Source organism: Bacillus sp. 22-7 (genome assembly GCF_010628845.1).
In the GTDB taxonomy this organism is placed as follows: domain Bacteria; phylum Bacillota; class Bacilli; order Bacillales; family Cytobacillaceae; genus Cytobacillus; species Cytobacillus firmus_B.
Genome location: NZ_NJQY01000016.1, coordinates 1 through 115343 on the forward strand (window position 1 = coordinate 1; position 115343 = coordinate 115343).

122 protein-coding genes, 1 tRNA gene, 1 pseudogene, 1 riboswitch and 1 other annotated feature (1 of these 126 running past the window's edge) are annotated in these 115343 nt (G+C 41.5%); of the genes and pseudogenes, 23 read left to right on the forward strand and 101 right to left on the reverse strand.

The window, feature by feature from the left end:
• Positions 1 to 62: 62 nt before the first annotated feature.
• From CE058_RS13625 to CE058_RS13660, 8 genes are all read right to left on the reverse strand, one after another.
• Entirely contained in the window at positions 63 to 1394 is a 1332-nt protein-coding gene (locus CE058_RS13625; RefSeq protein WP_163143351.1) for a dihydrolipoamide acetyltransferase family protein, read from the reverse strand.
• A 130-nt stretch (positions 1395 to 1524) separates the two neighbouring features.
• A complete protein-coding gene (locus CE058_RS13630) occupies positions 1525 to 2508 on the reverse strand; it encodes an alpha-ketoacid dehydrogenase subunit beta (protein ID WP_035330022.1) in 984 nt (327 codons plus the stop codon).
• Between the two features lie 12 nt (positions 2509 to 2520).
• A complete protein-coding gene (locus tag CE058_RS13635) occupies positions 2521 to 3516 on the reverse strand; it encodes a thiamine pyrophosphate-dependent dehydrogenase E1 component subunit alpha (RefSeq protein ID WP_048008216.1) in 996 nt (331 codons plus the stop codon).
• A 78-nt stretch (positions 3517 to 3594) separates the two neighbouring features.
• Complete coding sequence (gene lpdA / locus CE058_RS13640; protein WP_048008217.1) at positions 3595 to 5016, reverse strand: dihydrolipoyl dehydrogenase; 1422 nt, start codon at positions 5014 to 5016, stop codon at positions 3595 to 3597.
• A gap of 14 nt (positions 5017 to 5030) precedes the next feature.
• Complete coding sequence (gene buk / locus CE058_RS13645) at positions 5031 to 6140, reverse strand: butyrate kinase (RefSeq protein WP_048008218.1); 1110 nt, start codon at positions 6138 to 6140, stop codon at positions 5031 to 5033.
• A 175-nt stretch (positions 6141 to 6315) separates the two neighbouring features.
• Positions 6316 to 7410, reverse strand: coding sequence for a branched-chain amino acid dehydrogenase (gene bcd / locus CE058_RS13650; RefSeq protein ID WP_048008219.1), 1095 nt, complete (start codon positions 7408 to 7410; stop codon positions 6316 to 6318).
• Between the two features lie 81 nt (positions 7411 to 7491).
• Positions 7492 to 8394, reverse strand: a complete 903-nt coding sequence (yqiS, locus tag CE058_RS13655; RefSeq protein ID WP_048008220.1) for a phosphate butyryltransferase — start codon at positions 8392 to 8394, stop codon at positions 7492 to 7494.
• Between the two features lie 182 nt (positions 8395 to 8576).
• Positions 8577 to 10640, reverse strand: a complete 2064-nt coding sequence (locus CE058_RS13660) for a sigma-54 interaction domain-containing protein (RefSeq protein WP_048008221.1) — start codon at positions 10638 to 10640, stop codon at positions 8577 to 8579.
• A gap of 153 nt (positions 10641 to 10793) precedes the next feature.
• Between CE058_RS13660 and CE058_RS13665 the strand changes: the two genes are divergently transcribed.
• Positions 10794 to 11030, forward strand: coding sequence for a DUF2627 domain-containing protein (locus CE058_RS13665; RefSeq protein ID WP_048008222.1), 237 nt, complete (start codon positions 10794 to 10796; stop codon positions 11028 to 11030).
• 17 nt (positions 11031 to 11047) lie between these two features.
• The gene (locus CE058_RS13670) at positions 11048 to 11188 is read left to right on the forward strand and encodes a YycC family protein (protein ID WP_082138922.1); all 141 of its coding nucleotides are present in this window, start codon (positions 11048 to 11050) and stop codon (positions 11186 to 11188) included.
• Positions 11189 to 11470: 282 nt separating this feature from the next.
• Here CE058_RS13670 and spo0A read toward each other — a convergent pair whose 3' ends face one another.
• The 22 genes from spo0A to spoIIIAA form a co-directional block, all read right to left on the reverse strand.
• Positions 11471 to 12259, reverse strand: a complete 789-nt coding sequence (gene spo0A, locus CE058_RS13675; RefSeq protein WP_048008223.1) for a sporulation transcription factor Spo0A — start codon at positions 12257 to 12259, stop codon at positions 11471 to 11473.
• Positions 12260 to 12571: 312 nt separating this feature from the next.
• Positions 12572 to 13861: a SpoIVB peptidase gene (gene spoIVB / locus CE058_RS13680; protein WP_163143354.1), complete on the reverse strand. Its 1290-nt coding sequence runs from the start codon at positions 13859 to 13861 to the stop codon at positions 12572 to 12574.
• Between the two features lie 182 nt (positions 13862 to 14043).
• Positions 14044 to 15726 (reverse strand): DNA repair protein RecN, encoded by a 1683-nt coding sequence (recN, locus tag CE058_RS13685; RefSeq protein ID WP_163143357.1) that lies wholly within the window; start codon positions 15724 to 15726, stop codon positions 14044 to 14046.
• A gap of 84 nt (positions 15727 to 15810) precedes the next feature.
• The gene (ahrC, locus tag CE058_RS13690) at positions 15811 to 16260 is read right to left on the reverse strand and encodes a transcriptional regulator AhrC/ArgR (RefSeq protein WP_009332889.1); all 450 of its coding nucleotides are present in this window, start codon (positions 16258 to 16260) and stop codon (positions 15811 to 15813) included.
• A gap of 171 nt (positions 16261 to 16431) precedes the next feature.
• Positions 16432 to 17277 carry a TlyA family RNA methyltransferase gene (locus CE058_RS13695; RefSeq protein ID WP_048008226.1) on the reverse strand — a complete coding sequence of 282 codons (846 nt, stop codon included), beginning with the start codon at positions 17275 to 17277 and terminating at the stop codon, positions 16432 to 16434.
• A gap of 3 nt (positions 17278 to 17280) precedes the next feature.
• On the reverse strand, positions 17281 to 19173 hold the full coding sequence (gene dxs / locus CE058_RS13700; RefSeq protein WP_159344688.1) for a 1-deoxy-D-xylulose-5-phosphate synthase: 1893 nt from the start codon (positions 19171 to 19173) through the stop codon (positions 17281 to 17283).
• 653 nt (positions 19174 to 19826) lie between these two features.
• On the reverse strand, positions 19827 to 20720 hold the full coding sequence (locus tag CE058_RS13705; RefSeq protein ID WP_061791222.1) for a polyprenyl synthetase family protein: 894 nt from the start codon (positions 20718 to 20720) through the stop codon (positions 19827 to 19829).
• Positions 20721 to 20722: 2 nt separating this feature from the next.
• On the reverse strand, positions 20723 to 20956 hold the full coding sequence (xseB, locus tag CE058_RS13710; RefSeq protein ID WP_048008230.1) for an exodeoxyribonuclease VII small subunit: 234 nt from the start codon (positions 20954 to 20956) through the stop codon (positions 20723 to 20725).
• A 5-nt stretch (positions 20957 to 20961) separates the two neighbouring features.
• Positions 20962 to 22302: an exodeoxyribonuclease VII large subunit gene (gene xseA / locus CE058_RS13715; RefSeq protein WP_163143360.1), complete on the reverse strand. Its 1341-nt coding sequence runs from the start codon at positions 22300 to 22302 to the stop codon at positions 20962 to 20964.
• Between the two features lie 374 nt (positions 22303 to 22676).
• Positions 22677 to 23534: a bifunctional methylenetetrahydrofolate dehydrogenase/methenyltetrahydrofolate cyclohydrolase FolD gene (gene folD / locus CE058_RS13720; protein WP_163143363.1), complete on the reverse strand. Its 858-nt coding sequence runs from the start codon at positions 23532 to 23534 to the stop codon at positions 22677 to 22679.
• A 94-nt stretch (positions 23535 to 23628) separates the two neighbouring features.
• Positions 23629 to 24018 (reverse strand): transcription antitermination factor NusB, encoded by a 390-nt coding sequence (gene nusB / locus CE058_RS13725; RefSeq protein WP_048008233.1) that lies wholly within the window; start codon positions 24016 to 24018, stop codon positions 23629 to 23631.
• 270 nt (positions 24019 to 24288) lie between these two features.
• Positions 24289 to 24696, reverse strand: a complete 408-nt coding sequence (locus CE058_RS13730; RefSeq protein WP_035330002.1) for an Asp23/Gls24 family envelope stress response protein — start codon at positions 24694 to 24696, stop codon at positions 24289 to 24291.
• A 20-nt stretch (positions 24697 to 24716) separates the two neighbouring features.
• The gene (gene accC, locus CE058_RS13735) at positions 24717 to 26069 is read right to left on the reverse strand and encodes an acetyl-CoA carboxylase biotin carboxylase subunit (RefSeq protein WP_048008234.1); all 1353 of its coding nucleotides are present in this window, start codon (positions 26067 to 26069) and stop codon (positions 24717 to 24719) included.
• Between the two features lie 14 nt (positions 26070 to 26083).
• Entirely contained in the window at positions 26084 to 26590 is a 507-nt protein-coding gene (accB, locus tag CE058_RS13740; protein ID WP_048008235.1) for an acetyl-CoA carboxylase biotin carboxyl carrier protein, read from the reverse strand.
• Positions 26591 to 26964: 374 nt separating this feature from the next.
• Positions 26965 to 27504: a SpoIIIAH-like family protein gene (locus CE058_RS13745; RefSeq protein WP_048008236.1), complete on the reverse strand. Its 540-nt coding sequence runs from the start codon at positions 27502 to 27504 to the stop codon at positions 26965 to 26967.
• Positions 27505 to 27507: 3 nt separating this feature from the next.
• A complete protein-coding gene (spoIIIAG, locus tag CE058_RS13750; protein WP_048008237.1) occupies positions 27508 to 28176 on the reverse strand; it encodes a stage III sporulation protein AG in 669 nt (222 codons plus the stop codon).
• Positions 28169 to 28801, reverse strand: a complete 633-nt coding sequence (gene spoIIIAF / locus CE058_RS13755; RefSeq protein WP_048008238.1) for a stage III sporulation protein AF — start codon at positions 28799 to 28801, stop codon at positions 28169 to 28171. Before spoIIIAF ends, spoIIIAG begins: the two co-directional genes overlap by 8 nt.
• 12 nt (positions 28802 to 28813) lie before the next feature.
• Positions 28814 to 30013 carry a stage III sporulation protein AE gene (spoIIIAE, locus tag CE058_RS13760; RefSeq protein WP_048008239.1) on the reverse strand — a complete coding sequence of 400 codons (1200 nt, stop codon included), beginning with the start codon at positions 30011 to 30013 and terminating at the stop codon, positions 28814 to 28816.
• A gap of 86 nt (positions 30014 to 30099) precedes the next feature.
• Positions 30100 to 30489, reverse strand: a complete 390-nt coding sequence (gene spoIIIAD, locus CE058_RS13765; protein ID WP_172581968.1) for a stage III sporulation protein AD — start codon at positions 30487 to 30489, stop codon at positions 30100 to 30102.
• A gap of 15 nt (positions 30490 to 30504) precedes the next feature.
• Positions 30505 to 30711 carry a stage III sporulation protein AC gene (spoIIIAC, locus tag CE058_RS13770; protein WP_009332905.1) on the reverse strand — a complete coding sequence of 69 codons (207 nt, stop codon included), beginning with the start codon at positions 30709 to 30711 and terminating at the stop codon, positions 30505 to 30507.
• Between the two features lie 52 nt (positions 30712 to 30763).
• Complete coding sequence (spoIIIAB, locus tag CE058_RS13775) at positions 30764 to 31279, reverse strand: stage III sporulation protein SpoIIIAB (protein WP_048008240.1); 516 nt, start codon at positions 31277 to 31279, stop codon at positions 30764 to 30766.
• On the reverse strand, positions 31280 to 32203 hold the full coding sequence (gene spoIIIAA, locus CE058_RS13780) for a stage III sporulation protein AA (protein ID WP_048008241.1): 924 nt from the start codon (positions 32201 to 32203) through the stop codon (positions 31280 to 31282). It abuts the gene before it with no gap.
• A 190-nt stretch (positions 32204 to 32393) separates the two neighbouring features.
• Between spoIIIAA and CE058_RS13785 the strand changes: the two genes are divergently transcribed.
• From CE058_RS13785 to CE058_RS24780, 3 genes are all read left to right on the forward strand, one after another.
• A complete protein-coding gene (locus CE058_RS13785) occupies positions 32394 to 33776 on the forward strand; it encodes an alkaline phosphatase (protein WP_048008242.1) in 1383 nt (460 codons plus the stop codon).
• A gap of 74 nt (positions 33777 to 33850) precedes the next feature.
• Positions 33851 to 34537, forward strand: a complete 687-nt coding sequence (locus CE058_RS13790; RefSeq protein ID WP_048008243.1) for an SIMPL domain-containing protein — start codon at positions 33851 to 33853, stop codon at positions 34535 to 34537.
• 83 nt (positions 34538 to 34620) lie between these two features.
• Positions 34621 to 34788 carry a hypothetical protein gene (locus CE058_RS24780; protein WP_204260538.1) on the forward strand — a complete coding sequence of 56 codons (168 nt, stop codon included), beginning with the start codon at positions 34621 to 34623 and terminating at the stop codon, positions 34786 to 34788.
• 32 nt (positions 34789 to 34820) lie between these two features.
• Here CE058_RS24780 and efp read toward each other — a convergent pair whose 3' ends face one another.
• The 4 genes from efp to CE058_RS13810 all read right to left on the reverse strand — a co-directional run bounded on the left by efp (position 34821) and on the right by CE058_RS13810 (position 37672).
• Entirely contained in the window at positions 34821 to 35378 is a 558-nt protein-coding gene (efp, locus tag CE058_RS13795; RefSeq protein WP_035329990.1) for an elongation factor P, read from the reverse strand.
• Between the two features lie 25 nt (positions 35379 to 35403).
• Positions 35404 to 36465: a M24 family metallopeptidase gene (locus tag CE058_RS13800; RefSeq protein WP_048008244.1), complete on the reverse strand. Its 1062-nt coding sequence runs from the start codon at positions 36463 to 36465 to the stop codon at positions 35404 to 35406.
• Position 36466: 1 nt separating this feature from the next.
• Positions 36467 to 36913, reverse strand: a complete 447-nt coding sequence (gene aroQ, locus CE058_RS13805) for a type II 3-dehydroquinate dehydratase (RefSeq protein ID WP_048008245.1) — start codon at positions 36911 to 36913, stop codon at positions 36467 to 36469.
• A gap of 228 nt (positions 36914 to 37141) precedes the next feature.
• On the reverse strand, positions 37142 to 37672 hold the full coding sequence (locus tag CE058_RS13810; protein ID WP_076258072.1) for a YqhR family membrane protein: 531 nt from the start codon (positions 37670 to 37672) through the stop codon (positions 37142 to 37144).
• A 427-nt stretch (positions 37673 to 38099) separates the two neighbouring features.
• On the opposite strand from CE058_RS13810, the gene CE058_RS13815 reads away from it, so the two are divergent.
• Positions 38100 to 38486 carry an SA1362 family protein gene (locus CE058_RS13815; RefSeq protein WP_282172653.1) on the forward strand — a complete coding sequence of 129 codons (387 nt, stop codon included), beginning with the start codon at positions 38100 to 38102 and terminating at the stop codon, positions 38484 to 38486.
• Between the two features lie 61 nt (positions 38487 to 38547).
• Here CE058_RS13815 and CE058_RS13820 read toward each other — a convergent pair whose 3' ends face one another.
• The 4 genes from CE058_RS13820 to CE058_RS13835 all read right to left on the reverse strand — a co-directional run bounded on the left by CE058_RS13820 (position 38548) and on the right by CE058_RS13835 (position 44669).
• A complete protein-coding gene (locus CE058_RS13820; protein WP_048008248.1) occupies positions 38548 to 39432 on the reverse strand; it encodes a patatin-like phospholipase family protein in 885 nt (294 codons plus the stop codon).
• 105 nt (positions 39433 to 39537) lie between these two features.
• A complete protein-coding gene (gene splB / locus CE058_RS13825; RefSeq protein WP_163143366.1) occupies positions 39538 to 40563 on the reverse strand; it encodes a spore photoproduct lyase in 1026 nt (341 codons plus the stop codon).
• Positions 40564 to 40921: 358 nt separating this feature from the next.
• Positions 40922 to 43483 carry a vitamin B12-dependent ribonucleotide reductase gene (locus CE058_RS13830; protein ID WP_163143369.1) on the reverse strand — a complete coding sequence of 854 codons (2562 nt, stop codon included), beginning with the start codon at positions 43481 to 43483 and terminating at the stop codon, positions 40922 to 40924.
• A gap of 349 nt (positions 43484 to 43832) precedes the next feature.
• Positions 43833 to 44669, reverse strand: coding sequence for a lipoate--protein ligase family protein (locus CE058_RS13835; RefSeq protein ID WP_163143372.1), 837 nt, complete (start codon positions 44667 to 44669; stop codon positions 43833 to 43835).
• Positions 44670 to 44851: 182 nt separating this feature from the next.
• Between CE058_RS13835 and CE058_RS13840 the strand changes: the two genes are divergently transcribed.
• Positions 44852 to 45235 carry a rhodanese-like domain-containing protein gene (locus CE058_RS13840; RefSeq protein WP_035329981.1) on the forward strand — a complete coding sequence of 128 codons (384 nt, stop codon included), beginning with the start codon at positions 44852 to 44854 and terminating at the stop codon, positions 45233 to 45235.
• Between the two features lie 48 nt (positions 45236 to 45283).
• Here CE058_RS13840 and gcvPB read toward each other — a convergent pair whose 3' ends face one another.
• The 3 genes from gcvPB to gcvT are packed head-to-tail and all read right to left on the reverse strand — an operon-like array spanning position 45284 to position 49203.
• Positions 45284 to 46744 (reverse strand): aminomethyl-transferring glycine dehydrogenase subunit GcvPB, encoded by a 1461-nt coding sequence (gene gcvPB / locus CE058_RS13845; RefSeq protein ID WP_048008252.1) that lies wholly within the window; start codon positions 46742 to 46744, stop codon positions 45284 to 45286.
• A complete protein-coding gene (gene gcvPA / locus CE058_RS13850; protein ID WP_163143612.1) occupies positions 46737 to 48083 on the reverse strand; it encodes an aminomethyl-transferring glycine dehydrogenase subunit GcvPA in 1347 nt (448 codons plus the stop codon). Before gcvPA ends, gcvPB begins: the two co-directional genes overlap by 8 nt.
• 16 nt (positions 48084 to 48099) lie before the next feature.
• Positions 48100 to 49203, reverse strand: coding sequence for a glycine cleavage system aminomethyltransferase GcvT (gene gcvT, locus CE058_RS13855; RefSeq protein ID WP_163143375.1), 1104 nt, complete (start codon positions 49201 to 49203; stop codon positions 48100 to 48102).
• 159 nt (positions 49204 to 49362) lie between these two features.
• Positions 49363 to 49451, reverse strand: a riboswitch (glycine riboswitch).
• A 180-nt stretch (positions 49452 to 49631) separates the two neighbouring features.
• On the opposite strand from gcvT, the gene CE058_RS13860 reads away from it, so the two are divergent.
• Complete coding sequence (locus tag CE058_RS13860; RefSeq protein ID WP_163143378.1) at positions 49632 to 51320, forward strand: DEAD/DEAH box helicase; 1689 nt, start codon at positions 49632 to 49634, stop codon at positions 51318 to 51320.
• A complete protein-coding gene (locus CE058_RS13865) occupies positions 51298 to 52092 on the forward strand; it encodes a YqhG family protein (protein ID WP_048008256.1) in 795 nt (264 codons plus the stop codon). The genes CE058_RS13860 and CE058_RS13865 overlap by 23 nt, the downstream gene beginning before the upstream one ends.
• Positions 52093 to 52137: 45 nt before the next feature.
• Here the strand turns inward: CE058_RS13865 and CE058_RS13870 are convergent, their stop codons facing one another.
• The 9 genes from CE058_RS13870 to comGA form a co-directional block, all read right to left on the reverse strand.
• Positions 52138 to 52323, reverse strand: coding sequence for a YqzE family protein (locus CE058_RS13870; RefSeq protein ID WP_095245709.1), 186 nt, complete (start codon positions 52321 to 52323; stop codon positions 52138 to 52140).
• Between the two features lie 78 nt (positions 52324 to 52401).
• Positions 52402 to 52899, reverse strand: coding sequence for a shikimate kinase (locus tag CE058_RS13875; protein WP_048008257.1), 498 nt, complete (start codon positions 52897 to 52899; stop codon positions 52402 to 52404).
• Positions 52900 to 52911: 12 nt separating this feature from the next.
• Positions 52912 to 53295 (reverse strand): competence type IV pilus minor pilin ComGG, encoded by a 384-nt coding sequence (gene comGG / locus CE058_RS13880; RefSeq protein ID WP_163143381.1) that lies wholly within the window; start codon positions 53293 to 53295, stop codon positions 52912 to 52914.
• The gene (comGF, locus tag CE058_RS13885; protein ID WP_309486295.1) at positions 53285 to 53764 is read right to left on the reverse strand and encodes a competence type IV pilus minor pilin ComGF; all 480 of its coding nucleotides are present in this window, start codon (positions 53762 to 53764) and stop codon (positions 53285 to 53287) included. Before comGF ends, comGG begins: the two co-directional genes overlap by 11 nt.
• Entirely contained in the window at positions 53715 to 54044 is a 330-nt protein-coding gene (locus CE058_RS13890) for a phosphatase (protein WP_163143386.1), read from the reverse strand. The genes comGF and CE058_RS13890 overlap by 50 nt, the downstream gene beginning before the upstream one ends.
• Positions 54028 to 54465, reverse strand: coding sequence for a competence type IV pilus minor pilin ComGD (comGD, locus tag CE058_RS13895; RefSeq protein WP_286167988.1), 438 nt, complete (start codon positions 54463 to 54465; stop codon positions 54028 to 54030). Before comGD ends, CE058_RS13890 begins: the two co-directional genes overlap by 17 nt.
• On the reverse strand, positions 54465 to 54788 hold the full coding sequence (gene comGC, locus CE058_RS13900; protein ID WP_163143392.1) for a competence type IV pilus major pilin ComGC: 324 nt from the start codon (positions 54786 to 54788) through the stop codon (positions 54465 to 54467). Before comGC ends, comGD begins: the two co-directional genes overlap by 1 nt.
• Positions 54788 to 55819 (reverse strand): competence type IV pilus assembly protein ComGB, encoded by a 1032-nt coding sequence (gene comGB, locus CE058_RS13905; protein ID WP_163143395.1) that lies wholly within the window; start codon positions 55817 to 55819, stop codon positions 54788 to 54790. Before comGB ends, comGC begins: the two co-directional genes overlap by 1 nt.
• The gene (gene comGA, locus CE058_RS13910) at positions 55806 to 56876 is read right to left on the reverse strand and encodes a competence type IV pilus ATPase ComGA (RefSeq protein ID WP_163143398.1); all 1071 of its coding nucleotides are present in this window, start codon (positions 56874 to 56876) and stop codon (positions 55806 to 55808) included. Before comGA ends, comGB begins: the two co-directional genes overlap by 14 nt.
• A 147-nt stretch (positions 56877 to 57023) precedes the next feature.
• Between comGA and CE058_RS13915 the strand changes: the two genes are divergently transcribed.
• A tRNA-Gln gene (locus CE058_RS13915) sits at positions 57024 to 57095 on the forward strand.
• A 49-nt stretch (positions 57096 to 57144) separates the two neighbouring features.
• On the opposite strand, the gene CE058_RS13920 is transcribed toward CE058_RS13915, so the two are convergent.
• Positions 57145 to 57498 (reverse strand): Spx/MgsR family RNA polymerase-binding regulatory protein, encoded by a 354-nt coding sequence (locus tag CE058_RS13920; RefSeq protein WP_048008265.1) that lies wholly within the window; start codon positions 57496 to 57498, stop codon positions 57145 to 57147.
• Positions 57499 to 57744: 246 nt separating this feature from the next.
• Here CE058_RS13920 and CE058_RS13925 point away from each other — a divergent pair, with 246 nt between their 5' ends.
• Together CE058_RS13925 and CE058_RS13930 are read left to right on the forward strand one after the other, a co-directional pair.
• The gene (locus tag CE058_RS13925) at positions 57745 to 58443 is read left to right on the forward strand and encodes a helix-turn-helix transcriptional regulator (RefSeq protein WP_163143401.1); all 699 of its coding nucleotides are present in this window, start codon (positions 57745 to 57747) and stop codon (positions 58441 to 58443) included.
• A gap of 153 nt (positions 58444 to 58596) precedes the next feature.
• Entirely contained in the window at positions 58597 to 58842 is a 246-nt protein-coding gene (locus CE058_RS13930) for a DUF2626 domain-containing protein (RefSeq protein ID WP_009332938.1), read from the forward strand.
• A gap of 34 nt (positions 58843 to 58876) precedes the next feature.
• Here CE058_RS13930 and CE058_RS13935 read toward each other — a convergent pair whose 3' ends face one another.
• Both CE058_RS13935 and CE058_RS13940 read right to left on the reverse strand, forming a co-directional pair.
• Positions 58877 to 59947, reverse strand: a complete 1071-nt coding sequence (locus tag CE058_RS13935; protein WP_163143615.1) for a class I SAM-dependent methyltransferase — start codon at positions 59945 to 59947, stop codon at positions 58877 to 58879.
• Between the two features lie 204 nt (positions 59948 to 60151).
• Positions 60152 to 60787, reverse strand: coding sequence for an MBL fold metallo-hydrolase (locus CE058_RS13940; RefSeq protein WP_163143404.1), 636 nt, complete (start codon positions 60785 to 60787; stop codon positions 60152 to 60154).
• 87 nt (positions 60788 to 60874) lie between these two features.
• Here CE058_RS13940 and CE058_RS13945 point away from each other — a divergent pair, with 87 nt between their 5' ends.
• Complete coding sequence (locus CE058_RS13945) at positions 60875 to 61354, forward strand: hypothetical protein (RefSeq protein ID WP_163143407.1); 480 nt, start codon at positions 60875 to 60877, stop codon at positions 61352 to 61354.
• Positions 61355 to 61479: 125 nt separating this feature from the next.
• Positions 61480 to 61653, forward strand: coding sequence for a DUF2759 domain-containing protein (locus CE058_RS13950; RefSeq protein WP_048008269.1), 174 nt, complete (start codon positions 61480 to 61482; stop codon positions 61651 to 61653).
• A 64-nt stretch (positions 61654 to 61717) separates the two neighbouring features.
• Here CE058_RS13950 and CE058_RS13955 read toward each other — a convergent pair whose 3' ends face one another.
• From CE058_RS13955 to CE058_RS14025, 15 genes are all read right to left on the reverse strand, one after another.
• On the reverse strand, positions 61718 to 62032 hold the full coding sequence (locus CE058_RS13955; RefSeq protein ID WP_163143410.1) for an MTH1187 family thiamine-binding protein: 315 nt from the start codon (positions 62030 to 62032) through the stop codon (positions 61718 to 61720).
• Positions 62033 to 62056: 24 nt separating this feature from the next.
• The gene (locus tag CE058_RS13960) at positions 62057 to 63205 is read right to left on the reverse strand and encodes a YqgU-like beta propeller domain-containing protein (RefSeq protein ID WP_252219391.1); all 1149 of its coding nucleotides are present in this window, start codon (positions 63203 to 63205) and stop codon (positions 62057 to 62059) included.
• A 226-nt stretch (positions 63206 to 63431) separates the two neighbouring features.
• Complete coding sequence (locus tag CE058_RS13965) at positions 63432 to 64619, reverse strand: M14 family metallopeptidase (RefSeq protein ID WP_163143413.1); 1188 nt, start codon at positions 64617 to 64619, stop codon at positions 63432 to 63434.
• Between the two features lie 168 nt (positions 64620 to 64787).
• A complete protein-coding gene (locus CE058_RS13970) occupies positions 64788 to 65750 on the reverse strand; it encodes an ROK family glucokinase (protein ID WP_163143416.1) in 963 nt (320 codons plus the stop codon).
• Between the two features lie 19 nt (positions 65751 to 65769).
• On the reverse strand, positions 65770 to 65970 hold the full coding sequence (locus CE058_RS13975; RefSeq protein WP_048008273.1) for a YqgQ family protein: 201 nt from the start codon (positions 65968 to 65970) through the stop codon (positions 65770 to 65772).
• A 119-nt stretch (positions 65971 to 66089) separates the two neighbouring features.
• Positions 66090 to 67577, reverse strand: a complete 1488-nt coding sequence (locus CE058_RS13980) for a spore germination protein (protein ID WP_457989357.1) — start codon at positions 67575 to 67577, stop codon at positions 66090 to 66092.
• Positions 67578 to 67712: 135 nt separating this feature from the next.
• Entirely contained in the window at positions 67713 to 69233 is a 1521-nt protein-coding gene (locus tag CE058_RS13985; protein ID WP_163143422.1) for a rhomboid family intramembrane serine protease, read from the reverse strand.
• A gap of 134 nt (positions 69234 to 69367) precedes the next feature.
• Entirely contained in the window at positions 69368 to 69571 is a 204-nt protein-coding gene (locus tag CE058_RS13990) for a hypothetical protein (RefSeq protein ID WP_163143425.1), read from the reverse strand.
• Between the two features lie 91 nt (positions 69572 to 69662).
• Entirely contained in the window at positions 69663 to 70613 is a 951-nt protein-coding gene (locus tag CE058_RS13995) for an L-lactate dehydrogenase (protein ID WP_163143428.1), read from the reverse strand.
• Between the two features lie 43 nt (positions 70614 to 70656).
• A complete protein-coding gene (locus tag CE058_RS14000; RefSeq protein WP_048011121.1) occupies positions 70657 to 71445 on the reverse strand; it encodes a DUF92 domain-containing protein in 789 nt (262 codons plus the stop codon).
• Complete coding sequence (locus CE058_RS14005) at positions 71438 to 72004, reverse strand: 5-formyltetrahydrofolate cyclo-ligase (RefSeq protein ID WP_163143430.1); 567 nt, start codon at positions 72002 to 72004, stop codon at positions 71438 to 71440. The genes CE058_RS14000 and CE058_RS14005 overlap by 8 nt, the downstream gene beginning before the upstream one ends.
• Positions 72005 to 72109: 105 nt before the next feature.
• On the reverse strand, positions 72110 to 72259 hold the full coding sequence (rpmG, locus tag CE058_RS14010) for a 50S ribosomal protein L33 (RefSeq protein ID WP_053434400.1): 150 nt from the start codon (positions 72257 to 72259) through the stop codon (positions 72110 to 72112).
• 77 nt (positions 72260 to 72336) lie between these two features.
• On the reverse strand, positions 72337 to 72978 hold the full coding sequence (locus tag CE058_RS14015; protein WP_048011123.1) for a hypothetical protein: 642 nt from the start codon (positions 72976 to 72978) through the stop codon (positions 72337 to 72339).
• 58 nt (positions 72979 to 73036) lie between these two features.
• A complete protein-coding gene (locus tag CE058_RS14020) occupies positions 73037 to 74272 on the reverse strand; it encodes a glycosyltransferase family 4 protein (protein ID WP_048011124.1) in 1236 nt (411 codons plus the stop codon).
• Positions 74269 to 74898, reverse strand: a complete 630-nt coding sequence (locus CE058_RS14025) for a DUF4912 domain-containing protein (RefSeq protein WP_286167991.1) — start codon at positions 74896 to 74898, stop codon at positions 74269 to 74271. Before CE058_RS14025 ends, CE058_RS14020 begins: the two co-directional genes overlap by 4 nt.
• Before the next feature lie 317 nt (positions 74899 to 75215).
• Between CE058_RS14025 and CE058_RS14030 the strand changes: the two genes are divergently transcribed.
• Positions 75216 to 75608 carry a hypothetical protein gene (locus CE058_RS14030; protein WP_048011125.1) on the forward strand — a complete coding sequence of 131 codons (393 nt, stop codon included), beginning with the start codon at positions 75216 to 75218 and terminating at the stop codon, positions 75606 to 75608.
• Positions 75601 to 76029: a hypothetical protein gene (locus CE058_RS14035; RefSeq protein ID WP_286167992.1), complete on the forward strand. Its 429-nt coding sequence runs from the start codon at positions 75601 to 75603 to the stop codon at positions 76027 to 76029. Before CE058_RS14030 ends, CE058_RS14035 begins: the two co-directional genes overlap by 8 nt.
• 364 nt (positions 76030 to 76393) lie before the next feature.
• Here the strand turns inward: CE058_RS14035 and phoU are convergent, their stop codons facing one another.
• The 10 genes from phoU to CE058_RS14085 form a co-directional block, all read right to left on the reverse strand.
• Complete coding sequence (phoU, locus tag CE058_RS14040) at positions 76394 to 77053, reverse strand: phosphate signaling complex protein PhoU (protein ID WP_048011127.1); 660 nt, start codon at positions 77051 to 77053, stop codon at positions 76394 to 76396.
• A gap of 57 nt (positions 77054 to 77110) precedes the next feature.
• Positions 77111 to 77890 carry a phosphate ABC transporter ATP-binding protein PstB gene (gene pstB, locus CE058_RS14045; protein ID WP_483297536.1) on the reverse strand — a complete coding sequence of 260 codons (780 nt, stop codon included), beginning with the start codon at positions 77888 to 77890 and terminating at the stop codon, positions 77111 to 77113.
• A 66-nt stretch (positions 77891 to 77956) separates the two neighbouring features.
• Complete coding sequence (gene pstA / locus CE058_RS14050) at positions 77957 to 78841, reverse strand: phosphate ABC transporter permease PstA (protein WP_048011129.1); 885 nt, start codon at positions 78839 to 78841, stop codon at positions 77957 to 77959.
• A complete protein-coding gene (pstC, locus tag CE058_RS14055) occupies positions 78841 to 79815 on the reverse strand; it encodes a phosphate ABC transporter permease subunit PstC (protein ID WP_163143436.1) in 975 nt (324 codons plus the stop codon). The genes pstA and pstC overlap by 1 nt, the downstream gene beginning before the upstream one ends.
• Positions 79816 to 79932: 117 nt before the next feature.
• Complete coding sequence (locus CE058_RS14060) at positions 79933 to 80901, reverse strand: PstS family phosphate ABC transporter substrate-binding protein (RefSeq protein WP_163143439.1); 969 nt, start codon at positions 80899 to 80901, stop codon at positions 79933 to 79935.
• Positions 80902 to 81136: 235 nt separating this feature from the next.
• Positions 81137 to 83323, reverse strand: a complete 2187-nt coding sequence (locus CE058_RS14065) for a peptidoglycan D,D-transpeptidase FtsI family protein (protein WP_163143442.1) — start codon at positions 83321 to 83323, stop codon at positions 81137 to 81139.
• Between the two features lie 129 nt (positions 83324 to 83452).
• Positions 83453 to 84670 (reverse strand): MFS transporter, encoded by a 1218-nt coding sequence (locus CE058_RS14070; RefSeq protein ID WP_048011133.1) that lies wholly within the window; start codon positions 84668 to 84670, stop codon positions 83453 to 83455.
• Between the two features lie 146 nt (positions 84671 to 84816).
• Entirely contained in the window at positions 84817 to 85425 is a 609-nt protein-coding gene (locus CE058_RS14075) for a superoxide dismutase (RefSeq protein ID WP_035332705.1), read from the reverse strand.
• A 483-nt stretch (positions 85426 to 85908) separates the two neighbouring features.
• Entirely contained in the window at positions 85909 to 86391 is a 483-nt protein-coding gene (locus CE058_RS14080) for a DUF456 domain-containing protein (RefSeq protein WP_163143445.1), read from the reverse strand.
• Between the two features lie 61 nt (positions 86392 to 86452).
• Positions 86453 to 88060, reverse strand: coding sequence for a Na/Pi cotransporter family protein (locus CE058_RS14085; RefSeq protein ID WP_457990187.1), 1608 nt, complete (start codon positions 88058 to 88060; stop codon positions 86453 to 86455).
• Positions 88061 to 88326: 266 nt separating this feature from the next.
• On the opposite strand from CE058_RS14085, the gene CE058_RS14090 reads away from it, so the two are divergent.
• From CE058_RS14090 to ispG, 3 genes are all read left to right on the forward strand, one after another.
• Entirely contained in the window at positions 88327 to 89097 is a 771-nt protein-coding gene (locus CE058_RS14090) for a DUF1189 domain-containing protein (protein ID WP_163143448.1), read from the forward strand.
• 147 nt (positions 89098 to 89244) lie between these two features.
• Positions 89245 to 89574, forward strand: coding sequence for a hypothetical protein (locus CE058_RS14095; RefSeq protein ID WP_163143451.1), 330 nt, complete (start codon positions 89245 to 89247; stop codon positions 89572 to 89574).
• A 117-nt stretch (positions 89575 to 89691) separates the two neighbouring features.
• On the forward strand, positions 89692 to 90804 hold the full coding sequence (gene ispG, locus CE058_RS14100) for a flavodoxin-dependent (E)-4-hydroxy-3-methylbut-2-enyl-diphosphate synthase (protein ID WP_174749694.1): 1113 nt from the start codon (positions 89692 to 89694) through the stop codon (positions 90802 to 90804).
• 76 nt (positions 90805 to 90880) lie between these two features.
• Here ispG and CE058_RS14105 read toward each other — a convergent pair whose 3' ends face one another.
• Positions 90881 to 91345, reverse strand: coding sequence for a DUF4190 domain-containing protein (locus CE058_RS14105; protein WP_163143454.1), 465 nt, complete (start codon positions 91343 to 91345; stop codon positions 90881 to 90883).
• 188 nt (positions 91346 to 91533) lie between these two features.
• On the opposite strand from CE058_RS14105, the gene CE058_RS14110 reads away from it, so the two are divergent.
• A complete protein-coding gene (locus CE058_RS14110) occupies positions 91534 to 92118 on the forward strand; it encodes a hypothetical protein (RefSeq protein WP_163143457.1) in 585 nt (194 codons plus the stop codon).
• A 27-nt stretch (positions 92119 to 92145) separates the two neighbouring features.
• Here CE058_RS14110 and zur read toward each other — a convergent pair whose 3' ends face one another.
• The 3 genes from zur to CE058_RS14125 are packed head-to-tail and all read right to left on the reverse strand — an operon-like array spanning position 92146 to position 94246.
• Positions 92146 to 92556 (reverse strand): zinc uptake transcriptional repressor Zur, encoded by a 411-nt coding sequence (gene zur / locus CE058_RS14115; RefSeq protein WP_035332694.1) that lies wholly within the window; start codon positions 92554 to 92556, stop codon positions 92146 to 92148.
• Between the two features lie 53 nt (positions 92557 to 92609).
• Positions 92610 to 93452, reverse strand: a complete 843-nt coding sequence (locus CE058_RS14120; RefSeq protein ID WP_048011140.1) for a metal ABC transporter permease — start codon at positions 93450 to 93452, stop codon at positions 92610 to 92612.
• On the reverse strand, positions 93449 to 94246 hold the full coding sequence (locus tag CE058_RS14125; protein WP_048011141.1) for a metal ABC transporter ATP-binding protein: 798 nt from the start codon (positions 94244 to 94246) through the stop codon (positions 93449 to 93451). Before CE058_RS14125 ends, CE058_RS14120 begins: the two co-directional genes overlap by 4 nt.
• A 152-nt stretch (positions 94247 to 94398) precedes the next feature.
• On the opposite strand from CE058_RS14125, the gene CE058_RS14130 reads away from it, so the two are divergent.
• The gene (locus tag CE058_RS14130) at positions 94399 to 94659 is read left to right on the forward strand and encodes a DUF2624 domain-containing protein (RefSeq protein WP_048011142.1); all 261 of its coding nucleotides are present in this window, start codon (positions 94399 to 94401) and stop codon (positions 94657 to 94659) included.
• A gap of 70 nt (positions 94660 to 94729) precedes the next feature.
• On the opposite strand, the gene CE058_RS14135 is transcribed toward CE058_RS14130, so the two are convergent.
• Both CE058_RS14135 and CE058_RS14140 read right to left on the reverse strand, forming a co-directional pair.
• Complete coding sequence (locus CE058_RS14135) at positions 94730 to 95623, reverse strand: deoxyribonuclease IV (protein WP_163143460.1); 894 nt, start codon at positions 95621 to 95623, stop codon at positions 94730 to 94732.
• Positions 95624 to 95647: 24 nt separating this feature from the next.
• The gene (locus tag CE058_RS14140; protein WP_048011144.1) at positions 95648 to 96958 is read right to left on the reverse strand and encodes a DEAD/DEAH box helicase; all 1311 of its coding nucleotides are present in this window, start codon (positions 96956 to 96958) and stop codon (positions 95648 to 95650) included.
• A 320-nt stretch (positions 96959 to 97278) separates the two neighbouring features.
• On the opposite strand from CE058_RS14140, the gene vrrA reads away from it, so the two are divergent.
• Together vrrA and CE058_RS14150 are read left to right on the forward strand one after the other, a co-directional pair.
• Positions 97279 to 97839, forward strand: coding sequence for a VrrA/YqfQ family protein (gene vrrA / locus CE058_RS14145; protein ID WP_163143463.1), 561 nt, complete (start codon positions 97279 to 97281; stop codon positions 97837 to 97839).
• Positions 97840 to 98007: 168 nt separating this feature from the next.
• Positions 98008 to 98958: a 4-hydroxy-3-methylbut-2-enyl diphosphate reductase gene (locus tag CE058_RS14150; RefSeq protein WP_048011146.1), complete on the forward strand. Its 951-nt coding sequence runs from the start codon at positions 98008 to 98010 to the stop codon at positions 98956 to 98958.
• A gap of 194 nt (positions 98959 to 99152) precedes the next feature.
• Here CE058_RS14150 and CE058_RS14155 read toward each other — a convergent pair whose 3' ends face one another.
• The 17 genes and pseudogenes from CE058_RS14155 to CE058_RS14235 all read right to left on the reverse strand — a co-directional run.
• Positions 99153 to 100268 carry a Nif3-like dinuclear metal center hexameric protein gene (locus CE058_RS14155; RefSeq protein ID WP_048011147.1) on the reverse strand — a complete coding sequence of 372 codons (1116 nt, stop codon included), beginning with the start codon at positions 100266 to 100268 and terminating at the stop codon, positions 99153 to 99155.
• The gene (locus CE058_RS14160; RefSeq protein ID WP_048011148.1) at positions 100265 to 100972 is read right to left on the reverse strand and encodes a tRNA (adenine(22)-N(1))-methyltransferase; all 708 of its coding nucleotides are present in this window, start codon (positions 100970 to 100972) and stop codon (positions 100265 to 100267) included. The genes CE058_RS14155 and CE058_RS14160 overlap by 4 nt, the downstream gene beginning before the upstream one ends.
• A gap of 149 nt (positions 100973 to 101121) precedes the next feature.
• Positions 101122 to 101487 (reverse strand): cytochrome c550, encoded by a 366-nt coding sequence (cccA, locus tag CE058_RS14165; protein WP_026583849.1) that lies wholly within the window; start codon positions 101485 to 101487, stop codon positions 101122 to 101124.
• Positions 101488 to 101693: 206 nt separating this feature from the next.
• Positions 101694 to 102833, reverse strand: a complete 1140-nt coding sequence (locus tag CE058_RS14170; RefSeq protein WP_163143466.1) for an acyl-CoA dehydrogenase — start codon at positions 102831 to 102833, stop codon at positions 101694 to 101696.
• Between the two features lie 103 nt (positions 102834 to 102936).
• Positions 102937 to 103464: a hypothetical protein gene (locus tag CE058_RS14175; protein ID WP_163143469.1), complete on the reverse strand. Its 528-nt coding sequence runs from the start codon at positions 103462 to 103464 to the stop codon at positions 102937 to 102939.
• 73 nt (positions 103465 to 103537) lie between these two features.
• Positions 103538 to 104662, reverse strand: a complete 1125-nt coding sequence (rpoD, locus tag CE058_RS14180) for an RNA polymerase sigma factor RpoD (protein ID WP_035332682.1) — start codon at positions 104660 to 104662, stop codon at positions 103538 to 103540.
• A 107-nt stretch (positions 104663 to 104769) separates the two neighbouring features.
• Positions 104770 to 106584 carry a DNA primase gene (gene dnaG / locus CE058_RS14185; protein WP_163143472.1) on the reverse strand — a complete coding sequence of 605 codons (1815 nt, stop codon included), beginning with the start codon at positions 106582 to 106584 and terminating at the stop codon, positions 104770 to 104772.
• 39 nt (positions 106585 to 106623) lie between these two features.
• Positions 106624 to 107063 (reverse strand): annotated as a pseudogene (locus CE058_RS14190) (YaiI/YqxD family protein).
• A gap of 328 nt (positions 107064 to 107391) precedes the next feature.
• Positions 107392 to 108210: a pyruvate, water dikinase regulatory protein gene (locus CE058_RS14195; protein ID WP_048011152.1), complete on the reverse strand. Its 819-nt coding sequence runs from the start codon at positions 108208 to 108210 to the stop codon at positions 107392 to 107394.
• 28 nt (positions 108211 to 108238) lie between these two features.
• Positions 108239 to 108871, reverse strand: a complete 633-nt coding sequence (gene ccpN, locus CE058_RS14200) for a transcriptional regulator CcpN (RefSeq protein WP_163143475.1) — start codon at positions 108869 to 108871, stop codon at positions 108239 to 108241.
• A gap of 258 nt (positions 108872 to 109129) precedes the next feature.
• Complete coding sequence (glyS, locus tag CE058_RS14205; protein ID WP_048011154.1) at positions 109130 to 111202, reverse strand: glycine--tRNA ligase subunit beta; 2073 nt, start codon at positions 111200 to 111202, stop codon at positions 109130 to 109132.
• Complete coding sequence (gene glyQ, locus CE058_RS14210) at positions 111195 to 112085, reverse strand: glycine--tRNA ligase subunit alpha (protein WP_035331136.1); 891 nt, start codon at positions 112083 to 112085, stop codon at positions 111195 to 111197. Before glyQ ends, glyS begins: the two co-directional genes overlap by 8 nt.
• A 120-nt stretch (positions 112086 to 112205) precedes the next feature.
• Positions 112206 to 112390: a binding site (T-box leader), on the reverse strand.
• Between the two features lie 71 nt (positions 112391 to 112461).
• On the reverse strand, positions 112462 to 113214 hold the full coding sequence (gene recO, locus CE058_RS14215; RefSeq protein ID WP_163143478.1) for a DNA repair protein RecO: 753 nt from the start codon (positions 113212 to 113214) through the stop codon (positions 112462 to 112464).
• A 30-nt stretch (positions 113215 to 113244) separates the two neighbouring features.
• Positions 113245 to 113388 (reverse strand): YqzL family protein, encoded by a 144-nt coding sequence (locus CE058_RS14220; protein ID WP_009332996.1) that lies wholly within the window; start codon positions 113386 to 113388, stop codon positions 113245 to 113247.
• A gap of 157 nt (positions 113389 to 113545) precedes the next feature.
• Positions 113546 to 114460: a GTPase Era gene (gene era / locus CE058_RS14225; RefSeq protein WP_048011157.1), complete on the reverse strand. Its 915-nt coding sequence runs from the start codon at positions 114458 to 114460 to the stop codon at positions 113546 to 113548.
• Positions 114453 to 114896 (reverse strand): cytidine deaminase, encoded by a 444-nt coding sequence (locus CE058_RS14230; protein WP_163143481.1) that lies wholly within the window; start codon positions 114894 to 114896, stop codon positions 114453 to 114455. The genes era and CE058_RS14230 overlap by 8 nt, the downstream gene beginning before the upstream one ends.
• 347 nt (positions 114897 to 115243) lie before the next feature.
• On the reverse strand, positions 115244 to 115343 hold the final stretch of the coding sequence (locus CE058_RS14235; protein ID WP_163143483.1) for a diacylglycerol kinase family protein. 293 nt of this gene lie beyond the right edge of the window; only the last 100 of its 393 coding nucleotides appear in the window; the start codon falls outside the window, past its right edge — the gene reads right to left on this strand; it ends in the stop codon at positions 115244 to 115246.

A 115343-nucleotide genomic window follows, 5' to 3' on the forward strand; every position in this document is an offset into this window, starting at 1 on the left:
ACCCATGCCGGGCGCACATAAGAAACCGCTGCCCCATAGCAGGGCAGCGGTCATTTTACTTATTAATAAATAGATGTATTTTCTTTGGATGTGTTCTCCAGAATTTCCTTTACGCGCTGCAGGAAGCGTCCGCATACCAGACCGTCAAGTACACGGTGATCAAGTGACATGCAAAGGTTAACCATATCTCGGACAGCGATCATGCCATTGTTCATGACAACAGGACGTTTCACAATGGATTCAACCTGAAGAATTGCAGCCTGCGGATAATTGATAATGCCCATGGACTGTACGGAACCGAATGATCCGGTATTATTTACAGTGAAAGTTCCACCCTGCATTTCAGCAGAAGTCAGTTTTCCTGTACGTACTTTTAAGGCAAGATCATTTATTTCACGGCCAATACCTTTAATCGTTTTTTCATCAGCAGCTTTGATGACAGGAACGAATAACGCGTCATCTGTTGCAACTGCAATGGATATATTAATATCCTTCTTCTGGATGATCTTATCTCCTGCCCACATGGAATTAATCTGCGGGAATTCCTTAAGGGCCTGTGCAACTGCTTTTACGAAGAAAGCAAAGAATGTAATATTGAAGCCCTCTTTTTGCTTAAACTCCCCTTTAATGCTGTTGCGGTACTCAACAAGATTTGTAACATCCACTTCCATCATTGTCCAGGCATGAGGTGCTTCATGTTTACTGCGGAGCATATTGGCAGCAATCGCCTTACGCACTCCGGTAACAGGGATTTCAATATCACCTGGCATTACCGGTACATTAGGTGCTGGCGCCGCCTGTTTGGATGCAGCAGGCTGGGAAGGTGCAGGTGCAGCTTCCGGTGCTGGCGCTTCTGTCTTTTCCGGTGCAGCCGCAGCCGCTGCAGCAGTTGGAATATCTCCGGACTCAATGATCTTCATAAGATCTTTACGGGTGATGCGTCCGCCGCCGCCAGTACCTGTCACCTGGTTCAAGTCGATTCCATGCTCTTGAGAAAGCCTTAAGACTGCAGGTGAATAACGGACTCCTTTTGGAGCATCCGCTGCTTTAACAGGTGCCGCTGGTGCAGAAGGCGCTGAGGCTGAAGGTGCAGCCGTAGTCTTATCCTCCGCTTTTGTCTCTGCTGGCGCATCTTGAGCAGTTTCCCCGCCGCCTTCGGTTTCGATTGTCAAAATCACTTGGCCGACTTCATACGTTTCGCCTTCTTCTGCAATCAATTCTTTGATTACACCAGTGAAAGAGGACGGTACTTCCGCGTTTACTTTGTCAGTCATTACTTCAGCAAGCGGATCATATTTATTTACTTTATCTCCAACGGAAACCAGCCATTTGCTGATTGTACCTTCTGTAACACTTTCCCCAAGCTGGGGCATTTTTATTTGTTCAATAGCCACCTGAGTAACCTCCTTCTAGCTGCCCGCACTCTGCGGGTCATGCAGCAGGTGCAACTGAACCGGAATGGAATCCGGCCTTAGAGCCGCACCCTCTGCGAGCTCTCCATTTTTATTAACTAAGATGCCATTATTAAAATTCAGCCAATTCACGCATTGCTTTTTCTACTTTATCAGGGTTAACCATAAAGTATTTCTCCATAGTTGGAGCGTAAGGCATTGCTGGCACATCAGGACCTGCAAGGCGTTTGATCGGTGCATCCAGCTCAAACAGGCAGTTCTCTGCAATAATTGCAGCAACTTCGCCCATGATACTGCCTTCTTTATTATCCTCAGTTAGAAGAAGCACTTTTCCTGTTTTAGAAGCAGCTTCAATAATTGCTTCTTTATCTAACGGATAAACCGTTCTTAAATCCAGTATGTGCGCTGAAATGCCATCTTTAGCAAGTCTTTCAGCAGCTTGAAGAGCAAAATGGACGCATAGGCCATAAGTGATGACCGTGATATCTTCACCTTCGCGTTTTACATCTGCTTTTCCGATTGGCAGCACATAATCATCATCAGGAACCTCACCTTTAATCAGGCGATATGCGCGCTTATGTTCAAAAAACAGCACGGGATCCTCATCACGGATTGCTGCTTTCAATAGTCCCTTAACATCATAAGGGGTAGAAGGCATAACAATCTTAAGTCCCGGCTGATTGGCAAATACAGCTTCGACGGACTGTGAATGATAAAGTGCTCCATGCACACCGCCGCCATATGGTGCACGTACTACAATCGGACAGCTCCAGTCATTATTTGAACGATAGCGGATGCGTGCCGCTTCTGAAATAATCTGGTTAACAGCCGGCATAATGAAGTCGGCAAATTGCATTTCTGCAATTGGACGCATTCCATACATTGCTGCACCGATTCCAACCCCTGCAATCGCTGATTCAGCAAGCGGAGTATCAATTACGCGGTCTTCGCCAAATTTGTCATATAGTCCTTGTGTCGCTTTAAATACGCCACCTTTTTTACCTACGTCTTCACCTAAAACAAATACCTTTGGATCTCTTTCCATTTCCTCGCGGATTGCCATAGTCACCGCATCGATATAAGAAATTACAGCCATATTCTCTCCCCCTTACTGTTCAGCATATACATGCTTTAAAGCAGATTCCGCTTCTGCATATGGAGCGTTTTCAGCATAATCAGTTGCTTCGTTTACCAGTTTCATAACCCGGTCATTGATTTCCTTTTCAATCGCATCGTCCATAACGCCATTTTCTTTCAGGTAGGCGCCAAAAGTAATAATCGGATCTTTAGTTTTTGCTTCAGCCACTTCATCAGGAGCACGGTAGCTTCGGTCATCATCATCAGATGAGTGTGGTGTTAAACGGTATGAAACGGTTTCGACTAATGTCGGACCTTCTCCGCGGCGGCCTCTGTCTGCTGCTTCTTTCACAGCTTTATAAACTTCAAGCGGATCGTTTCCGTCAACTGTTATACCTGGCATACCATAGCCAATAGCTCTGTCAGACACATTTTCGCAAGCAAGCTGCTTTTCAATCGGAACAGAGATTGCATATTTATTATTTTCACACATAAAGATAACAGGAAGTTTATGAACACCTGCAAAGTTCGCACCTTCGTGGAAATCTCCCTGGTTAGAAGAGCCTTCACCGAATGTTACAAAAGTAACCAGGTCCTTCCCTTCAAGCTTTCCGCCGAGGGCGACACCAACAGCATGAGGCACCTGTGTAGTAACAGGAGAAGACCCTGTCACGATCCGGTTTTTCTTTTGGCCGAAGTGTCCAGGCATTTGGCGTCCGCCTGAGTTTGGATCTTCCGCTTTAGCAAACCCTGACAGCATTAATTCCCTTGCGGTCATGCCAAATGTTAAAACAACACCCATGTCACGATAATATGGAAGAACATAATCTTTCTCGCGATCAAGAGCAAAGGCGGCACCTACCTGCGCAGCTTCCTGCCCCTGGCATGAAATAACGAACGGAATTTTTCCAGCACGGTTCAAAAGCCACATGCGCTCATCAAGACGGCGGGCTAATAGCATCGTCTCATACATTTCAAGAACTTTCTCATCACTTAAACCTAAATCTTTATGACGGTTTTCAGCCATTTATACAACCTCCTAAGCTAATATGTATCAGCCCGGGCTCCCATTTGGGGCCTGGACTTATTTTATTTAATCGGATTTTTATCCGTGGATTGCTTTTCCATCTACAGCAAGGGCAGCTTCACCGATTGCTTCAGATAACGTCGGATGCGGGTGGATAGTATGTGCTACTTCCCATGGAGTTGCATCAAGAACGCGTGCAAGGCCTGCTTCTGAAATCATATCTGTTACATGCGGACCGATCATATGGACACCAAGAATATCATCGGAATCTTTATCTGCCACAATTTTTACAAACCCGTCAGATTCACCGAATACAAGCGCCTTTCCGATTGCACGGAATGAGAATTTGCCAGTTTTCACATTATGGCCTTTTTCCTTTGCTTCATCCTCTGTTAATCCTACACTTGCCGCTTCCGGTGAACTGTAAATGCATTTAGAAACCAGGCTATAGTCAATTGGAGAAGGATTCTGGCCTGCAATGTGCTCCACTGCAACAATTCCCTCATGAGAAGCAACATGTGCCAGCTGAAGACCGCCAATGACATCGCCAATCGCATAGATATGAGATTCCTTTGTCTGGAAGTATTCATTTGCGGAAATAAATCCCTTTTCAATTTGAATATCCGTATTTTCAATGCCGATTCCTTCTGTATTTGCCTGACGGCCCACAGAAACAAGCAATTTCTCAGCGGAAAATTCCTTTTGGGAACCTTTCACTTCAGCTGAAATCTTTACTCCTTCACCTTTCTGAAGGGTTTCAGGAAGAACCTTTGCTCCAGTAACAATTTTGACTCCTTTTTTCTTCATAAGGCGCTGCATTTCCTTTGAAATTTCTTTGTCTTCTGTAGGTATAATGCGGTCAGCATATTCAATCACTGTTACATCAGCCCCAAAGTCTGATAACATGGATGCCCATTCGATGCCGATGACTCCGCCGCCAACAATGATAATGGAGTTTGGCACTTCTTCCAAAGCTAAAGCCTCATCAGAAGTCATGACAAGTTGTCCATCAATGTCCAATCCTGGCAGGGTACGGGGGCGAGATCCAGTTGCTACAATAACATTTTTAGGGATCAGCATTTCATTTTCGTCCCCATTGTTCATTTCAACAGAAATTGTCCCTGGCATTGGAGAGAAAATAGAAGGTCCAAGAATGCGGCCTGTGCCTTCAAAAACATCAATCTTGCCTTGCTTCATCAAGTGCTGAACACCTTTATGAAGCTGATCAACGATTTTGTTTTTTCGTTCCTGCACCTTACCAAAATTGATTGATACATCACTTGTGATTACGCCAAAATCTTCACTGTGCTTTGCAGTTGCAAACACTTCAGCACTTCTTAATAATGCCTTGCTTGGTATGCAGCCTTTATGAAGGCAAGTCCCTCCAAGTTTTCCTTTTTCAACGATTGCCGTTTTTAAACCAAGCTGTGAAGCACGGATGGCTGCTACATAACCGCCTGTGCCTCCGCCTAAAATCACCAAATCATATTCCTGTGCCAAGTTGCTTCCCCCTTCTATTTCAATGCTGCTTTCCCAGCTGTTTTTCCGGGATATTCTTTTTCAGTCTCTTCACCGCGCAAGACGCGAAGTGCACCTTCCGCAAGTGCCTGAAGCTCATTTTCACCAGGCTGGACGATGACATCTGCTATCCAGTTAATCCGCTCACTGATTTCTTTTACAAAGCCCTTGCCATAGGCGAGACCACCTGTAAGGATAATGGCATCAACCTTTCCGCCAAGCACTGCACTGGCAGAACCAATCTCCTTAGCCACCTGATAAGCCATTGCGGAGTAGACAAGCTTTGCTTTCTCATCTCCGTTTTCAATCATCTTTTCAACCTTTACAGCATCATTTGTTCCCAGATAACCAACAAGGCCGCCTTGTCCAACAAGTTTCTTCATCACTTCTTCACGATAAAAGCTGCCGGAGTAGCAAAGTCCCACCAGATCACCGGCAGGTACTGTACCTGCCCGTTCCGGACTGAACGGCCCGTCTCCATGAAGTCCGTTATTGACATCCACTACTCTGCCTTTTTTATGAGCGCCAACAGTAATACCTCCGCCCATATGTGTGACGATCAGGTTAAGCTCCTCATACTTTTTGCCGAGCTCCTTGGCCACTCTCCTGGCAACAGCTTTCTGATTCAAAGCATGGAAAATACTTTTTCTTTCTATCATTGAAAAGCCTGAAATACGGGCAATTGGGTCCAGTTCATCAACCACAACCGGATCAACAATGAACGATGGAATATTTAAACCCGAAGCAATCTCATATGCCAGGATTCCGCCAAGGTTAGAAGCATGCTGGCCAGCAAAACCGGCACGAAGATCCCCAAGCATTGCATCATTAACAGAATATGTGCCTCCTTCAATTGGGCGAAGAAGCCCGCCGCGGCCGCACACTGCACTTAATTTGGAAATATTGATTCCTTCATGATCCAGCGTCTCTAAAATGGTCTGCTTACGGAATTCATACTGATCGATAATACTTTCATAAGAGTTAATGACATCTGCATCATGGCGTAATGTCTTCTCCAGGACAGAGATCTCATTATCGAAAACTCCAATCTTAGTTGAAGTGGATCCCGGATTGATGACGAGAATTCGATGTTCTTGTTCTAGCACGTTTAAACCTCCATAAAGAGCGGAAATCTCCCTTGTAAAAGCATACTCTTACTCAGGGGACTTTATTTGCCGCTGCATTTTTTATACGATGCTTTTAAAGGCAAAGACGCTGAATTCATAATTCAGCGCTTTGCATTTCAGGAAAGACAGGCTAAATTCCTCTTCCTCATAAAACCTATCTGCGGCTAAGGATATGGTGGCCGTTTTGGAGGAACTGTCCGCGCGAATTACGCATTCTTTCAATTCTTTCCTCAACCATGCGGTCAGCCGCTTTATATGTTGGAATTCCATCCCTTTTAGCAATATCAATTACTTTTTCAATATTGTTGTATACAGTTTCAACTTTTTTCATTGCACGTTCACGGTTGTATCCGTACAGCTCATCTGCAACATTGATAACTCCGCCTGCATTAATTACATAATCAGGTGCATAAACAATGCCCATCTCATGAATTAAATCACCATGGCGGGTTTCTTTAAGCTGATTGTTTGCAGCTCCAGCAATTACTTTTGCTTTCAGCTGTGGAATTGTATCATCATTAACTGTTGCACCTAAAGCACATGGTGCATAAATATCACATTCAACACCATAAATTTCATTTGGTTCAACAGCTTTAGCACCGAACTCTTCAACTGCACGCTGAACTGCTTCTTTATTAATATCTGTTACAATTAGCTGTGCACCTTCTTCATGCAGATGACGGCAAAGATTGAACGCTACGTTTCCAACACCCTGAACGGCAATTGTTTTGCCTTCTAAAGAGTCAGTTCCGAATGCAGCCTTTGCTGCTGCCTTCATTCCTCTGTATACGCCATAAGCTGTAACTGGTGAAGGGTTGCCTGAAGAACCGAAGGCAGGTGAAATACCTGTTACATAATCTGTTTCCTCATGGATCAGATCCATATCAGCTACAGTAGTGCCTACGTCCTCTGCAGTAATATAACGTCCATTTAATCCTTGGATGTAACGTCCGAAAGCACGGAACATCTCTTCGTTTTTGTCTTTGCGCGGATCGCCGATAATAACTGTTTTACCGCCACCAAGGTTTAAGCCTGCTGCTGCATTCTTATAAGTCATGCCGCGTGCAAGGCGCAATGCATCCTCAATAGCTGCCTCTTCAGATTCATAAGTCCACATGCGGGTACCGCCAAGCGCAGGACCTAAAGTAGTGTCATGAATAGCAATTATAGCTTTTAAGCCTGATTGTTTGTCCTGGCAAAACACCACTTGTTCGTAATCGTAAGTTTCTAAGTATTTGAAGATTTCCATGTTCTAATTCCTCCCCGGATTATGAAAAAATTTATGTTCGTTTGATTAAAATTTTTTATTTAAATGCTGAATATCAGCAAATTACTTTGCTGAGCATATCGCTAATGCCAATGAATAAACCTTGCTTTCGGCCGAATCAGCCCTTGAAGTAAGAACGATTGGCGCTGTCGCCCCTGCGATAACGGCTCCTACTTTTGCTTTTGCAAAGTAGACAAGTGATTTATATAAAGCATTCCCAACTTCTATAGTCGGCACCAATAAAATATCTGCCTGTCCGGCAACTTTGCTTTTAATTCCCTTATGTTCAGCTGCTTCAAAAGAAATTGCATTGTCCAGAGCAAGAGGACCATCGACTATACAATCTTTAATCTGCCCTCTTTGGTTCATAAGAGTTAATGCTGCAGCATCCAAAGTAGCCTGCATAGCAGGATTAACCGCCTCTACTGCAGCAATTGGGGCTGCGAGAGGTTTTTCAATCCCAATGCTTTTTGCAATATAAACTGCATTTTTCAGGATTTGTGCTTTTTGATTAAGATCTGGCGCAATATTCATAGCTGCATCCGTTACGATTGTAAACCGTTCAAAGCCTGGGACCTCAAAAACAGCCACATGTGATAAAACATTTCCTGTTCTTAAGCCAAATTCTTTATTTAAGACAGCTTTTAAAATGCCTGCCGTCGGAATATTACCCTTCATCAGCACATTGGCCTTCTGTTCCTTCACAGCCCTTACTGACAATTCCGCTGCATGCGCAGATGATTCTGCGTGCACGATTTTAACTTTAGGGCTTTCAGCTGCTTCGCTATGCTTCTCGTCCAGGATTTTGCGGATTTTTTCTTCATCCCCGAATAATAGAAAGCTTGCTAAGTTCAGCTTAATTGCTTCAGAAACTGCTTCGAGAACTTCTTCGTCTTCCGCTGCAGCTACGGCTACCGTTTTCTCACCATATTGGGTTGCTTTCGTTAGAAGCGAATCCAATGTCATCTGTTCAACCCCCTTACATGAAAAGCGCAGGCGTCATAGGTTCAAGAAACTTAAAATAATCGACGCCATTTTCTTGATGTTCTTCCGTTTAGTATACTTGCAAGAAGTGTGCCAACTTTAAAAGTTATGAAAACGCTTTATTCATTAAACTAAAGCATGCAATTTATTGCACAATATGAAATTTATTGCATGCCAGGTTTTGCAATTTCATATTTCTCCAATTTGTAGTAAAGATTCCTGACTGAGAGTCCAAGCATTTTAGCTGTCTTAGTTTTATTTCCATCCAGCTTTTGAAGAGTTTGCCTGATCACCCTTGCCTCATACTGCTCAATCATTTGCGTTAATGATTTGTTTTGCGCTTCTTCACTAGCTTCAATATTGGGTGACGGATTATTGGCTCCCAGATCAGGAATATGCCGTTCTTCTATTTTCGTTTCGCTGTAATTCATAAAAATGATGGCTCTGCCCAGGATATTATCAAGTTCCCTCACATTCCCCGGCCAATTATAGGCCATCAGCTTATCAACAGCTTCTTCTGTCACACCTTCTACATTCCGCCCATATTCCTGGTTTATCTTTTGAATAAGTCTGCTGCACAGCAAAGGAATATCCTCCTTCCTGCGTCTTAATGAAGGAATATGTATGGGCATTCTATTCAGCCTGTAGTATAAGTCTTCCCTAAAGGTGCCATCTGCAATTCCTTTTTCTAAATTGACATTGGTCGCGGCAATTATCCGAACATCAATTGTAATAGGCTTAGTCCCTCCCACTCTTGTAATTTCATGTTCCTGAAGAACCCTGAGCAGCTTTGCCTGAGTGTTAGCTGTCAGCTCGCCAATTTCATCAAGAAAAATACTGCCTTTATCAGCTTCCTCAAATAAACCTCTTTTGCCGCCTCTTTTTGCACCCGAGAATGCCCCCTCTTCATAACCGAATAATTCACTTTCCAAAAGAGATTCTGATAATGCCGCACAATTTACCCTGATAAACTTGTTATATTTTCGGTCGCTTGCATTATGTATAGCGTGGGCGAAAAGCTCTTTACCTGTCCCGGACTCTCCTCTCAGCAAAACTGTGGCAGGAGTTTTAGCTCCAAGTCTTGCCTGTTCGATTGCAATGGTCATCTCTTCAGATGTTCCAATTATATCCTCGAATGAATACTTCGCTTCCAGTGTACGAATAATCTGTCTGGCCCGGTTTAATTCACGGTTCAGATTTTGAATTTCCGAGACGTCGTGTATAACACCAACACTCCCTTTTAATTTCCCATCAACAATAACAGGCGCAACATTTACAATTACATCCTTTCTCTTTGGACCGACCCTCATGGCCACACCTCTCATCGCTCTTCGCGTTTGAAGGACCTTCATATGAACGCTTTCACCTTCTGATATATCTGCTGTAGCAGGCTTTCCGATTACCTTTTCCTCCTCCAGACCTGTAAGCCTGGAGTATGCCGGATTGATCAAAATCCCTTTCCCATTTTCATCAACAACGGAGATGGCCTCCTCACTTGATTGAATAATTGCCTGAAGCATCGTCTGTATGTCTTTCAAGTTCGTTATTTCTTCCGCAAGTGAAACAACTTCTGTAATATCCTTAAAAACGGCAAAGGCACCCATTAATTCATTATTTTCACCGAGCATAGGGATTCTTGTCGTAATAATCTTCAGGCCATTAGCCAAAGTCATTTCCTGATTCGCTTCAATTCTCCTTGTCGCCATAACTCTGGGAAGCATGCTGTCGGTAATGATTTCATTAATTTTTTTCCCTAAAGCATCTTTCCTCTTTATTCCTGTCATTCTCTCCGCACTGCGATTAAAGACTATAATTTCAGTTTGGTTATTTATTACAATCATTCCGTCATCGGTCGAATTAAAAATCAAGTCATGCTTATATGTTTCATTTCTGAATTTCGAAATCAACTCTTCCTTTTCCTCAAGTAATTTCGCGATTAAAAAGGCTACACTTCCAGGTATTAGAACTGTATTTTTGCTTCTGGCTTCCCTAATGTCAATAAACACTTGCTCATTTCCGGTAACTTCAATAATGATGTCAATATCTTGTTTCATAAACTGTCGCCAATCAGCGCCGGTTGGGATGCCGCTTTCGTTGGCAAGCAGAAGTCCTTCGGCATCAGGGTCGATATCCACCATGGCTTTTACATCCAAAACTGCCGTTTCTTTTATTATTTTCAGGATGGCGGTACCGCCTTTTCCTGCACCGACAATCATCACTGTTTGCATAGTCATACCTGCTTTCATTGAAAATTCTTGCATATTCAATAGAAATTACTGCAATATTCTTCATGTTTTATTTTAGCATAGGAGAAGCACTTGACAAATTTCTTTAATGATTTATGATTTCGGTAGGCAACTCGATTTGAAGGGAATTTTTTTATGATAAGACTAATTGCTTTATTAATTTTACTCCTGCCGGGCATATTGGCTGTGTATGGGATAAAATTAATGAGAGATATGGTCTTTGGCATCCTGCAAAGCCCATTTCCCTATTTATGGCTTCAATTTGTGTCAGGTTTCCTTTTCTTGATTATAGGGCTTGGCTTCATCGCAGGATTTATTCTTTATCGTGACCGAAAAAGAAACAAAGTCCAGGATCGTTTTAAATCTAAATAAGTTAGTGGGGGATAATAGTGAAGCCGCTGCAGATATCACCGGAAACAGCATTAAAGCTCGCTGAAAAACTTAATCTTCCTCTTGAGCAAATCATGCACATGCCTCAGCATATCCTGATTCAAAAAATGATGGAGCTTGAGAAAGAAGAAAACAAATAAAGTGAAACTTCAATCAGTGGGGGTTTTCCTTATCCCCCACTGATTGTTAGTTGAACCAATCGGGCCTTTACGGGCAGTTTGACCCCCGCTTATCCTCCTTTGATTCCTCTGAGTCTTGAAGTGGGGGTCTTACTGCCCGTTAGACTGCGATAAAGTAAAGGTTCAGTTTGAAGCATTCAAACTGAACCTTTTTATATCTCAGCTTATTTCATGAGGAAAATAAAAAACGCCCCAATAGGAGCGCAGCAAATTAAATAAAAATTGTTATAAGTCCTTACCCTTTCAAGAAGCCTTATGCTCGAGACGAAGTTTATCGGCGACCATGGCAATAAACTCGGAATTTGTCGGCTTGGCTTTGGTCATGCTGACTGTATACCCAAAAAGAGAGGAAATTGAATCTATATTGCCGCGGCTCCAAGCAACTTCAATCGCATGGCGGATCGCACGCTCAACCCGGCTTGCAGTCGTATTAAATTTTTTAGCAATATCAGGGTACAGCACTTTTGTAATGGAACCGAGAAGTTCGATATCATTGTACACCATTGAAATCGCTTCACGAAGATATAAGTATCCTTTAATATGAGCAGGTACGCCAATTTCATGAATGATGCTGGTAATGCTAGCATCCAGGTTCTTCGGCTTTGCTTCTGCCTGGGGACGGTAAGATGGAACGGGTTTGCGGAGAAAAGAGCTGGATTTTCCGCTGACCTGACGGATATGGCTTGCCAAATTGTCCATATCAAATGGTTTAAGAATAAAGTAAGATGCTCCTAAATCCACTGCCTTTTTGGTGACATCCTCCTGGCCGAATGCAGTAAGCATAATTACATTAGGAAGTGCATTCAAATTTAATTCTCTCATTTTCTCGAGTACAGCAAGTCCATCCAAGTGAGGCATGATGATATCCAGCACAAGAACATCAGGCTGTGTCTGCTCTAAAATGTCGAGGCAATCCTGTCCATTATGTGCAACACCCGCAACTTCCATATCCTCCTGAGAAGATATATATTCCTCTAAAAGCCCGACCAGCTCCCTATTATCATCCACAACACAAACTTTTATTTTCTTCACTTACTTTCCTCCTCGGCCCATTATGGTCTCTTTAATGAATGTTCATTTGAACACGCTCTTTTTATGATTTCTATTTTCTATTCTAAATGAGAAATTCGACAATGCAACAAAAATTCCTCTACTTTTTTGAAATTTTCTTAAAAAACCACCGAAATCTCATTTTTTCTTTGGTTTTCTTCTGTTTTCGACCAGTTTCGCCATACTCTTTACAATACGTGTATACTTGTCGAAAAATCTTTGATTATCGTCATTTTAACATAAAAAATCAAAAAGACGGGATTTCCCCGCCTTTTTATTTGATCCATTCCCTTATTAGGATGCTTTTTCTTCTGCTTTTTCATATATATTGATTCCCGCTTCATTCAGCATCCATTCGATATGAACACCATATCCTGAAGTAGGATCATTTACAAATACGTGCGTTACCGCTCCAATAATTCTGCCATCCTGTATAATCGGGCTTCCGCTCATCCCCTGGACAATGCCGCCTGTTTTATCGAGGAGCTTCTGATCCGTCACTTTTATGACCATTCCTTTTGTTGCCGGAAATTTTTGCGGAATCGTGCTGACAATTTCAATATCAAACAATTGTACTTCATCATTGTCAACTACAGTCAATATTTGAGCAGCTCCCTCTTTCACCTGATGGGATAGTGCTATTGGCATCGGTTTGTCAAAGATCCCATTTTTCATATCCCTGTTTAATTCCCCAAAAATTCCGAAAGGACTGTTCCTGACAATATTCCCGATTATTTCTTTGTCTGAGGAAAATCGTGCAAGTTTTTCGCCTGGATTGCCATTACTTCCTTTTTCAATGGAAGTAACAGTCGATCTTACAATTTGGCCGTCTTCAACAACTATGGGTTTTTTCGTATCCATATCGGAAATAACATGTCCGAGTGCTCCATACTTTTTCGATTCCGGGTGATAGAATGTCATCGTCCCAATGCCTGCTGCTGAATCACGTATATATAAACCAAGCTTATAGGTTTCTTCCCCGTTTTCTTTAAGAGGAGTCAGCTCCGTTTTCACCTTCCCGCTTTCACGGCTGACAATGATTTGGAGCGGGTTGCCGCTTTTGCCTGCTTCTTGAACAAAAGGGGCAACATCTGACATCTTTTCAATTTTCTTGCCATTGATTTCTGTAATGATATCTCCGATTTTAATACCGGCCGTTTCGCCTGGCGAAGCTTTTCCTTCAGCCGTATTAACCTGATGGTGCCCCACTACTAACACACCTACTGTATTTAGTTTAACCCCGATTGATTGGCCTCCTGGAATTACTTTAAAATCTTTTAAGACATTTACATCAACCTTCTTTATCGGAAAACCTGCCAGTTCGAGAAGCATTTCATTTTTTCCATTTTCTTTTGCTGAAAGCAAAATCGAATGGTTATCTTCTTTAAGTGCAACACTTGTATTATCTATGGACAGCCCGGCTGACACTGCTTCTGCCTTTGCAATATCCAGCTGCTGCCCTTCAAAAAGGGTAATATTTGCAGGTATTTGCAAATATTCCTGAACAGGCTTGGAAAAACCTAAAGCAATTAATGAAACAAGGAGAATTCCACCAATTATTTTGCGCAATACATCATATGTCAAATTTTTCACTCTCCTCGCTTCTAGTCCATCCACGTCAAATGGCTACATCTTTAATTTTGCCTGCATCGATGGCATTTATAACTGCCAGTGACATAAAAAAAGCTATCCTGCTTTGGATAGCTTTTCAAGGTATTAGATCTCGCTGCGCAGCTTAAGGGCACACACCGGATATTGGGTCATAATTATTTCAGCTGTTTAGCCATATGCAGCAGCTCTTTTGCATGCTCTTTCGTCAAATCGGTTATTTCCACTCCAGAAATCATACGGCTGATTTCTTTTATCTTCTCTTCTTCATTCAGAGGCTTCACTGTAGTTTTGGTCCGTCCTTCATTCGTGTTTTTAGCAATAAATAAATGAGTATCTGCAATCGCTGCAACCTGTGGCAGGTGAGAGATGCAAAGCACTTGTGAATCCACGGAAACATGATGAATCTTTTCCGCGATAGCTTGTGCCACTCTTCCGCTCACGCCTGTATCCACTTCATCGAAGATAATACTTGTAACACCTTGATGTTTTGAGAAAATACTCTTCAAGGCAAGCATGATTCGGGATAATTCCCCTCCCGATGCAATCTTAGACAGAGGCTTGAGCGGTTCTCCCGGATTGGTGGAAATATAGAATTCCGCTCTGTCAATGCCATTTTTCAGAAGGACTTCGGGATCAGAAAAGAATCTTACCTCAAAAACTGTTTTTTCCATGTATAATTCCTTAAGCTCTTTATGAATTAACTTCGTAAGCTTTAGGGCAGATTTTCTCCGCAGCTTGCTCAGTTCTTCCCCTTCAACCATAAGGTCTTTTTTCAGGGCAGTAACTTCTTTTTGCAGCTTATCAATATGGGTTTCTTTATTTTGCAAGGTTTCAATTTCTTCTTCTATTTTTGCTGCGTATTCCAGCACTTCTTCTACCGTTTTTCCATATTTTCTTTTTAGACCATTTATTTCATTCAGTCTGTTTTCGATTTCATTGAGCCTCTGGGGATCATATTCCATAAAGTCCATTTCATTTCGCAGGGAACTGGCCGCATCTTCAAGCAAATAGAAGCTGTTTGCCACATTTTCCGCTATTTCTTTATACGATGGGTCCAATTCCGCGGCATCATTCATATACCCCATAACCAGCCCAATCCAATCGAGCCCTTTTTGCTCTCCTTGAAGAGCATTATAGCCAGACTGAACTGAGTCAAAAATACGTTCAAAATTGGATAGCTTTCTCTTTTCTTCAATCAGATCCTCATCTTCATTCAATTTCAGCTGTGCTGACTGGATTTCATCAAGCTGAAATTGGATTAAATCAAGCCGGTGTGCCATTTGCTGTTCATTCTCGCTTAAATTCTTAAGCTTTTTCAAGGTGCTTTCATATAATCTGTAGATATCCTGATATTCAGAAAGGGAAGCAGAAATCTTCGTTCCTCCAAACTGATCGAGAAGAGGAAGATGCAAGGTTTCATTCATTAATTCCTGATGTTCGTGCTGACCGTGTATATCAATAAGTGAACTTCCGATTTCCCTCAAAGCAGAAATAGTGACCAGTTTTCCATTCACTCTGCAAATGCTTTTTCCTGCCTTTGATATATCTCTGCGGAGAACAATCATTCCATCTTCAATATCTATCCCAAATTCTGCAGCTCGTTTATAGCAAGGGTGCTTAGGATCATCCAGGATAAAAAGCCCCTCTAACTCAGCTTTATCTTCACCATGCCGGACAAACTCTGCAGATCCCCTGCCTCCAGCCAGCAAGTGAATGGCATCAATAATAATGGATTTCCCTGCCCCTGTTTCACCAGTTAAAACAGTTAAGCCCTTTTCAAATGAGACAGAAAGGGCTTCGATTATAGCAAAATTTCGTATCGTTATTTCATTTAACAAGCTTATCACCTCATTAGAAAAAGCAGAAGCGCTTTGCCACCGGCACCTCGAGGGGGGACAGGCGCTCTGAACTTGAAAAATTATCTACAGCATTTCAAGAAAACGGTTTGAAATGGCTTCTGTGTCTTCTGGGGTTTTGCAAATGATCAGGCATGTGTCATCCCCGCAAATTGTCCCCAGAATCTCTTCCCAGTCAAGGTTATCAATAAGTGCACCTATAGCCATGGCATTTCCTGGAAGAGTCTTCATTACAAGGAGATGTCCTGCAGTATCCACTCTAACAAAGGCATCCATTAAGTTTCTTTTAAGTTTTTGCAGTGGATTGAAACGCTGATCAGCTGGAAGACTGTATTTATACCTTCCGTCCATTAAAGGTACTTTTACTAGATGAAGCTCTTTAATATCTCTTGAGACTGTCGCCTGGGTAACATTAAATCCTGCGTTTTTCAATTCATCTACCAGGTCATCCTGTGTTTCGATATCGTTATTAGTAATAATTTCGCGTATCTTAATATGTCTTTGCCCTTTATTCATTTTTTCACCTCTATAATCAGCCGCTTGACAGCAGGCAGAAAAAATTAATTTATAGTGTTTTGTACTATAATGTTAGCTGATTTTCTCAATAAAGTACAATTTTCCCGTATATTATTATTATAATTCATCCTTACTCGACAAATTCCTTTAAAAAAAGGAACAGGCATCTGCCTATTCCTCTTCTTTAACCTGCTTTGTTTTCAATTCGGCGTGGGCTTCTTTTACAATCTTATCGGTCTGGGCTTTAAGGAGATTTTCTCCTTCTTCTTTGCTGCCTGACCAATACAGATGGAGGAGAAACTCTATGTTGCCATCTCCGCCAGTAATCGGTGAATAAGAAACGTCTTTGACATCATAGCCAAGACCCAAAGCAAATTGAATAATTTTATCAAGGACGGCTTCGTGTATTTTAGAATCTCTGACAATTCCTTTTTTTCCAACCTGCTCCCGTCCGGCTTCAAATTGCGGTTTCACTAAGGCAACTGTGTCACTGCCTGGAACCAGCAGTGTTTTTAATACAGGCAATATAAGCTTTAGAGAGATGAACGAAACATCGATGGAAGCAAAATCAGGCATACCGGCTGAGAGGTCTGCAGGAGTTACATACCGGAAATTGGTCCTTTCCATGACAACAACCCGTTCATCCTGCCTTAATTTCCAGGCAAGCTGATTATATCCGACATCCAAAGCATAGGACATTTTTGCGCCATTCTGCAGGGCGCAATCAGTGAAGCCTCCGGTTGAGGATCCAATGTCAAGGAGGATCTTGCCTTCGATTTCTAAATCAAAAACCTTCAGAGCTTTCTCAAGCTTTAAGCCACCGCGGCTGACATAGGGCATAACCTTTCCCTTGATTGCCAGCGGAATATCTGTACTAACCTTCTCGCCCGGTTTATCCAATCTGCTTTCATTGCTGAACACCAAACCGGCCATAACGGCCCTTTTCGCTTTTTCTCTCGTTTCAGCAAGACCTCTTTCAACTAATAAAACATCTAATCGTTCTTTCTTTGTTTTCATTTTTTAAGCCCTTTTTTGTTTTTTTCTTGCCAGTTTTCCCATTCTCTCCACAACATCGTCTACAGTCATCCCGATTTCCTCTAGTAGTTCATTTACACTGCCATGCTCAATAAATTTATCAGGTATTCCCATACGGTCGATTTCGGAATGGTGGAAGCCATGCTCATGTGCATATTCAAGAATGGCACTTCCAAAGCCTCCCTGCAGGACAGCTTCTTCTATCGTAAGAATAGGCATATTCGCTCCGAACAATTCATGCAGCATTTTTTCATCAAATGGCTTAATAAACCTTGCATTAATGACTTTAATGGAATGCCCTTGTTTTTCCAGGAGCTGAGCTGCCTTCAATGCCATTGGAATGGTTGTCCCAAAGGTTAAAATTGCTCCGTCGCTGCCATCGCGCAGAACTTCCCATGTTCCAATTGGAATAGCTTTAAGTTCTGTGTCCATCGGCACCCCGATGCCATTTCCGCGCGGGAACCGCATGGCGATTGGGCCATCGTTATACTCAATGGCTGTTTTCACCATGTGCTGGCCTTCATTTTCATCTTTTGGCATCATCAAAACCATGTTCGGCAAATGCCTTAAAAAAGCGATATCGAATACACCCTGATGCGTCTCACCATCTGCGCCAACAAGTCCTGCCCGGTCGATTCCAATAAATACATTCAAGTTCTGGCGTGCAATATCGTGTACGACCTGATCATAAGCACGCTGCAGGAAAGTAGAATATATCGCAAGGAACGGCTTCATGTTTTGAGTTGCCAGGCCAGCAGCTACTGTTGCTGCATGCTGTTCAGCAATACCCACATCATACATCCGTTCCGGAAATTCACTTGCAAAGCCTTCAAGCTTCGAACCAACAGGCATTGCTGGAGTGATTGCAACAATTCTTTCATCTTCTCTCGCAAGTTCCCTGACAGTTTCTGACACAAGCTTGCTCCATGCAGGCGGCGCAGCAGAAGGCTTCACAAAGTCCCCTGTTTCCATTTTATAAGGGCCTGTACCGTGCCAAGTGCCAATCTTGTCGTTTTCTGCAGGGTGATAGCCTTTCCCTTTTTTCGTTATAACATGGAGAAGCACCGGACCTTCTGTTTTCTTAGCATACGCAAGGTTCTCAAATAAAGCTTCATAATTATGCCCATCGACAGGCCCCAAATAGGTAAAGCCTAATTCCTCGAAGAACATGCCTGAAACAAACAGATACTTTAGGCTGTCTTTCAGTCTTTCAGCAGTTGAGGCCAATTTGCCGCCGACTGCCGGAACCTTTTTTAATAAATATTCAAGTTCATCTTTAACCCAATTATATTTACCTGCAGTCCTTAACCTTCCAAGAACATTGTGCAGGGCACCTACATTAGGAGCAATCGACATTTCATTATCATTTAATATGACAATCATATCCTTTTTTTCATGGCCGATATGATTTAAGGCCTCTAAAGCCATTCCGCCTGTTAAGGCACCATCCCCAATAACGGGAATGACATAATTGCTCTCTTTTTTCAAGTCTCTTGCAATGGCCATTCCCATCGCGGCAGATAAAGAAGTAGAGCTATGACCTGTTTCCCATACATCATGCTCACTTTCAATCATCTTTGGAAAGCCGCAAAGACCTTTATATTGTCTAAGAGTATCGAATTGACACGCACGGCCTGTAAGGATTTTGTGTACGTATGACTGATGTCCGACATCCCAAATAATTTTATCCTTCGGACTGTCGAAACACTTATGCAATGCAACAGTCAGCTCAACAACTCCAAGATTAGGGCCAATATGTCCCCCTGTGCCTGATAGCTTCTCAATCAGGAAAGTGCGGATTTCCTGACTGAGACTTTCCAATTCTTTATTCGAGAGCCCTTTTAAAAAGGAAGGGTCTTTAATTGATAACAGATCCATACTGCGGACCACTCACTTTCGTTTCTTATTCGTCCGTTTTTTTACGTATATTTTGGCAATCATGTTTATAACAAATCAAAGCCTGTTTTTTACGGCTTCCAGCCTGTCTAAAAGATAATATCTTAAGATTACCTTATTACAGGAGATTTTCCAAATGCTTTTCATTTTAAACAGTCTATCACTCCGGCCAGTCTTTCTTCGGAAAGACTCCCGGCAGCAATTCCTATCATACCAAAATATATACAATAAAGACCATCATTTTATTAAACAGCAAATGCCGCTGGTACAAATAGTACAGCGGCACGACCATCGTTTCTTCATTCATTTTGTTTATTTTCTTATAAATTGATGTTTTTCCTATCAATGTTGTCCGTTGATCTCCGCTCCAGGATGCTCAGCAAACCGCGGGGCAAGCGGTGAGCCTCCTCGCGCTCCGCGTCTGCGGGGTCTCACCTGTCCCGCTACTCCCGCAGGACTTTGAATATGCTTCCATGAGTAAACACCGCACGAAGAAAATGCGAATGCATTTTCGAGGTTCTCGCACCTTCCGCTCCAATCAACTCAGTAAATAATATATAAAAAGCAACAAACCTTGCGAAAACAGCCTTCATTTTATACTATATTCATTTCGAAGTGAGTATTTAATATAAAAATTAGTGGTCCCTGTTTGCAATTAGATCTGTTATTTCTTCGAGCAGCTCTGTTTGAAGGCCTGTTTCCTTCAGCTTCTCTTTTGCAGATCTGATATGGTATTCGAGCGCCTCTTTCGCGCCGTTCATTGTAAGAAGTGCTGGATAGGTGCTTTTATTTTTTGATTCATCACTGCCAACGGGCTTCCCGATTATCTCTTCTGTTCCTTCAAGGTCGAGAATGTCATCCCTGATTTGAAAAGCAAGTCCCAGATGATAAGCAAAATGGGATAGTGCCTGAATCGTGTCTTCATTGGCATTTGCCAAAATAGCACCTGAAACCACACTGCATTCCAGCAATTTACCGGTCTTATGCACGTGGATATACTCCAGGTCCTCTAAGTCCAGCTGTTTGCCCTCTCCTTTAATGTCTGCTGCCTGGCCTCCAACCATCCCTTCAGCACCTGCAGCTTTTGAAAGCACTTTAATTAAAGACAGCCTGGTTTCGGCTGAAGCAAATTCGTCCGGGGTTTCCGCAATGGTTTGGAAGCTGTATGTGAGCAAGGCATCGCCTGCCAGGATGGCAAAAGCTTCTCCATATACTTTATGGTTAGTCGGTTTACCTCTTCTTAAATCGTCATTATCCATACTTGGCAGGTCATCGTGAATGAGCGAATAGGTATGGATCATTTCGATTGCCGCCGCAGTCCATAACCCTTTTGCCGTATCTTCGCCAAAAGCAGCCAATGTGGCAAATAACAGCATCGGCCTGATCCGCTTTCCTCCGGCTTCAAGTGAATAATTCATCGCTTCCTTGATTTCAGGTGGAGCATTCAATTTATGTACATATTCTTTTAAATGAATTTCCAGTTTTCGCTTATGCAATTCAGAGAAAGAACTTAAGGATTGCTGCTGCAAGATTATTCCTCCTCCGGAATGGCGAAGTTCGTTTTTCGGCCATCTTCCGTCAGTATTTCCGTAAGCTGTGATTCCACATTTTTAAGCTTATCATGGCATAATTTTGAAAGCTCCATGCCCTTTTTATAAATATTAATAGCCTCCTCAAGAGGAACATCGCCCTCTTCAAGCTTTTCCACAATCACTTCAAGTTCTTCCATCGCTTGCTCAAATGAAAGTTGCTTTTCATCCGCCATGCCATTCACTCCTCAATATCCGTTACCCGGCATTCAATAGTTCCATCAGATACCTTCAATTTTAACATATCATTCACTTTAACCTGAGACACAGTCTTTACCAGGGATTCCTTTTCTGTATAAGCAAGGCTATAGCCTCTATCCATGATTTTGAGAGGACTGAGCGCCTCAAGGGTTGAAATAACTCTCGCAAAATCCTTTTCTTTTGCAGCCAGGGTATTTGCCATTGTTTTGTTTAAAAGCTTATGCAGCCGATCATGTTTTTCTTTTGCCTGATCCATCAGCTGACCGGGGTGACTACGAACCAGCCTTTTTTGGAGGATATCAGCCTGTTCCTGCTTTAAATCATGCAGCCTCTTTGATCCCCGCAGCAGCTGTTCGGTGACTTTGTCAAGCTGTTCCAGTTTTTGTTCATACAATTTTTGGGGGAATCTGAAAGCATAGGATTTCTGTACCCTTAGAAGCCGTTCATTTTGCAGTGCAATTTGTTCCTTCATCGCTCTTATCAGCCTTGATTGCCTGTTAAAAAGCCTTTCTGACAAATCATCAATATGCGGGACTGCCAATTCAGCAGCTCCCGTTGGGGTTGGAGCCCTTAAATCTGCAACAAAATCGGCTATTGTAAAATCTGTTTCATGGCCAACAGCTGATATTACAGGTATTTCCGACTTGAATATGGCCCTTGCCACAGCTTCTTCATTAAAGGCCCAAAGCTCTTCAATGGAACCTCCGCCTCTGCCGATAATTAAGACATCCGCTTCCCTGGAGGCATTTGCATCCTTTATCGCTTTCACAATCGACGGAGCTGCCTGGTTACCCTGGACAAGCGCAGGGTATATAAGTATGTTCGCGATTGGATAGCGTCTTTTGAGCGTTGTCAAAATATCTCTGATTGCAGCACCGGTAGGGGATGTGATAACAGCAACTGTACGTGGATAACGAGGGATATTTTTTTTATGCGCAGACGAAAAGTATCCTTCTTTCTCCAGTTTCTCCTTAAGCTGCTCGTATGCCAGATAGAGCTCACCAACCCCGTCCGGCTGCATTTCCTGTACATACATTTGATATTGCCCGCTGGATTCATAAACGGAAATCGCTCCGCGAACTAATACTTTCATGCCGTTCTCCGGCCTGAATTTCATGGATCTCGCATTTCCTGCAAACATTACAGCTAAAATTCTGGCTTTCTCATCCTTTAAAGTGAAATACATATGGCCGCTTGAGTGCTGTTTAAAGTTTGAGATTTCTCCCTTAACCAAAATATTTTGTAAATGAGGGTCGGCGTCAAATTTTCTTTTTATGTATTTGGTCAGTGCGTGAACTGTCAGATACTGCTGTTCCTTCATAACAATCTCCTTTATGCAGAAGTCGTATTGAACCTCCTGCAAAGCAATAACACATGAAAAGCGCAAGCGCCTTGCCCACGAAGGAACGCAGACTAAGAACGCCACGTCCTCCCAAAAGCTGCCGCTTTCGGTCGTGCGATGTTTATGCTTACGAAGCCTTCCTTGTACTGGGGGCCTCAAGTGACCTCGAGGGGGTAGGCGCTCCCCCTAAAAGCTGTCGAAGCTTTCCTTGTGGAGCTGGACAATTATCAAGTTCGAGGTTATTCTATCTTACCAATCAAAAAAACTGTCCTTCCATTCAGCCTGCATCACAGGCTTCCTAAATACAGGATAATGGAAATGGACAGATTTTGCATCTATGGTGGCCAGGAATTTTAGATTTTGCTTATAGAATACTTTGCTGCCTTTAATGTGTTATGCATTAACATGGTAATAGTCATCGGCCCCACTCCGCCCGGAACAGGAGTAATATACCCTGCTTTGTGCTTAACTGTCTCGAAATCAACATCGCCGCAAAGCTTTCCAGCCGCATTTCGATTCATGCCCACATCAATCACGATTGCACCAATTTTAACATGGTCCTCCGTAATTAAATTGGCTTTACCTGCTGCTGCCACCAGAATATCTGCCCGCTTTGTATATTCCTTTAGATTAGCTGTTTTCGAGTGACAGTAGGTGACAGTTGCATCTTTATTAAGAAACAGCTGCCCTGCAGGTTTACCTACAATGTTGCTTCTGCCAATAACCACTACATGCTTTCCGGAAATGTCCGCCCCGATGCTTTCAAGCATTTCAATGATCCCTGCAGGAGTACATGGGATATAGGCATCCTGAGCTGTCATCATCCTGCCGATATTTATGGGATGAAATCCATCCACATCTTTTTCAGGAGATATGGTCTCGATGATGGCTTTTTCATTAATATGGCTTGGGAGCGGCAGCTGGACCAGGATTCCATGGATTGCATCACTTTTGTTTAACTCAGTGATTTTTCTGATAAGCTCTTGTTCGCTGACACTTTCGGGAAGTTCAATAAGCATAGAATACATGCCCAGCTTATTGCAGGTTTTCTGCTTGTTATTCACATACGTTCTGGATGCCTGATTATCCCCAGCTAAAATAACAGCCAATCCTGGCGTGACTCCTTCTGCCTTAAGCTTTTGCACTTCAGCACCGATACGATCCTGTTTCTTTCTTGCAATTTCTTTTCCATCTATTAATTCTGCAGCCATTTGTATCCCCCTATCAGAAACTCGAAAGCGCCTTTGATAAGGACTGCCGGCTTGCTTGCATCTAGAAAGTGCCAGCATATCCAGTGTATGTTTTTTAGAGTTTTTCTTTTACCTTTGATAAAACACCATTAATAAACTTGCTTGACTGATCATCGCCGTATAGTTTGGCAATCTCAATTGCTTCATCGAGCACCACATTGGCTGGCACTTCCTCTGTTAAATACAGCAGCTCAAAAACAGATAAGCGCAGAAGATTGCGGTCTACAGTGGCAAGTCTCTCCAGCGTCCATTTTTCAAGAAATCCTTTGATTTCACTATCAATTGTTTCTTTATGCTCCAGCACACCTGATACAAGTTTGCTTAGATATTCATCGTTCTTTCCGCCCTCTAAAACATGTTCGATGGCGGTCTCTGGTTCTGTCCCGCTTACATCAATTTGAAATAACGCCTGCAATGCTTTTTCTCTGGCTGTTCTTCTCTTCATCTTTATAAAACTCCTTTATGGCTAGCATAGTAATTTTCATTTTTGAGCATTTGCACGTCCAAAAATTGCATAAGAAGATAATAGCATAAGTAAGGAATCTTCGCACTACAACAAGAGCATTATGTTTGGTCAGAAACATATGCAAGAAAACTTATAATATTAATTTCCCCTTTACAAACGCCTTTATAACGATTTAGGGAGTGAATGATGAAGAGAATGAACCATAAAAAAGCCAAAGACGAGTCTGATGTCTTTGGCTTGATGTGTGTGTTACATTTCCTGTTCGTATTCAACTTCATGCTTTTGGTTTTCAAACATGATTCCTACTACGTGAATGTTTACTTCCTGGGCGTCCAGGGCTGTCATATTCAACAGTGCCTGACGGATGTTGTCCTGGATTTTTTGGGCAACGCTTGGGATGGAAACGCCGAATTTCATCAGACAATAAACATCGACTTTGATGCCTTCTTCTGTTAATTCAACTTTAACACCTTTGCCGTGGTTCTTTTTACCAAGCCGCTCAACCACTCCTGTAGCGAAGTTCCCGCGCATTTGCGCAACACCTTCTACTTCTGAAGCAGCAATGCCGGCAATAACCTCAATAACTTCCGGTGCAATTTCCACCTTGCCCAGGCCTGAATTCTCAGGGCTCATTTCGAGAATGTTATTTTCGTTCATTTTAGCACCTCCACAAGTCTTTAAGAATTCATTACATCATGCAATTCAAGAAATTTCGTATTAAACTGCCCTTCCACAAAATTTTCATGGCTTAAGAGCTTGAGATGGAACGGGATTGTTGTATGAACCCCTTCAACTACAAATTCGCTTAATGCCCTTTTCATTCTGGAAATGGCTTCTTCTCTAGTATTGCCATAAGTGATCACTTTTGCAATCATTGAATCGTAATATGGAGGAATCATATAGCCCGGGTAGGCAGCAGAGTCGACTCGGACACCAAGCCCTCCAGGAGGCAGATACATATTGATCCTTCCTGCTGATGGCATAAAATTCTTCTCCGGGTTTTCCGCATTAATTCTGCATTCGATTGACCAGCCGTTAAATGTCACATCACTTTGTGTGAAGTTAAGCTTTTCTCCTGAAGCAACCTTAATTTGCTCCTTGATTAAATCGACCCCCGTTACCATCTCTGTAACAGGATGCTCAACCTGAATACGTGTGTTCATTTCCATGAAATAGAACTTGCGATTTTTATAATCATATATAAATTCTATCGTGCCAGCGCCTGTATAATCAACCGCTTTTGCAGCTTTTACAGCAGCATTTCCCATCTCTTCGCGTGTTTCACCGTCAAGCGCAGGTGAAGGCGTTTCCTCAAGCAGCTTTTGCAGACGCCTTTGGATGGAACAATCCCTTTCCCCGAGATGGACGGTGTTCCCGTAATTGTCTGCAAGAACCTGAATCTCCACATGACGGAAGTCCTCGATATATTTTTCGATATAAACGCCAGGATTCCCGAATGCTGTAAGTGCTTCCTGCTGTGTAATTGTAATTCCTTTAATAAGCTCCTGCTCATTGCGCGCTACGCGGATTCCTTTCCCGCCTCCGCCCGCAGTCGCTTTAATAATGACCGGATATTCAATCTTTTCTGCCAGCTGGATAGCATCTTCAGCATCCTTAATGATTCCATTAGAGCCCGGAACAATCGGAACTCCTGCTTCCTTCATCGTTTCCCTTGCAATATCCTTTGTGCCCATTTTGCTGATGGCTTCAGGTGTAGGTCCTACAAAAATAATATTGCATTCTCTGCACAATTCGGCAAAGTCCGCATTCTCTGCAAGGAATCCATAACCTGGATGAATGGCGTCACAGCCGGTAAGCTTAGCGACACTTATTATATTTGTAAAATTTAAATAGCTGTCCTTAGATGCTGTTGGACCAATGCAGTATGCCTCATCCGCCAGCTGAACATGGAGCGCTTCCCTGTCAGCTTCTGAAAAGACAGCAACAGATTCAATCCCCATTTCGCGGGCTGCCCTGATAATGCGGACAGCTATTTCTCCTCTGTTGGCAATCAAGAGTTTTTTTATCATTCTGTAACCGCTCCTTATTCAGGCTTTACTAAAAATAGTGGCTGGCCATATTCTACTAATTGGCCGTCCTTTACAAGCACTTCTACAATTTCACCATTAACTTCTGCTTCGATTTCATTAAATAATTTCATTGCCTCTACAATGCAGACAATGGAATCCTTCGTAACTTTTGAACCGGCTTTAACATATGCATCAGCATCAGGTGAGGATGACTGATAAAAGGTCCCTACCATTGGTGAGACAATCTTATGTAAATCTTCCGCGGCTTCCGCCTTTGGTTCAGGAGCAGCTGCTGGCGCTTCTGCTTTTGGCTCTTCCACTTTCACAGCAGCTGGCTGGACCGGCTGTGGAGCAGGCGCTAACACTTGGGCAGCTGCAGGCTGAACTTGCTGTACAACAGCGGCTTCATTGCCTTTTTTCTTCATTTCAATTTTAGAACCTTCATGCTCATAAACAAATTCATCAATATTTGACTGATCTACCAATTTAATCAGTTCACGGATTTCTTGTACTTTTAACATTTTTGCACCCCTTGTTTTCTCATTGCATGATAATTCCCTTAATCCGTATGCTGATTTTGCTGAAAGATTTAGAAACATACGGCTGGAATGTTCTGCATGGTTTGAATTATGACTAGATACTAATATCATACGATAAGACCTTATAAAACTTCAACATTCTATTATGTACTGGATAATAATTTCTCTATCCGTCCTATGTTCCATTTTAATATTTTTCTAAATGTTTGTGAAATGTTTCATTGGATTTAACCGAATTTCATCCAAAATCACTTCACATTCAGGACTTTTATACCATTTCCTGATGCAATAGTTACCAAACTGCCAATAAAAAGAAAAGGGGAGCCCGCAAAGTTTTGCAGGCTCCCGCTACATTTTTATTTTTCAACCTGAAATTCAACAGCCACTGCCTCAAGCTTTCCAATTTCGTTTCTTACTTCCTGGATGATGTTGTTTGCAGCTGAAGCTGAATGATCTTTTGCTTTAACAGTAATTTGAACCTTCTTGCCATCGGCACGGACAAGCACATCTTCATAATCCATCGCTCTGATTAATGTTTCAAGCATCGCTTCCTTTTGTGCAATTTCATTTAATTCATCAATTTGATCTTTCGCCTTCATTCTTTCTTCGGCAGGAAGGTCAGTTTGACCAAGGACCTCCTGCAGGTCTTCCTTCATGCGGCTGCGCTCGTCATCAAGCTGAAGACGGAGATTTTCAAACATTTCATCACTGGCAGTGTTTGTAATGATCGCTTTGCCGTCTTCACTCTCAACTGACTCCATTTCACCCTGTGCCTTTTCTTCCATTCCAGCAAGGTCACTGCCTTTTTGCTCCGGTGATGTTACATAATAAACCGATAATACAACCACCAAACTCAGCATTGTTAATAGCCAGACCGTTTGTTTCTTTAAAAGCATCTATTATTCCCCCTTAGTTTTTTTAGGCATTACGGATACTCTATGGCTTGGAACATCCAGAGCTCTGGTTACTGCCTCAATAATCCACTTTTTCACTTGTATATTTTCAGCCCCTTTTGCCACAACCAGCACTCCCCTTATTTCAGGTTTCTTGGTTTCTATGACAATGGGAACCTCTTTTTCTCCATTTCGGACAATCACGAGCTGTTCCTCCTGTGACTGATCCTCAACCTTCCTTTTGCCGCCTTCCCGATCTGTTTCATCAGTTTTCTGAGTTTGCGTAGTTTTGTTTTTTTCAAGGACTTTCTTCTCTGTGGCATCGACATTCACCACAACAGTGGCATCTTCCACCCCTACGATTGCATCAAGCGCCTCTTTTATTTGGGCTTCATATGCCTTTTCATAATTGGCGATGGTGTCATTTCCTCCGGATTTCTGCTGGCCGAAGACTGGCACTTCTTCCTCCTGCTTCACTTCTTCCCCATTTTTAAATACGGGCAAATCACCGGTGGAACCGTCTTCTTGAAACAGCGTATTGCTTATTAGCATGATCGCTGCCCCAAATAGGAGAACCAGCAGCAAATAGTGGAATTTTCCGGGCTTCTTATCAGACTGTCCATCCTTGGAAATTATCTTCTTTAACCATGTGAAAGGACCTTTTTCATTATCCATCCCTATCCATATTCCCCCCTTCTACCAGAACTTCGATTGAGTTTGCGTCTACATTCCATTTTTGTGCGAGAAGAGAAGCAATTCTTTCTGCATCTTCATGTTCAGGCCCGCTGGATGGAAGAGGTTTCCCGGCATTGATTTCCACTGTTTTAACCACTTCTACAGCTTCAGCTTCTGCATCTTCTGCTTTGAGTTGGATCATGACCTTTTGCAGGTTATCCGGGAAGGCTTGATCACTGCTTTCATCTACTAAAATATCAATGTTAGCAATTTCCAGACCGTACTGTTCCATCAACTCCTCTTCTGCGTCCTGTTTCATGTGGACAGCCATTTGTTCTAAAATATATGCATCACTTGAGGCTTGTATTTCTTTTTTCTTCATTTCTATTAAATTTTCCATATTTTTTTCTCCGGATGCCTCAAAAACCGGCACGGAAACAAGAGCTTCTTCAAAATCACTTGATATAATTCTCAAAATCGGTGTAAGAATAATCGCTATTAATAGCAGCCCTGTCACCATTTTTGTATATTTCTGAAGCTTGGAGCTCGGGAGGAGCATATCTATGACAGTGGCAAGCAGAACAAATAATATGATGTTGGTAACCCATTCTTTTATGAAATCCACTTCATTCCCTCCCTACCTGACCATCATGGTCAAATTGCCGGCCGCTATTATAACCGTAATGCTAAGGAAAAACATCAGGGAGACAATGGCCAGAGCTGCAAAAACATAGATGATGCTCTTGCTGATTATATCCAGGCAGGATATGATCGGCCCTCCTCCCAACGGCTGCAAAATTGCTGCCGCGAATTTATATATAAACGCAATCATTAGAATTTTGATTGCAGGAAAGGCTGCAATAATAAGGAGAATGGCTACTCCTGCTATCCCGACAGTATTTTTCAAAAGCACCGATGCGCTGATTACGGTATCTGTCGCATCTGTAAACATCCTTCCAATGACCGGAATAAAATTCCCCGTAATAAATTTTGCTGTACGAATGGTAATTCCATCGGTAACCGCTGCAGATGCTCCCTGAACTGATATAACTCCGAGAAAGACCGTCAGAAACATCCCAAGAAGTCCAATGCTCCAATTTCGGAGCAGATTGGCAAGCTGAGTTACCTTATAGTGTTCAGACAAGGTGCTGACAATGCTTAACAGGGCTGATAAAAATAGAAGCGGAAGAATGACATACTGGATAAATAACCCGCTGACATTCATCAAAAACAGTATCACCGGGTGGAAAAATGCTGCAGATACCAAACCCCCGGAAGAAGCAATCAGCGCAAGCAGCAGCGGTATGAGAGCCATTATGAATGACACCATAGTTGAAATGGTTTCTTCTGTGTAAGTGATCGCTACATGGAAGCTATTCAGTGCGATAATAATCAACACCATAAAGACGATTGAATAGGCAGCTTTACTGACAGTGCTTTTTTCAAATGAATTCTGCAGCGATTGCAGGAACATGCTGAATACCGTCAGCAATATCAGAGTCCCAAGCAGTTTCCCGTTGACTATAAACTCATGGAATACAAACTTCAACGCGCCGCCAGCCCACTCTTTTAGTGAAAACTCCTTTTCTCCCTTTATGAATTCATAGAGACTCCCCTTTTGGCTCTCGGGCAAAAACCCTCCATACTCTGTTGTGATTTCTTCCCAAAAGCTCTTTAATTCATTAAGATCTAACTTATCCACTTGGGATTCAATTAAATCCTGCGGGGATATCGTTTCTTCTGCTTCGCCGGTCTTAGGTGAGGCTTGTACAATTGGTGCCAGGAAAAAGAATAGAAATAAACTGAACCCTAAAATTTTCTGCATCCTTTGCTTCATTTTCTCACCTCTTTTAAAGGACCCTCTCTAATTCCAGCAATATGAGCTTGTCCAGTCCTGCTGCCTGTCGTTTCAGCAGGCAGCGGCTAGCTCGGAATCATGCGAATAATGGTTTCGATTAATACAGTAAGAATTGGTATGGCCATGGCAAGAATAAGAATTTTCCCGCCCATTTCGATTTTTGCTGCAATGGCTCCCTGTCCTGCATCCTTCGTAATTTGTGCAGCAAATTCAGCAATATAGGCTATTCCGATTATCTTTAAAATGGTTTCAACATAGACGATATTCACCTTTGCATTGACGGCAATCTTTTCAATCATATGGATAATGGCGTAAATTTGATCGACAAGAAAAAGAAAGATGGCACAGCCGACAAAAACAATCAGCAAAAAGGCAAAATTCGGCTTTTGCTCCTTAACAATCAGCGCCAGGAACGTGGCAACAAGCGAAAATCCGACTATCTGGAGAATTTCAATGGCTGAGCCCCCCTTTTATCCCTGAAACAAGAAGACTGATTTAATTTTTTGGAAAAGGTTATCTACAATGGAAGCAACCATAAATAAGATATAAATAAATCCGAAAAGCGTTACCCATTGGGCGTATTCTTTTTTGCCCACCTGATCCAGAATAGTATGCAAAAAGGCTACAACAATTCCCACACCCGCAATCTTGAATATGATATCTACCTCTAAGCCCATCTTTTCTCCCCCTAAGCTCTGATCAGCGTCCGGCAAATCAAGCCGGCGTTTCCTACATTAGTAAAATGATTAAGAGCAATCCGGATAAAAACCCCAGACTTTTGACCATTCTCTCGTATTTCACTTGTCTGTCATGTGCATCAGCTTCTTCACGTTCCAGGTGTGTAAGGGTCAGCATGATCTGCTTTTGCTGAGAAAGACGGTCATGTCTTCCAAGTGTTTCGCCAAATTGCTTCATGATTTCGAATTCCCCTTGTTTAAAGGCGGTCATTTTCCATATTTCCGTCAAGCTTTCTTCCCAGGCGTCCTTTACTGTCGTCTCGGAATCGGTCAGTTTTTTTGCAAAGGATTCAAAGAACCAGGATAAGGGCTTGGAAAGCTGGTCAGAAAGCCGTCTGGCTGCTTCATGAAGAGGTGTATGGCCATACATAATTTCAGCCTCCAAGGACTGAAGTGCCGATTTAAGCTGACGAAGCTGGCGCGGCCGTTCTGTCAGGTGCCTTGAAGCTTCAAACCCTGCCCATGTTGTTGCAATGATGATCAAAACAGCTCCAATAAGTTTCATCATTTACATCACGCCCGCTTGATGCTGATATCTTGCACCGTCTGTGTTTCGTATGCAGTCAATGCTGCCAGGCCCATCTTTTCTGCTCAATTCAATAAATCGCTGAAAAACGCCCATTTCAAGTATGGCCTGTAAAGTCGGGCGCCTCTTAATTTCCTCCAGGGAATTTCCATGTGTAGTCATAATCAGCTTTATTCCGGCATTTACAGCCTCCATTATGGCCTCTGCATCTTCATGCCTGCCAATTTCATCAACAACGAGAACCTCGGGGCTCATGGAACGAATCATCATCATCATGCCCTCAGCTTTGGGACAGGCATCCAGGACATCAATCCTGTTTCCAAAAGTCATCTGGGGGATCCCATTTACACATCCTGCTATTTCGGAGCGTTCATCCACAATCCCAACCTTACTTGCAGGAAGGCCGCTGCCTTGATCACCAGATGAAATGATTCTTGCAATATCGCGCAGCAATGTGGTTTTACCAGTCTGCGGTGGTCCAATAATCATCGTATGCAGCCATCCGTCCCTGTAAATCCTTGGAATCAGCGTTTGGGCAATGCCGACTTTCTCTCTGGCAATTCTAATGTTAAAAGAGGAAATATCCCTGATCGCTTTAACCTTGCCCTGCTCAAGAATAACCTTTCCGGCAAGCCCCACCCGATGGCCGCCCTCAATCGTGATATAACCTCTTTTCAGCTCTTCCTCGAGTGTGTAAATCGAAAAATGGCTTATTTTATTCAATAAATGCACGGCATCCTCTGAATCAATTATATAAGGGAGAAAATGCGGTACTCCCCTTGCTGTCAGCTCAATAGGCCTCGAAATGCGGACCCTGATTTCCTCCAGATCCTTTAAGATTTTCGGAGGGATTCTCTGTAATTGTTCGGCAATTTTTTTCGGCAAAAAGGCTATAATCGTTTCCAAGTCTGCTCCTCCATTCCCAATCTGATTTCGGACTAGCTTCTCATTATTTAAAATGTATGCCTGCGGCAAAACAATATGACTTAGATTTGAAAGCTTCACATTTATTTAGTACAAGCTTTTGCCTGAGTAAAAAAATATCTTTCTTCAAAAAATAATTCAAAAGGAACATAGAGAAAGGCTGGTGCCATTTATGAAAGCAAAATGCATTTACATCATGGTTATTTTTCACCTGATTGTTCTTGGTTTCTTACCTGCGGAAGGAATAGCTCATCAGAGAAATACAAACGGACCGCAAAATGTCATTCTGATGATTGGCGATGGAATGGGAATAGGTCAGATTGAGATTGCAAGAAAACTGGAATATGGGAAGGACGGTCGGCTGTTCCTGGAATCTCTGCCTTACACCGCGTTGGTGCATACCGAATCTGCCAATAATTTTGTGACAGATTCAGCTGCCGGTGGTACGGCACTTGCAATTGGAAAAAAAACAAATAATGAGATGATCGGAGTTACGCCGGATGGGAAGGAAGCAGACAGTATCCTTGATTTATTCAGAAAAAACGGTAAAAAAGCAGGGGTGATATCCACCAATTCAGTTACAGATGCAACACCCGCAGCCTTTACAGCAAGTGTTGCCAACAGATGGTCCGGACAGGAGGAAATTGCACGCCAGCAGCTGAAATCAGGGGTGGATGTGCTGATGGGAGGCGGCAGAGCATACTTCACACAGGAAAAGCAAAGCGGAAGGGATTTAATAAAAGAGGCAAAGCAACAAGGATATGCCTATGCCGGAAGTCGCGACGAATTGCTTAATGCCGAAGCCCCAAAGCTGCTCGGTTTGTTCAATGACGGATATATGAGCTTTAAACTGGATCGGCCTTTACTGAACAGCAAAGAACCCAGTTTAAAAGAAATGACTGAAAAAGCGATCGATGTACTCGCAAAAGGAGAACAGGGATTTTTCCTCATGGCGGAAGGAGCAAGAATTGATCATGCTTCGCACGCAGGTGATATTACAAGCATCTGGAAAGAAACCATTGAATTTGATGAAGCTGTCAAATATGCAGTTGAATGGGCAAAAAAGGACAAAGAAACACTGGTTTTGGTTGTCGCAGATCATGAGACTATGGGAATATCAGCATCAGAACCGCTGAAGGTACAGGAATTAAAGGAAATCAAGGCGACACCGCAGTATATGGTCAGCCAATTGGCAAGAGATGAAGATAGGGGCATTTATCGATCAGAAAGTGTGAAGGGTGTTCTAAAAAAGTATGCGAATATTGATTTAACCCAGCAGGAGATTGAAGCGTTTAATGGAAAGCTAATGAACACAGACAGCAAGGTTTATCCTCAATATTTAGCAGCATGGGAAATAGGAAGCCTGATTGCCGAGAAATATCATGGGGGAATTTTAACGGATACAGTAAGATCTCTCAGCTCAACCGGCGGTCATACAGGCAATATGATCCCTTTATTTGCTTATGGCAATGGGAGTGAAACTTTTACTGGAGTGCTGGAGAATACAGATATACCGAAAAAAATTGCCGAACTAATGGATTATAGCTTGCATTAATATTATGCGCATTTTCTCTCTTTCTCCCGCGTAATTCTAGAAAGATACATTCATGAAAGCGGGGTGAGAAAGTTATGTATTATTATCAGCCATTCGTCCGCAATACTGTGCAGACTGGAAGGCATTCCACATCCAAGCCAAATACTATAAGGGTTTCAGGCGAAGGAAAGATAGCTGTACAGCCAGATCAGGCTAGTATAAAGCTGGGAGTTTTAACAGAAGACCAGGAGCTTCAGAAGGCACAGGAGCAGAATGCTTCAGCCATTTCAAATGTCAAAAAGGCTCTTAATGCCATTGGAATAACAGATAAACAAATTCAAACGTCAGAATTCTCCATTTTTCCGCAGTATGATTTTGTGGATGGCAAGCAAATTTTCCGCGGGTACAAGGTTGAGCATATACTGAACATTACGGCCGATGAGATAGAAAAAACAGGACTTGTAGTGGACACAGCAGTAGACAGCGGCGCAAATACGGTAAGAGGAATTACGTTTGAAACAGAAAACCAGCAGGAATTGTATCAGCAGGCACTAAGCATGGCCGTAATGGATGCTTATAGAAAGGCAGAAACAATCGCTGCTTCACTAAGAGTCCAATTAATCAGAACTCCAGTATCGGTTTCAGAAGGAAATTCAGGCATGGTGCAGCCTGTCTCATTTCAATCCTCCGCTTTAGTTAAAAGTGCCGTCAGCACACCTATTCAGCCGGGAACAATAGAAATCGAAAGCCACATCACTGCAGATTTCATATTCTACAGCTAGGAAATCTTCGGCTTATAATCGCAGTGAAGAAGCAAATACTAATAAGGCGGCACTGAGCAATTTTATAGAAAAGAGGTTATTGGATGAATGAAAATTTAGATGAATTTTTAAAAAATCAGAAAAAAGGTGACAGCGCATATCTGGGCGGAACCCGCGATAACAGAACTGCTCCCACATCTGATCCTGATTATAATAATCGCAATGACACTGACATATCCCCCGGCGCAGAAGGCAGGAAATATAAAGGATAAAAAAAATCCCGATTTCTCGGGATTTTTTTTAACTATGCACGCGATACGTATGAACCATCAGTTGTATTGATGATCAGTTTATCCCCTTCGTTAACAAAGAAAGGAACTTGCACAATCAGGCCGGTTTCAACTGTTGCAGGCTTTGTTCCGCCGGATGCAGTATCCCCTTTAATGCCTGGTTCTGTTTCCGTTACTGTAAGCTCAACAGAGTTAGGAAGCTCGATTCCAAGAGACTCTCCCTGATAAAGCATAATAGCAACTTCCATGTTTTCTTTTAAAAACTTTAATTCATACTCAATTGCTGACGCAGGCAGCTCGATTTGCTCATAAGACTCATTGTCCATGAAAACATGCTGATCTCCATTTGCATAAAGGTACTGCATTTTACGGTTATCGATCTGAGCTTTCCCTACTTTTTCACCTGCACGGAAGGTTTTTTCCTGAATCGCGCCCGTGCGAAGGTTGCGTAATTTGGAACGTACAAAAGCCGCTCCTTTTCCTGGTTTAACGTGCTGGAAATCCATTACGCGCCAAATTCCGTTATCAACTTCAATCGTCAATCCCGTACGAAAATCGTTTACTGAAATCATAAGTTTGTCCTCCTAATGTGTACAATTAAAGAATAATCAATTCTTTAGTAGAATGAGTAAGCGTTTCATTATGATCATTTGTTATGACTGTATCATCCTCAATGCGGACACCGCCAAGTCCCGGTATGTAAATGCCAGGCTCCACCGTCACAATCATTCCGGGTTCAAGGATAACATCAGACTTAAATGATAATGCAGGACCTTCATGCACTTCAAGGCCGATCCCGTGTCCGGTAGAATGGCCAAAATATTCGCCATAGCCTTTACCTGCAATATAATCACGAGTTAAGGCATCTGCCTCTTTGCCGCTCATTCCAGGTTTAATGCCTTCCATTCCCCGCTCCTGGGCTTCCTGCACAATTGTATAAATTTCTTTCAGCTTATCTTCCGGTTCACCAACAGCAACTGTGCGGGTAATATCTGAAACATACCCCTTATAATAAGCGCCGAAGTCCAGAGTGACAAAATCGCCTTTTTCAATAACCTTATCACTGGCAACACCATGCGGAAGAGCAGAACGGTACCCGGATGCTACGATAATGTCAAACGAAGATGAATCTGCACCCGCTTTTCTCATAAAGAACTCTAATTCATTCGAAACTTCCAGTTCCGTAATACCTGGCCGAATGACATCAAGAATATGTTTAAACGCAGCATCTGCAATGTCTGCCGCCACCTTTATTATCTTAATCTCTGAATCGGTCTTTATCAAGCGTAACTTTTCAATAGTGTCAGAAACAGGGACAAGCTCGGCGTTAACAGCTTTTTCATAGGCTTTATAGGATGAAAAGGTTACATGATTCTCTTCAAAACCAAGCTTTTTAATCCCAAGCTGTTCTGCCTGTTTGGCGACTTCTTCCGGAATTGCACCAGTATGTTTTACAATTTCATACCCTTCACATTGTTTGGCAGCCTGTTCCGTGTAGCGGAAATCGGTTATAAAGAGCGCTTTATCCGCACTGATTAGAACCACGCCCGATGAACCAGTAAAACCAGTCATATAACGGCGATTGTAATTGCTGGTAATCAGCATCCCATCAATCCCTGACTCTGTAAAGCGTGCACGTAATTTTTGTATTTTCTCCATATTATCCTCTCCCCTTGACAAAATCCATTAATGCATAAAATGCCAGTTCATACCCTTTAAACCCAAGGCCGACTATCTGGCCCATTGCAGCGGGTGCAATGACAGAAATATGCCTGAATTCTTCCCTGGCATGAACATTTGAAATATGTACTTCGATCACAGGAACCTGTATTCCTGCAACAGCATCCCTTATTGCGTAGCTATAATGAGTAAATGCCCCGGGATTGAAAATTATACCCTGTGTGCCATCTTCATTGGCAAGATGTAGCCTGTCAATGAGTTCACCTTCGTGATTTGACTGAAAACAGATTACTTCTGTCTCATATGAAGCACCCAATGCTTTCATATTTTGCTCAAGCTGGCCCAGTGTTTCTTTTCCATAAACACCTGGTTCCCTTTTGCCTAGCAGGTTTAAATTCGGCCCATTTAACAGGAGTATTTTCCCCATATTCAACCCCCTTTTTAACAATTGCTTACAGGCTTCTCCTTCTATTTAACATCCTGATGAAAGCACTGAAAAAGAATGCCCACTTAAGAACATTCTATCACAAAGCAAAATTTCATACAGTTCTGATGTATAGCGCTTTTCTCATTATTTTTCATTATTCCCGTGCTAGAAAATTTACCGTTCGTCATTTTGCTTTAATCTGCAAATAAGAAGTCTGACTCTAATCCATTAAATTAAATCCGGATCTGTGCGGGCCTTTTTTTCATCTTCGGTTTTGCCTCTGAGTTCTTGAGCTTCATATGAAATGGAATACCCTACAAATACGCCAAATAAAATATAGAAACAAAGTGATGTAATAATTGTATTTCGCTCAAGATCCCAAAACGGGCTGATTCCAGGGAAGATTGGATTGAGAACAAAAAACACCAGTAAAAAAAGGGCAACTCCATAGCCTGCCCCCACGAAAATACTTTGAAATTTCCGCAGCGCAGCATAATAGATCAGGGCAGCTATAATAGATACTCCCCCTATTAGGAAAATTGAGATCAGTGTTCCAAGCCATCCCTCTTTCCAGGCTCCAATCGTCCAGGGCTCGAGAATGACATTAGGGCGAATTTCCGTGAAATTAAACACATAAGCAAGATAGGCCAGACCGCTCCAAAGAATGCCTCCAACCAGTCCGGTAATGACCACCATTGTCATAAAAGACATCGGTTTTTCCCTTTGATCCTGTTCCAAGCGCTCTTTTTCTTCTGCCACTTTGCGCCACCTCCTTTTCCTATTATGTCCACACACAATTATTCCATTGCATCCAATTTTAAATAAAAGCGGCCAGAATAATTTCTGCTGAAAAAACCGTTCATATTTTTTATATATTTTCCTGTTATATAGAGGTTTTATGAGATTTTAAGTCGAATAAAATAATTAAGGATGAAGCTCTTTAATTTTGTGCTTTTCCGGTTATGCGAGTTCCGGGACTGGGGTGCACAGCATAAATTTAAGTATAAGCATTTTCGTGATTCTTTGGAAAACCTTACTAAGACTTATTAAAAGTTAATGTTCTTCTGTTTATATTGTAAAGAAATAGGAAAATAAAAAAATGAAGACCGCTTTCATAATTATTTCGATAAACTTTAGCTTATAGAGTTTAAAAGCTTATAAAATTGCTCATCATGCTTTTAGGGAGGTGGCTTTCTTGAAAAAACCATTTACATTTTATATTGTCTCCGGTCTTATTATTCTAGCTGTTATCGGAGTTGCCGTCAGCTTGATCTCAAATCCTGCCGGTTTTTTGCAGAGAATAGCTGTCATTGTCATCATTGGAGCTGTTGTATACTTTCTTTTTCAGCGCTTTAACAGATCTAATCCCTCAAAGCGAGAGCAGCGAGCTTTTATAAAGGCAGCCAAAAAATCAAAAAGACGCTTTAATAATAAAGAATCTGGCACTGTTAATGGAAGAAAAGGATCTGTCGGTTCCATAACTTCTATAAAAAAGTCCAAGAAAAAGTCTTCTCCACATTTGACAGTCATAGAAGGCAAAAAAGGCAAAAAGAAAAATCGAGCCTCCCTTTAATCAGGGCTCGATTTTTTTATGTTTATATATTGTTTGACTTGAAAGCTCCTTAGCTTTCTAATTAGTAGCTCCATGAGGTAAAAAACTGCTCCGCACATTGCCTGCCGTGCTCCAGAAGGTCTTTTTTCTTCTGTTCGGTTATATTGAATTCCGCAGTCAGTACGCCATCGGTTGGAATGAAAATAATATTTTGTGCATGCTTTCTCGAGATGTATCTTGCATCATGAGCGTCCTTCATCGTCTCAAAAAGCGCCGCATACATTTGTATGGCATTGTCGATTTTGTTCGGGGGCCGTTCGCTTAAGTTATGACTTAACTTTATCCCGAGCACAGGCCTGGTTTTTTTCACATTTTCCTTATCAAAAAGCCACATCGGAAAATTGCTTAAAACCCCTCCATCCACAATCACACTTGTGCTGCTGAAGACATTTAGCTTGACCGGCTCAAAAAAATACGGGAGGCTGCAGCTCATCCTGATAGCTTTTGCCACCGGAAATGAAGCTGGATCAATGCCATAATGCACAAGATCATCCGGAAGTACCATCAATCTTCCATTTGTCAGGTCTGACGCAATGACTCTCAGCGATTGCGGCGGCAGATCTGAAAATGTCCTAATTCCCCTATCGCCAAGTTTCTGAGCCATCCAGCTTTCCAGCTCAGATCCTTTATATAATCCCAAACGCCAATAGAGATTAATCCATTTTCCAACTGCAAAAGGGATAAATGTTTTTCTTTCATCAAGGAGCTTTTTGACTTCAAATTCATCGACGAGCTGATATATTTCCTCACTTGTATAATTAGCAGCTATTAACGCAGCCACAATGGATCCTGCACTGGTACCAGCAACCCGCTTGAAGCGAAATCCCCTTCTATGAACTGCTTCATATGCGCCGATTAAGGCAAATCCTTTGATGCCTCCTCCTGAAAAAACACCATCTATATACATGTAAGCCACTCCTGTCGATGTACTTGCTCATAGAGGAACCTTTACTTATACATCTTTAATCAGGAGCTTTTTAAAATAGTACGGCTGACAAGCAAAATTTCATAATTAAGTAAAATATTGCACTTCTGCTTCTGGAAAATATGAGTGTATATACTCCCTGATTGTATGTTCCAGATCCTTTGCCTCATCTGTCGGATAAACATACTTGCCTATACCGTATCTTCCCCACTTATATTTTCGCTTTTCTTCATCCATTTCAAGCTTTGTTTTCGGGTAGCGCTTTTCAATTACCTTTTTGGCCGGTTTCGTAAATCTGTGCTGGATCAATTCGAAAGTTAAGCCTTCCAGATTGATGCCATCAAGTGCTTTGCTTAACCTTTGAAAAAGTTCATGATAGCCTTCTCGCCAATCATCATGCATGTAAATAGGCGCCACGATAAATCCAAGCGGATAGCCGGCATTGGCTACTTTACGGGCAGCTTCAAGCCGTTCATCAAAAGAGGAAGTACCCGGCTCAAAGTTTTTTATTACATAGCGGGAATTGATGCTAAATCGGAACCGGGTTTTCCCATTATGTTTCGCATCCAGCAAATGATCGACATGATGATACTTTGTGACAAACCGGAGCTGGCCGTATTCAGTCTGACCGATAAATTCAATCGTTTTTTTCAGTGAGTGGGTCAGATGATCAATCCCTACGATATCGGAAGTACAAGCAGCCTCAAAGCGTGTTAACTCAGGCTTGCGCTCTTCCATATATTTGGAGGCCTGATCAAAGATTTCTTCGAGGTTTACATACGTCCGAATATACGGCTTGCTGCCAAGTGTGGTTTGCAGATAGCAATAATGACAGTGACCCATGCAGCCAGTAGCAAGGGGAATGGCATATTCTGCCGAAGGCTTGGATGTATCAAATTTCAGAGTTCGTCTGATTCCTACCACTAAAGTGGATTTAGCATTGCGGTATTTCTGCAATTCATTATCGCCAGGTATATTCCTCACCTGATTATGTGAAGTTGTTTCCCTGATTTCAATATTCATTTTCTCAAATTTTTCCTTTAGTTCTCTTCCTAATGAATACTCAAGAGCTTGAGGCTCTATATAAACGAGCTGAGGGATAAATGGCTCCATTGGATTAACCTCTCTTTGTCAATTTGTCCTGCCGTTTTATAATTTCGGATGAACCCTATGACTGTAGTATGAGCCAAATAATCCAACAGCAAAAAAAGAAGATGGAACAATTATTTCCATCTTCTCTAATTCGTTTTATTTATTTTTATGGCTTTTTTCGTATAAATTTTTGTTTTTCGCCTACCAATGCTGCCCGTTGATTTCCGCTACAGGATGCTCAGCGAACCGCGGGGCAGGACGTTGAATAAGCTTCCCGGAAAAAACCGCACGAAGAAAATGCGGTTGCATCGCACCTTCCGCTCCAATCAACTCAGTAAATAATTTAAAAATAGCAACAAACCTGCGAAAACAGCCATTTTTATAAACCGCACTTCAGCTGGGCATTACAGTTTGTGCAAGTATTGCAGCCGCCGATTTCTTTGACTTTTCCTTTGCGGCATACCGGGCATGTATTGCCTACTTCTGAACCAATTGTTACATCGGTGGAACGCAGGTCACTGATTGTATCAACCAGCACAACATGCTGCTTTGATTTTTCTTTTTTGACTGTATCAGTACCATCAAAGCTGTTCTCTTCTGCTTTCAGCGTCAATACTTGAGAATCGCGTGATCCGTCCACATATACTGTTCCGCCCTTTGCTCCGCCGCGGTATAAACGTTCATACACCTTCTCAACCTGTTCAACACTGTAGCCTTTCGGTGCGTTGACAGTTTTACTGATGGAGCTGTCGATCCAGCGCTGAATTACACATTGAACATCTGCGTGCGCTTCTGGAGCAAGATCCATCGCTGCGATAAACCATTCAGGCAGATTTTCAGGATCTGCATCCGGATTGCGGTCTAAATATTCCTGAACAATATCTGCCTTTACTTCAATGAACTTGCCTAAGCGGCCGCTTCTGAAGTATGAGAAGGAGAAATATGGTTCAAGGCCTGTAGAAACTCCAACCATTGTTCCTGTGGATCCCGTAGGAGCAACGGTTAGAAGATGTGAATTGCGGATTCCGCTTTCTAAAATGGAAGCACGGATATCCTCAGGCATTCTCTGCATGAAGCCTGTTTCGGTAAAAGCTTTGCGCAGACGATTCGTTTCTTCAGGATTGTCACCTGTTAAGAACGGGAAACTTCCTTTTTCCTCAGCAAGCTCTACAGAAGCTTTGTAAGCTGATGTAGCAATGGTTTCAAAGACTTTATCAATCAGCATGTTTCCTTCTTCAGAGCCATATTCTGTTTCACAATAGATGAGCAGATCATGAAGCCCCATAACGCCAAGACCAACTCGTCGCTCGCCTAATGCCTGCTTTTTGTTCTCTTCAAGGAAGTATGGTGTAGCATCTATTACATTGTCCTGCATCCTTACACCTACTTCAACAGTACGTTTCAGCTTTTCAAAATTAACAGTTTTATTTTCTTTATCTGCCATTTCTGCAAGGTTCACTGCTGCAAGGTTGCAGACAGAATATGGTGCGAGTGGCTGTTCACCACATGGATTTGTTGCTACAACCCTTTGTCCGTAAGCCTGTGCATTGGTCATGTCATTAGCATTATCAATAAAGAAAATACCTGGCTCTGCTGAGTATGTTGCACAGATATTAATCAGATTCCAAAGTTCTTTCGCTTTGATTTTGCGGTGAACACGGACTTTATAGCCAAGTTTTCCCCATTCTCTGACGTCACCGACTTTATGCCATTCTTCGTTGTATGTTTTCATCATTTCGGCATCATATGATTCAACATCCGGGAAACGAAGCTCATATTCTGCATCATTTTCAACTGCATCCATAAATTCTTTTGTCAGGCAGACTGAAATGTTTGCCCCAGTAAGGAATTCAGAATTATGAACACTGTAAGTACCGCCAGTCTCCAGTTTTTCTTCAGCATCCTTTATGATTTTATCACTGAACCCGCCATAGCCAGGAATGTTCTTGTAATTAATAATACCCTGGTACATGGCAATTTCCTGTTCATTAAATGGAGTAAATTTTAATTTTTCTTTAGCATATTTTTTTATTGTTTCATCATTTGTATTTTCAAGAAGGAAGCGTAAAATTCTCGGGTTTTGCATTTTCGAGATGATGAATTCGATAATGTCCGGATGCCAATCGGACAGCATAATCATTTGCGCACCTCTGCGGGATCCCCCCTGCTCCACCAGGTGTGTAAGCTTCGCAATATCATCCAGCCAGGAAACCGAACCGGAGGATTTGCCGTTTACACCTTTGGCCAGTGTATTGCGAGGTCTCAGAGTTGAACCGTTTGTCCCTACTCCGCCGCCGCGGCTCATGATCTCCATTACCTGCTTGCGGTGCTCGGAGATTCCTTCACGGGAATCCTGCACGAATGGCATTACATAGCAATTGAAATACGTAACATCTGTGTCAGCACCAGCTCCATACAGCACCCGGCCAGCTGGAATGAAATTAAGGTTTTTCAATTCCTGATAGAACTTCTCAAACCACTCTTTTTTCTTTTCTTCGGTCTTCTCAACCGATGCAAGGCCTGTTGCGTTACGCTTAGCGATTTGCTCATAGTAGATTTCCAAAGGCTTCTCGATTACATCAAGAGGCTTTGTAATAATGCCTGTTCTCGATTCTTCCGGATCATCCAGCACTCCTCTGTAATCTTCCTCTACTAAAACCTTGGCTGTCTTGTTTTCCCAGTCAATATCGATGATGTAGCCTAAGCCGCGTGCAGGAAATTTTGGATCTTCCTTGATGGTGAGGACAACGAAGTCACCGTTTGTGAGTGTCACTTTCTCGGTGTCTTTGAAGGTATAGCGATCTAGCATAACCAAGCGGGAAACACCTTTGTGGGTCATTTTCATATCTGAGGTTACTGGGTGAACCTGAGGAAAGAGACGGATGTCCTTGTTTAAACGTTCAATGTTCAATTTCATTTTTTGTCCTAGAGCAACAGACATTGTTACAACTCCTTCTAAATTCAATTATCTAATTAATGTGTGTAAGTATTCTGTCAGATAGGGTAAATCTATCTGTTTTAAAAGAGTACCCTAAAGTTACCATAACTCAAACCCCAAAATCAATATATAGTGTCCTAAATATTTTCGACACCACTACATATTGTGTCTGATTCAACTGAATCTGATTTTGTCAAACTTAAAATATACTAAAAATAAAAGAAAAACAGAGTTAACAGCCGATTTCCGACAATTAACGATAAATTTTAACATATTTTGAAGCTTGCACTTTTTCAGAGCAGCAATTGGAAAATTATTCATTAAAAAAAGAGAAAAAGCGACTTAGCCGCTTTTATCTCTTATAGTTCCAGTCATCGCTTTCATATCGTTCTTTTGCGATTTTTTGTACATATGCCATCTCTTCTTCTGAGAGCTCGTAAGGTTCCAGTACAATATCCAAGCCTTCCTCAAACCCCTTCTTGAAAGCTGCCTTAGCCTGTTCAAGAGTAATATTTTCTGCTGTCAGCTCATTTATGGCAACAGCTTTATTTTTAAAAGCCTTTTGCATTCTCTCTTTTACCCGGTCATTAGGATATTTGAATAAGCTGAACAGCTTGTCTTCATCCAAATCAAGCAAAATAGAGCCATGCTGAAGGATTACACCTTTTTGTCTTGTTTGTGCACTACCTGCTACTTTACGGCCTTCTACAACAAGTTCATACCAGCTTGGGGCATCAAAACAAACAGCAGATCTTGGATTTTTTAGAGAGTCCCTTTCTTCAGCCGTCTTTGGTACAGCAAAATAAGCTTCCATCCCCAGGGCGTGAAAACCTTTTAGAATTCCTTCAGAAATGACTCTGTATGCTTCAGTTACTGTACTTGGCATTTCCGGATGGGCTTCAGGAACGATGACACTGTACGTGAGTTCATGTTCGTGCAGCACCCCTCTTCCGCCTGTTGGTCTGCGGACAAATCCCAGTCCATGGTGCTTCACTGCTTCCATATCTATTTCTTTTTCAACCTTTTGGAAGTATCCAATTGAAAGAGTTGCGGGATTCCAGCCGTAAAACCGGATTACAGGTGGCATCTTCCCCTCACTGTTCCAATCAAGCAAGGCTTCATCCAAAGCCATATTAAAAGAAGGCGAACCTTCTCCTGAATCGATAAACCGCCATACTTCTTTAGTCATATGTAACCCTCATTTTCAATTTCTTTAACTGGTCATTTGCGGTTATTAGTCTAACAAAATTCCAATGAAATTTAAAGCAAGTTGAATTTCCAGAACAAATTTACCTGATTTCCTTTACTCCAATCAGGAAAGACTTATATAATATTAGTTGGCTTACCTATGCGTGAAAGGAGAAAGACATATTGGAAACACTTTATTTCATTCTTATCATTTTGGGTGCAATCATTACCTATTCTGTCATAACATGGTTTTATCAGCGCCGAATTGTTAAAACGCTTACTGAAGACCAGTTTAGAGAAGGCTATAGAAAAGCCCAGTTAATCGATGTTCGCGAACCAAATGAATTTGAAAACGGCCATATTTTAGGTGCACGCAATATACCGCTTTCACAAATGAAAATGCGCATGAAGGAATTGCGTCCGGACAAGCCAGTCTACTTATATTGCCAGAGCGGCATGAGAAGTGCGAGAGCTGCCCAGTTTTTGCACCGTAAAGGCTATAAAGACCTTTCACACCTGCAGGGCGGGTTTAAAAAGTGGTCCGGAAAAGTGAAGGCGAAAAAATAATAGTGTTATTTGAAAAGGCCCCGTCAGTTTGACGGGGCCTCTTGTTTATTATTGTTTTTGGTAACGAAGAACCGGCTTTCTTGCAGCCATGGTTTCATCCAGACGGCCAATCACTGTTGTATGAGGTGCTTCCTGAACAATCTCAGGGTTTTCCTCAGCTTCTTTTGCAATTTGAATCATCGCGTCGACAAAAGCGTCCAGGGTTTCTTTAGATTCTGTTTCTGTCGGCTCAATCATGATGCACTCTTCCACGTTAAGAGGGAAGTAGATGGTTGGCGGATGATAGCCAAAGTCAAGAAGGCGCTTGGCAATATCCAAAGTACGCACGCCAAGCTTCTTCTGGCGCTTGCCGCTTAAAACGAATTCATGCTTGCAATGTCTGTCAAATGGCAGGTCAAAGAATGGCTCAAGCCTTCTCATCATATAGTTTGCGTTTAGTACCGCATTTTCCGTAACTGCCTTCAGGCCATCCGGCCCCATAGTACGGATATAAGTATAAGCCCGGACATTGATGCCGAAGTTTCCATAATACGGTTTCACGCGGCCGATTGATTGCGGGCGGTCATAATCAAATTCATACTGGTCACCTTTCTTAACTAAAACAGGCTTCGGAAGGTATGGGATCAGATCCGCTTTTACGCCGACAGGGCCAGATCCCGGTCCGCCGCCGCCATGCGGTCCTGTAAATGTTTTATGAAGATTAAGGTGAACAACATCAAATCCCATGTCTCCAGGGCGTGCCTTTGAAAGTACAGCATTCAGGTTAGCTCCATCATAGTAAAGCTTTCCGCCGGCACTGTGAACAATCTCTGCCATTTCAAGAATGTTTTCTTCAAACAACCCTAATGTGTTGGGGTTAGTCAGCATAAGAGCAGCAGTATCCTCGCCAACCACTCTTCTTAGGTCCTCTAAATCCACCAACCCATTTTCATCCGATTTAACCGTTACTGTTTCAAAGCCTGCAACTGTTGCGGATGCCGGATTTGTTCCGTGGGCAGAGTCAGGAACGACAACTTTAGTGCGTTTGGTATCGCCATTCGCTTCATGATAAGAACGGATCATCATTAATCCAGTCCATTCTCCGTGCGCTCCTGCAGCCGGCTGAAGTGTAACTTCATCCATTCCTGTAATTTCAATCAGGTGCTCCTGCAGATCATACATTAATTCCAGCGCCCCCTGAACAGAGCTTTCATCCTGCAGCGGGTGTAAGTGGGCAAAACCGTTGAAGCGCGCTACATTCTCATTGATTTTAGGATTATATTTCATTGTGCAGGATCCAAGTGGATAAAATCCCGAATCAACACCATGATTTCGCTTGGAAAGTGCAGTATAGTGGCGCATGATATCAAGTTCTGACACTTCCGGCAGCTCAGGCTCTTCTTCTCGCAGATAGCCCTCAGGAAGAAGCTCGCCCAGGTCAATTTCCGGAATATCCATCTCCGGCAGGCTGTAGCCGATACGGCCTTCTGTGCTTAATTCAAAGATGAGTGGCTGATCTTCCTTATGCATGGTAATCCCCCATTTCTTTAACGAATGCATCGATTTCTTCCTTCGTTCTCAATTCCGTTACAGCAACAAGCATATGATTTTTCAGGTCAGTATAATCTCTGCCCAAATCGTAACCGCCAATAATATCCTTTTCAAGGAGCTTTTGATTTACTTCCTTAACAGGCTTATTCAGTTTGATGACGAATTCATTAAATGAAGGGCCTTCGAATGGGACTTCAAAGCCGGCGGCCTTGAATTGCTGTTTTGCATAATGGGCTTTTTGCATATTGGCAGCAGCCATTTCCTTTACGCCCTTCTTGCCGAGAGCAGTCATCGCTACAGATGCCGCCAGTGCGTTGAGTGCCTGATTGGAACAGATATTGGATGTTGCCTTATCACGGCGTATATGCTGTTCACGCGCCTGAAGGGTAAGCACGAAACCGCGGCGTCCCTGATCGTCTACCGTTTGTCCAACAAGACGTCCCGGCACTTTTCTCATCAGCTTGGATGTTACAGCAAAATATCCGCAATGAGGGCCTCCAAAAGCAGTAGGAATACCGAAAACCTGAGCATCTCCTGCTACGATGTCTGCTCCGAATTTCCCTGGAGGAGTAAGCGCGCCAAGAGCAAGCGGGTTGCTTGAAACAACAAACATGGACTTGTGGGCATGAATAATTTCCTCAAGCTCTTTTAAAGGCTCGACTCTCCCAAAAAAGTTAGGGTACTGTACAATCACAGCTGCGATGTCATCGCCAATCATTTCATTTAGGGCTTCAAGGTCAGTGGTGCCATCTTTATGAGGAATCTCAATCACTTCAATATACTGGCCCTTTGCGTATGTTTTGACTACTTCCTTCGATTCAGGGTGAACTGCGCTTGAGATTAATATTTTCTTCCGGCGTGTGCTGCCTGCGCTTAGCATGGCTGCTTCAGCAAGAGCAGTTCCGCCATCATACATGGATGAGTTGGCAACATCCATTCCTGTTAATTCACAGATCATGGTCTGAAATTCGAAAATTGCCTGCAGCTCTCCCTGGGAAATTTCCGGCTGGTAAGGAGTATAGGCAGTATAAAACTCTGAACGGGATAAAACATGATCGACAATGACCGGCATGTAATGATCATAAACTCCCGCACCAAGGAAAGATGTATTTGTGCGAAGATCAGCATTTTTTTGAGCCATTTTAGTAAGCTCTTTCAGTAAGGCTGTCTCTGATTTCGCCGGCTTGATTTTATATTCGCCCTTAAATCTTACACTCTCGGGAATATCACTGAATAATTCTTCCACAGAACTGACGCCGATTTTCTCAAGCATTACTTTCTGGTCAGACTCTGTCATCGGTAAATAGCGATGTTTCATCATTTTCTCCCCCCGGTTAGTTCTTTTCTCTTTTGTAAAAAGGTGTTGCTTCAATCTTAGCCTTCAGCCGTTTGCCGCGAATCTCCACTTCCAATTCAGTTCCAAGCTCCGCATGCTCTTTCTTGATAAGAACAAGGCCGATGTTCTTTTTCAATGTCGGAGATTGAGTGCCTGTTGTCACTTCCCCGATCAGCTCTTCTCCCTTATATACAGGATATCCATGGCGCGGAATACCGCGGTCAATCATTTCAATTCCGGCCAGCTTCCGCGGCACTCCGTTTTCTTTTTGGTACTTAAGCACTTCTTTTCCGATAAAATCCGCTTCTTTATTCACCTTGACAGCAAAGCCGATTCCTGCCTCAAGCGGCGTGATATCAGGTGAGAGCTCCTGGCCATATAGTGCCAGGTTGGCTTCGAAGCGAAGGGTATCCCTTGCGCCAAGTCCGCATGGGAGAACGCCTTCTTCTTTGCCTGCTTCAAGAATTTCATTCCATAATGCGGCTGCATCCTTGGCATCACAGTAAACTTCAAATCCGTCTTCTCCTGTATATCCAGTTCTGGAGACAAGGGCTTTCTTGCCTTTCAAATCAACATCCTGCTGGAATTTAAAAAATCCGATATCCGACAGATTCGTGCCAGCTAGCTTTTGGAGCACTTTTTCTGCAAGCGGCCCCTGAATCGCCAGCTGTGCCATATCTTCTGAAAGGTTTTTCAATTCCACATTGCCTTCAGCATGGTCCTGCAGCCAGTTGAAATCCTTTTCGATATTGGAAGCATTTACGACCAGCAAATAGTGGTCATCCTCTATTTTATAGACAAGTAAATCATCAACAGTTCCGCCATTTTCATAGCACATGGCCGTATATTGAGCACCTGAGTTCTTTAGTTTGGAAATATCGTTCGTCATCATTTTTTGAAGGTATTTAAGACTGTCCGTCCCCTTCACTTCGATTTCACCCATATGGGATACATCAAAAAGGCCGGCTTTTGTACGGACTGCTTCATGTTCTTCTTTAATGCTTGAAAATTGAACAGGAAGGTCCCAGCCGCCGAAGTCGATGGTTTTTGCTCCGTAATCCTTGTACACCTCAAATAAAGGCGTGCGTTTTAACTGTGACATTTACTCGTCCCCCTTAAATCTCTTGAAATTTGTTTTAGGAACATAAAAAAGGACAGAATATCCCCTCAATTATGAGAAGATCTCTGTCCTTGCACCTGAAAGTTTACCGAAACCGGCTGTCCCCTTGGGTGGCTTATTAAAAAGCACTCTCCAGAGCTGCGTCAAACAAGAGTTCTTTTGCCTGAGAGATTCACAGATTTTGCTTGCTCCTTCGGCGCTACTAATGTAGTCTCTCCCCTTGTTGTCATTCGCATTTATAAAATTTTCCAAGATGGTCATACTTATACCAAACAGAAAAAATTAAGCATCCATTACTTCGGTTCACTAAATGTAATGTGTTAACTTTCAAAACTTTCAAAGCTATTAACATCGTACCACCTAAACAAGGTTTGGGCAATATCTTTATATAGATAAAAGGAGCTGTTTTTATGACAGTGCAAATTGGCTTTGATTCTGCCTGGCAGGATGAATTCTTAAAAAGGATTGATGACGACGGCCCATGGGGAAACTGGGAGCTTTATAAACTGGCTGTTGAGGTTGAGAACCATACAACTATTCCTGAATTTGAAGGCTTGCAGGCTCCGAAGCATCTTCCGAACCTTACTCCTCTTCCCCATCAGCTGGAAGTGGCCAAGCAGGTAGTCGAAAGCATGAACGGCAAGGCGATCCTGGCTGATGAGGTCGGTCTTGGAAAAACGATTGAAGCTGGGCTGATATTAAAGGAATATATGATCAGGGGACTCGTAAAAAAAGTCCTAATACTCGTTCCAGCTTCCCTCGTTTCCCAGTGGGCCATGGAGCTGAACAGCAAATTTTTTATTCCGGCTGTGGCGCAGCGGAAAAGCTATGTATGGGAACAATGCGACGTTGTGGTATCATCCATCGATACAGCCAAACGCAATCCTCATCGGGACATTATTTACAGCCTTGATTATGACCTGATCATTATAGACGAAGCTCACAAGCTAAAAAATAATAAAACGAGAAACTATGAATTTGTACAAAACCTTAAAAAGAAGTTTTGCCTCCTATTAACAGCAACACCTATTCAAAATCGAATCAGTGAGATTTTCAATCTTGTGTCCCTGCTTAAACCCGGACATCTTGGCAATGAATCAGCTTTTTATGAGAATTATAAAAAAGACTCACGATCTTTAAACGATGATGCACATCTAAAGGAACTCGTAAACAAAGTCATGATCCGCAACCGCAGGGCAGATACCGGGATTGAATGGACCAAACGGCATGTGGAAACCATACCGATTGAATTTTCGCAGGCCGAGCGTGAGCTCTATGAAGCTGTAACAGAGCTGCGGAGTGAAGAAAATTGGGTGGGTTCCAGCCAGTTTTCAGTAATGACCCTGCAAAGAGAGGCATGCTCAAGCAGAGAAGCTGTCTATTTTACGCTTCAGAATATACTGAAAAGACAGGAGCAGCCTTCAATAGCTTTCCAGGAGCAAATACAATACCTTATTAAAAAGGTTGAAGCGGTCCAGCAAAACTCAAAAGCTCAAAAGGCACTGGAATTAATACAGAAAATAAATGACAAGGTCATAATCTTTACTGAATACAGGGCAACGCAAATGTACCTGCAGTGGTTTTTAAAGCAATATGGGATCACATCGGTTCCGTTCAGGGGTGGATTTAAAAGAGGCAAAAAGGACTGGATGAGGGAGCTTTTCCAAAAGAATGCTCAAGTCCTGATTGCAACAGAAGCGGGAGGAGAAGGAATAAACCTGCAGTTCTGCAATCATATCATTAATTTTGATCTCCCCTGGAACCCAATGCGGCTCGAACAAAGGATTGGGCGCATCCATCGTCTCGGACAGGAAAAGGATGTCATGATTTATAATTTCGCCACAAAAGAAACAGTCGAAGAACACATAATGAAGCTTCTATATGAGAAAATACATCTCTTTGAAAAAGTCATCGGTGATTTAGACGACATTTTAACAAAGCTTGAATTCGGCAGTATTGACGATCATCTTGTTGATATTTTCGGAAAATCGGCTTCAGAAGGTGAAATGAGAATTAAAATGGAGAACTTGACGAGCATGATTCAATTCGCAGAGGATCTGAAAGAAGGTGAACTGAATGCAGCAACAGGAAATTCATAAATTCCTTGAAAGGTATTTTCACGCAAATGGGTGTGAAATAATTGATAGAGGTCCGGGGTATATGACCGTACAGCTGACGATTGATTTGGATAAGGAGTTAATGAATCGTCCCTTTTATTGGCACTATCTCGAAAAAACAGGCGGAATTCCAAACCCGATGCAGCTGACGCTTATTACAAACCAGCAGCTGGCCCCTCCGCATATTAAGGGGGAAGTCATTCATTTTGGCTCACCGAGGCTTCACCAGATTTTTGATTCGGCCAGGAACCTGGCCGGCTATATCCGATTATATGAAAATCACCGGCAGGCACCTGGAAAGCAGGTGCCGCTAAGACCATGGCTGGGAATGAACATTCGCGTATCCTATCAATGCGACCGAAAACGGGATGTCTTCAAATCCATTGGCCTCCAATTGATAAATGGCCAGATGGTCGAAAGTTTTCATGACAGATTGCTTGGCATGAGCCTTACGCCCAAAATCCCCGACTACTCGTTTACACTGTCTCCACTTATTATGCCGGGAAGCGGAGTATACAGGGTAGCAAATTTTATTAAAGCCGAAATTGAACAAGAAGATCATATATGGGCTGATGAGGCCCGTAAGCGCTGGCAAAAAGATCTCAGCCTTCTTGAACATTTTTATGAAGAGGCAGAAGAAAAGGGCGAAAGTTATGAAAACGAAAAAACAGCCCTACAGGAGCAATATGAACCAAAGGTTAATATCTCCATCATAAATGGCGGTCTTTTTTATCTGACAGACAGCGCAGTCTAAAAATGCAAAAAACCGGCAAACTTAGCCGGTTTTTTTGCATAAAAGCTATTTATGTTTCTTTCTTCTCATGCCCAAATAAAACAGATAAGAAAACATTCCAAACCATCTGAATAAAAACGGCTCTTTCATATCCTTTTTTTCAATACGATGCCGTTTTCGCTCATCTTTTGGCTGATCAATATATTTTACTACTGTCTGTGTAAGATACTTTACATAATCGTTGGATTTCATGTTCATACCTGCCTTTTTCCGTACAGAATTGCAAGAGCTGCCTGATATTTATCATTTACAAGTATGTCCAACGGGTTTTCACTCTAAACAATCGATTATTTCTTGTATAATTTCTGCTTTATCTTTATTAGTTGTATCAATGATCACATGGGCGGTTTCTTCATAGAGCGGCATCCTTTTTTCATAAAGTTCGTGGATCAGCCTTTTTTTATCGCCTTTCAGCAGCGGTCTTGAATGATCCTTCTCAATCCGTTTGAAGATTTCTTCAGCAGAAGCATAAAGGAAGAAAACAATTCCTGTTTCGCTAAGCCTTTTTCTGTTTTCAGGATTTATTACAATGCCGCCGCCAGTGGTTATAACTCCCGCTCTCCCATCCATTTCATTTAATATAAGTAATTCAAGGCTTCTGAAGTATCCCTCTCCATGCTGAGCGAAAATATCATTAATATTTTTATTCTCGCGCTTCACTATTTCTTCATCTGTATCAATTACTTCCTGATTTAAGCAGGCTGCCAGCTCTTTTCCTATCGTAGTTTTGCCGGAACCCATGAATCCGATTAAATAAATAGGCTTCATTTTCATCCCCACTCAGTTTTTTTCAATCCATTTTATCATTTTTTTCAGGTCTGTGTCATAGTAAGCATAACCGGAAATTTCCTTATCAGATCCTATTTTTGTTTTGAAGGTAATCTGGATTAAGCTTGTTGCCACTGGAGAAATCTCATAGGAAACTGATCCTTTTTTAAACGAATAAACTCCTGACACTTCCGGTTCTGCATTTTCACTCAGCATTTTTTCTGTTTTTTTAAAGGAACTCAGCAGGTAGTATTCCTGCTTTAGGACGGTTTCCGCCTGATTCACAATCCTTTTCTCAGAAATAAACTGGTCTAATTGAATGGTAAGAAGAAAGAGTGCAGCCAGAATAATTGTTAAAGTAAGAGGATAAGCAAATCCTTCCTGATTACGGTACATCAATATCCTCCATATCCATTAAGTAATAAAGAAACGCGGAATGCTTTTGATCAAAATGATCCGAAACATTTATTTCAACCCCGCCATTGACTGACGTAAAGGTAATGGCATTTAGTTTTTGAAGGACAATCTCATGGCCCTTCATATCCACTCTCCTCCGCAAGTTAGATCCATATTTTTCATAAAGCACACTTTTCCCGTCTATAGTCAAAACAATTGATCCAGCTGTTATATGTGCAGCATCAGCAAGCCTGATTTCTTTTTTCAGCTGGTTGATAAATACATGCCATTCAAGTCTTTGTGTCCTAGCTTCCATTTTCCAGTCCTGAAAAAGGAAATTCAAGCCCACCGTCAAAAAGGAAACAATCAATAAAAATATTGAAAATGAAAACAGCATTTCAAGCATGGTAAACCCCTTATTACTGAAATACCTCACACTTCTCCTTCGTGTTATCCCGTACATTTTCATACCTTATGCAAACCTCCATAAATCCTTGGTTTTCCTTAAGGAATATTTGATAGACTGTCTGATTTTTTTTTATGGTCTTCCCCTCAGGAAAACTCCCCTCCGATGCAGCCTCCATAAGGCTTTCATAAAGCAGCTGGGTGCTTTCATAATCCTGTTTTACCTCTTCAGAATGCACAAGTGCCTTTATGACAAGGGGAAATATTATTCCCGCTGCAAGCAGCATCCCTGATAAAGACAGCAGGAGCTCAGCCAGAAAAAAACCTTCATTCCTTCTCCACATTAAATCGTCCTCTTCCGATAAAAAATGTTAGTTTGTATTGCTCCCTGTCTGCTTTAATATAGAAGCTTCCAAATTTATTTGTAATTCCGCCAGGTCCATATTGAAAATACAATGGCATTGTTCCCGGCTTAATCTCAATGATTCCTGAATATTCTCTGCTAAAGATAGGATCAGCCGCAAGCTTTTCCTTAGCGAAATACCTATTCTCCTCTGGAATGATCTGAATAGCTACCTCTGTCTGGTGGGTTATGGCATAGTTTTGGGCATAAAGGAGGTCAGATTTTAATTGGGAAAAGAACATTATCTTTTCAAGATAGAAAATATGCGGTTTTAGAAGCAGGGCTGTAACCGAGGCAATAATAAGGAAAATACTGAGAACGAATAGCGACTCTATCAATGTAAAGCCTGCTTTGTTTTTCATCATGACTCTTCAGATTCAACCTTCCCATCAGCAGAAATCGTAATGGCATCTCCATTTGGACAAGTTGTGGTATCTGCATTGAGATATTCGGCAGCAACTAAGTCCTGTATATCCGAAGGAAGTGCTTTTTTATCGATTTCATATGCCTGAACCTGCGCCTGCACCATTTTAACAAACGCATCGCATCCCTTGCTGTTTATTTTAGAATTGTGTTTTGTTACATTGGGAATGGTGATGATTAAGAGCACTGAAATCACCAATAAAACAATCATCATTTCAATAAGCGTGAATCCTCTGTTATTGTTTAACATACGCCATTTCATTAAAATCCCTCCAGTAAATGAAACATAGGCAGCAAAACTGCCAAATACATCGAAACTATTAAAAAACCGATAAACATATATAAAACGGGCTGAATGACCTTAAGAAGTTTTTCTGTTTTTTCCTCTATTTTGTGCAGACAATGCCTGCTGAAAAACGTTAATTCCTGGTCCAGCCTACCATTTTTCTGACCATGTCTGATAATATTAGACAGTTCCCTTTCAAAAAATGGAAAACTCACAAGAATGTCTTCCAGCTTATTCCCTTCACGCAGCTTGAGCTTCACGGCTTTGCCGAGGACACTGTAAAAAGGCTGCTTTTCATTTTTCTCAAAAAGACTCAGCGCTTCAGATATAGATAAGCCCCCATTTAAAAGATAACTGAGCTGTACAGCAAAGAAGTGGGTATAGTAAAGGCGAAGAAATTGGCCTGCTGCAGGTACTCTTACCAGGATTTTTTTTTGCTGGATAGGGGAAAGTTTTCTGAATCTGACAAAATAGTATATAAGCAAAGCGACCAAGCCGAAGAACAGAATCAGAAGAAAAAATGGGAGAAAATCACCAAACAAATAAACGGCTTTCGTAAAAAAATTAGGCTGAAGCTGCATTGAAACAAATAAGGAAGAGAAACGGGGCAACAGGACTTTATCAACGAAAATAAATAAGAATGCGGTAATGAGCATCAGGAAAATCGGATAGGCCATCAGCTTTTTCAACTTTTCAGTGTCCCTGCCTTTTCGGAGCACCATATCGCTTCCTTCAAGAAATGCAGAAGCAAGGCCTCCGTGCTGTTCAGCAAAAAAAACATAGCCAATCAGATTTTTATTAAAGTTCATGTTTGAAAGTATTTGATAAAAAGGAAACCCTTCTCTCAATTGAGAGAGGCACTGCCTGATTTCATGTTTTCTTTTTAGCGGCAGCTGATGCACCAGTGACTCCAGCGCTTCAGATAAAGGGTAGCCTCTGGACAAAAGTTCCCCTGTATTCTTCAGAAACAAACCCTGTTCCTGAATGGTCCATTTATGCTTCTCCATCGTCATGCACCCACCTGCTGTACTCCGTTTCCTTTATATAGCCCAGAGCAATCCCTTTAGTTATGACTTCCTTCAGTGTTCGATACTTAACAAGGCTGTTTTCCCCTCTTGCATTCTTTATGGAGGCATTGAGCGCCCTTCCTGCAAGCAGCTCAAACACACTCGCCCTTTTCCACCTGCCATATCCATAGCAGAATGGGGAGCATTCCTTTTCACAATATGGACAATTCAATTCGACGAGGCGCTGTGCGGTGACCGCCACCAAAGTCTGCTCAATTTCCAGCACGTTCACTCCAAACTCAGCTAAACGGTATACAGCCCCCTCGGCATCCCGTGTATGCATGGTGCTTAAAACAAGGTGACCGGTGAGAGCTGCTCTAACTGCAATCTTCGCCGTTTCCGCATCCCGGATTTCACCGACCATAATGATATCCGGGTCATGGCGAAGGATTGCTTTTAAGCCTGCAGAATAAGACACGCCAGCTTTCTCATTCACTTGGACTTGAAGAACTAAGTCATTCTCTTTTTCAATGGGATCTTCCAGGGTGATGACATTGCGATGGAACATATGGGAGGTTTCATTCAGAAGGGAATACAAAGTTGTGGTTTTACCGCTGCCGGTCGGGCCAGTGAAAATAATTAAACCATGAGCATGCTTCAGCAGTGCCAGCATTTTTCTTGTCATGTCTGGAAAAAGGCTGATTTGGTAAAAAGGAATTTGTTCCTGCTGGGGAAGAATTCTGATAACGAGGCTCTCGCTGTGGCTTGATGGGAGGGTTGAAAAGCGCAGGCCAATCATTTGTCCGTCTACTTCAAGTGAGTATGCACCGCTCTGCGGCCTTCTTTTTTCACCAATATCCATTGATGCTGTAAATTTAAAATGGGAAATCAATCTGTCACACTCTTCTTTGGGAAGATAAAGCCTTGGAGTCAACTGGCTGCCGAACCTCAGCTGAATGAGTGTGTCTTTTCTTCGGGGAATGATGTGGATGTCGGAAGCATGGCTTCTGACCGCGTCTTTAATAATTCGTTCTGCCAATCTTTCAATTATACTCAACTAATTATGCACCACCTTTTTTAATTGTTCTGGATAATAATTCGACTTATCCAAAGCATTTCCTTCATTTTTCGGCAAATTTCTTTGACGAATTTGTGAATAGATTATTTATTTCTTTCCATAATAAAAAAGGATATAGCGAATTGATGGGCTATAGCCAAGCGGTAAGGCACCGGACTTTGACTCCGTCATGCGCAGGTTCGAATCCTGCTAGCCCAGTAGTTGTGGAAGGACACCGGATGTCCTTCCTTTTTCAATTTAGAATAATCTATTTAGCCATATTCTTAAATGCATCCGGATTATAGCCTATGACAATCTTATCTCCGTTTGTCAGAATCGGCCTCCGCAGCAGTTTTGGCTCCTTAATAACCATTTGCACCACTTCTGATAATGATAATTCCTCAAGGTTCTCTCCCAGTTCTTTATAGGTCTGGCTGCGGGTCGCGAGAATCTCATCAAGGCCGCTTGTTGTTAAAGAAAGGATTTTTAATAATTCTCTTGGTGATGGAGTCTCCCTGAAGAGATGCCTTTCTTCAAAATCAATTGAATGGGCTGTCAGCCATTTTTTTGTCTTTCTGCATGAAGTACAGCTGGGATATGTGAAAAATGTCAATTGGCTCATACCTCTTCACCTCAAAAATTCATTATTTTACCTATACTTATTGTATATTAATTGTACAATATATGTATACACTTTTGTATAAGTAATTAAACTTCATTTGTGAACATTTTCTAAACTTATAGTGATTACAGTGTTAACCTTAATTGGCTGTATTATAATGGAAGCAGGCCAGGAAGGCGCCAGCTAAATGCTATAAGTGACAGCTGATGACCTCGGGAATAAATAATCCTTTTGAGGTGACAATAAATGGAGCAAACATTAAAAATAACAAATGTGTTATCCGATCCAACCCGCTATTATATTTATCAATACATTACTAAACGGCATAAAGATGTTACTGTGCAGGAGATTGCAGATAATTTCAGCATCCATCCCAATGTTGCAAGGCTGCATTTATCCAAGCTTGAAGATGTAAATATGCTTGTTTCTGAAACAAAAAAAACGGGCAAAGGCGGAAGGCCCAGCCGGTTATATCGGTTGTCTGATGATGTTGTTCAGCTGCATTTCCCTTACAGGGATTATCAGCTGCTGGCCAAAATAGCCATGGAAACAATGCTTGACTTAGGTGAAGAAGGACGAAAAGCACTGTATGCAACAGGGAAGAAGTTTGGCAGTGAACTGATCGGGCAAGAGCTTCAACGGTATGGAAACACAGATCAGCTTACTTTTGAACAGAAAATAAACATCTTAAAGCATGCTGCTGATCTGTCAGGTTTTCACCCTGAATTTGATGCAAACGAGGAAAAGACCATTGTCTATTTCCAAATTTATAATTGCCCATTTAAAGAGGTTGCAGCCCGGCATGCTGAGCCAGTCTGCAATATGCATTATGAATTTTTAAAGGGGATGTTTGAAAGTCTGTTTGATTCCATTCAACTGGTGGAAAAGCAGAATATGCTCACTGGCTGTGATTCGTGCTCATACAAAGCAATTGTTGGAAATTAAAGGCATCCCCAGAAATATGGCGGAAAAAAGACCTTGCTAAGCTTTTTTTCCCGCCCTTTTCTGGACTATTTAGAAACCATTATTTACTTTTATTAAGCATTTACTTTATAATATTGTAGTGATGGACTTGTAAGGGTAAAAGGAGGGATACATATGGATCGTATGTACAGAGTATTAGGATTCTGGACGGGAATTTTCGCTGTTATGTTTTACCTTGGCGATATGTATACAACGTCCTTGATTTTCTTCGGCCAAACAGGATTTTTCCTGCTTTTAAGCTACTTAAAGCTTTCCGAACGTATGTATATTTATGTTTTTGGAGCATACTTAACTGTTTTCTTCGTAGGCTTCACTTACTGGTCAACATTTATGATGACACCTGGTGCCGGCGGCCACTAATAGCCGATAAAAAAGCGATGAAATCATCGCTTTTTTATTTTCCCTCTATTTTCTTCCCCTGCAGGATCAGGTGAAATGCTGCACTCATGCCTGAAGGAGTTATCAGACTTCTTATTGCCCTGTTTCTTTTGCTGACAGGAGAAAACGGATTAGGATCATAATGATTTTCAAGCTCCTGTAAAATGCCTGCAGACAGCAGGAATTCATCCTGTCTCATCATAAAATGAAAATTCAGCCCTTCTTTCTCTCCCAATCGGATCAGTGAATCAAAATGAATATGGCTGGTTATATCCATCTCGCCAGGGTGCTCGAGTACATTAGGAATTAAAGAATGCTTGTAATAACCTCTGAGACTTCCATCCCTTCTAATCGGTTCCTGCCATTCCTCATCTGTATAGCCATAATCGGCAGTCAAAACAAACCCTTTATCCAGAGCAGCAGAGATACTCTTGATCATCTGCTCCATTTGCAGAGGGATTTCAATTCTTTGGCCATTGCTTAGTGACAAACCGCTTTCTTCAAGGTATAAGGAAATATCTCTATTTGCTAATGGTACAGCTTGTTCTGCTAGCTTTCCGTCTTTTACGGTTACCATAATTTCAATCAATTGATCATTTGCTTTTTCAACCACATGTACAGGCAAGGCATCAAAAAGCTCATTTGAAAAAATCAGGCCGCAAAATGGAGAAATCTCGTTCCAGCTATCTATTTGTCTGATATGTTCGGAAAATATTATCTGCTCCTTCTGCAGCTTCCTGTGATAGGGGCTTGTTTCAAAGATATAATAATGAATCTCTTCATCAGAAATAAGATTCCACTCATCAAGGAAAGCTTTTGCAAAGCGTCCATTTCCGCCCCCTATTTCACAGACCCGAAATGGCAGCTTATTTTTCCCCGCCATTTGATGAAACCACTTTGATATGGTCCTTCCATATATATCAGAAACATTGCTGGTTGTAATAAAATCTCCCCCTGGCCCAATTTTTTCATCATCTTTCATATAGTAACCATATTCGGAATGATAAAGGGCCTGCTGGATATAGTCAGCATAGCTGATCATTTTTTGAGGAGTATTTTCTATATAATTTATTAGTAAATTCAGCATATAAACTCCCTTTTCGATTGAAAAATCTGGATTTCTGGAAACAGCCATTTTTATTGTTTTGGACACTGTTTTCACTATTGACATAGTGTTTTCCCTGTTATATTGTTAATGTAGTAGCTTAACTATATCCCCTCCCATTTTATATGAATAAAACATCCCCCAGAAAAGCCCTTCTCATTGGAGAAGGGCTTTTCTATTTTCCAATCAGAATCCATTCAGAAATGGATTTGAATCCATTTCCCGGCCAATTGCCGTAACCGGTCCGTGTCCAGGAAGCACTTCTGTTTCTTCAGGCAATGACAAAAGCTTATTATGTATACTTTCAAGGAGCTGCTGATGATTGCCGCCCGGCAGATCTGTGCGTCCGATGCTTCCGCTGAACAGCGCGTCACCGGCCACCACAAGACCAGCATCTCTAAAATACAGAGAAACACTCCCTGGGGAATGGCCTGGTGTCTCCAGAATGTTAAAGGTAAATTCACCTATGCTCAACTCTTGTTCAGCTGTTATAATATGGTCGGCAGGCCTTGCTTTTATCAGCTTTCCTATTCTAAATAGGTGAGAACCATTTAAGGCTGGATCCGGAAGCCACGCTGCTTCTTTTTCATGTATGTATACTGGGATAGAAAATGCATCTCTTATTTCGTCTACAGCGCCAATATGATCAAAATGGGCATGAGTAAGTATGACAGCAAGAGGTTTCAGTCCTTTTTGTTCGATAATACCGCTCAGTTTTCCGCTCTCTTCACCCGGATCAAAGATTAAACAATCTTTGTTTTCATTCGAAAGGACATAACAGTTTGTTTGCAATGGGCCAAGAGGGATCTGATTCCATTCCATTGCCTACACCTCCATAGTTGATTTATTTGTCTATTATTTTACACTATATCAGAATGGAATGCCTTATATCTGCAAAAGGAGTATAAGATGAAAATCCTATATGGCGTTGAAGCCGGCTATATTATTCAAGATGTGCCTGAATTCATGAACTTAATAAAAAATAATACTGAACTGTTCGATTTTCAGCAGAGCATCTTTTTGTTTGAACAGAGGACTCATGCGGAATTTACCAAAAGCGTCCTGGTCGATGCCGGACTATTTGAAGAATTTTTTAATCTTTATTACATAAAATCGGGTGTAAAGGGAGAAACTTTTGAAGACTTTGCGATTGAAACAGAAAGCGGAGTTTGCTTGTTCACTGAGCTCCTTAGCGCCTTTACAATAACCGGGGGCAATAAGGAAGATATCCAGATGGCTGTCTATCAATTTCAGGAGCATCTAGTCTTTACGGCGAAAGAAGAAAAAATGCCGGCAGTTTATTTTACAGAACTTCATCTAAAGGATTTAATAATCGGCATTGCTGAAGCATATGACATACAAGTGTCATTTTTAGACCTCGACAAATAGAAGAAAAAAATATAAAATAAAGGACGAATGTATATACTTGGGTTTTACATAATGGGTATATAACCTGAAGAATGATTTTGATATGGCTTTTGCCTGCTGATCACGAAATAAAGGGGGCTGTTTTAATGGGACTACCAATTATTTTTGCATTAGTCGCAGTTCTTGCAGCATTTGGTGCATTTAGTGCACTGAAAAACAAGAACTTCCTTGGCTTGGTTTTTGCTGTAGGAACACTTGCCGTTTTCGGATGGTTCTCTGTAATGACCTTAATTAACAGTGGATATCCTGCTGTTCACTAAGAAAAACACATCATGCTTTACCTTAAGAAATAAAAGGGCTTCCCTCAGTGGGAGCCCTTTTATTTTAGACATTTAGCCGGCTTTCAACTCTTTGGACCTTTTCTTCCATTTTCCTCTTAACATCTCTTCTGTCATCAATGCGGATATTTGTCGCCACTCTCATTAAGCCTTTTTCAAAAGGGACTTCATGCATTGCCTGAATAACTTCAAACAAATCAGGAAGCTCCCCTTCTATAATGGTACTCATGGGTGTCAGCTGAAATCGGATTGTGCCGCTTTCCTCGTACTTTTGTAATACACGCTGAATGTCAGCCACATAACTGCTGACACTTGGTGTTTCCGTTCCAATTGGAATGACTGTAACATCTGCAATTGCCATATCTCTGCTCCTTTGCCTGTTTGATTACTCGTTTTGTCCAACTAACGGGATGACCTCTTTTCTGTCGGTCATGATCAGTTCCTCAAGATAGAAACCTGTTAAACAGGCTTTCCCGTTGGGTGAACAGCTAAGCGGCGCGTTTTCCATACTATCGAAAAGCACTTCCTTATCACCGGTTTCACTTTCAACAGATATAAGCTGAAATCCCCCAGCATACATATCACTCTCAGCGCTGTACAATGGCTGAAAAGTAATGATTCCCCGGGGAGTCCAGTCATAGTACGGCACCAGCCAATCTGAAAACCTTGTCAAATGGGGTATTGAGAATGAAGCCAGCTCTTTAAAATCATTATCCATAAAAGTATACAGAGCTTGGTCTGATTGATCTGCCGGCACAGTAATGGTCATTAGCCTGTCCCTGGCAGCATCGAATTGAAAAATGTCTTCCTCAACGAGGGTTTCATTATTTCCAGCAATAGATTGCTTAACTAGGGGTGCGAAAAGTGACGGGTTTTCACTGTCCCAATCAAGGAAAATAAGATGATTTGAATCCCCCCATTTAGCAAAAGGCTCCCTTAAGTTTAATTCTGCTAATGTCCCTTTTGCGATATCTATATGGTAAGGTGTGAAATCCCAGTCTTCAGTAAATGAAGCAATTAATATAGACTCTTCATGATAAGGGTTCCACTCAACAGCAAAATCAAAGCCAGTAACATTTTCCTCCCAGACAACTTTTCCATTTGATTTTATAACCGTTAAGGCTGCTTCATATGTTCCAGGTGATGATCGAATCAGTATGTATTTGCCGGCTGGGCTTACCGTTACAGACGCAATCGGGTGTGAACTTTCATAGAGAAGCTCTTGTTCGCCTGAAAACAGGCTATAAGCATAAATCCTTGAAGCTGCGCCATCATTTACAGTGTAAACAATTTGATCATTGCTGAGCCAGCCATTTGCTCCCTGAAATTCCCCTTCTTTTATCCGAATAGTCTTAATGCTCTTGTTTCCATCTTCATCAGGTGGTGCGGAAGGTTCAGAAGCTTCTTTTTCCTGATCCTTATTCTGCTCTATCTCAGTTTTTTCAGGCTGTACGCAGCCGGTTAATAAAAATAAGGAAACCAGCAGAATAAAAGATAATAAAAGAAACTTCCTTTGATCTGCAATGTTTACCAAATCCGCACCTCCTTTTCTCCCTAAATATAAGTACGTAAATTGCATGAAAATGTTTCAATAAAAATAGAATTAATAAGCTTAATAGGAAAAAGCCGTTTTTCCGTTTTCATTTTGGAAAAGCGGCTGGTTTCCATAGAACTATTGGCATAGTGAAGTTAGTATGATAGTAATTTTAATGTCTGCTTGATTAAAATACAATACAGAATCAATTTTAAAGATAATTTTTTCACATATAAAGCGATGCAAGAAAAATGCCGAGCACCTCTTCATAAATATCATCATACTGTGACAGGGGCAGCGGATTAATGCCTCTTCCCAATTCAATTGTGAATCCCGGCATCCGGAAATCCTGTATAAACCAATCCTTATAACCGGCAAAGCTATCAATGTACTGGACTGCCCTATATCCGCTGACACGCTCGAACTCTTGCGCGATTACCTCCGATTCCGGCGGCTCCATTCCCTCAAATCCCCAATAAAACTCTGCACCTTGTGTATGGAAGGCCAGCATCCGATCGAATTGATTATCTCTTGCCAGTTCCGCCATCGCTATGGCTTCCGGTTCCGTTAACGGGGCTTCGCCAAGATAATCTCTTGGTGCCGGGCCGCTTTGTTCACTTCTCTGTTTCTCAAAGTCCCATTTGGCAGGAAACTGATTATTTAAATCAACCCCTCTAATATTAGCCTTCCAGCCTGTGAAATCAGTGCTGCCCCTATTTATTGAAATAACTTCCTCCCTGACTTCCGCTGGAGGCCCATTCAAAACCAGGTCAACCCCGTCAGGGTTCACCATTGGCACTACGGAAAGGTCAACCGAATTATACAAAGGCATTGTTGAAACTCCTCTTATCGGCCGGACATTTGTAATGGATAAAAGATAAGTGTTCAACAAAGCCATTAATATAGGGGTCGTAATCCATTCATTCGCATGAAAAGAGGCATTGATTTGCACTTTCTTATTCCCTTTTCCCAACCGTATTTCCTGAATCGGCTTTCCAAGAACACTCTGGCCAATTGTATTTACTTTTATAAACGGATAAATATCTGCCAGCATGGAGATATCAGCTGTTAATGCTTTATAATCATAATTCCTCCTGCCTGATACAATTGGGGAAATGACGCGCCTCGGCAGTTTTATAGCTGTACCAGGGATCAGGCTGTTCGGATTAAGGGATTGATTAACCAGGAGAAGAGCATCCACAGAGAGGTTGCGTGAAGAACTCAGCTTCCAAAAGGTGTCACCTGACTTAACCGTATAATTTAGTAATGTAAAGCCGGGAATGTTAATTTCCTGGCCTATTTTTAGTGATGCAGGATTAATCCCAGGATTAGCATCAGCAATGAGATTGACTGGCATCATAAAGAGCTGACTGTAATACCATAAGGAATCTCCTGAGCGGACTTTGACTTTCATCTTTTCTCCCCCTTTCCATCATTTCAATTTTATGAGAAAAAGAAAAAAAAGATGACTGTACAACTTTGTAAAAATGAGCAGCTGGTATGTAACCAGGGATTCTTGTCTAAACTCTCAATTTTGGAGAAAAAGAAAAAGCACCTGCACATCAGGTACTTTTCTCTCAGTTTACTTATTTTTTGCCAGCCAGGCTGCACCAATTACTCCAGCATCATTGCCCAATGTCGCAATATCAATGACTGTTGACTCCTTCACTCCTGGAAACGCAAATTTAATGAAATTTGCAATAACCGGCTTAAGCAGTATATCTCCTGCTCTGGAAACTCCACCGCCCAATACTATTTTCTCAGGATTTAACGTATTCGCAATATTTGCCAGTGCCAAGCCAAGGTGCATAGCTGTATTATTGACTGTCAGAAGTGATGTTTCATCCCCATTCCTTGCAGAATCAAAAACATCTTTTGCTGTAATAAACCCGTTGGCCTTGTACAATTGAGATAGAGCCCCTTCTCCGCCAGATTCCAGGCTTTCCAGAGCCTGCCGGACAATGCCTGTAGCAGATGCAATTGTTTCAAGGCAGCCAGTTTTGCCGCAATTACACTGTGCCCCGCCAACAGGAATGGACGTAATATGGCCTATTTCACCTGCAGCTCCGCTGACTCCCTGCACAATATCTCCGTTGGCAATTACGCCTCCGCCGACACCTGTTCCAAGTGTTACACAGACCAGATCTTTAGCACCATTTCCGGCACCCTTCCACATTTCCCCAAGGGCAGCACAGTTAGCATCATTATCAATAATGACTGGAAGTGATGTTTCCACTTCAAGCAGATCCTTCAGCGGGTAATTATCTTTCCAGCCTAAATTAACAGTGTTATATACAACTCCTGTTGCCAGATTTACTGGACCCGGCGCCCCCATGCCAATGCCGATAATTTTATCCTTGCTTAAATCCAATTCATCTAACTTATGGTCGATGGCTTTAGCTATATTTATAGTAATATTTTTTCCTTCTTCACTATTATCCGTGGGAATTTCCCATTTATGAATTATTTCCCCATAATAGTTAATAAAAGCAAGCTTTGTTGTTGTTCCGCCTAAATCTACCCCTACCAGCCATTTTTCTGCCAAACTCCATCACCTTTTCTTTCTATTTATTCTCTTTAAGATTCTGAATTTCCGTCCGCAGGATCAAGATGCTGCTCTGATAATCTTTTACATCAATAAGCTGGGAGTCATATAGCTCTGTTAATTCAGCAGCCATAAGCTCCAAATCAGCTTCCCGATCCCCTATGTAGATGATAGTTCCGTATTTCTTTAGAAACTGCTGTATATCATAAATGGTTTTCATTCTGTACCTCTGCCTTATTGATAAGTTTATACCACATTAAAGTATAATCTAAAATCCCCCCCTTCTCAAGAAGCGCCTAGAATATATAAAAAATCCCTTCCAGCAGGAAGGGATTTAGATCAGCGGTCCGGATCCTTTGGATGCAGGAAACGCGGCCGCCTGTTCTTCAATGGTATTGGTGACCTTAGCAATACATCCCTGAATGCTCTCAGATTGAAAGGGATGAACGGCCATAAATAGGGCACTCCAAAAGACTTCATTCTGGCAAGCATGATAATCATCAGCAGGATGCCAACTACATAGCCGTAGGTATGAAAAATACTGGTTGATATCAGCAGACCGATTCTTATCAGCCTGTTTGCCAGGCTCATTTCATAGCTTGGGGTTGAAAATGTACCAATTGCCGCTATCGCTAAATAAAGAATGACTTCATTTATAAGCAAACCCACTTCAACTGCTACCTGACCAATCATCAGGGCCGCCACGAGTCCCAATGCAGTGGCCAGGGCGGAAGGTGTATGGATTGCAGCCATCCTAAGCATATCAAGACCAAGCTCTATCATCAGGAACTGAACGACTAATGGCAGCTCTCCCGTGTCATTGGGCCCGATATAGGATAATGCATCAGGAAGCAGCTGCGGCTCTATCGCAAATAAATACCATAATGGCAAAAGGAAAATGGAAGCCCATACAGCTAAAAATCGGACAAATCGCAAATAAGCGCCTACAAGCGGCTTATTCCTGTACTCTTCAGCATGCTGCAGGTGATGCCAGAAGGTTGTAGGTGTTATGATAACACTTGGCGAACCATCGACGATGATGCAGACGTGGCCTTCATAAAGGTGGGTTGCTGCCGTATCAGGCCTTTCGGTATACCTTACCATGGGATACGGATTCCAATGGCGGCCTGAAATGAATTCCTCTATTGATTTTTCGGCCATCGGCAATCCATCAGTATCAATTTTAGAGATAGACTCCTTTATTTTCTTCACCATATCCGGATCTGCAATGTCTTCAATATAACTGACAACAATATCTGTCTTGGAACGTCTGCCCACCTGCATATATTCCATGCGCAGTGTTCTGTCCCTAATTCTTCTCCTCGTTAAAGCTGTATTAAAAACGAGTGTTTCTACAAACCCATCCCTTGAGCCGCGGACAACACGTTCAATATCAGGCTCCTGAGGGCCTCTTACCGGATATGTACGTGCATCAATGAGAATTACTTCATCGATACCATCCACGACTAGAGCAGTCGGCCCTGCCAGCACCATATCCACCACTTTATCCAGGTCATCAGTTGTTTCAACTTCAACGTATGGTATATACGTTTTTATCAGTCTGGATAGTGTATCTCCTTCCAGCTGGGCTGCATCCAGGCCGGCAAGCATTTTCATCAGATAGTGCAGAATGTCATCTTTTACAAAGCCGTCTACCAGATATAAAGCCATTTCCCTTTCTGCATATTCAACATCAAGCTGAATCACATCAAAGCTTTTTTCAACACCAAGAGCATCTCTAAGATACTCAATATTATCTTTTAGAGAAACCTTTACAGGCTCTCTTCTCGCTTTCTCCAAAATCCCCACCTCAGCATTCTGTTCCATTCTTTTCCTTGCATACTATTCAACATCATTGACATGCAAAAAAAAAATCATACCAATGAATGGCATGATTCATAAAAATTCGCAGGGAAATTCAGCTGTTATTTCCCAGGAAGTAAGCTGAAAATTCTGTCAGCATTATTCTATTTGATTTAACAGCTTTTGATACTCCTCCTGATCCGGCTGAAGATCAGCGGCCTTTTGTGCATAATTTCTTGCTTTTTCCGGCTGCTTTTCTTCTAAATAAATTAGTGCAAGATTATAATGTGCTTCATGAAAAGAAGCATCTCCCTTAATTACATGAAGCAGGTGCTCTTCTGCTTCTTTTAATCTCCCCACTTTTATTTCAGTATATGATAATAGAAAATAGACTTCCGGTGAAGCATTCCCTTCTTCAATAAAATCAGCAAGCATTAAACGAGCCTTTTCAAACTCTTCACCATTGATATGTTCCTCGGCCATTACCATAGCTGTTTGTTCATTTAATAGTCTTCCCGGTTCATTGAATCCATACTTCATCAAGCCGGCTGCCAGACAGAATGTTCCAGCTAAAAACAGCAGCTGAAGCAATGGCTTTTTCTTCTTGGGAAAATGCACAATGCCAGTAGCAAGAAATCCGCCAATCAGCCCTCCTATATGTCCGGCATTATCAATTCCCGGGATGGTAAATCCAAATGCAAGGTTGATTCCTAATACAACAAGTATATTAAAACCCATAGTCCGGAAGAAAAGGCCTGGATAAATGAGCCCAAAATATAAAAGTGCCCCAAAGCAGCCAAAAATAGCACCGCTGGCCCCTGCTGAAAGTGCAGGGCTAAAAACAAAACTGGCTAATGTTCCGCCAAATCCAGCAGCCAAATAGATAAATAGGAATCTTAAATTTCCATACACACGTTCCACTGCGGATCCAAGATAAAATAAGGCAAGTGTATTCATTAGTAAATGAAGCAATCCAATATGAAGGACAATCGGGGTTAAAAATCTCCACCATTCCCCATCTAGAATTAATGGATTAAATTTAGCCCCATACTTAATTAACGTCGAGGTATCTGTACTGCCGCCCATTGCTTCCAAAAGTAAAAAAACAGCAACTTGAATAACCATAAATATATATGTGAAAAAAGGCTTCCCAAAATTGAACATTTCCTTTTCTTTTTTTGCTGTTTTTACCGCTTTAGAAAGAGCAGTATGCTTCAGGGCATCGGCATCCATTTCCGTATAATTTCCGGACGGAAGGGTTAACGGTTTTTCGAAAATTTCTTCAACCGCATGCAGGCTTTCCGGTTTGCCGGATTCAATGATCATGCTTTGAACAGACGCTTTCCCATTTTCAGGCATGAAGGGGTCTGTGATGCGGAATTCATAGTCATCAACAGGCAGGTACGCAGAAACATAGATATTTAAAACCGGCATTTCCCTTTTTCCAAGCTGCTTCCTGACCGATTCAGCTTTTTCGGCCGTCACTTCAATATCCCGCTGCATCCAATTGCTCCAGTCAAGGTCATATTTTAAGAGCCTGATTGCCTTTATGTTTTTATCCTCCATCCTTTCAAGCCATAATTCATCCTGATCTCCAGATAACTGAATCATTCTGTACCCGTGGTCAGATATGAAATAATCCGCAAGTTTCCAAAATACATAATCCTCTTGAACAGCCAATTCTTCCCCCACTCTCTATATGTTGCATAATTACTATACTTTATTTAACTATAGGCAAAAAAGAAACCTTTTGTAAAAGAAAAAGCACCTTTACATATCGGCAAAATAAAAAGACCTATTACGGTCTTTTTACTTCAAGATTGCCGCCCTTCTGATGGCCCGGAAGAGAAAACAGAGCTCATCATCCTGTCGCGGATAAGCGGAAAACTCATGACTGAAGTAACCAGCAGCTTCCGCAGAAAAACATTCCCAAACATAACATTAATCAATCGATAACGGTTATGATAGGCAAAATAAGTACCCAGCCCAATCATAAAAATAGATAGTAATCGAGACATTGAATTCCCTCCTCTTCCTTATTGTGAGAAGAGGGAATAATTTTTATCCATTCTCTATAGCAAAATAAATTTCACCATTGATACAAGCTGATTAATCCTTCAATATTGGTTCCATCGTTTTCTTGAGAACATTAACTGAATGGGTAAACTGATTCTTCTCTTCGGTGTTTAGGTGAAGTTCAACAATATCACGAATGCCATTTCTATTGACTATAGCAGGCACCCCAATATAAACATCCTCATGACCATATTCACCATCTAAATAAGCTGACACCGTAAGGACGGAATTTTCGTTCTGAAGGATGGCTTTCGTCAGTCTGACCAGACCCATGGCTATTCCATAATAAGTCGCACCTTTTCGCTCGATAATATGATAAGCTGCATCTCTGACATTAAGGAATAACCCGTTAAGATCTTCCTGCCTATAGTTCTCTTCTTTCTTCATCCAGTCTTCAATGCTTTTCCCTGCAATATCGGCATGGCTCCATACAGGCAATTCAGTATCTCCGTGTTCACCAATTATATAAGCATGAACATTTCTCGTATCGACCTTGAAATATTCACCCAGCAGAAATCTGAATCTGGCCGTATCCAATATCGTTCCGGATCCAATTACTCTTTCTTTTGGAAGCCCGGAGTATTTCCAGACAGCATACGTGAGAATATCCACTGGATTTGTCGCAACCAGAAAAATGCCATCAAAACCGCTGTTCATGACATGCTCAACTATTCCTTTAAAGATTTTAGAATTTTTTTCTACAAGATCCAGGCGGGTCTCACCGGGTTTTTGATTCGCTCCTGCAGTAATGACAATCAAATCAGCATCTTTGCAATCGGAATAATCTCCAAACCAGATCGATGTTGGGGAAGGGGCAAAGGGCATGCCGTGATTCAAGTCCATGGCATCTCCTTCAGATTTATCCTTATTTAAATCAATCAGCACCAGTTCTTCTGTAACACCTTGATTTAATAGTGCAAACGCATAGCTTGATCCAACGAATCCAGTTCCGATCAGCACCACTCTGTTTACCCGATTTTTCATAATAACTCCCCTTTACTTAATTGTAGAGAACAGCAAAGTTACTTTATGCCAATAAGATATATAGAAGCATTCCCACTGAGGCAGAAGCTAAACCTGAAAAAAAATTAACAAAATCATTATCTGCAAAATGCCAGCCTTTTATCAAAAAGGCCGTCTGCCCGCAATGTTGTGCAGTTTCCACGATTGAACTGCATAGCGGGCACTTGTATTCAGCTTGAAAAAAAGCACCCAATAAAGAATCAATCAAATTTCCTGCAAACCCAAAAACTCCAATAAGTAAAACCTCATAAGTTGAAATGTCAAACAGCACATTTGATAGAAGGGCTAATATAAAAGAACCTGACAAAGCTGCAAGTGTTCCGAGAGAGCTGACAGCACCGGAAGTACCCGTTTCGATTGTCCTCCAGGTTTTCAGAGAAATGGGGAGTTTTTGACTTAATGAGCCAATTTCTGATGCCCATGTATCCGAGTTTGCTGCAGCCAGTCCGATAAGAAACATTATCAGCCAAACCTGTGATGGATCCAGCAGATTAAATATGCTGGCAATTGCGGCTATGCCTCCATTTGCAGCAACCTGCTGCCAATCCCTTCTTGATCCTTTTGCATGCTTATTTTCGAATTCCTTTTTTTTATGGCTTTTAAATTTTGACCAGAAGCTTGAACTTGCAAAAAAGAACCCCAGGACAAGAAGGCCATAAAAACCAAATCCCCAGCCTGCTGCCGCACCCACAATGAATGCCGCTATACTGCCTGAAAAGGTCAGTAATCGGAAATAATATCCGGCCAGGGATGTGATCAATATAAAAATAATAATAGCTATGGATTCAAACATCACACACCTGCTGATCGGTAATTATCATTTCCACCGGCTTGTCATGGTTTTCCACTGGAAAGCGGGTTATAACCTGCATTTCAAAAGCCAGTGAAACCGTTCTTCCTTTATAATGCTCGAGAAAACGATCATAATATCCTCCACCAAACCCAAGCCGGAAGCCGTTTTTCATGTATGCCAGTCCGGGAACGATTAAAGTATCGATTTCTTCACTGCGGACTTCATCCGTTTTTTCCGGATTTGGCTCCCATAATCCATAAAATACTGACTCCAAATCCATGAAGCTATTCAATTCACGGAACTCCATTTGCTTTGATTGAGGTATGCACTTCGGGACAACAACCCTCTTCCCTTCTTCCCAAGCTCTTCTGATGATCTGCCATGTATCAGCCTCAGGCGCCTTTGAAACCGTTATTCCTATCGTTTTGGCCTGGCTCCATAAAGTGGTGCTATAAAGGCTTGTGGCAATTTGATAGGATAGCTGTTCATACTCAGGCTTGCTCAATTCCTTCATCCGATCCTGCATTTGCTTCCTAAGGACCTTCTTATCAATTTCCATATAAAAACCTCCAGTTTTTACAAAGCTAACAATAATTTATCCAGAAAAGGGAAGGATACCCATAAAAAAAGTCAACAAAAAAAGCAGTAGGAATGATCCTACCGCTTATTTTGTTTCGCGATGTGCAGTCGAACGCTTGTCTCTTGGGCAATATTTTTTAAGCTCAAGACGATCTGGATTATTTCGTTTATTTTTTTTAGAAATATAGTTACGATCTCCACATTCTGTGCAAGCTAACGTAATGTTTACACGCATGTAATTTCCCTCCAAACTATGTTCAAACTAGTTCGTTCATACGACTTTTCTATAATATCATTTTTTAAATCGAAATGCTAGTACGTTTTTTTAAAAGTATCCTCTTTAACCCTGTCTATCAGCAGGCTGTTATACTGAAGCGTCTCTGATTTGCTGTTTCCGTTGATAATCCATGACTCCCCTTCTGCTGTTCCTCTGCCATTAAATACTGCATTAAGTGCGAAGATGCTTATTGCATTCCCTTGGGCCATAGGGTGGTATTTTAATGTTCCCTTCTTTTTGCAGTTCCATATTTGGTCACTGAAAATGTTCCAGTATGGCTGAATCGTACACTCTTCCATTTTTTTGCCGTTTAGCTGGCCATTGACCAAAAACAGCTTGGAATCAGCCATATGAAAGATGACATTTTCTGCGGGAGAAATGAAAGAAAGGTGTTCACGGGAAGAAAACTCATGTCTGTGCTGCAATAGAAGCTTAATCGTTCTGGGCTCGTCCGCATGGTTCGTAATATAGCATCTAAAATAGGAAATTTTAGAGTGGATTTTTTCTGTTTTAATTTGAACAGAAATATTTTCATCAGGAAACATTTCTTTACTGACATTTTCCATCCAGTAAGTTTTCCCGTCTATCCATAATCCGGGAATCATCCTCAATTTCCCGATCGGCGCTTTCTCCATTTCTTCATAAACATCAGATTGAATCCAATTTAATGTATTCATCTTTATGCACCTTTTTCTATAATTTTTTTAACATCATTTTAATGGCAGGTAAAATATATCACACCAGATCTTCAAGCTTCCGGCTGATCCGGGTTTCTTGAAATACTCTATTTGTTTCATCAGCAATGCGTCTCCAGCTGAATAGGCTTTCTGCGACCTTTTGACCTTGTTTGCCAATTGTATCGGCGGCTTTAGGGTTCTCAAGAAGAGCGGAAGCCTGCTCTGCGAAGCTGTGTGGATCTCCTGGAACCATGAACAGTCCGGAATATTCATGTTTAACAATTCCCTTTAACCCTCCTGTATAGGAAACGATCGCCGGCTTTCCTGTGATCATTGCTTCGAGGGCTACAATGCCAAATGGCTCATAATAACTTGGAAAAGCAGCGATTTCGCACTTCTGAAAGAGAGCTAATCTTTGCATGTCATTTATAAATCCCGGAAAAAGTATGACATCATCAACCTTCAGTTCTCTTGCTTTTTTTCTGTGTGCTTCAAGCATAGGACCTTTGCCGGCAACGATTATATAAGCATCCTGATACTTCTCTTTTATTATAGGCGCTGCCTCAATCAAGGTTTCAAACCCTTTCTCCCTCACCATCCGTCCAATGGAGAATATCAGCCTTCCGCCTTTTTTTACCGGAACCCCTTCCAATAAGCTGTCAGGATCATCAAGAAGTGATTCTTTGCTGATTCCGTTTGCGATAACAGCTATTTTTTCCCTGGCAATTGAAAATTGCTGAAGTACTTCTTCCTTCATATATTCACTGCAGACAATAACCTGATCTGATCCAATGATCAGCTGCTCTTCTTTTGTATGGATAAATTTCTGCAATTCTGTGTAAATCCCATTATTCCTTCCATATTCTGTTGCATGTATAGTTGTAATTAAAGGACAGTGCAAGCTCTCCTTTAAGGACAGGCCGCATGCACCTACAAGCCAGTCATGTGCATGAATGATTTCAAAGTGGTGGAAGGATGACAGTTCAATGGCTTTTTGCTCCATCGCCAAATTCAACCCCAAAATCCAGTGCAGAAAATTAGGATCTTTTTCATTTAGCGGCTTAACCCGGTGGATATAGATACCGTTTATATGTTCATAGCTGGAAAGAGTGCCGGGATTAGCAGTCAGTATATGAACCTCATAATCCTGTTTTAATCCTCCTGCGAGTCCATACACATGCCTTGATAAACCGCCTACTACATGGGGAGGATACTCCCAGGTAAGAAGAAGGATTTTAGGTTTATTATTAATGATACTATTATTAGTTAGTTCTGAAGTTACCGAGTCCATCATTCTTTTCCTTCTCCTTCACTCACTGATTCATAATAGGTGTATGTACTCACATTTACCGTCCATGCAGGCTGAACCTCAGATTCACTTTTTTCTTGGGAAGGTGATTCCTCAGAAGTATATAGTGCTTCTGAACGCAGTAACGGGATGAAATGAGTATCTGTTATTTTAATGCCCAGCTCAACACAATACACTTTGCCGGGTTTGAGCCCTTTAAAGGTCCATTCAGAATGATCGGACAGGATAACTTCATGATCACAGACTGCATTGGCTCCGTCAAAAACAACCCCGGTAACATCATAGATTCTTAAAGATTTTCTCAAGGAGGATACAGGCTTGTCCAAGTATAGTGATAGCATCTTCACCTTCTGAATAGACAATCTCCAGGATACTTTTGCCTTATCATCGCTTGAGCGTGTTAATGTCAAATGATCTTTCGATTGATTTTGCACAATGTTTTCTTCAGATATTAATTTATCCCCTAAAGACTCCCCGCTGTCGCGTTTCCCTTTATTTTGGATAAGTTTGGTCCACTGGTACTGTACCTTTCCTACTGTTGTATCAAGCTTACTGGCGATTTTACGGAATGACAGCCCCCTGCGGCGAAGCTTAATAATTTCATCTATCATGACGGCACCTCTTGCAATTATTTTCATAGAAAAAGGGTTCTATATGACAAAAAGCAAAATTTTATGACTATTTATATAACTCAATGTTATCACTGATATGGATAGCCTACAATGAACGGAAATTGTCGCTTCTTGCGAATGCACATGCCTTCCCGATTTCAAATAGAAAAAACTTTTAAAACGTTTGCTGAGCTTCTGATTCGACAGAGCTTCAGCGACAATTATCTTTAAATTTCACCTGTTTATGGATTATATATCGAAATTTGTCAATTTAGATGGTAAAATATTTCTGTGCAATGAATTAGAGGTGACTTTTATTGGAATCAATCTTACTGTCATTATTGATCTTATCTATAGGGCTATTCATTCTTTCAGTGTTTTTGAGAGATCCTTATAAAGAGCTGCGCGATGAAATGGACCAAATGTCCATGCAGCAAATCCAGGAAATGTATCAAATTAAAAAGAAATTAAAAGTATTGGAAGAAGAACTGCTCGTGGCGGATGAACCCTTTACTCAGCACGTTCCTGCAGAGCCTTCTATTCATTCTGCAGAAAAAAGGGAAGTTCATGAAATAATAAAAAATCAGGTGATTCTGCTTACCAGGCAAGGGCTGTCAGTAGAACAAATTGCAAGACAATCTTCACTCTCTCCTGATGAAGTAAGGACCATCCAAACAGAAATGAAATTTAGGGGCCATAGCCATGAATAAAAGAAATACCAGGGCATTTGCATTTGGCATCCTTATTGCTGTCATAGCCTTTGGCACAGCCTACTTTTTGAATAAACCGGAGCATACTGAAAATAGAACAATCGATGAAAACAGCGCAAAAAACTTCCTGCAGGCACACGGCTACACTGTATTAACAAACGAAGAATATACTCTCCTGCAGCAGAAGGACGCTAAAGACCAAAACGAGAATAAGGAAGTAAAAGAAGAACCTGCTGAGAATAATACGGAGCAGGAAGAAGAGTCTCAGAAAGTCTATCAGCTTACCATTGAGAGCGGGATGACACCCGGGGAAATCGCGTCACTGCTTGAAAAATCGAGTGTAATCGACCAGGCAGCAGACTTCGGCAATTACCTGGAGGAATACGGGTACAGCAAAAAAAATACAGCTGGGCACATTTGAACTGACCCATAATATGAGCTATAAAGAAATTGCTAAAATCATAACAAAAAGCTAAAAGGTTAAGATTCCTTTTAGCTTTTTTTACTGCAGCTCCTTTATGGCAAGGCGCTTCCGCTTTCTTGTCTAGCTCCAGCGCCTACCCCCTCGAGGTCACAAGCCAATCCTCCCAAAAAGGCAAAAAACGCCTTTCCGCAACGCTCGTCTTGTGCTTGAGGCCCGCAGGACAAGGAAGAGTTCGTCAGCATAAACATCGCACGACCAAAAGCGACAGCTTTTGGGAGGATGCGGGTCATGCAGACGTTGCCACAGGACGTGGCGACCTAAGTCTGCGTTCCTCGTGAACAAGGCGCTTCCGCTTTTCTTGTTAATTATTTAAATCATACTGGCGTCCTTTAACCAAATAAAAAATATGCTCTGAAATATTCGTAACATGGTCAGCTGCTCTTTCTAAATAACGGCAAATAAATGAAAGCTGGGTGATCTGCGGAAGGTATTCCGGTTTCTGCAGATTAATTTGCAGCAGCTCTTTAATGGTTTCACCATAGAGGTCATCGACCTGATCATCCATATCGGCAACTTTTTTGGCTTTTGCAGTATCTTCTTCAGTGAAAGCTTCCAGTGATAGACGCAGCATTTCAGTTGAGATTTCATACATTTTCTTTATATGTTCAATCGGCTTAATTAGCGGCTCTGACCCAATCCGTATGGTGGACTTTGCAATATTCACTCCAAAGTCTGCAATTCGTTCAATGTCTGTTGCGATTTTTATAGCCACAATGATGCGGCGGAGGTCAATAGCCACTGGCTGTTGTTTTGCAATTAGCAGAATGGCTAAATCATTTATTTCCTCATACAGAATATCAGCCTGATTGTCGTCATCAATGATTTCAAGTGCCAATTCAATGTTTTGGGTTTCAAGTGCTTCAACTGATCTATGCAGGGCCTCTATTGCAAAATTGCCAATTTCTATAAGCATTTTTTGAAGCTCCTGAAGATCATAGTCAAACCTTTCACGTACTGCCATCAATGTAATCCCCCTTCATCCATATAATAATGCTTGTATTCTTTCATAATCATTCGATTAACCGAATCGTCCGGTGATATAATCTTCAGTCCGCTTATCTGAAGGGGTAGAGAATATCCTATCCGTATCGGCAAACTCGATTACTTCACCGTTTAAGAAGAAAGCTGTTTTATCAGAAATACGGGCTGCCTGCTGCATATTATGAGTAACGATGATAATACTGAATTCTTCCTTAAGCTCCTGCACCAGCTCCTCTACTTTTAGGGTAGAGATAGGGTCAAGTGCAGATGTAGGCTCATCCATTAAGATGACATCCGGTTCAATTGCAAGACAGCGTGCAATGCAAAGTCGCTGCTGCTGCCCGCCTGATAGGCCATACGCATTCTGATTCAGGCGATCTTTAACTTCGTCCCAGATGGCGGCACCCCTCAAACTTTTCTCAACAATCTCATCAAGGATTTTTTTATCGCGGATACCATGAATTTTCGGTCCATATGCTACATTTTCATAAATGGACTTTGGAAATGGATTTGGCTTTTGAAAAACCATCCCCACATTTGTTCTTAAATCCTCCACTTTAAATGATTTATCAAGAATATTTCGCTCCCGGTATAAGATTTCTCCGGAAATTCTTACTGAAGGCACAAGTTCAACCATGCGGTTCAGCGTTTTAATATATGTGGACTTACCGCATCCTGATGGTCCGATAATTGCCGTTACTTCATTTTCATTGATGGCTAAATTTATATTTTTTAAAGCATGGCCTTCACCATACCAAAGGTTAAGATCTTTTGTATTATAAACAACTTTTTTGTTTTCTGCTGAATTTGGAGCTATGCTTTCTTTTTTTACATTTGGATTTGTTTTTTCTGTCACAACAGGCATTTTAGAAAACCTCCCAGGCTAATATCTTTTTTGGAACTTGTTCCGAATTAAGATGGCTATTGAGTTCATCACGAATAAAACAATTAATAATATCACAATTGTTGCAGCTGCCAGGTTTGCATATTCTGCTACTAGAGCAGAGTCGATTGTCCAATAATAAATCTGTACCGGCAAAATCGTAAATTTATCAAAGATTCCATCAGGAACGGGAATTAACAAAGCCGGTATTCCAATAACAACCAATGGCGCTGTTTCGCCTATTGCCCGCGATAATGCAAGAATAACCCCCGTAAGGATTCCAGGTAATGCTGCTGGAAGTACTACATTTTTAATCGTTTGCCACTTTGTTGCTCCCATTCCGTAAGAGGCTTCTCTTAGAAATTGGGGAACAGCACGGATTGCTTCCTGGCTGGCAACTACTACAACAGGAAGAACAAGCAGTGCCATCGTGAGTCCTCCTGCGAGAACTACAGAACCCAAATCTAACGCTCTTGCAAAAACAGTTAATCCAAGGATTCCAAAAACAACTGACGGAACGCCCGCCAGGTTGGAAATGTTCGTCTTAATAAATGAAGAAACGCGGCCCTTGGCTGCATATTCTTCAAGGTAAATTGCTGTGCCTACTCCAAGAATCATCGTTACAGGAGCAACTACAAGCATCAGCCAAAATGTTCCTGTTATGGCTCCCCAGATTCCAGCCCTTTCAGGATCTGTTGATAAGCGATTCATCAGAAAATCCATATTGATCCAGCTTAAACCATCAGCGAGGACCCGATAGATTAATACAATTAATACAACCAGACCGAATAAAGTGGCCAAAAAGAATAGTGTTTTAGCCAGGTTATTGGCAAGCAGGCGGCTGCCCATTTTTTTATGCACTTGTTCTGTATCTACATATTTCATTAATATTCCTCCCTAAACCTGCGAGAGATATACTGAGCAAGAAGGTTCATTATTAACGTAAACACAAACAATGTCATTGCAACAGCGTAAAGGCTATAATATAAGGTTGTTCCTGCGGCTGCTTCCCCGCCTGTTACTTCCACAATATAAGCAGTCATAGTCTGCATGGACTGTGTAACATCAAAAGTGAAATTTTTCGAACTTCCGCTCGCAATGGTGACGATCATCGTTTCCCCGATTGCTCTGGAAATTCCTAATACAAACGAAGCAATGATACCCGAAATTGCTGCTGGTACAACCACTTTCCAGGTTACCTCAAGCTTTGTTGCCCCCAGTGCAAGAGCACCCTCCCTCATCGCATTTGGTACAGAACTCATTGCATCTTCAGAAAGGGAAGCTACCATTGGGATAATCATGATTCCCATTACAATCCCGGGGCTTAATATATTTGTTGGTTCAAGACCAGGAATAAAAGATCTTAATAAAGGTGTTACAAACGTAAAAGCAAAAAATCCATAAACAATGGTAGGAATACCTGCCAGTATTTCAAGAAGAGGCTTTAATGCCTTTCTTGTTTTTTCTGATGCGTATTCACTTAAAAATATGGCTGTCATCAGTCCTACTGGAATCGCAACCAGCATAGCTATTAGTGTCGAAATGATTGTTCCCGTCAGCAAGGGCAGAACACCAAAGACAGCATTTTCACCTAAAGGCTTTAATTGAGTGCCTGTGAAGAAATCTATAAAAGGAACGTCTTTGAAAAAGGCGATTGTTTCCGTAATTAATGTAAGTACAATTCCAATAGTGGTCAATACAGAGATTGCTGCGATACCAAATAAAATTTTAGGAATTAACTTTTCAGTATAATTATTGACACTTCGAGATTTTTTCTTTTGTTGTATGATTTCACGTATATTCAACTTTTTTTCGTTATCGTGAACAGCGCTTTTAGCCAAATGGAAAACCCCTTTCATCCCTCTCATCCATAGAAGAACTTATTAGCTTATAATACCCGCAGAAAAACATTTAACACCACAAGAAGATGAGAAGGCTAACCTCTCATCTTCCCGTATTCAACACTTTTTAGAAACTTACTTCAATCCGTTCAAAGCATCGAGAGAAGCCTGGACATCTTCATCAGATAATGGAGCAAATCCAGTTTCTGCTGCAACATCCTGTGCATTTTCCATTGTATATATAGCATAATCAAGAACTTGCGGCTTTTCTTTCGCCATATTTGTATTCAGGTATGTGAATACCGGGCGAGTAAATGGAGCATAATCTCCGTCTTCTTTGATTGTATCTAATGATGGCTCAACAGGTCCGCTGCCAAAATCAACTTTTACTGCAGACAATTTATCTTTGTTGCTGTCATAGTAACCATAGCCAAAGAATCCGATAGCATTTTTATCTTTAGATACAAGATCCACTAAAGTTGAGTAATCCTGCTGCAGGTTAATATTTTCAGGAAGATCCTGTTCTTCGAGAATATTCTCAAACATAAATTCGTAAGTGCCGTGGTTTTCATTTGGGCCATATGTCTGAATTTCTTCATCTGGGAAATCAGGGCGAACATCTGACCATTTTTTCTTTCCTGCACTTGCAAGGAAGATATCAACAACTTCCTGCTGTGTAAGCTCTTTAGCCCAGTCATTTTCTTTGTTTATTACGATTGTGATACCGTCTAAAGCAACCTTCATTTCCTGTACATCAATTCCAAGCTCTTCTGCTTGTGCCTTTTCTTCATCTTTAATTGATCGGGAAGCATCATTAAAGTCAGTTCCGTCTTCGGCAAGGAATTTCTTAAAGCCAGCTGATGTTCCGGAGCGGCTTACTTCTACAGAGACATTTTCTTGTTCTCCCATATAATTTTCAGCCATGCGTGCCATGAATGGATAAACTGTTCCAGAACCATCTATTACTACACTGCCTTCAAGCTCTTCACTATTTTCGCCATTTCCGCTTGCACCTTCATTTGTATCTCCGCCTCCGCAAGCTGCAGTGAATGCCATTACAGCCGCCAGCATTAGAAGAAGGCTCATTTTTTTAAGACGTTTCATTTCTGAATTCCCCCTAAGAAAATTGGTTGTTTTGTCCTACGAGTATTAGAATAAGGGTTGACTGTTAACGCGGTTTTAACTGATTGTAAAGCTTTTGTAAATATGGACGATTCTTGTGTAAATATGTCGAATATGAGGTATAACATAATTTATATTTCCATCACGGCTATCTTACAATGCATATTTTAAGAAAAAAAACTGTCTCCCAATTAAATAGGGAGACAGTCCAACAAGCTTATTCATTTTCTTCATTTTCTTTGCGGGCATCTTCCTGCCCTTCAATTACTTCATCAATATTTTCCACTTTTTGAACAGACTCTTTGCTGTCGCTGCCTTTCTTGTGACGCTCCTTTTTAAGCTCAAAATAGGCATCCAGAACACGTTCGCCAATTTTTTTATTCGCTCCATGGTCCACGCTTCCCTGGTAGGCCCATGGTACTAAAACAGCCATGGCAATCTCTGGATTCTCTGATGGTGCATAACCAACAAGACTGAGATTCATGACCTCAGGTGGCTCTTTTCCAAATTTGCTGCGCTCGGGTCCATCATAAAAGGCCTCTGCTGTACCTGTTTTACCCGCCGGTTTATACTCTTTGCCGGCAAAATAAGAATAACCTGTACCGCCTTTTTCCTGCATGACTCTGCGGAAGCCTTCCTGAACACGGTCCATCCAGCCATCTTCAAGTTCAACCCTATTAAGAACCTTTGGCTCCATTTCCTGAACAATAGGGCCAAGTTCATTATTTTCCATTAATGGCTCACGGATTTCTTTTACAATATGAGGCTCCATCCTATTGCCGCCATTGGCAATGACAGACACATATTGGGCAAGCTGCATGTTGGAATAGGTGTCGTACTGTCCAATCGAAAGGTCAAGCATGAAACCAGGCAATGCACTCATTCCTTTAAATCCCGTTTGCTCATTTGGCAAATCAATCCCGGTCCGGACGCCAAGACCGAATTGAGCGAAGGATTCCCTTACAGTACTAAACGCTTTTTTATCTATCCATAAAGGCTTCTCGAACTCATATTTCCCCCCGCCTATATTGATGACAGTTTCAAACATATAAACGTTGGAGGAAAATTTAAGAGCATTGATATCATTTAAAGGGCCGAAGTTTCTCCAGGATTTTTTTACCGGTGTTCCTTTGATTTTTAAAGGACGATCATAAAAAACGGTTCCGGGATTAATAGCCCCCGTTTTATAACCGGTAAGTATTGTAGCACCCTTCACAGCTGAACCGACATTATAAGTAGTCGTGATGTTGCCTAATGCATCATCCTGCATTTCGGATTGGCCTGTGTCTTTATCCTTTACAATCTTTTTGCCGGCCATTGAAAGAACTTCTCCGGTATGCGGGTCCATCAGTACCACATAAGCCCTGTCCAGTAATGAAGTTCCGGATGATGCCTTGGCTTTACGCAATTCCTCTTCAATGATTTTCTCAACTTCCTTCTGAAGATCCATATCAATGCTCAGCACAAGGTCCTTGCCTCTTTGACCATCTGTAATGGGAATAGTTTCAAGGACATTCCCGGCTTTGTCCGTAATATTTTTCACTTTTGCCTTTTGCCCGTGGAGTACTTCTTCATATTGCATCTCAATGTAACTTTTTCCTACACGGTCATTACGGCTGTAGTCACGTGCCATATAGTATTCAATCTGTTCAGCCGGAAGACCTTCATCAGAGCTTGTTACTTTTCCAAGCACTGATTTCAAAGTATCTCCAAAGGCATAATATCTTTCCCAGTCGGTTGTTGTATCAACACCTGGTAAAAGCTGAAGATTTTCACTGACAACTGCAAATTCCTCAGGTGTTACTTTTTTATTCTTAACGATTTGGGGTGTTAAAGCATATCCGCTTGTAAATTCTCTGTAGATGGCAAGAACTTCAAGATCGTCTTTTGTCAATTCACTTAATTCCTCTTCTGTAATCCGATCCAAAGTGAGCTGATATAGGGCCTTATCCAGCTCCTTTTCCTTACCCTCATACTTCTTTTCAAGTTCTTCTTTATCTTTTTTAGTAACCTTTTCTTCTGCCTTTTCAGGATTCTTCATGATCCAGTAATCTTTCTTATCGCGTTCCTGAACCTTTTTGGTATCTTTGTCTATCAGCTTGGCCAGCTTTTCTGCCACCTCAAGCATTTCATCCTGCTTGTACCCATTATTAGTATAAGTGATGGCATTTTGCGGGGTATTATCGACAATAACCTGTCCATTTCGGTCAAACATTTTACCTCTTGGCACAGGACTGTTGACTGTAACATCTTCCGTTCTTTCAATCTCACGCTTATAATCATCGCCATAAACAATCTGAACCATCCCAAGCCGGAGGATCAGCATAGAAAACAATAAAAACACAGCAAAGAAGAGCATATTCAGACGGAAAGGAACATGGGTCTTCTTTTTCTTCCTATTCAAATTACGCACACTTCCTTTAAAAAAGTCTCATAATCCCATTCTAAAAGAAAATAACAATAAATTCTATAAAGAACCCTTTTTCGACAAAGATAATTTTATTGGTAAAAAAAAGAGAGAGGATTTCCTCTCTCATGCAGACTGAAATTGAATTTTTCTGACGAAAAAATAAATGACTGAATGTCCGGCTCCTATTATCAGGAGAAGAATAGGGATGCTTTTTTCTTCCTGAAAAAAAGTTACCGCAGCTAAAAAACTTAAAATCGATACTATACGTCCTGCATTTAAAAAGATTTCCCTGACGACAATATATTCAATCCTCATCTCCGCAGCCTTCCACCCTCTGCCAATGACGTCATAGGTTAATGAGATATAAGGCACAAGCAAGAGCGGATACGCTACAGCAATCGCGGCTGCATACATCAGCAGCTTTGGATAGGTGACATCAAATACAATAAAGAATATGGCCGCATATAGTAATAATCCGCCGATCAGTATGGCTCTTTTCCGATACTCTTTTTTCAAGAGTCTTGACACAAGATAATACCCTAAAAAAGATATACTTGAGTTGACCAAACCGTATGTGCCAAGAGCCAATTCACTGCCAGTTGATATAAAGACATAAACTGATATGACAAATATAAAGGTTCCTTCTCTGAGCCCCTGAAAAAAGTGGGCATTTGTAATCATGCGCCAATTCAGGCTGTTTTTTCGTTCTGCAAGAATTCTTTTAAATAAATACCTTCCATCTGCCGGCCGCCTTTTAAGAAAGAAGCTTAAAAAGACAGCTATTGAGAAAAGAGTCAGGGAAATTCCGAAGATAACGGAATAGCCGGTGAACTTTTCCATCCTTGAAATAATGAAACCCGCTGCAATCGGGCCAATCATACCCCCAACGGATGTTAGTATTCCAAGGAAGCCATTAAAGAAATCCCGATTCTCCGGCTCAGTTATTTCAAAAGTGAGTACATTGAAAGCAAGCCAGTAGAACCCATACCCTACCCCCAGCAGAGCCCCAAGAAGCAATAAGAAGTTCGAGGCGTTTGTTCCAATAAACAGTACGGTCAGATAAAAAAGGGCTAAAAAAATCACACCGATTCTCAGTACTATGACACGGTCAATCTTCTTCGCCCATCTCCCCGCCAGAATAAAAGTCAAAGGCTGCAGAACAACAATGGCCAGGTTATACAAAGCCAGATCACTGAACTCACCAGACTGCTTCCAGAGATAGATATTTACAAACGTGTTTGAAAGGGCAGCACTTAAAGAATACAGCCCGCCAATAAATAATAGCAATGTTAAATCTTTTGTTAAATCGACATCACCGATCAGTTTTTTAAATCTGCTCATAAAAAAACTCCCCTTTGGTTCTAAGGGTAGTCTCCTACAAAGCCACTGCGGTTATGCAATGATTTAGAAATTTGCACAAGAACCGCCGCAAATTCAATGTAAAAAGAAAAACACGGCAGATATAATCTGCCGTGCTGTTTGATTTATTATTTTGCAGCGCTGTAACGCTTAGAAACCTCATCCCAGTTAACAACATTCCAGAAAGAATTGATGTATTCAGGACGGCGGTTTTGGTATTTTAAGTAGTAAGCATGCTCCCAAACGTCAAGGCCAAGGATTGGAGTCTTGCCTTCCATTAATGGTGAATCCTGATTAGGTGTGCTTGTTACTTCAAGTTCACCATTGTTTACTGCAAGCCATGCCCAGCCTGAACCAAAGCGAGTTGTAGCCGCCTTAGCGAACTCTTCTTTGAAGCTGTCATAGCTTCCGAATTTGCTGCTGATGGCATCTGCTAATTCACCTGTTGGCTCTCCGCCGCCATTAGGAGAAATGATCTGCCAGAAAAGAGAATGGTTTGCATGACCGCCGCCGTTGTTGCGTACAGCAGTACGGGCAGCTTCAGGAACAGCATCCAGGTTGGATACCACTTCTTCAACAGTTTTAGAAAGAAGCTCTTCGTTCCCTTCTAACGCATTGTTAAGGTTTGTTACATAAGTATTGTGATGCTTTGTATGGTGGATATTCATCGTTTCTTTGTCGATGTTTGGTTCCAATGCATCGTAAGCGTAAGGTAATTGCGGTAATTCGAATGCCATAATAAAATTCCTCCCTATGTATATGATTTGGTCAGCCCCCGAAACAATTCAATCATTTATAAAATTCAGATTTTATAATGTTTCTAAGGTCTTTAGATTAAGATTACCAAAGTTGGATTTTTGTTTCAAACAAAATGCTTTGCTACATATATACATTATCCAATTTAGTATTTTTTAATCCCAACGAGCTTGCTAATTTAAGTCTCTTTTCGTATAAATAGTTGTTTGCGCCAACAATGTTATCTGTTGATTTCCGCTCCAGGCTGCTCAGCGAACCGCTGGGCGTGCGGTGAGCCTCCCCGACACTTCGCGTCTGCGGGGTCTCACCTGTCCCGCTACGCCCGCACGACATTGAATAAGCCCCTTGAGTAAACACCACACGAAGAAAATGCGAATGCATTTTCGAGGATATCGCACCTTCCGCTGCAATCAGCTCAGTAAATAAAATATAAAAAGCATCAAACCTTGCGAAAACAGCCTTATTTATAGAACCACAAAAAGAAAATAAATAATCATAACTCCCTGGATTACCGCTTTGGCTGCTGCGCTGCTGACAAATCCGATTACAGATCCGAATCCAATCTTTAAAGCATCATTAAAGTTTGTCCTGTTAACTGCGAGTTCAGCAATAACCGCTCCAAGAAATGGCCCAATCAGGATTCCCAGTACAGGAATGACAAATGGGCCAGCTAAAAGGCCGATTGTACTTCCCCATACACCAGCTTTTGAACCGCCATATTTTTTCACGCCCATCATATTGGCTACGTAATCAGCTCCAAACAGCAGGAGAACAAACAGCCCCTGAATCGTCCAAAATAGCCAGTTAAACGGATCAAAAGAAAAAAGAACTCCATAAAGGATAAAACCGCCCAGCAAAAACAGCACACTTGGTATAATTGGAAAAACCAAACCGGCAAAAGCGATAATAATCAACAGAATAATCAGTGTCCAATAAACTATCTCCACTATCAGCACCTCTTCATTAAAATAAAATAAGCAAGGGATTATCCCCTGCTTATTTTACCACTTATTCTTCGCCTAAAACAGCTTCAGCAATATTCACAGCGTGATCACCGATACGCTCCAGGTTGCTGACAATGTCGACATACACAATGCCGGCCTGTCCAGTGCAGAGGCCTTCATTCAATCGAAGAATGTGCTGTTTGCGGAGCTTTCTTTCCATCTTGTCAATCTCTTCTTCTTTTTTTACAACATGCTCTGCAGCAATTTTATCATTATGATCCAGTGCCTGCATAGCTTCTTTGACGGTGGAAATAGTTAATTTGAACATTTGCTCCAGATCTGCCATGGCTGAATCAGTAATGGACACTTTATTTGCCTGTTTATAATCAATCAGTTCTATTACATTTTCGAAATGATCACCGATACGCTCAATATCTCTTACCGTATCCATCAGCATTGTGTGCTCAGCAGATTCATTTGCAGAAAGTGAGCTTGTAGAAAGCTTAATTAAATAATCTGTAATTTTACGGTCAAGGTTATTAATTGCATCTTCTAACTGGTATGCAGTATCGGAATGTTTTTGATTGCCTGTTTTTAAATACTGAACCGTTTCTTCAAGTCCGCGTACAGAGAACGTTCCCATACGGAGCACTTCTTCCTTAGCTTGTCCAAGTGCAATCGATGGTGATTGTTCAATAAACATAGGATCCAAATGCTTTGCTTTATAATCAGCAACCGCATCTTCACCCGGAATGAGCTTAGTCACGATCCATGCCAGTACAGCTACAAATGGAAGCTGAAGAAGTGTATTAGACGCATTAAAAATTCCATGTGCAAAGGCAATTGTCATTTCAGGATTCAGATCCATTTTACCCTGCAGTGTTTCAACTAAGAATGTAAAAGGTTTTAGTAAGATCAAGAAAATGGTTGTACCGATTAAGTTAAACAGTACGTGTACAGCTGCAGCTCTTCTTGCAGCAACAGACGCTCCAATAGCTGCTAAAACGGCTGTAATGGTTGTACCAATATTATCTCCAAACAGAACCGGCAGTGCGGCATCCAGATTGATCAGTTCTTCAGAAAACAAGCCCTGGAGAATACCGATTGTTGCACTCGAGCTCTGAACGATTACAGTAAATACTGTCCCTACAACAACACCCAGAATCGGGTTTGAACTCATGCTGACGGTCAAGTCATGAAAAGCTTCCAATGAATGAAGAGGCTTCATTCCTCCGCTCATTAATTCCAGTCCGTAGAATAACGCACCAAAACCAAAGACGATTTGACCAAAGTTATTGACTTTTTTATTTTTAAAGAAAAACAATAGGATTGAGCCTAAAGCAATGATCGGCAGAGCATACTCACCGATATCAATCCCAATGATGAATGCAGTAACAGTAGTTCCTATATTAGCCCCCATAATTACACCTATCGCCTGGCGCAAAGTCATGAACCCGGCTGATACTAAACCAACTGTAATTACAGTAGTTGCAGAGCTGCTTTGTATAAGGATGGTGACAAGTACACCCGCCAATACCCCCATTAGCGGATTTGTCGTAAAACGATCTAATAAATCTCTCAGCCGGTCACCAGCTGATTTTTGGAGCCCGTCACCCATGAACTTGATTCCGTAAAGGAAAATACCAAGTCCCCCCAAAAATTCAAAAAGCATTTGCTGAACATTTAGTTCCACAATTTTCAACCCCTATAATTTATTCGACATGATTCATCAAACCCCATACAATTATTAATGTTATTCAAGATAAAAGTAAATATAATCAGAGCCAAATTTACAATACCTTAACATTGACCCCTAATGTTACAGTTTCATTACAAAAACAGAAGAAGTATTGCTTTAATACCAAAAGAGTATTTCCCTTGTAACTCCTAGGAATTTGGCTAAAATAAGAATGTGAATCTCAAAAAGGGTGTGTGCAAATGAATATTTTTGTTCAGTTTTATAAAAGTTTGTTTTCTCCTAAAGATATTGCTTTATTCAGGCATCAGGGAATAGGCAAGACTATTTTGTATGTGTTTTTCCTTACCCTGCTGTCAGTATTGCCAACCGCATTTTATTCAGGGGCAGGAATCATGAATGGCTTCAATGCTATTGATGAAACCATTGATAATCAATTACCCAATTTTGAAATAAAAAATGGACAGCTTTACACAGATGAAAAAGCACCAGTTACCATCAGCAAGGATGACTTTACAATCATTGTTGATTCGACTGGTGCAGTTGACCCTTCAGTTCTAACCGAAAGCGGCAATACGATTGCTTTATTGACAAATGAAGTCTACATACGTGCAGAAGGACAGGAACAGACATATCCATACTCGATGCTGTCGGGCGGCACAATTTCCAAAAGTGATCTTTCCGAGTTCCTTGTTTCTGCAGAATCCCTTATGCCGATTATTATTCCCTTAATAGGGATTCTCATTTATATCTTTGCAGCGGGCATTCGATTTATTGAGATATCCATGTTAGCACTGGCAGGCCTTCTAATCAAAAAAGCACTTGCCAAAAAACTGGAATACCGCCAGTTATGGCGCATGTCTGCCTACAGCATTACTTTGCCGGCCATTTTCTTTGCTATCATGTCAGCCCTGCAAACCACCGTGCAAAACGGGGCAATTATTAACTGGCTTGTTTCCCTTATTATTCTTCTGCTGGCCATTAGGGAAGTTCCCGCTCATAACCCAAAATAAAACGTGCACCCGCGCGTTTTTTATTTTGCATTAAAATAATTCTCTTGTGTCTGCAGAATAATAAAAAGAGATCTTTTGTTGGTCTAAGCACGATAGGACAAGCATACATATTGGGTAAACATGCTATTTGCAGGAGGTTTGTCCAATATGAAGAAACTCGCGGGAGTATTGCTTTCAGCCCTTGTAATTTACGTAATTTTTTATGACCTGAATCATGGTACACTCCCAGCTGGGCATAACCCGTCTATGGAGGCCAGCACAATTCCATCTGCAGAAACAGACGCAGGCTTTTTTGAGAAAAAGGTCAATCCGGGAGAGACAGTTCTTTCAATAATTGAACTAAACCTTGATGGGCCAATTCCGGTTGGCATAGACCAGGTGGTATCTGACTTCTCGGAATTGAACAATGGATTGCAGCCTGAAGAAATTAAATCCGGTGAAACCTATAAATTCCCAAAATATAGTCAGGACAACTAATCATCATTCTTGTCAACATCAGCGGTTCATTGATACAATAGAGTGGACCTTCTCTAACAGCGCACTATTCAGCTGTTATATGAATAGATAAAAAGGAGCGAATCTCCATTGAGTGAAATTATACATCGCACGAAAACAAGGCCTGTAAAAGTTGGGCCTTTAACAATTGGCGGAAGCAATGAGCTGTTCATCCAGAGCATGACCACAACAAAAACACATGATGTTGAAGCAACTGTAGCCGAAATTAAAAGGCTGGAAGAAGCAGGCTGTCAGATCGTACGTGTTGCTTGCCCAGATGAAAGAGCTGCAAATGCCATAGCAGATATTAAAAGACAAATTAACATACCTCTTGTTGTTGATATCCACTTCGATTACAAGCTGGCTCTTAAGGCTATCGAGGGCGGAGCAGATAAAATCCGCATTAATCCCGGAAATATCGGTAAACGAGAAAAAGTGGAAGCAGTCGTCAAGGCTGCCAAAGCAAAAGGAATACCTATCCGGATTGGGGTAAATGCAGGTTCTCTTGAGAAAAGAATCCTCGAGAAATACGGATACCCTACAGCAGATGGCATGGTTGAAAGCGCCCTGCATCATATCAAAATCTTAGAAGACCTTGATTTCCATGACATCATCGTTTCTATGAAGGCTTCCGATGTGAACTTGGCCATTGAAGCATATGAGAAAGCTTCACAAGCTTTTGACTACCCTCTTCATTTAGGTATAACAGAATCAGGTACACTTTTTGCCGGTACTGTGAAAAGCGCTGCTGGACTCGGGGCAATATTAAGCAAAGGCATTGGAAACACATTAAGAATTTCATTGAGTGCAGACCCGGTTGAAGAAGTCAAGGTTGCCCGCGAACTTCTTAAAGTGTTTGGCTTATCCTCCAATGCTGCCACGCTGATCTCCTGTCCAACATGCGGACGGATTGAGATTGACTTAATCAGTATTGCTAATGAAGTGGAAGAATATATTCAAAAAATTAAAGCGCCCATTAAGGTTGCTGTATTGGGCTGTGCGGTTAACGGACCTGGTGAAGCCAGGGAAGCTGATATCGGCATTGCCGGCGCCCGCGGAGAAGGTCTTCTGTTCCGCAAAGGCCAGATTGTAAGGAAGGTTCCAGAAGAAACGATGGTCGAGGAACTTAAGATTGAAATCGACAAAATCGCTGAAGAATATTTTGCAAAACAGGAAGAAGAAAAAGCACAGTCAGAAAGCCTGCAGCCATAGAAAGAACCGCACGATAAATTAAACAGAAAAGCCTGGCACCAAATTATATTTGGAAGCCAGGCTTTTTTCTTATTTTCTAAAAAAACGGCAGTATAAACATACCGACAATAATGGAAATCGCTCCTATGGCAATCGCCCAGCCTCCAAGGCTTTCTGAACCTCTTCTTCTTGCGATAAAACCTAGGACAATTCCTGTTGCTCCAAAAAGAACCGGCAGTACAAACAAAGATAAAATGGAAAGTGCCAGGGCTGCATAACCAACTCCTCTGCCGGCTGCAGCGGTTTCATTCTCTTCATCCCTGTCCAATGATCTATTGTAGACTCCTGGCGCTGCTATTTCTGCTGAGGTCTCCTCAGAATAATTGGCCTGAACTGCTTCTTCTTCGATTTCCTCATCCCGATCAAGCGACCTGTCATAGACACCCGGCGCCGCTATTTCTGCAGCAGCTTCTTCTGAATAATCTGCTGCATCTGCTTCACCAATTCGTTCACTGTATCGAAGGTCATATTCTTCATTGGTGCGATCTTGGTCTGCCATCATGATCCCTCTCTTTCTTTGCGGTGTTCCTAAAGCGTATTGTTTGCTTAATGGAGCATTTATAGTGTTTGCGATAAAAGACTTTTTTAAGATGTTAATGTTTAACTGTGAAATCTGGCCTGCAGCACTCTTTTGCAAGGCCACGACTTTTGTTAAGATAAGGGATATATGCATTAAAGGAGATTATTAAAATGAAGAAGCGCTTTGGCATCGATATAGACGGAACGGTTACCAGCCCTGAAGCCATGGTTCCGTATTTAAATGAAGCATTTAATTTGAATATTACTTTAAATGATATTAAGCAATACGATTTAACACCTTTAGTGACGATCTCAGAAGAACAATTTGCACATTGGTTTTATGAAAATGAGCCCATTATCTACAAAGAATCCCCCCTGGCAAAAGGCGCAAAGGAAGTTCTGACCAAATGGAAACGGGAGCATGAATTGTATTTTATAAGTGCCAGGGGTTCTCACCTGCAGCAAGTCACAGAGGAATGGTTTTTAGAGAACGCTTTGGAGTTTGATCATATCGAACTGATCGGAAACCATGATAAAATCGAAGCTGCCAAAAAGTATGAGGTGGATATCTTTTTGGAAGACAAGCATGATAATGCGGTCATGATTCATGAGGCTTGCGAAATTCCTGTCATTTTATTCGATACACCCTATAATCAGGATCCCCTTCCCAATGGCGTCATAAGAGTCCGAAACTGGAAGGAAGCCAATGCATGGGCAGAAGATTGGCTTCAGCAAAAAAGAAGCATGGAAAAATAGCTCCATGCTTCTTTGTTTGTTCCAGTATTAAAAACACTCCGGGCATTTACCATATATTTCAAACTTATGTCCTGAAACATCATAGCCCTTTAGATTTTCCTGCACCTGTTTCATAGGACAGACTTCAATTTCTTTCGTCTTTCCGCAATCCAGGCATATAAAATGATGATGATGATGATCATGAGAGCACGTAAAGCGGAAGTGTTTTTCGCCTGACAGCTCAGTCATTTCAAAAATACCCAGTTCTACGAATAACGATAAATTTCTGTAAATGGTATCAAAACTAAGTCCAGGGTAATTATCTTTCATTTTTTCCAGAACATCTTTAGCCGTTATATATTTATCACTGTCGGCAAACAGCTGAAGCATTTCTTCCCTTTTCCCCGTATGCTTATAGCCTTTATCCTTTAAAAGCTGCATGGCTTCATCAACATTCATTCTTTCCACCTCTTTTTTGCTTTTAAATCATCTGGGATAGAAGTCACATATATTTATGCCGGCCTCATGCCCGCAAGTTTTTTCAGCAATATTGTTGCAATCAGTATTAATACAGCAATCATAACGATTGTTCCGCCCGGCGCCAAATCAATATAGTAGGAAATAGTCAATCCGCCCAGAACTGATATTTCACCAAAAAGCATGGACAGGAAAATGGTCTGCTTGAATCCTTTTGCAATTCTGATGCTCGCAGCAACCGGCAATGTCATAAGGGAGGAAACTAATAAAATACCCACTATTCTCATGGAAGCAGCTATAACCAGGGCCACCATCACAATAAATATGAAGTGGACACTTTTGGCAGCTATTCCGGATGCCTTGGCATGCTCTTCATCAAATGACAGCAAAAACAATTCTTTATAGAGCAAGACCACAAGTGCAATGACAAGCACGCTGATAATCAAAATAGTCCATAAATCAAGCCGGCTGACTGCACTGACGCTGCCAAAGAGATAACTGAATAAATCTGTATTGAATCCGTCAGCCAGTGAAATGAATATGACTCCAAGCCCAATGCCGCCAGATAATATAATGGGAATAGCCAGCTCCTGATAGTGCTTATAAACAGCTCTCAACTTTTCAATAAACAACGACCCGGCTACTGAAAAAGCCATCCCCATATACAAAGGGTTCAACCCGCTCAGACCGATAAATTTCTTTTCGAGCAGCAGGCTTGCAGCGATGCCTGCAAGTGTGACATGGCTTAAAGCATCGGCAATTAAAGATAGCCTTCTGACAACAATAAACACACCCAGAAGAGGAGCAATGATCCCGATGATCATTCCAGTTAAAAAAGCATTTTGTAAAAATTCATATTGAAGGATTCCCGAAATCATCTGCCTGCTCCTTTATCGTGGTGGTAGTGATCATGGTGATCATGGTTATGTGTCAGGACATGTACATCATGTCCGTAGATTTCCGACATTTCATTTATATTCAAGCTTTCAAATTCTGCTGTATTTCCATGGAAATGCAAATTTTTATTCAGGCATGCCACATGAGTGACTTTATCAGAAATTGTCCCAATATCATGCGTAACAAGCAATAAAGTAATGCCCAGCTCCTTATTTAAATCATCCAGCATTTCATAAAAGGACTGAACATTTTTCACATCCACACCTACTGTAGGTTCATCCAATATTAATAATTTCGGGTCGCTTACCAATGCCCGGGCGATGAAGACCCGCTGCTGCTGCCCGCCTGAAAGCTCGCCAATATTACGTCCTGCATACTCATGCATGCCAACAGATTCAATTGCACGCATAACTTTTGCCTGATCGGCCTTGCCCATAAATTTAAAAAGCCCCAGCTTCTTTGTAAGGCCGCTTGAAACGACTTCAAAGACTGTTGCCGGGAATCCTGTATTAAATGAATTTGCCTTTTGAGAAACAAATCCAATATTCTGCCAATCCTTAAATCGGCTGATTTCCTGGCCGAACAGTTTGACGCTCCCCTTCTGCACTTTAAGCAAATTCAGAATAAGCTTTAAAAGGGTTGATTTACCCGACCCATTGGGACCTACAATTCCGAGGAAATCTCCTGAATTAATGGTCAGATTGATATCCTCAAGAACATTCTCTTTCTCATATCTATAAGATACATGAGCTATTTCAATTATTGGCTGTTCCATTTTTATCACCTAAAATATTAAGAATCATTACGATTTACTAACACAGTATACAGGAACCTGCATTTAAAGTAAAGGTACATGCTTTTATCATAAATCTTAAAACTTATTGTCACTATTCACATTCTTCACTCATACAGTACTGAGGAGGAGTGATGAAAGTGAAAATATTCGAAAACATCATTAATCATAAATTAAGCAATATAACCGCAGATGAATTATTAAAATATGGGGAGCAGTTCAACATCCAGATAACAAAAGCGCAGGCCCAAAAAATTGCAGATCATTTGAGAGGCAAACAGGTAAACATCTTTGATGACCGGGAAAGGACAAAAATCATAAAGGAAATTGCCAGGATTGCCGGCCCGGAAACTGCAAGGGAAGTAAACAGGCTTTTTTTGCAATTTACAAAATAGAACTTAGTTTATGATACTTAATTTCTCATGCAAAAAAGCTGTGCAGTCCAGGCACAGCTTTTTACTATGTTTATACAGCCGTAATAGCTTCTAATAAGCTTTCATTGAATTCCTGGCTGCGCAGCATATCAATTTCATGTTTATAAGGGGCTTTTTTATTATTTTTATCTTCGCCAACATAAGGAGTCTCCAGAATTTTAGGGATATCCTTTAATTGAGGATGATGGACAATATAATTTAACGCGCTGAAGCCGATGTGGCCGAAGCCGATATTTGCATGACGGTCTTTACGCATTCCGCGCTCATTCTTGCTGTCATTGATATGGAGAACTTTCAGGCGGTCAAGTCCAATAACTTTATCGAATTCTTCCAATACCCCGTCAAAATCATTCACAATGTCATATCCTGCATCATGTGTATGGCAAGTATCAAAGCATACAGATAAGTGGTTGTTATAATTGACTCCCTCTATAATCATAGCCAGCTCTTCAAAGGACCTTCCACACTCCGATCCTTTTCCCGCCATGGTCTCAAGTGCTATCTGCACATTTTCTTCGCCGTTTAAGACTTCATTTAAGCCTTCTACGATCTTTTTGATGCCGGCCTCTGTTCCTGCCCCAACATGGGCGCCGGGATGGAGAACGATCTGCTTAGCTCCAATCGCTTCGGTGCGGTCGATTTCAGATCGAAGAAAATTAACGCCTAATTCAAATGTTGATGGGTTTGAAGTATTCCCGATATTGATAATGTAAGGAGCATGTACAACAATATCAGCAATCCCGTTCTCTGCCATATGCTTCAGCCCGGCATCAATGTTCAGATCTTCGATTTTTTTTCTTCTTGTGTTTTGCGGAGCTCCTGTATAGATCATAAATGTATTGGAGCCATATGAAACAGCTTCTTCACTTGCTGCTAGAAGCATTTTTTTCCCGCTCATGGAAACATGTGATCCAATTTTCAGCATGACAATACCTCTCCCTTTATTTCTTTATTTACGCTTGATTCTTCTTTCGCGTTTTTTTATTTTGTCCATTTCCCATTTCATTTTCTTTTTGTAGCCTGGTTTTACTTTTTTCGGCTTTTTCACCAATGAAGCGGCTTTTTTATCAATGTCATCTGTTTGTTTCTGTCTTGTTTTCCGCTTGTTGCGATTTTCCAGGTCTGTCCATTCACCTTTTTGCAGATCTTTGTGCCTGAATTCGATTCCCATTTTTTCAAGTCTGTTTAATGCATCCTCATCGGAAATCTCATACACTGTTACAGCAATTCCTGAGAAACCTGCACGCGCTGTACGCCCAACCCGATGTATATAAAAATCAAGATCAGTTGGAAGCTCATAGTTGATTACATGGCTGATTCCCTGTATATCAATGCCCCGGGCAGCCAGGTCTGTAGCCACAATATATTGAAACTCAAGGTCGAGAATCTGCTTCATCATTTTCTTTCTTTCACGCGGGTTAAGGTCCCCGTGGATACGTCCGACTTTCAGGCCTTTGCTGATTAATCCGTCTGCCACTTCATCTGCTTTTTTCTTGGTGTTGGTGAAAACAATGGCTAAGTAAGGATTTAAGGAAGTCAGTGCCTGATAGACCAGCTCCACTTTATTACGGTGTTTGGATGGAAGAAGCCAGTGCTCAATATTGGCTGCTGCGGCCTGCTTAGGCTCCACGTGAACATATTTAGGATTTTCCATGTATTTTTTCAGGAAAGGCTTCAGCTTCTCTGGAATGGTAGCTGAGAACACCAGCATCTGGAGCTTCTCCGGCATCCTTGCTGCAATCTGATCAACATCTTCAATGAATCCCATATCGAGCATTAAATCTGCTTCATCCACAATAAGGATTTCGGCAGTATGCACAAATAATGCCTGTTCTTTTACAAGATCATTGATCCTTCCCGGTGTGCCTACAACCACATGAGGCTGTTTTTTAAGCTTTTCAATGGTTCTCTGCTTGTCCGTACCGCCAATATAGCAGCGTGCAGTTATTTCTTCTCCCTCCGGGCAATGCTCTGTAACCTTAAGAATTTCATGATATATCTGATTGGCAAGCTCTCTGGTTGGAGCTGTTATAATAGCCTGAACCTCCTGACGGGAAGGATCAACCTTATGAAGGATAGGCAGCACATATGAGTGCGTTTTTCCTGTTCCTGTCTGTGATTGCCCTATTGCGCTTTCACCCTTCAGCACGGCAGGGATCATTCTTTCCTGAATTTCTGTCGGCTCAAAAAAGCCAAAATCTTTAACCGCTTCTATAATAAATGGCTTTAAATTAAATCGGTCAAATTTCGTTTCGTTCATATAAAAAACTCCTCAATTATTCAGATTTGCCTTGGTTCAGGCTTCATCCGAAACATATATTAGTGAGTAAGATCTACTAGTATCAACTGACAACTTGCTGGTTCCGAGCTTTTCTTACATCCTGTTATTATAATAAAGTTTCCTGCAAATAACCACTCAAACAGGCATTTATATTTTTATGATGAGCTTTTTAGGTGATTTTAATAAATAAATTGGTTTCTTCTGCATAATGCCTAAACCAAAATGGGATAAACGCATACTTTATAATATGAATTTTTATTTAAGAAGAAGAACTATGCAGCGAAAGGAGGCCAATTAATATGATGCCAGGATCAAGACCCCCTATGCGCGGAAGGATGCATCCCCATCCTTTTATGACCCCGATGCAGGGTAGACCTCCCATGGGGCCAATGATGGGCGGTCCTCCGGGAATGAAACGCGGAGGAGGATTGCTCTCCAAAATATTAGGAAAAGGAAATGCCCAGCCTGGAGCAGGAATGGGAGCTGCAAGAGCTGCAGGGGGCTCGCAGGCAGGCGGTGGCATCCTTCAGTCAATAAGCAACCCATCTTCCATAAACGGTTTTTTAACCAACACTCAAAAGGTCTTAAATACAGCACAGCAGATCGGACCTATGGTTCAGCAGTATGGACCGCTGGTCAGGAATCTTCCTGCCATGTGGAAGCTTTATAGAGGCATAAAGGATGCACCTGAAGCTGATGAGACAGCTTCAGAAGCTAAAGCGGAATCCCCTCAGGCAAATACAGAAAAAAAGAAACAGAATTCAAGGCCAAAAAACATCAATAAGGAGCATGAGATGGAACAGCCCGCTGCCAAGCGATCATCAGCAGAAGGTATTTCCAAACCCAAATTATATATTTAAAGAAAAGGATGCCGGGGCATTCTTTTTTCTTTTTCTTTAAGAAAAATTACTCCTTTTGTATTATCGGTTTATCTCTTATATAATAAAGATGCAATATGGAGTTTTTCCGTTTAGAAACAGAACTCAGTTCAATTCATATATAAGCTTTTAATTAGGGAGGATATACCGATGAACGTCATAAAAATCTCTCCTCGGGGGTATTGTTACGGTGTGGTGGATGCAATGGTGATTGCAAGGAACGCTGCACTTGACCCATCTTTGCCGAGACCCATCTATATTTTGGGTATGATCGTCCATAACAAACATGTGACAGATGCTTTTGAAGAGGAAGGCATTGTTACACTTGATGGTAAAGACCGCAAAGAAATCCTGGATAAAGTGGACAAAGGCACTGTCATTTTTACAGCACATGGCATTTCACCTGAAGTGCGGGAAGCAGCGAAACAAAAAGGCCTTGTAACACTTGATGCAACCTGCCCTGATGTAACAAGGACACATGACTTGATCAGGGAAAAGGAAAAGGAAGGCTTTCAAATCATTTACATTGGCAAAAAAGGCCATCCTGAACCTGAAGGTGCAGTTGGAGTGGCTCCCCATGCAGTTCATTTAGTGCAGACTGTTGAGGATGTAAATGAACTTAACATACAGGCTGATAAAATACTGGTGACAAATCAGACTACAATGAGCCAATGGGATGTTGTCCATGTAATGGATCAGATTAAGGAAAAATACCCTCATGCAGAGTTCCACAAAGAAATCTGCATGGCTACCCAGGTCCGCCAGGAAGCAGTTGCAGAACAAGCTGGCCAGGCCGATGTATTAATCGTTGTAGGTGACCCTAAGAGCAATAACTCCAATCGTCTTGCACAGGTATCAGAAGAAATTGCGGGGACAAAAGCCTACCGTATTGCTGATATTACTGAACTGGATGTGAATTGGATTAAAGAGGCATCAACAGTTGCCGTTACATCAGGAGCCTCAACCCCGACACCGATTACAAAGGAAGTTATTACTTTCCTTGAACAATTTGATCCGGCTGATGAGTCCACATGGTCACGCGAGAAGAAAGTGCCGCTAAATAAAATACTTCCGAAAGTAAAGAAGCCTGCAAAGTTATAAGAAAAACGGAAGTGCATATAAAGTGAAACTTCAATCAGCGGGGGGCTTTATCCCCCGCTGATTGTTAGTTAAACCAATCGGGCCTTTACGGGCAGTTTGACCCCCACTTCTCTGATTCTTGAAGTGGGATCTTACTGCCCGTTAGACTGCAATAAACAGAACCGGTCCCTGAGGGAGGCCGGTTCTGTTTATTATCAGACAAATTTAAACGGATCTGTATGAACTTCAGAAGGAAAAATGGATACGCTATACCCTTTTTCTGTACACATCTGAGATAATTTTTGGGTGACTCCTTTTTTCATTACCTTTTCAACATTATGGCCGGGATCAACAATATTCAGGCCCGTCATCATCGCATCATGTGCCACATGGTAATACATGTCCCCCGTCACATATACATCAGCACCCTTCATCTTTGCTGACATAAAGTACTTGTTTCCATCTCCCCCCAGAACAGCAACTTTCTTCACTTTTGAAGAAAGGTCGCCCACTACACGAACTCTCTCCACTTCAAGTGTTTGTTTTACATGCTCAGCAAATTCCCCCAGAGTCATCTCGCCAATTACTCCAATTTTACCCAGCCCCAGAACTTCACCCTTGTTTTCAAGCTTGTAAATATCATAGGCAACTTCTTCATAAGGATGGTTTTTGAACATAGCAGAAAGCACTTTCTTTTCTATATGTTCGGGAAAAATGGTCTCAATGCAGACTTCACAAACAGCCGCAAGCTCACCCAGCTGGCCAATATGAGGATTTGCTTCACTGCCAGGCTTAAACTGCCCTGTCCCTGAAGACGTAAAGGAGCAATGACTGTAATTGCCGATTGAACCAGCCCCTGCGTTTCCAAGTGCTTGTCTTAAAGACTCAGCATTTTCTTCAGGCACAAACACAGCTAGCTTTTTCAATACAGTTTCGTATGTGGGATATAAGACTTCTGTATTGGAAAGCTTCAGTGCATCAGCCAGCATATCATTGACGCCGCCTTTGGCGATATCCAAATTTGTATGTGCTGCATACACAGCTATATTATGTTTGATAAGCTTTTCAATAATTCTTCCTGATGGAGTATCAGTGGGAATTTTTTGCAGAGGTCTGTATATTAACGGGTGATGAGCTATGATCAGCTGAACATTCTTTGCAATTGCCTCATCAACTACACCTTCGAGAACATCCAGAGCAATCATGACATTTTCAACAGGAGTGTTAAGCCTGCCAACCTGGAGGCCAATCTTGTCTCCTTCCATCGCATATCCTTTTGGGGAATACTGTTCAAATAGTTGGATAATCTCATGTCCATTTATTTTTTTCACTGCATCAATACCTCCTCTGCCATTTTGATTTTCCGCTTTAACTCCTGTTTTCTCTTCTCTGTTTCACTGGAATTTGCTGCTTTTTCAAGCTGCAAAAGGATTCTCTCCCAATTCTTCTTTTCGCCGAGCCACTTGTTTTGAAATACGGCTGATTTTTGCTCCATAAGAAAAGGGCCCATCAACAAACCTTGTTCTTTATTCTTGTAGGGTTTATACGGCTCTCCTTTTTCAGCTGCAAGGATTTCATAGATCTTTCCGTCTTCTTCAAGAATTTCTTCGGCTATTAACTCCCAGCCATTGTCAATCAGCCAGCTTCTAATTGAGATAGCACTTAAATTCGGCTGCAGGATCAGCCTCTTTACAGAAGCAAGCTTGCTCTTCCCCTCTTCAAGAATGCTTGCAATTAAAGCCCCTCCCATGCCTGCAATAGTTATGCAGTCAACTTCATTTGGGCTAATTACTTCAAGCCCGTTCCCTTTTCTAACGGAGATCTGATTTTCGAGTCCTTCCATTTTCACCTGTTTTTTGGCGGATTGATAGGGACCCTCCACCACTTCACCAGCAACAGCAAAAGAGGCGATCCCTTTCTTTACTGCATAGCATGGCAAATACGCGTGGTCTGAGCCGATATCAGCTACTCGTGCGCCTGAGGGAATATAATTTGTTACAGCTTCAAGCCGATTTGATAATTTTTCAGTATTCATTCTGTCACCACTTATTTATGTATTGTAAAAAGCGCAAAGCGCCTGCTCTTCCTGAGCAAAAGTTAAAAAAGCTATCGTCAATTTACGATAGCCTTTCTTATAGTATAAAAAAAGTCCTTTACATATGCAAAGGACTTTCATTATAGGTATTACTTAAGGCCTGCTAACCATTCAGCCATTTCGGCAGCTTTGTCTTGAGGCACTAATCCTGGAGGCATTGAGCCTTTACCGTTTACTACGATATCAGCGATCTCATCCTGCGATAAACGATCGCCTACACCTGTTAGAGCAGGACCAACTCCGCCTTGATACTGGTCACCGTGACATCCGATACAGCTCTTCTGGTAAATTTCTTCAGGGGTCGCAGCTGCAGTTTCTTCAGTTTCAGCACCGCCGCCTTCCTGTTCTTTTGCAAGCTCTTCCATATCGCCAAGACCTTTAAAAGAAACTAGGAACATTGCTACCACACCAAAAACCATAATTAACACAAATGGAATGATTGGATTGCGATTCATGATTTAACCTCCCTTATGTAAGCACATTCAGTTTAAGTAAGTATACAAACAATGTCTATTTTACTTTAAAAAAGACAGAAGGAAAAGCCCTATTGTAAACTTTGTCAAATCTTGTTCATAAATTGGACAAAAAACTCCATCTTGAGGATGGAGTTTTTGCTAATTATTTCACCTGCATAGCTTATTCATACCTATAATATATAGTCTTAGCATCCGATGAGGCGCGCAATGACCATTCTTTGTACTTCAGAGGTGCCTTCACCGATTTCTGTAAGCTTACCGTCCCTCATATAGCGTTCAACATGGTATTCTTTCATATAGCCGTATCCGCCGTGGATCTGGACAGCCTGGTCGGCGATTTCCATACAGATTTCTGAGGCATAGAGCTTGCACATGGAAGCTTCTTTGGCAAATGGTCTCCCCTGATCTTTCAGCCATGCAGCCTTGTAGACCATATTTCGTGCTAATTCAATTTTCATCGCCATATCTGCAAGTTTAAACTGAATAGCTTGGAAGTTTGAGAGAGAACGGCCGAACTGCTGGCGCTCCTTTGCATATTGAAGCGCTTTATCATAAGCAGCCTGCGCTATCCCCAAAGCCATTGCCCCAATACCAATACGCCCTCCATCCAGTGTGATTAAAAACTGTTTGAAGCCCTCGCCTTTTTTGCCGAGCAAGTGCTCAGTCGGAACGCGTACGTCTTCAAGTACCAGTTCAGTTGTATTTGAGGCATTGAGTCCCATTTTTTCATAATTATCGATAACGGTAAATCCTTCTGCATCCGTTGGAACAATAATCGCACTGATTTCTTTTTTTCCATCCACTTCACCCGTGACAGCAGTCAAAGCTAAATGCTTCGCATAGCTGGCATTCGTAATAAAGCATTTATTACCATTAATGCTATATTCACCATCTTTTTCGACAGCTGTGGTTCTGGTACCGCCAGCATCTGAGCCTGCATTAGGCTCTGTCAGCCCGAAAGCTCCAAAAGACTCACCTGTACAGATAGGCACCAGATACTTTTGCTTCTGCTCTTCGGTACCGAATAAATAAAGCGGTGCTCCTCCAAGTGATATATGCGCGGAATAAGTGATTCCAGTTGACGCGCAAGCCCTGCTCAACTCCTCTGTTACAATAGCAAAGCTAACAGTATCTGCCCCTGCGCCACCATATTCTTCAGGGAAAGGAAGCCCCATCAAGCCAAGGTCAGCCATTTTCTTAAATACTTCTACTGGAAATTCCTTTGTACGGTCTCTTTCCAAAGCTCCTGGTGCAACTTCTTCCTGAGCAAATTCCCTGATTGTTTTAAGGATCATATTCTGTTCTGCAGTTAAGTCAAAATTCATGTAAATCCCCCTTATAAGAACAAAAGTTGTATACGCTTTCATTACTATTATATAAGGGATATTAGAGTTTTCTCAACATTTAAAAACTTTTTAAAATATTTTATTATATGAATATAGAAATAACTAATAAAAGAAAGCCAAGAGCCCCTGAAATCCATAGATATAGGAATTTCCATTTTAATCCTGAAAACAGCCAAAGAACACAATTAATTACTAGGGAAACATAGAGAATTCTCTCGTTTCCTGGATATAACACCGATACAATATCAACAGATCCCATTAGTAAAATCAAAGCTCCTGATATGATGGGGATATGTATCATTTTTACTTTTTTAGAAAAATAAAAAATAAAGAAAATATCCGAAGACATGAAAAGAATTAAAATGACGGTTTGCAAAGTAATAGACAATTCAGTAAAATAAATTAATAAAGCAGAAATTGGAATCAGCAGTAGGAGGATAAGGTTGGCAAGATATAAAACCACTGTATTTTTACGTTTTTTTATTCCCTTCGGCTGACTTCCTTCGGTGTAAAGAGCAAGCAGGTAGTCACAATAATGGTCAGGGAGCATTCGGCTCTTTTTCCAATGCAGCAGCTCGTTAACAATGATTTTTTTTCTGTTTTCTTCCAACCAAAGCACATCCTGTCAAAAAAAATAGTTTACTTCCATTGTAAGAAGTAAACTATCCACTGGCAATTATTTTTTATTCTAAAAAGTCTTTTAAACGTTTGCTTCTGCTCGGATGGCGCAGCTTTCTTAAGGCTTTGGCTTCGATTTGGCGAATACGTTCGCGGGTAACGCCAAATACCTTGCCGACTTCTTCCAAAGTTCTCGTACGGCCATCGTCAAGGCCGAATCGAAGACGCAGAACGTTTTCTTCTCGGTCAGTCAGTGTGTCCAGAACATCTTCAAGCTGTTCTTTCAGAAGCTCGTATGCCGCATGCTCCGATGGAGAAGTGGCATCCTGATCTTCGATGAAGTCACCTAAGTGAGAGTCATCCTCCTCACCGATAGGTGTTTCTAATGAAACAGGTTCCTGTGCAATCTTAAGAATTTCTCTTACTTTGTCTGGAGTTAAATCCATATCTTCAGCAATTTCTTCCGGTGTTGGTTCACGGCCAAGATCCTGAAGAAGCTGGCGCTGAACACGAATCAATTTATTGATGGTTTCCACCATATGGACAGGAATACGTATCGTTCTGGCCTGGTCAGCAATCGCTCTCGTAATGGCCTGGCGTATCCACCATGTTGCATACGTACTGAACTTGAATCCTTTGCGGTAATCGAATTTTTCAACCGCTTTTATCAGTCCCATATTCCCTTCCTGGATAAGGTCAAGGAACAGCATTCCGCGTCCTACATACCTTTTCGCGATACTCACAACCAATCGGAGGTTCGCTTCTGCCAGGCGTCTTTTAGCTTCTTCATCGCCTTCCTCAATACGGTTGGCAAGTGCAATCTCTTCTTCTGCAGAGAGTAAATCAACACGTCCAATTTCTTTTAAGTACATACGGACAGGATCATTAATTTTCACACCCGGAGGGACACTTAAATCATTAAGATCAAATTCTTCCTCATTTTTTGCAAGTTCCTGAACATTCGGATCTTCATTTTCATTATCACCAACTAACTCAACACCCTGATCTCCGAGGAATTCATAGAATTCATCCATCTGGTGGGAATCAAGTTCAAATTGAGACAATCTTTCTGCTATATCATCATAGGCAAGGACACCTGTCTTTTTTCCTATTTCAACTAATTGATCTTTCGCTTGTTCAAGGGTCAATTCTGTATCAACCTCTTTTGAACGGGCCGACTTTTCAGCCATATGTCCCCCTCCTTCCAAAAATCACACACATTCTAAATCTTCTTAAAATGGGACTTTTCCTAAGGTAATGCTAATCCCAAAACATTTATTCAAGGCACACAGCCTTCTTATAGTGACTTTCGCAAATGAAGAATTTCCATTGCGATTAAAGCCGCTTTAGCATAATCCTTCTGGCGTTCTGCTTCCTTTTCTTCATTTAGTTTTTCTTTTATTTTTAACATCTTTTGATAATTCAACACCTGTTTAAGGTAATCTGATAATTCCTGTTCACTTATTTCATCATTTATGGACATCATTTCTATATCCACCACAATACGCTTAAGCTTTTCATCATTTATAAAATTTATGAATGCACTCGGATCAGGCGTATGGCCTTTTTCGTAGAAACCTAAAAGATAGGTAATAATAGCCTGATGTTCATCGATGTTAAATGTATTTCCCTGAAGCATATCCTGAACTTTAAATGCTATGTCACTACTCCTGAGCATATGGGCAATCAGCCTTCTTTCCGCTGTATGAAAGGCGGGTTTAAGACTATCAGCCCTTTTGGGTGTCTGCAGCCTTTTTTGAGGCTCGAAAGCACCTTTGCCCTTCTGGCTGCTTTTTCTCTTCTCCGTGTAATAAACCTGTTTTTGCTGCTCTTTCAAGGCTTCCAGAGAAAGTGAAAATTCATTCGCCATCTGGCGAAGATAATGGTCTCTTTCCACCGCTTTATCAAGTCGGCTGATTTCTTTTAATACCTCTTCGATATAAAGGAGCCTATCTCCTTCATTTTGAAGCCTTTTGCCTCTGCGGAGATAAAGAAGTTTAAATGCCATAAAGGTTATGCTGGATTCGATTACATCATGACGAAATTTTTCTTCGCCGTATTCTTTAATATAATCATCCGGATCATAGCCGTCAGGCATCAGTGCCACTCTGATCTGGCAGCCTGCTTCCGTTAGCAGGTTTGCTGCCCGGTATGCGGCTTCGATACCGGCATTATCGGAATCATAACAGATCGTGATTGATTGAACATTTCTTCTTAAGGAAGCAACATGTTCTTCAGTTAAAGCAGTGCCCATCGTACCAACACCATTACCGACGCCAGCACGATCAGCGGCGATTACATCTGCAAACCCTTCAAAAAGAACGGCTCTCTGCAATTTTTTAATCTGTGGTCTCGCCAAATGAAAATTATATAAAGTTTTGCTTTTATTAAAGATTGCTGTTTCAGGGCTATTTAAATATTTGGGCTCATCGGCCCCAAGGGATCTCCCTGAGAAAGCAATCGTATTTCCGCTGCGGTCAAAAATCGGGAACATAATTCTATCTCTGAAGCGGTCAAAATAGTTCCCATCTTTCTCCCTTTTGATGATCAGTCCTGCTCTTTCCATGACGCCTTCGGGGAACTTTCTTTTAGTCAGGAACTTGAAGACAAAATCCCAGGACTTTAATGAATAACCGATTTGAAATTTCTCGATCGATTCCATCGTAAAGCCTCTATTCAGCAAATATTCTAATGCATGCTGACCATCTTTTGTGTTTACAAGCAGATGGTGATAAAATTTACGCAGAAGCTCATGGGCTTCCATCATCTGCTGTACATCCAAAGGCATTGATTTTGCTGATGCTGCGGATGCATCAATTTCGAGCTTGATATTTCCCTTTTCAGCGAGTTTTAATGCGGCTTCCTGAAAGGAATATCCTTCTAAATCCATTATAAAAGAAAACGCATTGCCTCCTGCTCCGCATCCAAAGCAATGGTAGATTTGCTTTTCGGGTGATACAGAAAAGGAAGGAGTATTTTCGCCATGAAAAGGACAAAGCCCAAAGTAGTTGCGTCCTTGCTTGTTTAATTGGATATAGTCGCCAATGACATCAACAATATCTACAGCTTGCCGAATCTCATTTACTTTCTCCTCGGCGATCCGTTCTGCCATATGAACAACTCCATTACTTACTGAGATATTCGATAAACGTTACTGAATCCCTTCAAAATTCGACAAAATCTTTGTCAGCTGCTGCACAAACCTGGATCGGTCCTCTTGACTAAATGGTTTTGGGCCTTTCCCATAAACCCCTCTTCTTCGCGCCTTGGCTGAAAGGTGCCTCATTTCCAAAGCGGTTCGAATTTCACTTTCCTCAAATAAAATTCCCCTGGGAGAAAGGACATAAACACCCTTTAACAAAGAGTTGATGCCAATCCAATATCTTGAGTTACAACTGCATCTCCTGTTTTCACATTGTTCATTATGAATAAATCTGCAGCTTCCTTACTGCTGTCAATAAATTTCCAGACAGCCCCATTCAGGTCATTTTGCATATGGGCATAAGAAGCAACAAACACTGCGTCCACAGTAAAGGAATTGGCTATTTCGACAATTTCTTCTTTTACAGGACAGGAATCAGCATCCACCATAATGATTGGTTTGCCTAATGTTCTAATAATTCTACATGACTCCGCATAATCCTTCTTTACATGAATAACTTTTGCATAGTGAGATATGTCGAATTTTTTCTTGGTCGAAAGCTTGACATGCCACAATAAATAGTTTATTCCTTGGCAATGAACTCTAAACCTATTCGGATACATTTTTATCACAATTTTTTATTATAGTACATTAATCTCTATTTTGCCATTATTTTATCTGGCAAGAATATAATTTAATTTTGCAGTTTTTATATGAAAAAAGCCCTTGTAACCTTGCCGGGTAAAAAAAAGAAAAGGCACATAAAGAATTTATGTGCTAGCTTTTTGGAAAGTTTTTCCGGTATTGATTTAGGATCATATTGGCTGTTTCTTCTACTGCTTTGTTCGTAACATCAATAACCGGGCATTTAATTTTGGAAACGGTTTTTTCAAAGTAACCTATTTCTTCTTTGATTCTCTCTATATTTGCATAGCTGGCATTATCGCTTAGACCTAATGATATCAGGCGTTCTCTTCGAATAAAGTTTAATTTTTCAGGACTGATTTTCAGACCGAAGCACTTATCCGGCGGGACTAGAAACAGCTCTTCTGGAGGATCGACTTCAGGCACAAGGGGCACGTTAGCCACTTTAAGGCGCTTGTGGGCAAGATACTGGGAAAGAGGTGTTTTTGAAGTCCTTGATACACCGATCAGCACTATATCAGCCTTTAATATACCACGGGGGTCACGGCCATCATCATATTTTACAGCGAACTCGATTGCTTCAATCTTTTTAAAATAATCTTCATCCAGCTTTCTGACCAGTCCTGGTTCGAAAAGCGGTGTAATGCCGCAGGCTCTTTGGATTTGATCCATTAAAGGGCCAACAATATCAAAAGCATATATCCCTTCTTCAGCAGCCCGCTGGTTAATATATTTTCTCATGTCCGGCTTGACCATTGTATAGGCTATCATCCCATTATCAAGCTTTGCGAGTGAAATAACTTCATCAATATGTACTTTCTCTTCAACATATGGAAAACGCTTGATAGATATATCGCTGCCATTGAATTGGCTCGTTGCAGCTTTTGTTACAAGTTCAGCCGTTTCTCCCACTGAGTCTGAAACGACATAAATGACTGGCAATTTTTCCATCCTTTAACACCATCTCCTTCTTTCACTGCTACTTTTCCCCGGCTAGAGCCAAGAATGCTTTCGTCAGATTTGTTTTGGTTATCCTGCCGTTTACTTCAAACCCTTTCTCCGTCTTTTTTACAACAGGAAGGGCGTCGATCTGCTTTTCAATCAGCTTTTTAGCAACTTCGATAAGCAAATCATCTTTTTCACACATGGTAATGTTAGGCATTCTGGTCATAATGATATTTACAGGGATGGAATTTAGCTCCTGCTTGCCAATACTTGCACGGAGTAAATCCTTCCTTGACAGAACCCCAACAAGCAGTGAACCCTGATCGACAACAAATAACGTGCCGACATCTTCCAGAAACATTGTCACAATTGCATCATATACCGACACATTCTCATTAACCACTACAGGAATAGATTGATAATCCCTTACATATAGCTTTTGAAGGTTTTCAGTCAGCAGCTGCGCCCCAGTCTTCCCTGTATAAAAATAGCCTACACGCGGACGGGCATCTAAATAGCCTGCCATCGTTAATATAGCCAGATCCGGCCTTAGTGTTGCCCTCGTTAAATTAAGCTGTTCCGCAATACTCTCACCAGTGATCGGCCCGTTTTCCTTAACGATTTCTATTATTTTTTCCTGCCTTTTATTTAATTCGATTTTTCTCACCACCTAATCTGAAAAGGAGATGCTTTTGGCACTCATTTCCCACTATAATAAGGTTATACTTTTATATAATTATTATATACTATTTGTCATAAATGAAAAGATGTGTTTCATCTATAGTTTGATTTACGCTGCCTAATATGCCCAAAATACGAAAGAGCCCGTCAGTGTGATAAACAGGCTCTTTCCTGACAGCCACGGCAGCTGTCCTCATCTTAGATTTTAATCGTATTCAAGCATATGACGCAAAGTTTTAGCTTATTACTTAACAATTATTTCGTTCATATTTGCAAATTTCTTTATCACATCAGACAAATGTGCCATTTGATGCAGCCTATTGCGGCGAATTTCCTGATTCTCATCCATTACCATAGTATGCTCAAAGTACTGATCAATTTCAGGTTTCAAGCTGATTAGCAAGTTAAAGGCTTCTTCCTCTTTAACCTCTTTTTTCAACTCCTCGGTTACTGATAAATATTTACTGAACAGAGCTTTTTCATTTTCATTTTCAAATAAGCCGCTGTCAATATCCCCTTTATCTTCAGCCTTAGAAGCAATGTTGATTACCCGGCTAAGAGCTTCAATGCTTTCCTTGAAGCCATCTGCATCCTTGCTGGATTCCAATACCTGAGCCCTATTCACAAGTGAAGGCACGGAGCCGATATCATTTCCTAATACAGCTTCAATTAAGTCATAGCGTATTGCTTTTTCCTGCAGCATATATTTAATTCTTAATTTAAAGAAAGAAACTAATTCCTGCATTAAGTCATTTTTTGATTTCTTTCCTATATTCGCATTAAGCACGGTCTCTAAAGATAATGCGATCAATTCTTCGAGTTTCAAATCCCAGTGTTTAGCCAGTAACGTCTGGATGATACCGGATGCCTGTCTTCTTAAAGCATATGGATCCTGGGAACCGCTTGGAATAATTCCAATTGCAAAGGATGACACAATCGTGTCCAGCTTCTCAGCAATGGAAAGCACTGCACCAGCATCACTTTCCGGCGTCTGGTCCTCTGCATTGCGCGGCATGTAATGTTCATTAATTGCACGCGCCACAGCTTCCTTTTCACCTTTTTGCAGGGCGTATTTTTCTCCCATAAACCCTTGCAGCTCAGGAAATTCGTAAACCATATGTGAAACAAGGTCAAACTTAGAGATTTCAGCAGCGCGGTCTGTCACTGCTTTTGCTTCACCACTGAAGTCAAGAATCTCACTCAGCTTTGCTGCCAGCTGGCGGACACGGTTTACCTTTTCAGCAAGGGTTCCAATTTCTTCGTGATACACAATGTTATTGAGTTTTTCGAGCGATGCTGATATATCCGTTTTTTGGTCTTCTCTGTAGAAGAAAGCTGCATCAGAAAGCCTTGCCCGCAATACCTTTTCATTTCCTTTAGCCACTTTTTCCAAATGTTCATGTGAACCATTCCGGACTGTCACAAAGTAAGGAAGAAGAGTGCCATCTTTGGACTTTACCGGGAAATAGCGCTGATGCTCTTTCATGGAAGTAATTAACACCTCTTCCGGAAGCTCAAGGTATTCTTCTTCAAACTTGCCATATAATGCAGTCGGGTACTCAACCAGATTATTTACTTCTTCCAATAAATCTTCATCCACCGGGACAACCCAGCCATGTTCTTCCTCAATTTTTTCCAATTGAGAGAGAATGGCACTTTTTCTTTCCTGAGGGTTAGTGATCACATATTGAGCCAGCAATGCCTTTTCATAATCAGCAGGATTGTTAATCTCAATCTCTTCCCCTAAAAAGCGGTGACCTCTTGTAAGATTGGAGGTCTGGACATTTGTGATTGAAAAAGGAATGACTTCATTTCCGAATAATGCAATAAGCCATTTGACCGGCCTGATAAAACGCAAATCCTGGTTTGCCCAGCGCATGTTCTTCGGGAATGATAGCGAGGTAATAATCTGCTGAAGTTCAGGCAGAAGTGCAGCTGTTTCCTGACCTTTAATGAATTTGCTGACATGGGCGTATTCAATGCCGTTAATTTCTTTAAAAAATATATCTTCAATAGAAGCTCCCTGACCCCGGCTGAATCCAATCGCAGCTTTTGACCATTCTCCATCTTCTGTTAAAGCGATTTTTTTCGCAGGTCCTTTCGCTTCCTCATTTATGTCCTCCTGGGCGGTATCCACTCCCCTTACAAGAACAGCCAAACGGCGGGGAGAGGAGAAAGCGCTGATCTCTTCAAAAGATATTTTCTTTTCCAAAAGCCATGATTTCACTTTATCTGAAAGCTGATTCATTGAATTAGTGACAAATCTGGCAGGCATTTCTTCGAGTCCAATTTCCAGCAGAAGATCTTTCTTATTCATGAGAGCCTTCCTCCTTATCCTTTAGAATTGGGAAGCCAAGTTTTTCTCTCTCTTCATAAAAGGTCTTGGCTATTTTTCTGGCCAGATTCCGGCACCTTGCAATATAGCCTGTTCTTTCTGTTACTGAGATCGCTCCCCTGGCATCGAGCAGGTTAAAAGTATGGGAACATTTCAATACATAGTCATAAGCCGGGTGTACAAGCCCTTCATCCATTTGCCTATGTGCTTCTTTCTCATAAATATTGAACAAATTGAAGAGCATTTCCTGATCTGATGTTTCAAACGTGTATTTCGAATGCTCAAACTCGGGCTGCAGGAAAATGTCCCTAACTGTAAATCCTTCTGTCCATTCAAGGTCAAAGACATTTTCCTTATCCTGAATGTAAGAGGCAAGCCTTTCAATTCCATATGTAATTTCAACAGACACAGGCTTGCATTCCAATCCGCCTACCTGCTGGAAGTATGTGAACTGTGTTATTTCCATTCCATCAAGCCACACTTCCCACCCTAAGCCCGCACAGCCCAGTGAAGGATTCTCCCAGTTATCTTCCACAAACCGGATGTCATGTTCAAGCGGATCAATGCCCAATGCCTTAAGTGAATCAAGATACAGCTCCTGGATATTATCAGGGGATGGCTTCATGATCACCTGAAATTGATGATGCTGATAAAGCCGGTTGGGATTCTCTCCATATCGGCCATCAGCCGGACGGCGTGAAGGCTCTACATAAGCCACATTCCACGGCTCTGGTCCGATTGCACGTAAAAATGTATATGGGCTCATAGTACCTGCGCCCTTTTCAGTATCATAAGCCTGCATCAGGATACAACCCTGTTCAGACCAATGTTTTTGAAGTGTTAATATCATGTTTTGAATATTCATAGGACACCTCTTTCGTATAAATAGTTATATTTCGTCTCTCAATGTTGTCCGTTGATTTCCGCTCCAGGCTGCTCACTTTTCCTGCGGAACATAAAAAACTCCCGTCTCTATGCCAAATGGCATAGGGACGAGAGTTACCCGCGGTTCCACCCTATTTGCTGCGAGTTTGAACGCAGCCTCTTTGGTTGTCAATAGACAAAATTGCTCCAGAGCGCCCTTCCTTAACTATCCATACCCGGCTCCCACTGTCCCGGGTTCGCTTTAATGAGAAAAAGTTAAGTACTCTTCTCCTTCACAGCAATAATATTTTATTAATTTGAATCATAGCGGAATCACATTGGATTGTCAATCTTTAATAAAAAGCAAGACGAGCTCATTACATCAGATCATTAAACTTGTCCATTTGATTCAAAAACTTCTTAGTCTTAAGGCTTAAGCCGGAATACTCTTCATAATAAGCAGAGATAATCTTTTTCAATTCAGCTTTGGTTTCCGGTTTAACAGAGATATTGCCGAGCCTGGACAAGTCAAAAAAATAAAACAGGCGCAGCAGCTTAATTGTCGCCTGTGATACTTTATAATGGTAAGGATCCTTATCAAGACAGCGGTGACAAATGAGGCCGTTTTCCCGGATTGAAAATGCAAAATGCCCGTCAGTGCTTCCGCAGACAGAACATTGATCAAGAACTGGATATAAACCCAAACCGTTCAGCATTTTCATTTCATAAATGTTCGTGAGAATCTCCGGATCATATTCTTCGTTTATTAAATTTAGCGTTTGATGCAGCAATTCGAACAAAAATGGGTTGGGCTTCTTATCCTCACTGCTTTTATCCGTTAAATCGACAATATAGCTTGCATAAGCCGTAAGAAAAATATCTTCTTTAATAGATCGCATGGATGAAATCATGTCACCCTGCTGCAGGGTGCCCAGACCGCTTCCGCGCTGAACTAAAAAATTCCCGTATGTAAAAAGCTGGGTGACAGCAGCAAGTCTGCTGTTCGGTTTTTTCGCTCCTCGTGCCATCACACCAACTTTTCCCCATTCACGGGTATATAAAGTAACTATCTTATTTGTTTCACTATAATTAGTTGTCCTGATGACAATGCCTTCACATTTATCAAGCAACCGTGACACCATCCCTGTCTTTCGACAAACCTATGAGATGGGAAAATCAGCTTCTGCTAGCTCTTCGTCATTGCTGCCGGGTATATCCTGAGTTTCCTTTTCTAGCTCCTTGAAGAGAAGATATGTGTCAATGTTTCCTGTCTGGGAAAACACTCTCCAGGTAAAATCCATCATCGAAAACCCCACCTTTCAGTTATTCAACTAGCAATTCTTTATCCCAATACATTTATCTATATCATAGCCTGTCTTTGTAAAATCATGAGACGAAAATATTGTCAATCACCTGTATGCATATAAACCAGAAATGGATAATACTTTAATTAGGGCTGGTTCAGTACTCATCTTCACGGAAGCCAAAATCGCGGAGCTGAGACATTTTATTGCGCCAATCTTTCTGGACTTTGACCCATAGCTCCAGAAAAACCTGTGATCCAAGAAGATTTTCAATATCCACCCTTGCTCTTTTTCCGATTTCCTTGAGCATTTTTCCTTGCTTTCCAATGACAATGCCTTTCTGGGAGTCACGTTCCACAATGATCGTAGCCATGACATGAACGACATCTTTATCTTCGCGGCGCTCCATTTTATCAATAGTTACAGCAAGCGAGTGCGGTATTTCCTCTCTTGTTAGATGCAGCGCTTTTTCCCTGATCAGTTCAGAAACGATAAATCTCTCAGGGTGATCTGTTACCTGATCAGCAGGATAAAACTGCGGCCCTTCCGGAATATATTTTTTAATCTGTTCTAAGAGCGTCTCTACATTATTGCCTTCCAAAGCAGAAATGGGGATAATTTCACTGAAATCGTACTTTTCCTTGTAAGACTCAATAATTTTAAAAAGTTCATCTGGATGCACCTGGTCAATCTTATTGATCACAAGGAAAATTGGCGTACGGACTGACTGAAATTTCTCAAGTATGAATTCTTCACCGCGTCCAAAGCCTTCCTGGGCATTTACCATAAACAGGATGACATCCACTTCTTTCAGTGTGTTTTGGGCAACTTTCATCATAAAGTCTCCCAGTTTATGCTTTGGCTTATGGATTCCTGGCGTATCAATAAAAATAAATTGTGCGTCATTGGTTGTCAGGACACCCTGAACTTTATTGCGCGTCGTTTGCGGCTTATCACTCATAATGGCAATTTTCTGCCCAATTACGCGATTTAAGAATGTTGACTTTCCAACGTTTGGTCTGCCGATTATGGAAATAAAGCCTGATTTGTGTCCTTGTTGTGTATTATTCATGTAAGTCCTCCGGTGAAAATGCTCCTGGCAGTAATTCTTCAACTGTTAATTCTTTAATATCCCCTTTTAAGTTGGTTAAAACAACTTTCATTTCAGGCGGACATAATTCGGATATTACCTGTCTGCATGCACCGCATGGGGGGACAGGACGGTCTGTGTCAGCAACAACAGCAATGGCTGAAAAGCTTTTTACGCCATCAGAATATGCTTTGAAGAGCGCAGTTCTTTCAGCGCAATTGCACATGCTGTACGCTGCATTTTCTATGTTGCAGCCGTGAAAAACCTGACCGTCACTGCTTAATAGCGCCGCTCCCACTTTGAATTTTGAATATGGCACATATGCTCTATCTCTTGCAATCATTGCTTCCTGTATTAGTTGATCGTTATTCACAAATATTTCTTCCTTTCCTGTAAAACGGAGCTGCTCCCGATGCAATCATGGGCCTTGGGGCTCGCAAAGCTTCTTTCTGTGAAAAGCAGCCGCTTCTCTTTTATTTTACAACATTTTACTTTGATTTTCATCGTTTGTAGCAAAATCGTAATTAAAAAATTGAATTTTCTAAAAATATGTAGGCTGTTTAAATTTTATCTGCCCATTGTTTTCTAAATGGCATCCCTCAAAATCTCCCCGGCCTGTGAAATTTAATGCTGTTCTGTCATTTTAGCTGATTCAGTGAACGTTTTCAAACTCATGCCTGATAATTCTCAGCAGATTACGGTCAGCCTTTATCATTTATATAGAAAAAGCAAAAAAGCAAAGCTGCCCATTCGGACAGCTTCACATTACTGCAAAAATATCAGGATTTTAGGGAGGAATATTACTCCGCCTATTATTACACTTATAATGGCAAACACCAGCACCGCTCCAGCGGCTATATCCTTC

Coding starts and splice junctions, on each gene's coding strand:
- CE058_RS13630 (WP_035330022.1), bottom strand. CDS start 2,508: ATGGCTGTAATTTCTTATATCGATGCGGTGACTATGGCAATCCGCGAG.
- CE058_RS13635 (WP_048008216.1), bottom strand. CDS start 3,516: ATGGCTGAAAACCGTCATAAAGATTTAGGTTTAAGTGATGAGAAAGTT.
- bcd (WP_048008219.1), bottom strand. CDS start 7,410: ATGGAAATCTTCAAATACTTAGAAACTTACGATTACGAACAAGTGGTG.
- yqiS (WP_048008220.1), bottom strand. CDS start 8,394: ATGACATTGGATTCGCTTCTAACGAAAGCAACCCAATATGGTGAGAAA.
- CE058_RS13660 (WP_048008221.1), bottom strand. CDS start 10,640: ATGCAAACAGTGATGATTGTCGGTGCAGGAAAAGGCGGTACCGCCATC.
- CE058_RS13665 (WP_048008222.1), top strand. CDS start 10,794: ATGATAAGACTAATTGCTTTATTAATTTTACTCCTGCCGGGCATATTG.
- ahrC (WP_009332889.1), bottom strand. CDS start 16,260: ATGAATAAAGGGCAAAGACATATTAAGATACGCGAAATTATTACTAAT.
- CE058_RS13695 (WP_048008226.1), bottom strand. CDS start 17,277: ATGAAAACAAAGAAAGAACGATTAGATGTTTTATTAGTTGAAAGAGGT.
- dxs (WP_159344688.1), bottom strand. CDS start 19,173: ATGGATCTGTTATCAATTAAAGACCCTTCCTTTTTAAAAGGGCTCTCG.
- xseB (WP_048008230.1), bottom strand. CDS start 20,956: ATGGCGGATGAAAAGCAACTTTCATTTGAGCAAGCGATGGAAGAACTT.
- xseA (WP_163143360.1), bottom strand. CDS start 22,302: ATGAAGGAACAGCAGTATCTGACAGTTCACGCACTGACCAAATACATA.
- folD (WP_163143363.1), bottom strand. CDS start 23,534: ATGGCTGCAGAATTAATAGATGGAAAAGAAATTGCAAGAAAGAAACAG.
- nusB (WP_048008233.1), bottom strand. CDS start 24,018: ATGAAGAGAAGAACAGCCAGAGAAAAAGCATTGCAGGCGTTATTTCAA.
- CE058_RS13730 (WP_035330002.1), bottom strand. CDS start 24,696: ATGAACGAAAATAACATTCTCGAAATGAGCCCTGAGAATTCAGGCCTG.
- accC (WP_048008234.1), bottom strand. CDS start 26,069: ATGATAAAAAAACTCTTGATTGCCAACAGAGGAGAAATAGCTGTCCGC.
- accB (WP_048008235.1), bottom strand. CDS start 26,590: ATGTTAAAAGTACAAGAAATCCGTGAACTGATTAAATTGGTAGATCAG.
- CE058_RS13745 (WP_048008236.1), bottom strand. CDS start 27,504: ATGCTTTTAAAGAAACAAACGGTCTGGCTATTAACAATGCTGAGTTTG.
- spoIIIAG (WP_048008237.1), bottom strand. CDS start 28,176: ATGGATAATGAAAAAGGTCCTTTCACATGGTTAAAGAAGATAATTTCC.
- spoIIIAE (WP_048008239.1), bottom strand. CDS start 30,013: ATGAAGCAAAGGATGCAGAAAATTTTAGGGTTCAGTTTATTTCTATTC.
- spoIIIAC (WP_009332905.1), bottom strand. CDS start 30,711: ATGGGCTTAGAGGTAGATATCATATTCAAGATTGCGGGTGTGGGAATT.
- spoIIIAB (WP_048008240.1), bottom strand. CDS start 31,279: ATGATGAAACTTATTGGAGCTGTTTTGATCATCATTGCAACAACATGG.
- CE058_RS13785 (WP_048008242.1), top strand. CDS start 32,394: ATGAAAGCAAAATGCATTTACATCATGGTTATTTTTCACCTGATTGTT.
- CE058_RS13790 (WP_048008243.1), top strand. CDS start 33,851: ATGTATTATTATCAGCCATTCGTCCGCAATACTGTGCAGACTGGAAGG.
- CE058_RS24780 (WP_204260538.1), top strand. CDS start 34,621: ATGAATGAAAATTTAGATGAATTTTTAAAAAATCAGAAAAAAGGTGAC.
- efp (WP_035329990.1), bottom strand. CDS start 35,378: ATGATTTCAGTAAACGATTTTCGTACGGGATTGACGATTGAAGTTGAT.
- CE058_RS13800 (WP_048008244.1), bottom strand. CDS start 36,465: ATGGAGAAAATACAAAAATTACGTGCACGCTTTACAGAGTCAGGGATT.
- aroQ (WP_048008245.1), bottom strand. CDS start 36,913: ATGGGGAAAATACTCCTGTTAAATGGGCCGAATTTAAACCTGCTAGGC.
- CE058_RS13820 (WP_048008248.1), bottom strand. CDS start 39,432: ATGTATATAGATGGTGTTTTTTCAGGAGGAGGCATCAAAGGATTTGCC.
- splB (WP_163143366.1), bottom strand. CDS start 40,563: ATGGAGCCATTTATCCCTCAGCTCGTTTATATAGAGCCTCAAGCTCTT.
- CE058_RS13830 (WP_163143369.1), bottom strand. CDS start 43,483: ATGTCTGTTGCTCTAGGACAAAAAATGAAATTGAACATTGAACGTTTA.
- CE058_RS13835 (WP_163143372.1), bottom strand. CDS start 44,669: ATGACTAAAGAAGTATGGCGGTTTATCGATTCAGGAGAAGGTTCGCCT.
- gcvPB (WP_048008252.1), bottom strand. CDS start 46,744: ATGCATAAGGAAGATCAGCCACTCATCTTTGAATTAAGCACAGAAGGC.
- gcvPA (WP_163143612.1), bottom strand. CDS start 48,083: ATGAAACATCGCTATTTACCGATGACAGAGTCTGACCAGAAAGTAATG.
- gcvT (WP_163143375.1), bottom strand. CDS start 49,203: ATGTCACAGTTAAAACGCACGCCTTTATTTGAGGTGTACAAGGATTAC.
- CE058_RS13860 (WP_163143378.1), top strand. CDS start 49,632: ATGACAGTGCAAATTGGCTTTGATTCTGCCTGGCAGGATGAATTCTTA.
- CE058_RS13865 (WP_048008256.1), top strand. CDS start 51,298: ATGCAGCAACAGGAAATTCATAAATTCCTTGAAAGGTATTTTCACGCA.
- CE058_RS13870 (WP_095245709.1), bottom strand. CDS start 52,323: ATGAAATCCAACGATTATGTAAAGTATCTTACACAGACAGTAGTAAAA.
- CE058_RS13875 (WP_048008257.1), bottom strand. CDS start 52,899: ATGAAGCCTATTTATTTAATCGGATTCATGGGTTCCGGCAAAACTACG.
- comGG (WP_163143381.1), bottom strand. CDS start 53,295: ATGTACCGTAATCAGGAAGGATTTGCTTATCCTCTTACTTTAACAATT.
- comGF (WP_309486295.1), bottom strand. CDS start 53,764: ATGAAAATGTACGGGATAACACGAAGGAGAAGTGTGAGGTATTTCAGT.
- CE058_RS13890 (WP_163143386.1), bottom strand. CDS start 54,044: ATGTGGAGAAGGAATGAAGGTTTTTTTCTGGCTGAGCTCCTGCTGTCT.
- comGD (WP_286167988.1), bottom strand. CDS start 54,465: ATGAAAAACAAAGCAGGCTTTACATTGATAGAGTCGCTATTCGTTCTC.
- comGC (WP_163143392.1), bottom strand. CDS start 54,788: ATGAAATGGCGTATGTTAAACAATAACAGAGGATTCACGCTTATTGAA.
- comGB (WP_163143395.1), bottom strand. CDS start 55,819: ATGGAGAAGCATAAATGGACCATTCAGGAACAGGGTTTGTTTCTGAAG.
- CE058_RS13920 (WP_048008265.1), bottom strand. CDS start 57,498: ATGAGCCAATTGACATTTTTCACATATCCCAGCTGTACTTCATGCAGA.
- CE058_RS13925 (WP_163143401.1), top strand. CDS start 57,745: ATGGAGCAAACATTAAAAATAACAAATGTGTTATCCGATCCAACCCGC.
- CE058_RS13930 (WP_009332938.1), top strand. CDS start 58,597: ATGGATCGTATGTACAGAGTATTAGGATTCTGGACGGGAATTTTCGCT.
- CE058_RS13935 (WP_163143615.1), bottom strand. CDS start 59,947: ATGCTGAATTTACTAATAAATTATATAGAAAATACTCCTCAAAAAATG.
- CE058_RS13940 (WP_163143404.1), bottom strand. CDS start 60,787: ATGGAATGGAATCAGATCCCTCTTGGCCCATTGCAAACAAACTGTTAT.
- CE058_RS13945 (WP_163143407.1), top strand. CDS start 60,875: ATGAAAATCCTATATGGCGTTGAAGCCGGCTATATTATTCAAGATGTG.
- CE058_RS13950 (WP_048008269.1), top strand. CDS start 61,480: ATGGGACTACCAATTATTTTTGCATTAGTCGCAGTTCTTGCAGCATTT.
- CE058_RS13955 (WP_163143410.1), bottom strand. CDS start 62,032: ATGGCAATTGCAGATGTTACAGTCATTCCAATTGGAACGGAAACACCA.
- CE058_RS13965 (WP_163143413.1), bottom strand. CDS start 64,619: ATGAAAGTCAAAGTCCGCTCAGGAGATTCCTTATGGTATTACAGTCAG.
- CE058_RS13975 (WP_048008273.1), bottom strand. CDS start 65,970: ATGAAAACCATTTATGATATACAGCAGTTTCTAAAGAAATACGGAACT.
- CE058_RS13980 (WP_457989357.1), bottom strand. CDS start 67,577: ATGGAACAGAATGCTGAGGTGGGGATTTTGGAGAAAGCGAGAAGAGAG.
- CE058_RS13990 (WP_163143425.1), bottom strand. CDS start 69,571: ATGTCTCGATTACTATCTATTTTTATGATTGGGCTGGGTACTTATTTT.
- CE058_RS13995 (WP_163143428.1), bottom strand. CDS start 70,613: ATGAAAAATCGGGTAAACAGAGTGGTGCTGATCGGAACTGGATTCGTT.
- CE058_RS14000 (WP_048011121.1), bottom strand. CDS start 71,445: ATGTTTGAATCCATAGCTATTATTATTTTTATATTGATCACATCCCTG.
- CE058_RS14005 (WP_163143430.1), bottom strand. CDS start 72,004: ATGGAAATTGATAAGAAGGTCCTTAGGAAGCAAATGCAGGATCGGATG.
- rpmG (WP_053434400.1), bottom strand. CDS start 72,259: ATGCGTGTAAACATTACGTTAGCTTGCACAGAATGTGGAGATCGTAAC.
- CE058_RS14015 (WP_048011123.1), bottom strand. CDS start 72,978: ATGAATACATTAAATTGGATTCAATCTGATGTTTATGAAGAAATGGAG.
- CE058_RS14020 (WP_048011124.1), bottom strand. CDS start 74,272: ATGATGGACTCGGTAACTTCAGAACTAACTAATAATAGTATCATTAAT.
- CE058_RS14025 (WP_286167991.1), bottom strand. CDS start 74,898: ATGATAGATGAAATTATTAAGCTTCGCCGCAGGGGGCTGTCATTCCGT.
- CE058_RS14035 (WP_286167992.1), top strand. CDS start 75,601: ATGAATAAAAGAAATACCAGGGCATTTGCATTTGGCATCCTTATTGCT.
- phoU (WP_048011127.1), bottom strand. CDS start 77,053: ATGGCAGTACGTGAAAGGTTTGACTATGATCTTCAGGAGCTTCAAAAA.
- pstA (WP_048011129.1), bottom strand. CDS start 78,841: ATGAAATATGTAGATACAGAACAAGTGCATAAAAAAATGGGCAGCCGC.
- pstC (WP_163143436.1), bottom strand. CDS start 79,815: ATGAAAGGGGTTTTCCATTTGGCTAAAAGCGCTGTTCACGATAACGAA.
- CE058_RS14060 (WP_163143439.1), bottom strand. CDS start 80,901: ATGAAACGTCTTAAAAAAATGAGCCTTCTTCTAATGCTGGCGGCTGTA.
- CE058_RS14070 (WP_048011133.1), bottom strand. CDS start 84,670: ATGAGCAGATTTAAAAAACTGATCGGTGATGTCGATTTAACAAAAGAT.
- CE058_RS14075 (WP_035332705.1), bottom strand. CDS start 85,425: ATGGCATTCGAATTACCGCAATTACCTTACGCTTACGATGCATTGGAA.
- CE058_RS14085 (WP_457990187.1), bottom strand. CDS start 88,060: ATGCTTTTTGAATTTTTGGGGGGACTTGGTATTTTCCTTTACGGAATC.
- CE058_RS14090 (WP_163143448.1), top strand. CDS start 88,327: ATGAATATTTTTGTTCAGTTTTATAAAAGTTTGTTTTCTCCTAAAGAT.
- CE058_RS14095 (WP_163143451.1), top strand. CDS start 89,245: ATGAAGAAACTCGCGGGAGTATTGCTTTCAGCCCTTGTAATTTACGTA.
- CE058_RS14105 (WP_163143454.1), bottom strand. CDS start 91,345: ATGATGGCAGACCAAGATCGCACCAATGAAGAATATGACCTTCGATAC.
- CE058_RS14110 (WP_163143457.1), top strand. CDS start 91,534: ATGAAGAAGCGCTTTGGCATCGATATAGACGGAACGGTTACCAGCCCT.
- zur (WP_035332694.1), bottom strand. CDS start 92,556: ATGAATGTTGATGAAGCCATGCAGCTTTTAAAGGATAAAGGCTATAAG.
- CE058_RS14120 (WP_048011140.1), bottom strand. CDS start 93,452: ATGATTTCGGGAATCCTTCAATATGAATTTTTACAAAATGCTTTTTTA.
- CE058_RS14125 (WP_048011141.1), bottom strand. CDS start 94,246: ATGGAACAGCCAATAATTGAAATAGCTCATGTATCTTATAGATATGAG.
- CE058_RS14130 (WP_048011142.1), top strand. CDS start 94,399: ATGAAAGTGAAAATATTCGAAAACATCATTAATCATAAATTAAGCAAT.
- CE058_RS14135 (WP_163143460.1), bottom strand. CDS start 95,623: ATGCTGAAAATTGGATCACATGTTTCCATGAGCGGGAAAAAAATGCTT.
- CE058_RS14140 (WP_048011144.1), bottom strand. CDS start 96,958: ATGAACGAAACGAAATTTGACCGATTTAATTTAAAGCCATTTATTATA.
- vrrA (WP_163143463.1), top strand. CDS start 97,279: ATGATGCCAGGATCAAGACCCCCTATGCGCGGAAGGATGCATCCCCAT.
- CE058_RS14150 (WP_048011146.1), top strand. CDS start 98,008: ATGAACGTCATAAAAATCTCTCCTCGGGGGTATTGTTACGGTGTGGTG.
- CE058_RS14160 (WP_048011148.1), bottom strand. CDS start 100,972: ATGAATACTGAAAAATTATCAAATCGGCTTGAAGCTGTAACAAATTAT.
- cccA (WP_026583849.1), bottom strand. CDS start 101,487: ATGAATCGCAATCCAATCATTCCATTTGTGTTAATTATGGTTTTTGGT.
- CE058_RS14170 (WP_163143466.1), bottom strand. CDS start 102,833: ATGAATTTTGACTTAACTGCAGAACAGAATATGATCCTTAAAACAATC.
- rpoD (WP_035332682.1), bottom strand. CDS start 104,662: ATGGCTGAAAAGTCGGCCCGTTCAAAAGAGGTTGATACAGAATTGACC.
- dnaG (WP_163143472.1), bottom strand. CDS start 106,584: ATGGCAGAACGGATCGCCGAGGAGAAAGTAAATGAGATTCGGCAAGCT.
- CE058_RS14195 (WP_048011152.1), bottom strand. CDS start 108,210: ATGGAAAAATTGCCAGTCATTTATGTCGTTTCAGACTCAGTGGGAGAA.
- glyS (WP_048011154.1), bottom strand. CDS start 111,202: ATGAATAAGAAAGATCTTCTGCTGGAAATTGGACTCGAAGAAATGCCT.
- glyQ (WP_035331136.1), bottom strand. CDS start 112,085: ATGAATATTCAAAACATGATATTAACACTTCAAAAACATTGGTCTGAA.
- CE058_RS14220 (WP_009332996.1), bottom strand. CDS start 113,388: ATGATGGATTTTACCTGGAGAGTGTTTTCCCAGACAGGAAACATTGAC.
- era (WP_048011157.1), bottom strand. CDS start 114,460: ATGAATAATACACAACAAGGACACAAATCAGGCTTTATTTCCATAATC.